109 protein-coding genes, 1 tRNA gene and 4 pseudogenes are annotated in these 109,864 nt (G+C 60.8%); 56 read left to right on the forward strand and 58 right to left on the reverse strand.

Annotated elements, in window-relative coordinates:
- Nucleotides 1-97 precede the first annotated feature (97 nt).
- The 3 genes from CWE01_RS28745 to CWE01_RS28755 all read left to right on the forward strand — a co-directional run bounded on the left by CWE01_RS28745 (nucleotide 98) and on the right by CWE01_RS28755 (nucleotide 2,212).
- A complete protein-coding gene (locus tag CWE01_RS28745; RefSeq protein WP_100943957.1) occupies nucleotides 98-997 on the forward strand; it encodes a DMT family transporter in 900 nt (299 codons plus the stop codon).
- Between the two features lie 128 nt (nucleotides 998-1,125).
- Nucleotides 1,126-1,827 carry a class I SAM-dependent methyltransferase gene (locus CWE01_RS28750; RefSeq protein ID WP_157815300.1) on the forward strand — a complete coding sequence of 234 codons (702 nt, stop codon included), beginning with the start codon at nucleotides 1,126-1,128 and terminating at the stop codon, nucleotides 1,825-1,827.
- A 13-nt stretch (nucleotides 1,828-1,840) separates the two neighbouring features.
- Nucleotides 1,841-2,212 carry a hypothetical protein gene (locus tag CWE01_RS28755; protein WP_100943959.1) on the forward strand — a complete coding sequence of 124 codons (372 nt, stop codon included), beginning with the start codon at nucleotides 1,841-1,843 and terminating at the stop codon, nucleotides 2,210-2,212.
- A gap of 17 nt (nucleotides 2,213-2,229) precedes the next feature.
- Here the strand turns inward: CWE01_RS28755 and CWE01_RS28760 are convergent, their stop codons facing one another.
- Complete coding sequence (locus CWE01_RS28760; protein ID WP_157815301.1) at nucleotides 2,230-3,651, reverse strand: PLP-dependent aminotransferase family protein; 1,422 nt, start codon at nucleotides 3,649-3,651, stop codon at nucleotides 2,230-2,232.
- Nucleotides 3,652-3,809: 158 nt separating this feature from the next.
- Between CWE01_RS28760 and CWE01_RS28765 the strand changes: the two genes are divergently transcribed.
- Both CWE01_RS28765 and CWE01_RS28770 read left to right on the forward strand, forming a co-directional pair.
- Complete coding sequence (locus CWE01_RS28765) at nucleotides 3,810-4,763, forward strand: alpha/beta fold hydrolase (RefSeq protein WP_100943961.1); 954 nt, start codon at nucleotides 3,810-3,812, stop codon at nucleotides 4,761-4,763.
- 36 nt (nucleotides 4,764-4,799) lie between these two features.
- Nucleotides 4,800-5,207 carry a hypothetical protein gene (locus tag CWE01_RS28770; RefSeq protein ID WP_100944060.1) on the forward strand — a complete coding sequence of 136 codons (408 nt, stop codon included), beginning with the start codon at nucleotides 4,800-4,802 and terminating at the stop codon, nucleotides 5,205-5,207.
- A 13-nt stretch (nucleotides 5,208-5,220) separates the two neighbouring features.
- On the opposite strand, the gene gabP is transcribed toward CWE01_RS28770, so the two are convergent.
- Nucleotides 5,221-6,612, reverse strand: a complete 1,392-nt coding sequence (gene gabP / locus CWE01_RS28775; RefSeq protein WP_100943962.1) for a GABA permease — start codon at nucleotides 6,610-6,612, stop codon at nucleotides 5,221-5,223.
- Nucleotides 6,613-7,139: 527 nt separating this feature from the next.
- On the opposite strand from gabP, the gene CWE01_RS28780 reads away from it, so the two are divergent.
- The 5 genes from CWE01_RS28780 to CWE01_RS28800 all read left to right on the forward strand — a co-directional run bounded on the left by CWE01_RS28780 (nucleotide 7,140) and on the right by CWE01_RS28800 (nucleotide 11,534).
- The gene (locus tag CWE01_RS28780) at nucleotides 7,140-7,913 is read left to right on the forward strand and encodes an ABC transporter ATP-binding protein (protein ID WP_100943963.1); all 774 of its coding nucleotides are present in this window, start codon (nucleotides 7,140-7,142) and stop codon (nucleotides 7,911-7,913) included.
- Between the two features lie 13 nt (nucleotides 7,914-7,926).
- Nucleotides 7,927-8,682, forward strand: coding sequence for an ABC transporter substrate-binding protein (locus CWE01_RS28785; RefSeq protein WP_100943964.1), 756 nt, complete (start codon nucleotides 7,927-7,929; stop codon nucleotides 8,680-8,682).
- 66 nt (nucleotides 8,683-8,748) lie between these two features.
- The gene (locus tag CWE01_RS28790) at nucleotides 8,749-9,441 is read left to right on the forward strand and encodes an ABC transporter permease (RefSeq protein WP_100943965.1); all 693 of its coding nucleotides are present in this window, start codon (nucleotides 8,749-8,751) and stop codon (nucleotides 9,439-9,441) included.
- On the forward strand, nucleotides 9,441-10,130 hold the full coding sequence (locus CWE01_RS28795) for an ABC transporter permease (RefSeq protein ID WP_100943966.1): 690 nt from the start codon (nucleotides 9,441-9,443) through the stop codon (nucleotides 10,128-10,130). Before CWE01_RS28790 ends, CWE01_RS28795 begins: the two co-directional genes overlap by 1 nt.
- Nucleotides 10,131-10,322: 192 nt before the next feature.
- Nucleotides 10,323-11,534: a methyltransferase gene (locus tag CWE01_RS28800; RefSeq protein WP_100943967.1), complete on the forward strand. Its 1,212-nt coding sequence runs from the start codon at nucleotides 10,323-10,325 to the stop codon at nucleotides 11,532-11,534.
- A gap of 312 nt (nucleotides 11,535-11,846) precedes the next feature.
- Here CWE01_RS28800 and CWE01_RS28805 read toward each other — a convergent pair whose 3' ends face one another.
- The 3 genes from CWE01_RS28805 to CWE01_RS28815 are packed head-to-tail and all read right to left on the reverse strand — an operon-like array spanning nucleotide 11,847 to nucleotide 13,409.
- Entirely contained in the window at nucleotides 11,847-12,494 is a 648-nt protein-coding gene (locus CWE01_RS28805) for an FMN-dependent NADH-azoreductase (protein ID WP_100943968.1), read from the reverse strand.
- Nucleotides 12,491-12,943, reverse strand: a complete 453-nt coding sequence (locus tag CWE01_RS28810) for a GNAT family N-acetyltransferase (protein WP_100943969.1) — start codon at nucleotides 12,941-12,943, stop codon at nucleotides 12,491-12,493. Before CWE01_RS28810 ends, CWE01_RS28805 begins: the two co-directional genes overlap by 4 nt.
- Nucleotides 12,933-13,409 (reverse strand): carboxymuconolactone decarboxylase family protein, encoded by a 477-nt coding sequence (locus CWE01_RS28815; RefSeq protein ID WP_100944061.1) that lies wholly within the window; start codon nucleotides 13,407-13,409, stop codon nucleotides 12,933-12,935. The genes CWE01_RS28810 and CWE01_RS28815 overlap by 11 nt, the downstream gene beginning before the upstream one ends.
- A 167-nt stretch (nucleotides 13,410-13,576) precedes the next feature.
- On the opposite strand from CWE01_RS28815, the gene CWE01_RS28820 reads away from it, so the two are divergent.
- From CWE01_RS28820 to CWE01_RS33640, 4 genes are all read left to right on the forward strand, one after another.
- Nucleotides 13,577-15,043: a PLP-dependent aminotransferase family protein gene (locus CWE01_RS28820; protein ID WP_100943970.1), complete on the forward strand. Its 1,467-nt coding sequence runs from the start codon at nucleotides 13,577-13,579 to the stop codon at nucleotides 15,041-15,043.
- Nucleotides 15,044-15,099: 56 nt separating this feature from the next.
- Nucleotides 15,100-15,175, forward strand: a tRNA-Thr gene (locus CWE01_RS28825).
- A gap of 1,022 nt (nucleotides 15,176-16,197) precedes the next feature.
- On the forward strand, nucleotides 16,198-16,929 hold the full coding sequence (locus tag CWE01_RS28830; RefSeq protein ID WP_100943971.1) for a hypothetical protein: 732 nt from the start codon (nucleotides 16,198-16,200) through the stop codon (nucleotides 16,927-16,929).
- 192 nt (nucleotides 16,930-17,121) lie between these two features.
- Nucleotides 17,122-17,982 (forward strand): hypothetical protein, encoded by an 861-nt coding sequence (locus tag CWE01_RS33640; RefSeq protein ID WP_177410523.1) that lies wholly within the window; start codon nucleotides 17,122-17,124, stop codon nucleotides 17,980-17,982.
- 183 nt (nucleotides 17,983-18,165) lie between these two features.
- Here the strand turns inward: CWE01_RS33640 and CWE01_RS28840 are convergent, their stop codons facing one another.
- From CWE01_RS28840 to CWE01_RS28910, 16 genes are all read right to left on the reverse strand, one after another.
- Complete coding sequence (locus CWE01_RS28840) at nucleotides 18,166-18,699, reverse strand: GNAT family N-acetyltransferase (protein ID WP_100943972.1); 534 nt, start codon at nucleotides 18,697-18,699, stop codon at nucleotides 18,166-18,168.
- A complete protein-coding gene (locus CWE01_RS28845; protein WP_100943973.1) occupies nucleotides 18,671-18,982 on the reverse strand; it encodes a DUF1778 domain-containing protein in 312 nt (103 codons plus the stop codon). The genes CWE01_RS28840 and CWE01_RS28845 overlap by 29 nt, the downstream gene beginning before the upstream one ends.
- A 301-nt stretch (nucleotides 18,983-19,283) precedes the next feature.
- Entirely contained in the window at nucleotides 19,284-20,135 is an 852-nt protein-coding gene (locus CWE01_RS28850) for a DNA cytosine methyltransferase (protein WP_100943974.1), read from the reverse strand.
- Complete coding sequence (locus CWE01_RS28855; protein WP_100943975.1) at nucleotides 20,096-20,299, reverse strand: Com family DNA-binding transcriptional regulator; 204 nt, start codon at nucleotides 20,297-20,299, stop codon at nucleotides 20,096-20,098. The genes CWE01_RS28850 and CWE01_RS28855 overlap by 40 nt, the downstream gene beginning before the upstream one ends.
- 876 nt (nucleotides 20,300-21,175) lie before the next feature.
- The gene (locus CWE01_RS28860; protein ID WP_100943976.1) at nucleotides 21,176-22,147 is read right to left on the reverse strand and encodes a hypothetical protein; all 972 of its coding nucleotides are present in this window, start codon (nucleotides 22,145-22,147) and stop codon (nucleotides 21,176-21,178) included.
- Nucleotides 22,132-22,824, reverse strand: coding sequence for a hypothetical protein (locus tag CWE01_RS28865; RefSeq protein ID WP_100943977.1), 693 nt, complete (start codon nucleotides 22,822-22,824; stop codon nucleotides 22,132-22,134). Before CWE01_RS28865 ends, CWE01_RS28860 begins: the two co-directional genes overlap by 16 nt.
- On the reverse strand, nucleotides 22,821-23,360 hold the full coding sequence (locus CWE01_RS28870) for a DNA-binding protein (protein ID WP_100943978.1): 540 nt from the start codon (nucleotides 23,358-23,360) through the stop codon (nucleotides 22,821-22,823). Before CWE01_RS28870 ends, CWE01_RS28865 begins: the two co-directional genes overlap by 4 nt.
- Nucleotides 23,357-24,274 (reverse strand): hypothetical protein, encoded by a 918-nt coding sequence (locus tag CWE01_RS28875; protein ID WP_100944063.1) that lies wholly within the window; start codon nucleotides 24,272-24,274, stop codon nucleotides 23,357-23,359. The genes CWE01_RS28870 and CWE01_RS28875 overlap by 4 nt, the downstream gene beginning before the upstream one ends.
- Nucleotides 24,271-24,981, reverse strand: coding sequence for a hypothetical protein (locus tag CWE01_RS28880; protein WP_100943979.1), 711 nt, complete (start codon nucleotides 24,979-24,981; stop codon nucleotides 24,271-24,273). Before CWE01_RS28880 ends, CWE01_RS28875 begins: the two co-directional genes overlap by 4 nt.
- Before the next feature lie 8 nt (nucleotides 24,982-24,989).
- On the reverse strand, nucleotides 24,990-26,642 hold the full coding sequence (locus tag CWE01_RS28885; protein ID WP_100943980.1) for a phage tail protein: 1,653 nt from the start codon (nucleotides 26,640-26,642) through the stop codon (nucleotides 24,990-24,992).
- Between the two features lie 9 nt (nucleotides 26,643-26,651).
- Nucleotides 26,652-27,176 carry a phage tail protein gene (locus CWE01_RS28890; RefSeq protein ID WP_100943981.1) on the reverse strand — a complete coding sequence of 175 codons (525 nt, stop codon included), beginning with the start codon at nucleotides 27,174-27,176 and terminating at the stop codon, nucleotides 26,652-26,654.
- The gene (locus CWE01_RS28895; RefSeq protein ID WP_100943982.1) at nucleotides 27,169-28,344 is read right to left on the reverse strand and encodes a baseplate J/gp47 family protein; all 1,176 of its coding nucleotides are present in this window, start codon (nucleotides 28,342-28,344) and stop codon (nucleotides 27,169-27,171) included. Before CWE01_RS28895 ends, CWE01_RS28890 begins: the two co-directional genes overlap by 8 nt.
- Nucleotides 28,341-28,658: a DUF2590 family protein gene (locus CWE01_RS28900; RefSeq protein WP_100943983.1), complete on the reverse strand. Its 318-nt coding sequence runs from the start codon at nucleotides 28,656-28,658 to the stop codon at nucleotides 28,341-28,343. The genes CWE01_RS28895 and CWE01_RS28900 overlap by 4 nt, the downstream gene beginning before the upstream one ends.
- Nucleotides 28,655-30,616, reverse strand: coding sequence for a phage tail tape measure protein (locus tag CWE01_RS28905; protein WP_100943984.1), 1,962 nt, complete (start codon nucleotides 30,614-30,616; stop codon nucleotides 28,655-28,657). Before CWE01_RS28905 ends, CWE01_RS28900 begins: the two co-directional genes overlap by 4 nt.
- Nucleotides 30,617-30,619: 3 nt before the next feature.
- Nucleotides 30,620-30,760: a hypothetical protein gene (locus CWE01_RS33645; RefSeq protein ID WP_177410524.1), complete on the reverse strand. Its 141-nt coding sequence runs from the start codon at nucleotides 30,758-30,760 to the stop codon at nucleotides 30,620-30,622.
- A 23-nt stretch (nucleotides 30,761-30,783) separates the two neighbouring features.
- Nucleotides 30,784-31,071, reverse strand: a complete 288-nt coding sequence (locus tag CWE01_RS28910; RefSeq protein ID WP_100943985.1) for a putative phage tail assembly chaperone — start codon at nucleotides 31,069-31,071, stop codon at nucleotides 30,784-30,786.
- Nucleotides 31,072-31,468: 397 nt separating this feature from the next.
- Here CWE01_RS28910 and CWE01_RS28915 point away from each other — a divergent pair, with 397 nt between their 5' ends.
- On the forward strand, nucleotides 31,469-31,831 hold the full coding sequence (locus CWE01_RS28915; protein WP_100943986.1) for a hypothetical protein: 363 nt from the start codon (nucleotides 31,469-31,471) through the stop codon (nucleotides 31,829-31,831).
- A 99-nt stretch (nucleotides 31,832-31,930) separates the two neighbouring features.
- Here the strand turns inward: CWE01_RS28915 and CWE01_RS28920 are convergent, their stop codons facing one another.
- The 8 genes from CWE01_RS28920 to CWE01_RS28955 form a co-directional block, all read right to left on the reverse strand.
- Entirely contained in the window at nucleotides 31,931-32,380 is a 450-nt protein-coding gene (locus CWE01_RS28920; protein ID WP_100943987.1) for a phage protein, read from the reverse strand.
- A gap of 3 nt (nucleotides 32,381-32,383) precedes the next feature.
- On the reverse strand, nucleotides 32,384-33,502 hold the full coding sequence (locus tag CWE01_RS28925; protein WP_100943988.1) for a DUF2586 domain-containing protein: 1,119 nt from the start codon (nucleotides 33,500-33,502) through the stop codon (nucleotides 32,384-32,386).
- A 12-nt stretch (nucleotides 33,503-33,514) separates the two neighbouring features.
- Nucleotides 33,515-34,171: a phage virion morphogenesis protein gene (locus tag CWE01_RS28930; protein WP_157815302.1), complete on the reverse strand. Its 657-nt coding sequence runs from the start codon at nucleotides 34,169-34,171 to the stop codon at nucleotides 33,515-33,517.
- Nucleotides 34,152-34,607: a phage tail protein gene (locus CWE01_RS28935; RefSeq protein WP_100943990.1), complete on the reverse strand. Its 456-nt coding sequence runs from the start codon at nucleotides 34,605-34,607 to the stop codon at nucleotides 34,152-34,154. The genes CWE01_RS28930 and CWE01_RS28935 overlap by 20 nt, the downstream gene beginning before the upstream one ends.
- Complete coding sequence (locus CWE01_RS28940) at nucleotides 34,607-35,068, reverse strand: head completion/stabilization protein (protein ID WP_100943991.1); 462 nt, start codon at nucleotides 35,066-35,068, stop codon at nucleotides 34,607-34,609. Before CWE01_RS28940 ends, CWE01_RS28935 begins: the two co-directional genes overlap by 1 nt.
- Before the next feature lie 100 nt (nucleotides 35,069-35,168).
- Nucleotides 35,169-35,855, reverse strand: coding sequence for a phage terminase small subunit (gpM, locus tag CWE01_RS28945; RefSeq protein WP_100943992.1), 687 nt, complete (start codon nucleotides 35,853-35,855; stop codon nucleotides 35,169-35,171).
- A complete protein-coding gene (locus tag CWE01_RS28950; protein ID WP_100943993.1) occupies nucleotides 35,852-36,913 on the reverse strand; it encodes a phage major capsid protein, P2 family in 1,062 nt (353 codons plus the stop codon). Before CWE01_RS28950 ends, gpM begins: the two co-directional genes overlap by 4 nt.
- Entirely contained in the window at nucleotides 36,913-37,749 is an 837-nt protein-coding gene (locus tag CWE01_RS28955; RefSeq protein WP_100943994.1) for a GPO family capsid scaffolding protein, read from the reverse strand. Before CWE01_RS28955 ends, CWE01_RS28950 begins: the two co-directional genes overlap by 1 nt.
- Before the next feature lie 162 nt (nucleotides 37,750-37,911).
- Between CWE01_RS28955 and CWE01_RS33995 the strand changes: the two are divergent.
- A pseudogene (locus CWE01_RS33995) lies at nucleotides 37,912-38,164 on the forward strand (terminase); the annotation flags it as partial.
- 303 nt (nucleotides 38,165-38,467) lie between these two features.
- Here the strand turns inward: CWE01_RS33995 and CWE01_RS34000 are convergent.
- Together CWE01_RS34000 and CWE01_RS28965 are read right to left on the reverse strand one after the other, a co-directional pair.
- Nucleotides 38,468-38,719, reverse strand: a complete 252-nt coding sequence (locus CWE01_RS34000; protein WP_256579431.1) for a hypothetical protein — start codon at nucleotides 38,717-38,719, stop codon at nucleotides 38,468-38,470.
- Entirely contained in the window at nucleotides 38,719-39,078 is a 360-nt protein-coding gene (locus tag CWE01_RS28965) for a hypothetical protein (RefSeq protein WP_177410525.1), read from the reverse strand. Before CWE01_RS28965 ends, CWE01_RS34000 begins: the two co-directional genes overlap by 1 nt.
- A 35-nt stretch (nucleotides 39,079-39,113) precedes the next feature.
- Here CWE01_RS28965 and CWE01_RS33445 point away from each other — a divergent pair, with 35 nt between their 5' ends.
- The gene (locus CWE01_RS33445) at nucleotides 39,114-39,332 is read left to right on the forward strand and encodes a hypothetical protein (RefSeq protein WP_157815303.1); all 219 of its coding nucleotides are present in this window, start codon (nucleotides 39,114-39,116) and stop codon (nucleotides 39,330-39,332) included.
- Nucleotides 39,333-39,697: 365 nt separating this feature from the next.
- Here the strand turns inward: CWE01_RS33445 and CWE01_RS28975 are convergent, their stop codons facing one another.
- Nucleotides 39,698-42,376 (reverse strand): toprim domain-containing protein, encoded by a 2,679-nt coding sequence (locus CWE01_RS28975; protein WP_100943997.1) that lies wholly within the window; start codon nucleotides 42,374-42,376, stop codon nucleotides 39,698-39,700.
- A gap of 9 nt (nucleotides 42,377-42,385) precedes the next feature.
- Nucleotides 42,386-42,607 (reverse strand): hypothetical protein, encoded by a 222-nt coding sequence (locus CWE01_RS28980; RefSeq protein ID WP_100943998.1) that lies wholly within the window; start codon nucleotides 42,605-42,607, stop codon nucleotides 42,386-42,388.
- A gap of 87 nt (nucleotides 42,608-42,694) precedes the next feature.
- Between CWE01_RS28980 and CWE01_RS28985 the strand changes: the two genes are divergently transcribed.
- From CWE01_RS28985 to CWE01_RS33450, 4 genes are all read left to right on the forward strand, one after another.
- Nucleotides 42,695-42,958, forward strand: coding sequence for a DNA-binding transcriptional regulator (locus CWE01_RS28985; RefSeq protein ID WP_100943999.1), 264 nt, complete (start codon nucleotides 42,695-42,697; stop codon nucleotides 42,956-42,958).
- A gap of 78 nt (nucleotides 42,959-43,036) precedes the next feature.
- The gene (locus CWE01_RS34005; RefSeq protein ID WP_100944000.1) at nucleotides 43,037-43,249 is read left to right on the forward strand and encodes a hypothetical protein; all 213 of its coding nucleotides are present in this window, start codon (nucleotides 43,037-43,039) and stop codon (nucleotides 43,247-43,249) included.
- Nucleotides 43,246-44,394, forward strand: coding sequence for a tyrosine recombinase XerC (xerC, locus tag CWE01_RS28995; RefSeq protein ID WP_100944001.1), 1,149 nt, complete (start codon nucleotides 43,246-43,248; stop codon nucleotides 44,392-44,394). The genes CWE01_RS34005 and xerC overlap by 4 nt, the downstream gene beginning before the upstream one ends.
- A gap of 71 nt (nucleotides 44,395-44,465) precedes the next feature.
- Entirely contained in the window at nucleotides 44,466-45,620 is a 1,155-nt protein-coding gene (locus tag CWE01_RS33450) for a PIN domain-containing protein (RefSeq protein ID WP_157815304.1), read from the forward strand.
- A 356-nt stretch (nucleotides 45,621-45,976) separates the two neighbouring features.
- On the opposite strand, the gene CWE01_RS29005 is transcribed toward CWE01_RS33450, so the two are convergent.
- Nucleotides 45,977-46,309, reverse strand: a complete 333-nt coding sequence (locus CWE01_RS29005; RefSeq protein WP_100944003.1) for a type II toxin-antitoxin system HicB family antitoxin — start codon at nucleotides 46,307-46,309, stop codon at nucleotides 45,977-45,979.
- On the reverse strand, nucleotides 46,306-46,560 hold the full coding sequence (locus CWE01_RS29010) for a type II toxin-antitoxin system HicA family toxin (RefSeq protein WP_100944004.1): 255 nt from the start codon (nucleotides 46,558-46,560) through the stop codon (nucleotides 46,306-46,308). The genes CWE01_RS29005 and CWE01_RS29010 overlap by 4 nt, the downstream gene beginning before the upstream one ends.
- A 656-nt stretch (nucleotides 46,561-47,216) precedes the next feature.
- On the opposite strand from CWE01_RS29010, the gene CWE01_RS29015 reads away from it, so the two are divergent.
- Nucleotides 47,217-47,579 (forward strand): hypothetical protein, encoded by a 363-nt coding sequence (locus tag CWE01_RS29015; protein ID WP_100944005.1) that lies wholly within the window; start codon nucleotides 47,217-47,219, stop codon nucleotides 47,577-47,579.
- A gap of 12 nt (nucleotides 47,580-47,591) precedes the next feature.
- Here CWE01_RS29015 and CWE01_RS29020 read toward each other — a convergent pair whose 3' ends face one another.
- Nucleotides 47,592-48,344: an SDR family oxidoreductase gene (locus CWE01_RS29020; protein ID WP_100944006.1), complete on the reverse strand. Its 753-nt coding sequence runs from the start codon at nucleotides 48,342-48,344 to the stop codon at nucleotides 47,592-47,594.
- A 98-nt stretch (nucleotides 48,345-48,442) separates the two neighbouring features.
- On the opposite strand from CWE01_RS29020, the gene CWE01_RS29025 reads away from it, so the two are divergent.
- Complete coding sequence (locus CWE01_RS29025; RefSeq protein WP_100944007.1) at nucleotides 48,443-49,384, forward strand: LysR family transcriptional regulator; 942 nt, start codon at nucleotides 48,443-48,445, stop codon at nucleotides 49,382-49,384.
- Between the two features lie 58 nt (nucleotides 49,385-49,442).
- Here CWE01_RS29025 and CWE01_RS29030 read toward each other — a convergent pair whose 3' ends face one another.
- The 3 genes from CWE01_RS29030 to CWE01_RS29040 form a co-directional block, all read right to left on the reverse strand.
- Nucleotides 49,443-51,038, reverse strand: a complete 1,596-nt coding sequence (locus CWE01_RS29030) for a bifunctional aspartate transaminase/aspartate 4-decarboxylase (protein WP_100944008.1) — start codon at nucleotides 51,036-51,038, stop codon at nucleotides 49,443-49,445.
- Between the two features lie 59 nt (nucleotides 51,039-51,097).
- A complete protein-coding gene (gene aspT, locus CWE01_RS29035) occupies nucleotides 51,098-52,786 on the reverse strand; it encodes an aspartate-alanine antiporter (protein ID WP_100944009.1) in 1,689 nt (562 codons plus the stop codon).
- A gap of 87 nt (nucleotides 52,787-52,873) precedes the next feature.
- Nucleotides 52,874-54,292: a glutamate decarboxylase gene (locus CWE01_RS29040; protein WP_100944010.1), complete on the reverse strand. Its 1,419-nt coding sequence runs from the start codon at nucleotides 54,290-54,292 to the stop codon at nucleotides 52,874-52,876.
- 238 nt (nucleotides 54,293-54,530) lie between these two features.
- On the opposite strand from CWE01_RS29040, the gene CWE01_RS29045 reads away from it, so the two are divergent.
- Together CWE01_RS29045 and CWE01_RS29050 are read left to right on the forward strand one after the other, a co-directional pair.
- Nucleotides 54,531-55,586 (forward strand): AraC family transcriptional regulator, encoded by a 1,056-nt coding sequence (locus CWE01_RS29045; protein ID WP_100944011.1) that lies wholly within the window; start codon nucleotides 54,531-54,533, stop codon nucleotides 55,584-55,586.
- A 412-nt stretch (nucleotides 55,587-55,998) separates the two neighbouring features.
- Nucleotides 55,999-56,769, forward strand: coding sequence for a nuclease-related domain-containing protein (locus CWE01_RS29050; protein ID WP_100944012.1), 771 nt, complete (start codon nucleotides 55,999-56,001; stop codon nucleotides 56,767-56,769).
- Between the two features lie 390 nt (nucleotides 56,770-57,159).
- Here CWE01_RS29050 and CWE01_RS29055 read toward each other — a convergent pair whose 3' ends face one another.
- Nucleotides 57,160-57,708 carry a hypothetical protein gene (locus CWE01_RS29055; RefSeq protein ID WP_100944013.1) on the reverse strand — a complete coding sequence of 183 codons (549 nt, stop codon included), beginning with the start codon at nucleotides 57,706-57,708 and terminating at the stop codon, nucleotides 57,160-57,162.
- 221 nt (nucleotides 57,709-57,929) lie between these two features.
- Complete coding sequence (locus CWE01_RS29060; protein WP_100944014.1) at nucleotides 57,930-58,220, reverse strand: hypothetical protein; 291 nt, start codon at nucleotides 58,218-58,220, stop codon at nucleotides 57,930-57,932.
- 513 nt (nucleotides 58,221-58,733) lie between these two features.
- On the opposite strand from CWE01_RS29060, the gene CWE01_RS29065 reads away from it, so the two are divergent.
- Nucleotides 58,734-59,819, forward strand: a complete 1,086-nt coding sequence (locus CWE01_RS29065; protein WP_100944015.1) for an acyltransferase — start codon at nucleotides 58,734-58,736, stop codon at nucleotides 59,817-59,819.
- A 52-nt stretch (nucleotides 59,820-59,871) separates the two neighbouring features.
- On the opposite strand, the gene CWE01_RS29070 is transcribed toward CWE01_RS29065, so the two are convergent.
- The 9 genes from CWE01_RS29070 to CWE01_RS29110 form a co-directional block, all read right to left on the reverse strand.
- Nucleotides 59,872-60,990 carry a hypothetical protein gene (locus tag CWE01_RS29070; RefSeq protein ID WP_100944016.1) on the reverse strand — a complete coding sequence of 373 codons (1,119 nt, stop codon included), beginning with the start codon at nucleotides 60,988-60,990 and terminating at the stop codon, nucleotides 59,872-59,874.
- 149 nt (nucleotides 60,991-61,139) lie between these two features.
- Nucleotides 61,140-63,194, reverse strand: coding sequence for a multicopper oxidase family protein (locus CWE01_RS29075; RefSeq protein ID WP_100944017.1), 2,055 nt, complete (start codon nucleotides 63,192-63,194; stop codon nucleotides 61,140-61,142).
- A 176-nt stretch (nucleotides 63,195-63,370) separates the two neighbouring features.
- Nucleotides 63,371-64,273: an alpha/beta hydrolase gene (locus CWE01_RS29080; protein ID WP_100944018.1), complete on the reverse strand. Its 903-nt coding sequence runs from the start codon at nucleotides 64,271-64,273 to the stop codon at nucleotides 63,371-63,373.
- A 145-nt stretch (nucleotides 64,274-64,418) separates the two neighbouring features.
- On the reverse strand, nucleotides 64,419-65,720 hold the full coding sequence (locus CWE01_RS29085) for an OprD family porin (protein WP_100944019.1): 1,302 nt from the start codon (nucleotides 65,718-65,720) through the stop codon (nucleotides 64,419-64,421).
- A gap of 306 nt (nucleotides 65,721-66,026) precedes the next feature.
- Nucleotides 66,027-66,719 (reverse strand): DsbA family protein, encoded by a 693-nt coding sequence (locus tag CWE01_RS29090; protein WP_100944020.1) that lies wholly within the window; start codon nucleotides 66,717-66,719, stop codon nucleotides 66,027-66,029.
- A gap of 195 nt (nucleotides 66,720-66,914) precedes the next feature.
- Nucleotides 66,915-67,115, reverse strand: a complete 201-nt coding sequence (locus tag CWE01_RS34010; RefSeq protein ID WP_100944021.1) for a hypothetical protein — start codon at nucleotides 67,113-67,115, stop codon at nucleotides 66,915-66,917.
- A gap of 247 nt (nucleotides 67,116-67,362) precedes the next feature.
- A complete protein-coding gene (gene aguA, locus CWE01_RS29100; RefSeq protein ID WP_100944022.1) occupies nucleotides 67,363-68,469 on the reverse strand; it encodes an agmatine deiminase in 1,107 nt (368 codons plus the stop codon).
- Between the two features lie 5 nt (nucleotides 68,470-68,474).
- The gene (gene aguB / locus CWE01_RS29105) at nucleotides 68,475-69,353 is read right to left on the reverse strand and encodes an N-carbamoylputrescine amidase (protein WP_100944023.1); all 879 of its coding nucleotides are present in this window, start codon (nucleotides 69,351-69,353) and stop codon (nucleotides 68,475-68,477) included.
- A 303-nt stretch (nucleotides 69,354-69,656) separates the two neighbouring features.
- Nucleotides 69,657-72,569, reverse strand: coding sequence for an aminotransferase (locus CWE01_RS29110; RefSeq protein ID WP_100944024.1), 2,913 nt, complete (start codon nucleotides 72,567-72,569; stop codon nucleotides 69,657-69,659).
- Between the two features lie 187 nt (nucleotides 72,570-72,756).
- Here CWE01_RS29110 and rfbB point away from each other — a divergent pair, with 187 nt between their 5' ends.
- From rfbB to CWE01_RS29145, 7 genes are all read left to right on the forward strand, one after another.
- A complete protein-coding gene (rfbB, locus tag CWE01_RS29115; RefSeq protein ID WP_100944025.1) occupies nucleotides 72,757-73,839 on the forward strand; it encodes a dTDP-glucose 4,6-dehydratase in 1,083 nt (360 codons plus the stop codon).
- Nucleotides 73,836-74,708 (forward strand): glucose-1-phosphate thymidylyltransferase RfbA, encoded by an 873-nt coding sequence (gene rfbA / locus CWE01_RS29120; protein WP_100944026.1) that lies wholly within the window; start codon nucleotides 73,836-73,838, stop codon nucleotides 74,706-74,708. Before rfbB ends, rfbA begins: the two co-directional genes overlap by 4 nt.
- Nucleotides 74,708-75,253: a dTDP-4-dehydrorhamnose 3,5-epimerase gene (rfbC, locus tag CWE01_RS29125; RefSeq protein WP_100944027.1), complete on the forward strand. Its 546-nt coding sequence runs from the start codon at nucleotides 74,708-74,710 to the stop codon at nucleotides 75,251-75,253. Before rfbA ends, rfbC begins: the two co-directional genes overlap by 1 nt.
- A complete protein-coding gene (gene rfbD, locus CWE01_RS29130; RefSeq protein ID WP_100944028.1) occupies nucleotides 75,250-76,134 on the forward strand; it encodes a dTDP-4-dehydrorhamnose reductase in 885 nt (294 codons plus the stop codon). The genes rfbC and rfbD overlap by 4 nt, the downstream gene beginning before the upstream one ends.
- Nucleotides 76,135-76,226: 92 nt before the next feature.
- Complete coding sequence (locus CWE01_RS29135) at nucleotides 76,227-78,041, forward strand: ATP-binding protein (protein ID WP_100944029.1); 1,815 nt, start codon at nucleotides 76,227-76,229, stop codon at nucleotides 78,039-78,041.
- Nucleotides 78,038-79,426: a sigma-54 dependent transcriptional regulator gene (locus tag CWE01_RS29140; protein WP_100944030.1), complete on the forward strand. Its 1,389-nt coding sequence runs from the start codon at nucleotides 78,038-78,040 to the stop codon at nucleotides 79,424-79,426. The genes CWE01_RS29135 and CWE01_RS29140 overlap by 4 nt, the downstream gene beginning before the upstream one ends.
- A 22-nt stretch (nucleotides 79,427-79,448) precedes the next feature.
- Entirely contained in the window at nucleotides 79,449-79,904 is a 456-nt protein-coding gene (locus CWE01_RS29145; protein WP_100944031.1) for a YiiD C-terminal domain-containing protein, read from the forward strand.
- A 77-nt stretch (nucleotides 79,905-79,981) separates the two neighbouring features.
- On the opposite strand, the gene cysQ is transcribed toward CWE01_RS29145, so the two are convergent.
- A complete protein-coding gene (cysQ, locus tag CWE01_RS29150) occupies nucleotides 79,982-80,824 on the reverse strand; it encodes a 3'(2'),5'-bisphosphate nucleotidase CysQ (protein ID WP_100944032.1) in 843 nt (280 codons plus the stop codon).
- The gene (gene nudE, locus CWE01_RS29155; protein ID WP_100944033.1) at nucleotides 80,821-81,387 is read right to left on the reverse strand and encodes an ADP compounds hydrolase NudE; all 567 of its coding nucleotides are present in this window, start codon (nucleotides 81,385-81,387) and stop codon (nucleotides 80,821-80,823) included. Before nudE ends, cysQ begins: the two co-directional genes overlap by 4 nt.
- 90 nt (nucleotides 81,388-81,477) lie before the next feature.
- Here nudE and yrfG point away from each other — a divergent pair, with 90 nt between their 5' ends.
- Nucleotides 81,478-82,143 carry a GMP/IMP nucleotidase gene (gene yrfG, locus CWE01_RS29160; RefSeq protein WP_100944034.1) on the forward strand — a complete coding sequence of 222 codons (666 nt, stop codon included), beginning with the start codon at nucleotides 81,478-81,480 and terminating at the stop codon, nucleotides 82,141-82,143.
- Between the two features lie 147 nt (nucleotides 82,144-82,290).
- On the opposite strand, the gene CWE01_RS33455 is transcribed toward yrfG, so the two are convergent.
- Nucleotides 82,291-82,575 carry a LysM peptidoglycan-binding domain-containing protein gene (locus CWE01_RS33455; protein WP_157815305.1) on the reverse strand — a complete coding sequence of 95 codons (285 nt, stop codon included), beginning with the start codon at nucleotides 82,573-82,575 and terminating at the stop codon, nucleotides 82,291-82,293.
- A 136-nt stretch (nucleotides 82,576-82,711) separates the two neighbouring features.
- Between CWE01_RS33455 and CWE01_RS29170 the strand changes: the two genes are divergently transcribed.
- From CWE01_RS29170 to CWE01_RS29250, 18 genes and pseudogenes are all read left to right on the forward strand, one after another.
- The gene (locus tag CWE01_RS29170) at nucleotides 82,712-83,584 is read left to right on the forward strand and encodes a LysR family transcriptional regulator (RefSeq protein ID WP_100944035.1); all 873 of its coding nucleotides are present in this window, start codon (nucleotides 82,712-82,714) and stop codon (nucleotides 83,582-83,584) included.
- A 128-nt stretch (nucleotides 83,585-83,712) separates the two neighbouring features.
- Nucleotides 83,713-84,552 carry a formate dehydrogenase accessory sulfurtransferase FdhD gene (fdhD, locus tag CWE01_RS29175; RefSeq protein ID WP_100944036.1) on the forward strand — a complete coding sequence of 280 codons (840 nt, stop codon included), beginning with the start codon at nucleotides 83,713-83,715 and terminating at the stop codon, nucleotides 84,550-84,552.
- Entirely contained in the window at nucleotides 84,549-86,897 is a 2,349-nt protein-coding gene (locus CWE01_RS29180) for an FdhF/YdeP family oxidoreductase (protein WP_100944037.1), read from the forward strand. Before fdhD ends, CWE01_RS29180 begins: the two co-directional genes overlap by 4 nt.
- 211 nt (nucleotides 86,898-87,108) lie before the next feature.
- Complete coding sequence (locus CWE01_RS29185; protein WP_100944038.1) at nucleotides 87,109-89,133, forward strand: LodA/GoxA family CTQ-dependent oxidase; 2,025 nt, start codon at nucleotides 87,109-87,111, stop codon at nucleotides 89,131-89,133.
- Nucleotides 89,134-90,288 (forward strand): tryptophan 7-halogenase, encoded by a 1,155-nt coding sequence (locus CWE01_RS29190; RefSeq protein ID WP_100944039.1) that lies wholly within the window; start codon nucleotides 89,134-89,136, stop codon nucleotides 90,286-90,288.
- Between the two features lie 134 nt (nucleotides 90,289-90,422).
- Nucleotides 90,423-90,887 (forward strand): glycine zipper domain-containing protein, encoded by a 465-nt coding sequence (locus CWE01_RS29195; RefSeq protein ID WP_100944040.1) that lies wholly within the window; start codon nucleotides 90,423-90,425, stop codon nucleotides 90,885-90,887.
- Nucleotides 90,888-91,072: 185 nt separating this feature from the next.
- Entirely contained in the window at nucleotides 91,073-91,975 is a 903-nt protein-coding gene (locus CWE01_RS29200) for a hypothetical protein (RefSeq protein ID WP_100944041.1), read from the forward strand.
- Between the two features lie 505 nt (nucleotides 91,976-92,480).
- Nucleotides 92,481-93,569, forward strand: a complete 1,089-nt coding sequence (locus CWE01_RS29205; RefSeq protein ID WP_100944042.1) for a methyl-accepting chemotaxis protein — start codon at nucleotides 92,481-92,483, stop codon at nucleotides 93,567-93,569.
- A gap of 26 nt (nucleotides 93,570-93,595) precedes the next feature.
- Nucleotides 93,596-93,961, forward strand: a complete 366-nt coding sequence (locus CWE01_RS29210; RefSeq protein ID WP_100944043.1) for a response regulator — start codon at nucleotides 93,596-93,598, stop codon at nucleotides 93,959-93,961.
- Nucleotides 93,962-93,968: 7 nt separating this feature from the next.
- Complete coding sequence (locus CWE01_RS29215; protein WP_100944044.1) at nucleotides 93,969-94,286, forward strand: STAS domain-containing protein; 318 nt, start codon at nucleotides 93,969-93,971, stop codon at nucleotides 94,284-94,286.
- A gap of 3 nt (nucleotides 94,287-94,289) precedes the next feature.
- Nucleotides 94,290-96,317, forward strand: a complete 2,028-nt coding sequence (locus tag CWE01_RS29220; RefSeq protein WP_100944045.1) for a chemotaxis protein CheA — start codon at nucleotides 94,290-94,292, stop codon at nucleotides 96,315-96,317.
- 20 nt (nucleotides 96,318-96,337) lie between these two features.
- Nucleotides 96,338-96,724 (forward strand): annotated as a pseudogene (locus CWE01_RS34420) (MCP four helix bundle domain-containing protein); the annotation flags it as partial.
- Nucleotides 96,725-96,817: 93 nt separating this feature from the next.
- Nucleotides 96,818-97,831 (forward strand): annotated as a pseudogene (locus tag CWE01_RS34425) (methyl-accepting chemotaxis protein); the annotation flags it as partial.
- A 133-nt stretch (nucleotides 97,832-97,964) separates the two neighbouring features.
- On the forward strand, nucleotides 97,965-98,492 hold the full coding sequence (locus tag CWE01_RS29230) for a chemotaxis protein CheW (protein ID WP_100944047.1): 528 nt from the start codon (nucleotides 97,965-97,967) through the stop codon (nucleotides 98,490-98,492).
- Nucleotides 98,492-99,304, forward strand: coding sequence for a protein-glutamate O-methyltransferase CheR (locus CWE01_RS29235; protein WP_100944048.1), 813 nt, complete (start codon nucleotides 98,492-98,494; stop codon nucleotides 99,302-99,304). Before CWE01_RS29230 ends, CWE01_RS29235 begins: the two co-directional genes overlap by 1 nt.
- Nucleotides 99,301-99,792: a chemotaxis protein CheD gene (locus tag CWE01_RS29240; RefSeq protein ID WP_100944049.1), complete on the forward strand. Its 492-nt coding sequence runs from the start codon at nucleotides 99,301-99,303 to the stop codon at nucleotides 99,790-99,792. Before CWE01_RS29235 ends, CWE01_RS29240 begins: the two co-directional genes overlap by 4 nt.
- Entirely contained in the window at nucleotides 99,789-100,838 is a 1,050-nt protein-coding gene (locus CWE01_RS29245) for a chemotaxis response regulator protein-glutamate methylesterase (protein ID WP_100944050.1), read from the forward strand. Before CWE01_RS29240 ends, CWE01_RS29245 begins: the two co-directional genes overlap by 4 nt.
- 94 nt (nucleotides 100,839-100,932) lie before the next feature.
- On the forward strand, nucleotides 100,933-101,589 hold the full coding sequence (locus CWE01_RS29250) for a response regulator transcription factor (protein ID WP_100944051.1): 657 nt from the start codon (nucleotides 100,933-100,935) through the stop codon (nucleotides 101,587-101,589).
- On the opposite strand, the gene CWE01_RS29255 is transcribed toward CWE01_RS29250, so the two are convergent.
- The gene (locus CWE01_RS29255) at nucleotides 101,574-102,002 is read right to left on the reverse strand and encodes a thioesterase family protein (protein ID WP_100944052.1); all 429 of its coding nucleotides are present in this window, start codon (nucleotides 102,000-102,002) and stop codon (nucleotides 101,574-101,576) included. The genes CWE01_RS29250 and CWE01_RS29255 overlap by 16 nt on opposite strands.
- Nucleotides 102,003-102,016: 14 nt before the next feature.
- Entirely contained in the window at nucleotides 102,017-102,961 is a 945-nt protein-coding gene (locus CWE01_RS29260; RefSeq protein ID WP_100944053.1) for an alpha/beta hydrolase, read from the reverse strand.
- Nucleotides 102,962-103,071: 110 nt separating this feature from the next.
- Here CWE01_RS29260 and CWE01_RS29265 point away from each other — a divergent pair, with 110 nt between their 5' ends.
- Nucleotides 103,072-103,647 carry a DUF6436 domain-containing protein gene (locus CWE01_RS29265; protein ID WP_177144678.1) on the forward strand — a complete coding sequence of 192 codons (576 nt, stop codon included), beginning with the start codon at nucleotides 103,072-103,074 and terminating at the stop codon, nucleotides 103,645-103,647.
- Nucleotides 103,648-103,753: 106 nt separating this feature from the next.
- Entirely contained in the window at nucleotides 103,754-106,120 is a 2,367-nt protein-coding gene (locus CWE01_RS29270) for a penicillin acylase family protein (protein ID WP_100944055.1), read from the forward strand.
- Nucleotides 106,121-106,124: 4 nt separating this feature from the next.
- Here the strand turns inward: CWE01_RS29270 and CWE01_RS29275 are convergent, their stop codons facing one another.
- Entirely contained in the window at nucleotides 106,125-107,033 is a 909-nt protein-coding gene (locus CWE01_RS29275; protein WP_100944056.1) for an AraC family transcriptional regulator, read from the reverse strand.
- Between the two features lie 114 nt (nucleotides 107,034-107,147).
- Here CWE01_RS29275 and CWE01_RS29280 point away from each other — a divergent pair, with 114 nt between their 5' ends.
- Nucleotides 107,148-107,489 (forward strand): carboxymuconolactone decarboxylase family protein, encoded by a 342-nt coding sequence (locus tag CWE01_RS29280; protein ID WP_100944057.1) that lies wholly within the window; start codon nucleotides 107,148-107,150, stop codon nucleotides 107,487-107,489.
- A gap of 42 nt (nucleotides 107,490-107,531) precedes the next feature.
- Here the strand turns inward: CWE01_RS29280 and CWE01_RS29285 are convergent, their stop codons facing one another.
- Nucleotides 107,532-108,497, reverse strand: coding sequence for a GlxA family transcriptional regulator (locus CWE01_RS29285; protein WP_100944058.1), 966 nt, complete (start codon nucleotides 108,495-108,497; stop codon nucleotides 107,532-107,534).
- A 204-nt stretch (nucleotides 108,498-108,701) separates the two neighbouring features.
- Here CWE01_RS29285 and CWE01_RS29290 point away from each other — a divergent pair, with 204 nt between their 5' ends.
- Nucleotides 108,702-109,343: an HD domain-containing protein gene (locus CWE01_RS29290; protein ID WP_100944059.1), complete on the forward strand. Its 642-nt coding sequence runs from the start codon at nucleotides 108,702-108,704 to the stop codon at nucleotides 109,341-109,343.
- A gap of 178 nt (nucleotides 109,344-109,521) precedes the next feature.
- On the opposite strand, the pseudogene CWE01_RS29295 reads toward CWE01_RS29290, so the two are convergent.
- Nucleotides 109,522-109,864: pseudogene (locus CWE01_RS29295) on the reverse strand (putrescine ABC transporter permease PotI); the annotation flags it as partial.

Raw genomic sequence — 109,864 nt, forward strand, 5'->3', positions numbered from 1 at the left:
AAGGCCAGTGCAAATGACCCCTCCACGCACTGAAGAACATGTTCACGGATACCCGGCCGCCCCGGATCCCTCCCCACCACCAAAAGGAGCCGTCAGCATGACGCAAGCCAACGTAGCCCGCTTTCCAGAAACCAAGAATCAAGACCTGCAAGCTTACTTCCTGGGCCTGATCTCAGTGGCGGCCTTTGCCATGACCTTACCCGCGGCCAAGATGCTCGCGGGCGATCTGAGCGCCGTCCAGGTCGGGATCTTTCGCTCGGTGATCGCGGCCTTCGCAGCAATTCCCTTTTTGCTCATTGGCCGCGCCAGCCTTCCGAACCGCTCGCAGATCAAGCGCATGCTGCTGACCTCCACCGGGATCGTCTACGGCTTCCCGATCCTCACCGCGCTGGGCATGCAGTATGTGCCCGTCAGCCACGGCGGCGTGGTCCTGGCCGCGTTGCCGCTGTCGACCGCGATCTTCGGCACCCTGATCACCGGCACCCGGCCATCCAAGGCGTTCTGGGCGGTCTCCACCCTGGGTTTCCTGGTGGTCATGTCGTACACGGTGATGAAGTCGAATGTTTCCGACATCTACATCGGTGACCTCGCCCTGCTCGGTGCCGTTGCGCTGGCCGGCTTCGGTTATGCCCAGGGCGGCGCGCTGTCCAAGGAACTGCCGGGCTGGCAGGTGATGTGCTGGACCCTGGTCATCAGCCTGCCGGTGCTGCTGCCGGCCAGCCTGTGGCTCTTCGAGAGCAACACCATCGCCCACCTGCCGGGCACCGGCGTCGCCGCCCTGCTGTTCCTGGCGCTGGTCAACTCGCTGCTGGGCTTCTTTTCCTGGAACCGTGCCCTCGCACTCGGTGGCATCCAGCGGATCAGCCAGCTGCAGTTGCTGCAACCGTTCTTCACCTTCGGCTTCTCGATCTGGTTGATGGGCGAAACCTGGAACTGGCTGACGCCATTAGTCTGCGCTATTGTCATCATCTTGGTCTGGTTGTCCAAACGTACCTGACTCCTCGCCCGGTGGCCGCGCCGCCCTCGCCCTAGAATGGAATCTCGAGCATGACTTCTTCGACATTTTTTTGTCCGAGCGGTGAATCGCAGCATAGGGGGGCAGTGCGGGATGAACGTGACATCCATTTGATAGACCATACTGCCAGGGCAGTCCTTGAACTGCTGGCTCCCAAGCCCGGCGAACTGCTCCTTGATATCGGCTGCGGCGACGGCTACCTGAGCGAACAACTCCAACGCGGAGGGAATCAGGTGGTGGGGTTCGACAACGACCCGGGACTGGTCTCGGCAGCCCGATCCAGAGGACTGGAAGTACGCCATGGCAATGCCGAACAGTTGTACTTCTATCAGGAGTTCGACGCGGTCTTGAGCTATGACGCACTGCACTGGATGCAGCGCTCGGACCAGGTGGCCATCGGGATCTATGAAGCCCTGAAACCAGGGGGACGTTTCGTCGGCGAATTCGCCGGGGCCGGACACCAGAAAATCCTGCGGCGCGCGCTACGCGACTCACTGGCGCGTAGATCCCTTGACTTCGAAATCGCCGATCAGCTTTATCTGCCTACAGCCGGGGCTTATCAGCGGGTGCTGGAAAACGCGGGGTTCCATGTCAATTCAATTCATTGGTTCGAACGCCCGGTGACCCTGGATTGTTCGATTGCCCAATGGCTGCAAAAGTTCGGTGCCCGCTACCTGGCCTTGCTGCCCGTCGAATCGCAAGATGCGTTTTTGAATGAAGTGACCGAAGAGTTGGCTGCCGACTTGCTGGACAGCAATGGCCAATGGACACTGGACTGCACATGCCTGCGGTTCAAAGCCGAGAAAAAGTGAACAGGAGCCATCCATGTCGACGAAAACCACTGGATCTGCACTGAAATCCTTTTATGCCGAACCCGCCGTGTGGCTGAGCCATGACGGCAGGCCACTGCACTGGATAGAGAACATCAGACTGACCATCAACAACTCGGAAGTGGATGACGAGCTGTGCATTCAGAATCTGCAGGACAGCGATGAGGTCATCATCCTTGAAGGCACCATCTTCTCCTACCAGAACCTGAGCGAAGTCATGAGCCTGGAGCGCTACTTCAAACTCTGGCAGCGCAGCCTCGGCTCGGTCTTTCTCGGGGCCTTCATCCCCGAAGGCCAGTATGAAAAGCTCAGCTCGATGATCGAAGCCGCTGGCGGACAGATCCTGCGCAGCACAACCAACGCCTGAGCTCGCGTGCGACGTTCTCAGGCACCGTGTTCGATGGACAGCACCGACGTGATATGCGCCTGGAGAAAACGCTTGAATCCAGGATGATTGCAGTGGCTGACATTGAAGCGGATGTACTGCTCATACTCACTGGTATTGCTGAACAAGGAGCCTGGCGCCAGCAATATTCCGGCGTGATGGGCCTGCTCGACCAGATTCGGGATATTCACATACTCCGGCAGGCGCCCCCAGAGAAACAAACCTTCAGCGCCGTGCTCGTCAAACACCACACCGACAGCCCCCAGCCACTCCCGTGCCCTTGAGCGCTCCTGCATGACCCGCTGGCCCAGCGCATCCAGATGATGCTGATAACGACCGGACTCCAGCGTGTAGGTCACGATGGTTTCGTCAATCGCCGAGCCGCTGAGCACGCTGTACATTTTCTGCTCGACCAGCCGCTCGACAAAGGCCAGTGGCGCCGCCACATAGCCCAGGCGCAACGCCGGGCTCAGTACCTTGCTGAAACCGCTGATATAGAAAGTCCTTTCGCAGCCATCCAGACTGGCGAGCCGAAGCGTCTGCCGGGACGACAGCGCACCGAAAATATCGTCCTCGATGATATGAAAATCATACTGGCGGGCCAGCGACAATAGCTTGAACCCCTTCTCCGGAGACGTACTGCCGCCCGTAGGGTTGTGCACCTGGGTCTGGGTCAGGAACAGTTTCGGTCGATACTTGATCAACATTGCTTCCATCGCCGCCAGGTCCGGACCATCATTCAGCCGGGGGACGGTGATGATCTTGAAGTCCCGCTCCTTGATCAGCTTGAGTTGCAGCAACAGGTAACTGGGATCCTCCACCAGCAGATAGTCCCCGGGCCCCAGCAGGATACTGCGCAGCAGTGAAAGCGCATGGGTGGCGCCCATGGTGACCACGACCTGGCTGCTGGAGGCGTTGATATGGACCTCGCGCAATTTGCGCGCAATTACTGCCCGCAGGTCCTGGCTGCCGGCCGCGGGCGCTGGAGTGGTGCAGGAAAGTGTGTTACGAATCAGCCGCCCGGTCACGGAAGCCGGGACCGCGTCGGCCAGCCAGGCCGGTGGCAGGTAGCCTGAGCTGACGGGAATATCGTATTGCGTCGGATCCAGTGCACGAAAGAGAAAACTCGAGTGCTCACTGGAAGGTGGCACCAGCGTGTCAACGTCCTTGAGCGGACCGACCGAATGGCAGGCCAGGATGAAATAACCCGCCCCCGGACGCGACTCGATGATGTGCTGCGCGACCAGGTCTTCATAGGCGCTGCTCACCGTGAAGATGCTGACGCCCAGCTGCTTGGCCAGCGCACGCACAGACGGGAGTCGCCCTCCCTGGACCCACTGGAAGGATTCAATACGGGCAATGATCGCGTTTCTGATCTGGTCCACCAACAGCGTCTTGCTGTTACGGTCTATCTGGAACATGGCATTCCCTTGTTGAAACAGCCGCAGCCAGCAGGCCAGCGCCTCGTGCACCGATAGAAGCCGCAGTATCTGCCATCAATTTGCCCAGCTGCAAGCACTGTATTGGGGCGCCAATACCGTTAAATGACCAGACACATTCCATGCCAGGAAGCCGTCCAATGAGTTCGATCAACCGCCAGCCCTGTCTCTCGCCCGACGCCTTGTGCGCCGAGCCCTTTGTTGAGCGGGCTGCCGACGGCTTCGCGCTGGGCGGTTTCGCCTGGCGTCACGGTGACAGCGCTAGCGTGCGTCCCGTGGTGATCATCAATGCCGCGACCTCGGTGCGCTGCCGGCATTACTCGCGCTTTGCCGACTACCTGTTTGCCAATGGCATGGATGTCCTCACCTACGACTATCGCGGCATCGGCGAATCGCGACCGGCGACCTTGCGCGGGCTCAAGGCCTCGTGGACCGACTGGGGCGCGCTGGATTTCGAAGCCATGCTGCAACGGGCGGCGCGGGAATATCCCGGCCAGCCTATCGATGTGGTCGCCCACAGCTTCGGCGGCTGCGCGGTCGGGCTGGCGGCCTCGGGCCCGTTGATTCGCCGGGTGGTCACTGTCGGCGCGCAATTCGCCTATTGGCGCGACTATGCGCCCGCTACCCGCTGGAAGATGTTCGGCAAATGGCACCTGGTCATGCCGCTGCTGACCGGCCTCTACGGCTATTTCCCCGGCAAGCGCCTCGGCTGGCTGGAAGACACACCGGCCGGGGTAGTACGCGACTGGAGCACGCCGACCGCTCGCTACGAAAAACGCCCCAGCGGACGCAAGCTGCTGGCGTTGCCGTTTGCCCGGGTCAAGGCGCAGATCCTCGCGGTCAGCCTGACCGACGACCCGTTCGGCACCGTGGCCGCCATCGAACGGCTGCTGGCGTATTTCAGCGCAAGCAGCCGGACTCACCTGCGCCTTGCACCGGAGGATATCGATGAGACAGAGGTGGGACATTTCGCCTTCTTCCGTAGCCAGTACCAGGAAAAGCTTTGGCCGATTGCGCTGAACTGGCTGGAGAAGGGCGAGTTGCTGGCGGGAACGCCGGGGAAGATTGGAATTGCGGCGGCTCACGGAGGATAATTGCCCGCTTACCACTTTGTGAAAGCACCCGAGCCCATGGCATCCCAGAACAAGCAAGACAAACGCGCGCAACGGGCGAAAGCCAAGGCCAAGCAGAACCGCACCCGCCGCGCCAGCGAGCCGGCCGAGACGCTGCCGGTGGATGACGACCGGATCGACTTCGCGTCGGTCGACCTGACGGATCTGTTCAAGAGAATGCGTGATGCCGAGCACGGCAGCCAGTTGGCCATGTGCAGCGTGTTCCTGGAGGACCCGTTGCTGGAACTGGTGCTGGAACAGGAAGGCGAGGAGGAAGCGACGGACTTTATCCTTTCGGCACTGATCGAATACCGCCAGTGGTCCACCGAGGCCACTGAGGAAGCGGCCCTGGCCTGGATCGAAAGCCCGGCCTTCCAGGCCGACTATGTGGCGGCGTCGCAGGCGCTACAGAAAGCCGCCGGCTAGCCGCCACAACGCCTCAGTTCAACACCACCCGCCCGGCTTTCTCAAGCCGGCGACGGCGTGCCACCAGCAGCCCGGCGGCCACTACCAGCACACTGAGCAAGCCCGTGGCGAGGATCTCGACGCGATGGGCTTCCTGGCACAACATCACCGCCAACACCGCGACGATGAACACAATCACCGCCCAGGTCAGCCCCGGGAACAGCCACATCTTGAAGTCGATCTTCTCGCCCTTGTCCATACGCTCACGACGCATGCGCAGCTGCGACACCGCGATCACCAGGTACACCAGCAACGCAATGGCACCGGAACTGGCCAACAGGAATTCGAACACCGCCGCTGGCGCGACATAGTTGGCGAACACCGCCAGGAAGGCCGCCGCCGTCGACAGCATCACCGCCCAGTAAGGCGTGCCGCTGCCATTGGTGCGCTTGGCCACAGCCGGTGCATCACCGCGCTTGCCGAGGGAGAACAGCATCCGCGAAGCGGTATACAGCGCCGAGTTCAGGCAACTGGTCACCGCCACCAGCACCACCAGGTCAACGATCAGCTTGGCATTCGGGATGCCCATGCGATCCAGCACCACCTGATAGGAACCGACTGCCGCCAGGCTCGGGTCATTCCACGGCACCAGCGCTACCACGATAAAGATCGACACCAGGTAGAACAGGCCGATACGCCAGATCACCGAGTTGGTGGCCTTGCTGATCTGCTTGCCCGGGTCTTTCGATTCAGCGGCGGCGATGGTGACGATTTCCGTACCCATGAACGAGAACATGGTGGTCAACATAGCCGCCAGCACCGCGCCCAGGCCGTTGGGCATAAAGCCCACGGTATCGACCAGATGCGACACGCCACTGACCTGGCTACCCGGCAACAGGCCGAAGATCGCCAGCAGGCCCAGCACCACGAAGCCGATGATCGCAATCACCTTGATCAGCGCGAACCAGAACTCGAACTCTCCGTAGTTCTTCACGCTGAACAGGTTGGTCGCGGTCAGCAACAAGGTAATGATCAGGGTAAAGGCCCAGATCGCCACATTGGGGAACCAGGCATGCAGGATGGTCGCAGCGGCGTTGGCCTCCAGCGGGATCACCAGCACCCAGAACCACCAGTACAACCAGCCGATGGTGAAACCGGCCCAGTGCCCGATGGCACGGTCGGCGTAGGTCGAAAAGGAACCGGTATCCGGCGAGGCCACGGCCATTTCGGCGAGCATGCGCATCACCAGCACCACCAGGGTCCCGGCGGCGGCGTAGGCCATCAGTACAGCGGGGCCGGCTTCGGCAATCGCGTGCCCGGAGCCGACAAACAGCCCCGCACCGATCACCCCGGCAATCGACAGCATGGTCACATGCCGCGGTTTCAGGCCTTGCTCCAGGTTGTTGGAAACTTGCGTCCTGCTCATTGAGACTACCTATGCAATGAAGAGCGCGCCCTACACACCGAAAACCTTGTAGAAGGAATCCAACGGGGGCGTATTTTATTTTTTACGCAATATTTGCGCCAAAATGTTACAGGAGTCCGGTTTCCGTGACCTGCACACCCGACCAAAGGAAATTCGTAACCTATTGAGATTAATGGCTATTTGCCAAGACGTTACCGAGGCACCCAGATTTAGACCTGCTGGTCGCACCAGAAACACTCAAAAAATAGCGTAACGCCCCATTTCGGGGCGAACCTATGCCCGCTCAGCGGGTTTACCCTTCCCACCCTTGGCCAAAGCTGGCACCATCGCGCCCTTTTTTAAGCGACTGCCGAGTCAGGAACACGGATCAAACGGCTGTTCGGTTGTTGCCGGGGCGACAGACTGCTGTGCCGATGCGACAACCTGTCACCCATCCGTCCTGCACCGGCTTTTCCCTATGCTAGCTTGGCGCTCGCCAGGAAGGCCGCCAATAGCAGGAGCACGACAGAACACAATGAGGACCGCACATGGCTGAGGCCACGCCCGCGCTTGAAATCCGCAACTTGCACAAACGCTACGGTGAGCTGGAGGTACTCAAAGGTATCTCGCTGACCGCCCGCGACGGTGATGTGATCTCGATCCTGGGTTCCTCCGGTTCCGGCAAGTCGACCTTCCTGCGTTGCATCAACCTGCTGGAGAACCCGCACCAGGGCCAGATCCTGGTCAATGGCGAGGAACTCAAGCTCAAGGCCGCGAAGAACGGTGAGCTGGTGGCCGCCGACGGCAAGCAGATCAACCGCCTGCGCAGCGAAATCGGCTTTGTGTTCCAGAACTTCAACCTCTGGCCGCACATGAGCATCCTCGACAACATCATCGAGGCGCCGCGCCGGGTGCTCGGCCAGAGCAAGGCCGAGGCCATCGAAGTGGCCGAAGCGCTGCTGGCCAAGGTCGGTATCGCCGACAAGCGCCACGCCTACCCCTCGCAACTGTCCGGCGGCCAGCAACAGCGCGCGGCCATCGCCCGCACCCTGGCCATGCAGCCCAAGGTCATCCTGTTCGACGAGCCGACCTCGGCCCTCGACCCGGAAATGGTCCAGGAGGTCCTCAACGTGATCCGTGCCCTGGCCGAAGAAGGCCGCACCATGCTGCTGGTCACCCACGAAATGGGCTTTGCCCGCCAGGTGTCCAGTGAAGTGGTGTTCCTGCACCAGGGCCTGGTGGAAGAACAAGGAACCCCGCAGCAGGTTTTCGACAACCCGCTGTCGGCGCGCTGCAAACAATTCATGTCCAGCAACCGCTAACGGAGCAACACGTATGCAGACCTGCAAAAAACTCCTCCTGGCCGCTGCCGTCTCCATGGCCTTCAGCGCCAGTGCCTTTGCCGAAACCCTGAAAATGGGGATCGAGGCCGCCTACCCGCCGTTCAACAACAAGGATGCCAGCGGCCAGGTCGTGGGCTTCGACAAGGACATCGGCGACGCCCTGTGCGCCAAGATGAAGGTCGAGTGCACGGTCGTGACCTCCGACTGGGACGGGATCATTCCGGCCCTGCAGACCAAGAAGTTCGACTTCCTGATCTCCTCGATGTCGATCACCGAAGAACGCAAGCAGGCGGTCGACTTCACCGACCCCTACTACTCCAACAAGCTGCAATTCATCGCGGCCAAGAAAGACGCCGATTTCAAGACCGACAAAGACTCGCTCAAGGGCAAGATCATCGGCGCCCAGCGCGCGACCCTGGCCGGCAGCTGGCTGGATGACCACCTGGGCGACGACGTCACCATCAAGCTCTACGACACCCAGGAAAACGCCTACCTCGACCTGCAGGCCGGGCGCCTGGACGCCATCCTGGCGGACAAGTACGTCAACTATGAATGGCTGAAGAGCGAAGCCGGCAAGCCTTACGAGTTCAAGGGCAACCCGGTGGAAGAAAGCGACAAGATCGGGATCGCCGTGCGCAAGAAAGACGACGCACTGCGTGAGAAGCTGAACGCCGCGCTGAAAGAAATCATCGCCGACGGTACTTACAAGAAGATCAACGACAAGTACTTCCCGTTCAGCATCCTCTGACCTGCCCCGATGGCCGGCACCTCAACGCAAGGTGTCGGCTGTCCCTGGTAAAGCCTGCCTCTGCCCATGAATATCGACCTCTATGGATTCGGCCCGGCGCTCGCCGCCGGCGCGCTGATGACCGTCAAGCTTGCGCTCTGTGCCCTGTGCCTGGGACTGGTGCTCGGGCTGCTCGGCGCCTTGGCCAAGACTTCACCGTACAAACCGCTGCAATGGCTGGGGGGTGCTTACTCGACCCTGGTGCGCGGCGTGCCGGAACTGCTCTGGGTGCTGCTGATGTACTACGGCACCGTCAACCTGATGAGCGCATTGGGCGAGGCATTCGGTAATCCCGAACTGGCCTTGAACCCGTTCGCCGCCGGGGTGATCGCCCTGGGCCTGTGCTTTGGCGCCTACGCCACGGAAGTGTTTCGCGGGGCGATCCTGGCGATTCCCAAAGGGCATCGGGAAGCGGGGGTCGCACTGGGCATGTCCAAGGTGCGGATCTTCACCCGGCTGATCATGCCGCAGATGTGGCGCATCGCCCTGCCGGGCCTGGGCAACCTGTTCATGATCCTGATGAAGGACACCGCGCTGGTGTCGGTGATCAGCCTCGAGGAAATCATGCGCCAGGCGCAGAACGCCGTGCTGTTCAGCAAGTTGCCGTTCACCTTCTACCTGGTGGCAGCCTTTATGTACCTGGGCCTGACCGTCCTGGCCATGACCGGCATGCATTTCCTGGAAAAACGTGCCGCTCGCGGTTTTGTGAGGACCACATAATGGAATGGGAAGTCATCTTCAAATGGCTGCCGAAGTTCTTCCAGGGCGCGGTGCTGACCCTGGAACTGGTGGGTATTGCCGTGGTGCTGGGGCTGATCCTGGCGGTGCCGCTGGGTATCGCCCGGGCGTCGAAGCTCTGGTATGTGCGGTCCCTGCCCTACGCCTATATCTTCTTTTTCCGCGGGACGCCGCTGCTGGTTCAGTTGTTCCTGGTGTATTACGGCCTGGCGCAGTTCGATGCGATTCGCGACAGCTTCATGTGGCCTTACCTGCGCAACCCGTTCTGGTGTGCGACGGCGACGATGACGCTGCATACCACCGCGTATATTGCCGAGATCCTGCGGGGGGCGATCCAGGCCATTCCGCCGGGCGAGATCGAAGCAGCGCGGGCGCTGGGGATGTCGCGGGCCAAGGCGATGGCCTACATCATCCTGCCGCGCGCGGCGCGGATTGGTCTGCCGGCTTATAGCAACGAAGTGATCCTGATGCTCAAGGCCAGCTCGCTGGCGAGCACCGTGACGCTGCTGGAACTGACCGGTATGACCCGGACCATCATTGCGCGCAACTACCTGACGGTGGATATGTTCTTCACGGCGGGGGTGTTCTATCTGGTGATCTCGTTCCTGCTGGTGCAGGCGTTCAAGCAGGTGGAGCGCTGGATGCGGGTGGATGCCTGTCAGGGGCGGTGAGGGTGTTCGCACAAGGGACTTAAAGTCCCCTGCCGACATACAGCCTGAACGCGATCCCCTGTAGGAGCCGGCTTGCTGGCGATTGCGGTGTAACATTCACCGTCGCCATCGCCAGCAAACCGGCTCCTACAGGTCCCACGATTGCTTTAAATTGGCGTTTACCCGCGAAGACGCCACCCCGGAACCCGCAGCATGCCCACCATCCTCCAAGGCCCCACCCTGCAAACCCGCTTCAGGGCCCTGGACACATTCCTCTCGGCACACCAGCACCTCTGGCGCCCGCGCCCCTTCACCCACCTGCACCTGCCGTGGGAAACCCAACACCCGGAACTCGCCACCTGGCTCCGCCAACGCAGCCTCGACGACGCCGAAGCCAGCCACAACCACCCGGAACACCTCGCCGCCCCCGCGCCGTTTGCCGCGCTGGCTACCGAATCCGCAACCCTGGCCGCCATCGGAGCCCTCCCCGACAACGCCCTGCCCCCCGCCAATCAGCGCCTGAACGTCGACGTCCCCGGGCGTAAATGGCAACAGATCGAAGCCTTCGCCAGCCGCCTGGACTTCGCCCAATCGCCGACCCACTGGCTCGATTGGTGTTCCGGCAAAGGCCACCTGGGCCGCCGCCTGCTGCAACCCGGCCAACACCTGACCTGCCTGGAATACGACCCGGCCCTGATCGCCAGCGGCCAGCAGCTCAGCCAGCACCACCGCCTGCCCGCCCAACACCTGCAACAAGACGTCCTCGCGCCTGATGCCGCCGCCCGCCTGAGCGCCGAGCACACCCCGGTCGCCCTCCACGCCTGCGGCGACCTCCACGTGCGCCTGATGCAACTCGCCAGCCACGCTGGCTGCCGCCAGCTGGCCATCGCCCCGTGCTGTTATAACCGCATCAGCGCCGCCGACTACCAACCTCTGTCCGCCGCCGCCCAAGCCTCAACCCTGCATCTATCACTGGACGACCTCGCCCTGCCCCTGAGCGAAACCGTTACCGCCGGCGCCCGGGTTCGTCGCCAGCGCGACACCTCCATGGCCCGGCGCCTGGCCTTCGACCTGCTGCAACGCCGTCTGCGGCAAACCGACGACTACCTGCCGACACCCTCGCTGCCCAGCGCCTGGCTCGACAAACCCTTCGCCGACTACTGCCGCGACCTGGCCGCGCTCAAGGAGTTATCCACAGTCGGCGAGCAAAACTGGGCGGAATTGGAAGCCGCGGGCTGGCAACGGCTGGCGCAAGTACGCAATCTGGAACTGCTGCGCGGTCTGTTCCGCCGCCCGCTGGAACTCTGGCTGGTGCTGGACCGCGCGCTGTTCCTCGAAGAGCAAGGCTATGCGGTACGCCTGGGCTTATTTTGCGAAAGCCCGTTGACGCCGCGCAATCTTCTGCTACTGGCAGAGCGCCATTAACGGTTAGATCCCGCGCGCAGCCTGTGGATAACTCTGTTGATGCTTTTCCCACAGACGCCCGGAAAACAATGCCTACAGAGGAAAAAGCTGTCTGGTCATTTTTTGTTCATAAAATAAAGCACCGGAAAAACAGATAGTTGCGACGTGATGAGAACGCGTCCACAAATTCGCATCCTCATCCGCCTTAACGACCTGTCACTTGTGCATAAGCATTCCAGTCAACCGATATAACGCGGACTTTTCCCGAGCCTGAAGCCCCTTCCAAAAACACCACAACCCTGTAGGAGCCGGCTTGCTGGCGATTTCGTCCGATCAGGCGATGCAAGGCTCACAGGCCTCATCGCCAGCAAGCCGGCTCCTGCAATTTGCCTGAAGCCCGGCCAACAAAGTCTCCCGAGCGGCCATCACGCCGTGCTCAACCGCCTCACCACCACGAACGGTGCCTTGCAGATAGATAAACGTCAGCTGATGAATGCCAATGGAATTGAGGATCGCCTTTAAATAAGGCGTGAGAAAGTCCGGCTGGCGAGCCTGTTCGCCCTGAATCAAGCCCCCGGAACTGACCAACACAAAGGTCGGCCGATCCTTGAGCAGACCAAACTTCTCCCCCGCGCCGTTCACCCCGAAGCTGCGCTGAATGCGCACCACATGATCGATCCACAGCTTCATGGCGGCGGGCAGCGTGAAATTGTGCAGCGGCGTGCACAGCACCAGCAGATCGCTGGTTTCGAGCTCGACGATCTGCCGCTCGGACGCATGGATCGCCACGTTCTCCATACCGGCTACCGAGGTTACGGCCGCCGCGTAGTCGCCGGTCAAGACGGGCAACGGCTCAGCGCCCAGTTGGCGATCCATGAGCGTGCTGAGGCCCGGCCAGTCGCGCAACACCTCGGCGGCCAGGCGATAAACCCGGGCGGCCTTGCCATGGGGGCTGAAATTCAACAACAGGGCGCGGCTCATAACGTCTGCCCCGCATTCAGGTCCTGGGAAAAGTGCATGCCTTTGGCCAACAACCCCTGACGGAAATAGAAGCGTTGCGCCAACGGCATATGCATCCCGGTATCGAGCACCAGATAGCGATAACCCAAGGCTCGCGTATGCCGGCGCACCTCCTCCAGCAGCCCGGCGCCCAGTTCGCGACGCTGCTGCGAAACCGTCACCACCAAGTCATCGACATAGACGAAACGCCCATACAGGGTGTTCTCCGTCACCCGAAACCCGACCAGGCCGATCACCTGACCCTGCTCACGCAGGGCCAGCAGGCGAAAGCCCTGCTCGCCCTGACGAAAGACCTGCTCGACAAAGGACTCCACGTCGGTCAGATGCGGTCGCAGTTCCTGCATCACGGCAAAACACTCGCGGCACTGGGCTTTGCTTTCGATCAGCGCGTATTCGAGATCATTGTTCATTGGACGTTTCCCCATGCTGACGCACGCTGGCCGGCACCAGCCGAAAACTGACGCCGACGCGGTTAAGCGCGTTCATCAGGGCGATTGCCAGGGTCAGATCGGCCACTTCTTTTTCGCCGAACACAGCGCAAACGGCCTGGAAGTCCTCGTCGGGCACCTCGGTTTCGTGCACCCGGGTCACGCTTTCGGCCCAGGCCAGGGCGGCGCATTCACGGCGGTCGAACAACGCACCGCCTTCGCGCCAGACCGGCACCAGCAGCACCTTGTCGAGGCTCACGCCCAGCTTGATCAGGTCCCGGGAATGCTGGCTGATGCAGAAGGCGCAGCCATTGATCTGCGAAACCCGCAGGTACACCAGATCGATCAAATGCGCGTCGAGCCCGCAGCTTTGCAGATAGCTTTTAACGCCAAACAGCGCTTTGTAGCCCAGGGGTGCGGCGTCGAAGTAGTTGAGACGTTGAGTCATGGTTGGCTCCCGTTTGAGGTGGGTGAAATCATGGGGTGCAGTCTGCGGCGCGTTGAAACCGGCCAACAGGGCCAAGATCGAGCAAGCCGTTTGGGACATGAGCGCTACTGAATAGGGCCAGCCATGGGGTTAAACTGCGTCCGTTCTGCATGACCACGGAAAACCCCATGCCCATAGTCAAAGCCGCCATTGAACCGGGGTTGCCCAAATACCTGGTGGTCTATCGACGCATTCGCAGCGCTATCGATGAAGGCCAATTGCGCCCCGGCGATCGCGTGCCTTCGGTACGTGCCCTGGCGACCGAACTCAACCTGGCGCGGGGCACCGTTGAGGCGGCTTATGAGCTGCTGATCAGCGAGGGCTACCTGACGGCGCGTGGGCAGGCCGGGACGGTCATTGCCCTCGATCTGCCGGTGAAGGCGGTCCCGAGTTCGTCAGCAGAAACGGTGGCGCCGACGGAACAGGATCAACCGCGGCCCCTGCAAATGGGACTTCCGGCGCTGGATGCGTTCCCGCGAAAACTCTGGAGCCGACTGATCACCCAGCGTGCCCGGCAAACCGATATGGCCGGTCTGGGCTTCAGCGACCCGAGAGGCTATGCGCCGCTGCGCTCGGCCATTGCCACGTACCTGGGGTTGTATCGAGGCGTGCAGTGCACGCCGGATCAGGTGTTTATCTGCACCGGTTACAACGCCGTGCTCGAACTGGTCTGCGAAAGCCTGGAGATGGCGGGCCAGGGTTGCTGGTTTGAGGACCCTGGTTATGTGCATGCGCGGCAGATGCTGCTCAATCGCGGCGTGCAGCTGGTGCCGGTGCCGGTGGATGCCGACGGTCTGCGGGTAGAACACGGTATCCGCCTGAATCCGAAGGCGCGGCTGGCAGTGGTCACCCCGGCTCATCAAAGCCCATTGGGCGTGGCGTTGAGCCCGGAGCGGCGCAAGGCCCTGCTCGATTGGGCGCAAGTGCAGTCGAGTTGGGTACTGGAAGATGACTATGACAGCGAGTTTCGCTATCGAGGGCGACCGCTGCCTGCGCTGAAGAGCCAGGATGTGCATGACCGCGTGCTGTACGCCGGGACCTTCAGCAAGATGCTGTTTCCGGGGTTGCGGCTGGCGTATCTGGTGGTTCCGAGGGAACAGGTCGAGCGTTTTGAGCAGGTCGCGCGGCTGTGGCGCAATCGCTGCCCGGAACTGTTGCAGGCGACGGTCAGCGACTTTCTGAGCCAGGGGCACTTCACTCGACATTTGAAGAAGATGCGCCAGTTGTACAGCGCGCGTCGGGCGTTGCTGGTCAAGGCGTTGGAAGAGGTGGGCAGCGGGATATTGAAGGTCGACCCGCAGGCGGGGGGGATCAATCTGTTGGTGCGGGTGTTGATTGATGTGCCGGATAGCCGCATAGCCAAGCAGGCGCGGGCGGCGGGATTGTCGATTGAGCCGTTGTCGCGCTGGCAGGTGGCGGCTGGGCAGGAAGGTGGGTTGTTGATGACCTTTACCAACGTGGCATCGGCCGAGCAGGCGGCTGAAATAGCGGACCGGTTGCTGATGGCGATCGAGGCGGCGCGGTCGGCGGATCAGGACAAAGCCCAGGGTTGCCGGCATGGGCGGATCACAAGAACGCCACCTTCGCAAAAATAGTCAGATATCAGGGGTTTACAGAACCTCGCCAATCGCTATAATCGTCGCCCTAACACGCCGGTATAGCTCAGTTGGTAGAGCAACTGACTTGTAATCAGTAGGTCCCGGGTTCGACTCCTGGTGCCGGCACCATATAAATCAAAGGCTTGCAGCGATGCAGGCCTTTGTTTTTTCCGCTACACGTAACAAAGCACGTAACAAGCCTTCCCCATGGCCTCCCCGGCCAGGCATCCCACTCGTCGGATGCCCCCGCTCGCAATGGCTACCACTCTCAGAAAGTAAGGCAGCCAGGCCGGATCGCAGAATGTGATCAGGCCTTAGGCGCATGCAAAATGCGACCGCTACTGAAGACGGAAACCGTCCGAAACCCGTGCTTTTCCGTGCGCTCCCCTTGAAAACCGTGGCCTCCGGCAATCAGCCTCCGATTTTTCTTGCTCTGGACGCTGTGCAAGATCGCTTCATTCCTTTGCCGACCTTTGCAGACCGTGCCATTGCCCTCCCTCCTCCAGCGTACGTAGCGGGCCTGGGTGGGGCATCGTTTGCACCACCCCGCGCCTTTTCATAAAAAAAGAACCCAAGGCCCGTCGGCGGGAGGGGGAAAAGTGCTTTCTCCTGAGGTTTTTATGGAGCGCACGACATTTCCGGGCAGGGTACGAATCCTGATCGGGTACGCTGGTACTTTATAGGGTGGAGTGAAAAGCCCCGTTGGTGGTGGGCTGGCTGACCACTCGTTTGCATTAGACCTAACCATCAATTGCAGTGGATCTAGCCAGTATTCTTTATAACCACGATCGGCAAAGCGCGGTCGTCACCCACCTCAGTGGGCATGACCTTTCCCGAGCTTAGCCCGCCGCCTACGGTCGCTGGTGCGGGTACGGCCTTATCGCGATCACCTCTTCCCCCTCAGATGCACGCATCCCCCTTTGGAAGCACCTGATTACCACTCGACATAGGGTGCGGCCCTGGTTCTGACGTATGCCGAGCAAGGGCCGTTGAACTGGGCGAAACTCGGGAGGCAGACGACGCATTGCAAGCGCGCGCCCTTGACACCTTCAACACCTGTCAAAAAAACGTACAGCCGCAATGGCGCATAGCCATTTTGCAAACTAAATTTAGTGCGATCAGATGCATCATCCAAAGGAAAGGTGAAAATAATGAGTCAATACAACGCGCCATTGATCTTAGATTTAAAGCGACGTATCGAGGAGGATTTCACCTCGAGCAATTGGGAGGAGGCAGGGCTTCTCACCGACAGTTCACACATTATTTCGGGACATCCCAGACTCCTCAGGAGTTTGAGCTTCGGCGACCAAGATTATGGCGGCAACATCATTAGCGTTTTGAGAGCAATGTCCGATCATAACCCCGATGCACTTAATACTCTCAAGGGATATTTGGATCAATGGTATCCAGATCAAAATATCACGTATATTTCCGCAAAACCCTCCGAGAAGAAAATCTCTTTCGCACCTAATGTTTTCTCCATACCTGACGGGGAAGTCGAGGGTGACTTAATTACGGTTATGATGCCGTTCGCAGGGTTTGATGGTGTATATCAGTCAATCAAGAGTGCCTGTACAAATGCAGGATATCGATGTTTAAGGGCAGATGATATTTGGGATAACTCCTCAATAATTCAAGATATTTTCAGTTTGATCTACCGAGCCAAAATAGTGATAGTTGACTTCTCTGGAAAAAACCCAAACGTAATGTACGAAACAGGAATAGCCCATACATTAGGGAAAATAGTCGTACCCTTAGCACAAATAATCCAAGATATTCCCTCTGACATGGTGCATCACAGAGCGCTTATCTACTTAAAGAACGGAGAAGGGCTTACAAAGCTTGAAACAGATCTTGAGAAAAAACTGCGAACAATTAGTTAGATCAATAACTGTAAAATTGTTATTAGCGTGGGAGCAGGCGCGACACATCAAGACCTGCTCCCAAGAAGCTCAAGCTAGTTGCCGAGTTAAATTTTCCTTCGTATGTGTCAACGAGCACTGATAGCGCGCACCACCCTGCATATCACAACTACTTATTGATAATTTAAATATCGCAAAAAAAGGAAGATATCAATGTTTAACCTTCTAGTTAAGTCATCTCCTTGGAACGAAGGGCGCGACACCTTTTGGCACAGCAGGGTTTTTGAATATACGGATACGGAAATCCGCACGCAATTCACGATTAATGGAATGCCAAACTACCAGGATCTAATTAAACACCCCGTGCTTTTCCTTGAAGAAACCGATAGGAATCGCCAACAATCTGGCAGAGTTGGTAGAATCACTCATGTAAGAGAATCAGGGGGCGATGTGATTGCCCTTGAATATTATTTTGATGCTGCCATTCCACCAATCCCGCAAGGGGACATAATCAGACTTGCAACACTACTTGGGATTCCGTCAACAAGGTGGGGGCCAGCTTCAATTTCCAGAACGCATTGGGCGGTAAAGAACATCGACCTTTTCCATCTACTGCTGACCCAGCGCAGCGTAAGCTCAAGGACCCCTAGCTTATTTAACTTGCCTGCGGCGCAAGAGGTTGATCGAGATCTCTTATCCGCCATGATGCCTTTTGCTGGATTTAATGAAACTTGGTTGGCGATCCAACGCGTCGCTGCTGAGAATGGAATGCGTGCAGGTAGGGCAGACAATATTTGGGAACATCATGAGATTATCCTAGACATTGTGTCCCTAATTGATCGTTCGGCAATAGTGATCTGTGATTGTTCAGGGAGAAACGCAAACGTCTTTTACGAAATAGGTATCGCACACGCCTTCGGCAAAGAGGTTATCTTAATTACTCAACATGCGGATGATATACCATTTGACTTGGCGCACCTCCGAAATATTCGCTATCTGAATAATGGAGAGGGGATAGAGCGCTTGATTGTAGATCTTAACGCCCGTATTTCCACGCTGCGTGCAACAATCTGATTTTTTGCTAAAAGCCAACCCTAGGATGGGTTGAGCCTCAACCAATTACTCTACGATTTTCGTATATTGATATTTATTCCAATCCGTTATCAATGGCACTTTTCTGCAAGGTGACATTGATAACGACATAGGTGTAAACCACATATTCTGTGGGAGAGGTTTGGTGCTATAACTAAATCCGGACTATGCCTTAAGTATCGCGTTGATCCCGAGTATCATTGGTGTGCTCTGGTTCTCGTCAGGTTCATCAATTTTCTTGAAGCCCAAGGACTCGTAGAATTTGACCGCGCTTGGTGCAGAGTCCAAATATACCCCTTTTATGGGGATCTGCTTATGAACTTTTACTGCTTGAATGAACGCATTCATCAAGAGTCGTTGACCTATGCCGATACCTTGATATTTTTTATCGACCCCCAGCATTACCAAGCGCACAACGGCAATACGTGATGGAAGATTGGAGCCTGGAATAACGCTACGTACCTTGGCCCTGTCAATGTCAGACAAGGTCAAGGTACAAAAACCGACAACATCGCCAGCAGAAGAGATAGCTCCGATAGCGTTAACATTTTCACTTTTCAGCGCGCGTTTGAGATTACTTTTATAGTAGACATCGATCACGTCTTCCCCACAACTGAACGCTTTAGGGAATTTGTAACTTTCGAAGTTATCCAGCATATTGCTGTCAATATCACATTTTAGCGTCTCGTCGGTCTTCATGTTTCCCCCTCATTAAGTTTGTTAGAGCCTGTGTAGGCTCCGTGCTTTCGTCTTCTCGGAGTATTTCTTGTAGCCGAGAAAAAGCCTGTTCAGAAACTTCTATTTTTCGATAATTCTCCATAACCGCTTGTGCCTTTTCAAATGCCGAAGTCATTATGAAGGCGGTCATATCCAACCCAGAGATCGAGGCGGCTCGCTTTATAAATTCTTTTGCGAAATCTGTTGTTTTTATTTCAAGTCGTGCACTCTTAGTTGTGCTAAGGCTCTCGTTTGTGATCGTCATGGTGTATACCTGTCATGTGCTGTGCTGTAAGTTATGAATTTCCTTTTTTTGCTTTTTTATTTCCGGTAACGCTTCCGGATTTGGTGCTCATCACCATTCTTCATTTACCACTCCTCTCGTTTCGCGCTGACGTTCTAATTAATGTAGATTTATTCATATTCTTCTTATCGTACGGATGATAGCCGTACGCTGCATCTTTGTCAATCCTAACCCGTACAATATCCGTACGGTTAGGTGTGCCAGAACGTCTTGGTCGTGCTGGCTTCCTGCTTTCGTGTCGATATATGACTTGGTCCTTTTTTCAGCCGGAAGCCATCAGTTTCTCTGCAATCCAACCCGCAACCTGCGCAACAACGGCATTTCCGGCACCGAAAGCCTCCGCAAGGTTGGCCGCATCCAGTCCGAGGCAAAGCCCATCATCTTCAGACGCTCGCTGCCGCTCAACCATCTGATTCCATCCGTTCGGCTGAGCGACGAAAGTGGTACAGCCCAGAGTGATCTGTGATCCGGCTTTATTCGCCAATAGAGTATTGGCAGCCCAGGCATCCGCGGGTAAAGGCCATCGGATCGAGCTAGACGCCGGAGATATTGCGTCCACTGGAGCGGCGTCAGCCAGCAGCTCCATGGGGGGCATTCTTCGATAACCGGCGACCAGGAATACGCGACGACGCTGCTGGGGGACTCCGAAATATTGAGCATTAAGCACTCGCCAGAATCCCACATACCCGCAGTCCGCAAGGGCCCTGATGACTGTCTCAAAGTCTTGGCTATTGTTGACAGCGAGCAGGTTAACGACGTTCTCAAGCACCACCCAGCGAGGTTGAATTTCCTTGAGTATTCGTATGACTTCCCAGAAAAGGCCGCTGCGTTCGCCGCGCAGCCCGCGTCGATCCTTGTTGCTTTCCCGGACACCGGCAAGACTGATGTCCTGACAGGGGAAGCCGCCGGTAAGGACATCGACGGGACAGAGGTTGTGAGCGCCGCACTGGCGCACGTCTTCAAACTGGCGTGCATGGGGAAATCGATCGGCAAGCACAGCCCGGTTGACGGGGTTGAGTTCAACTTGCCAGGCCGTGCGGTATCCAGCGTTTTCAAATCCGACATCAAAGCCTCCTATGCCTGCGAACAGGCTGCCAAGGGTAGGTTGTTGCATTCCGGCACTCGTGGTTGCGGAGGCTCTTGGCGTTCTGGCGGGAGGCTCTGGGCCTTCAGGTGATTGAGTGTCCGGCAGCGCGGACACTTGATTTGCAGTTCGAGGAAGCCGCTGGCGGCGGCGAGCTTGCGGCAGCAGTGGCCGCAGCGGATGTCTTGCATCATCCGGGTCCCTTCAGGTTTTCGACCATCTTCCTCCTCTAGTACGAGTGCCTTCGCTCGGATCAGCTGGGATGCCGCTTTTCCGAATCACCCGACAGGCCTCGCTGCCGATTCGTTGCAGAATCACTGAGGGACGGGAACGGGGGAGCAAGATGGGAGCAAAAAGCAGGGGCCGAAGCCCCTGCCGATGTTGCGTTAGAGCTGCTGAATGGCCCTGATCAAGCGTATAGACCAATAGGCGGTCTGTAGCGCTCGGATCAGTTCTTCAGGAAGGTACCTGCGAATGAATGTCTTCATCAGCGAATGCTCCAAAGGTTAGTAAAGTCTGCGTTCCTAGTAGGAACAGCGCAGAGTCTCCCACCTGGTTTTGCGGCCTCCCCTGTAAACTTTGTAAACTTAAAGTTTACAAAGTTTACGTTATGCTCCTGCAATTGCAAAAGTATAACTAACGTCGAATAAGCCATATATTGATAGCCTTTCTTGGTTGACGAGGGGGCCCCATAGCCATACGCTTCGAGGTGTCTAGCTTCAAAGATGTACAGTTTCAGGTGGTCATGCGGATGCTACCATAGCTCTTTCTGAAAGGAATCAGCCTCAAAGCAACCGTCGTAAAGCCCGCCACGTGCGGGCTTTACCGTTATTGAGCATATGAATTTTGGCCTTCTGTCATCAGCCCCCCCGACAGACTGGGGCTTTGCTCGAAATACTTTACCGATATCGGTAAACAGAAGTTAGGCAACTTTGCCTATATTTTACCTTATAGGGTAAAATGTTTTCCGACGAACGGTGTAGGTTGGCTTAACAAAGTTAACACATAGGTTAATTTGATTCGGAGCCAAGCTATAAAGCTGGTCATTGTCTCTGCGCATTCAATGACTGTCATTCGGTGATGGGCTTCAACTTCGCTGACAACGTGGTGGCTTGCGCGGCGGCCCTGGTGAACTCGGCCGCGTTGTCTGGAGGCGGTGTCGGCCCGTGTTTGTGAGCGGCGAGCGCCGTGCTCATTTGCTCCACCAGGTCGATCAGATCCCCCAGCACCTGCAGCACGTTGACCCCTTCCGAACCCAGCCAGGTCTTGGGTGCTTTTAGGCTCTGGCTCAAGTCGGCCAAACTCTGGCGCGCTCCCTTGATCTGCTCGACCATATCCCCACCCACGACGGCGTTGTGCTTTTGCCCCACCACCAGGTTCAGGTCGCGCCCGGTGGCTAAGTGCAGATCGTCGACCGCCGCTAAGCTACCGGAACCACCGGACAGCAGCTTGAGTGCCCCCAACGCCTCGATCGTCTTTACCCCACCCACGGACTCACGGCTGTGATCATCGACCTCGATGTTGCTGCTCTGGTACCGCTCGGCATTCTCCAAGGCCTCCACCTCGCGCTCGCTGGCCCGGTCGGTGATACGCGCATCGGTCTGGCGCAACCAGTTGCCCTCGGCATCGGCGCGTTGTTGCACGGCTTCGCTGTGTTGCCAGAGCTGATCGCCTTTCGGCAACCGTGGCAGGCTCAGGCCGTGGGGCAGGATTTGCTGGATGAATGGCTTGTTCGGCAGCCCGTAGGCGAAGCTGATCACGACCGTGGTTCCCTCCCCGGGAAACCCGAAGAATCCGGTTTCCTCGCCGGCACCCATCAGCGGCAGAACAACGCCCGGTAGGAGAGGCATTTCCGGGTCGGGCTCGCCGTCCGGGGTCAGCACTTCCAGGTCCACCGCATAGCGCGGCCGGAAATCGTCGCACAGCCCGCTACTGGCCGGTGGGTCAGCGACAGCCACCACGCGGGCAAAGCGGGGCAAGTGATAGGAGCCGGTCAGCTCCGGAAAGCGCCGCTCAACAATACGTGTTACTGCCTCTTCCATTGGATGGCCATCTCGGTACCGGCCAGCGTCATCGCGGTGATGCGCTGGCCCTGATTGATGGATGCCCCGGGGCGCAGGCCGGGAATGGCCGTCACCGTGGCGCTCTGGTTGCCCTGGTACTGGTCGAACAGTTCGACCGGCAGTTGCAGCGGCGGTCGGGCACCCCAGTAGCTGTCGGCCCAACTACCCACGTACACCTCGCCGTCCCCCTGTTGCTGCCAGATAAAGTCGGGAATGCCGAACATCTGCGCCAGGCTGTCCATGGCCTGAATGCCAGCCGCCAGGGAGTAGAAGTAAGGCGTCTTGACCCGCGCATAGTCGGCCTCGGGCACCCGGAAGCGCAGGCCGGTCTGCTGACTGATAGCGACCAGCACCTCGCTCAAGTTCACGTGACGCAGAGCCAGGGGCAGCGGGAAGGTCAGGACCGCCGCCGCCTCCCTGCAAAGCAACAGCTGTTCCCGACTGTTGGCCGCGGTGCAGCGTTCGATGTAACCCAGGAAGTGCCGTTGCAGCGGGCGTTCGTTGTAGCCGATATCAAGCGTCACCAGACCACGCAAAGGGGCGTCGGCCTTCAGGGTAAAGCTGGCCCGGCCGGGACTGCGCAGGTCCAGGCGCACGTCATCGCTGATCAGATCGAACGGCTGCCCGTTCACGCTCAGGACTTTGTGCAGTTTCATGACGGTGGCGCCAGGTAGTCATCGACCCGTTTCAGCATCTTTTCGAAGCGACTCAGTTCCGGGGCCCCGGCCTCGCTGTCCGTCGATGGATCGGCCACGCCGTTACCGGTGCCGCCTTGCTGCTGTACCGGGTTATCGGTCCGACGTGACTCCACCCGTTCCGGATTGGACAGTTTTTCACTCAGGGTGAATTGCACCCGCCAAGCCGACAGGGTGTCGTCCTCGCGCACGCTGACGTTATCGCTGAACTGCACCTGGCGCAGGCCGAAAGCCTGAGCCGTGTCATTGACCACGCGATAGGTCTTGAGCTGACCACCGTCGGCGGTGGCCTCGGCCAATTGCATCAGTTCGGTCAAATGGTCTTGATCCCGGAATGGGATCATCAGCGTGATCGTCAGCGCCTTGGGCTTGAAGCCCTTGTGCGAGCTGTCGGTGTTGCTGGTCTGCCCGGACATGTCCGCAGTGTCGATACGCAGGTTGGCGGTCACCCTGAACGACTTACCGTTGACCTTCTGACCGTCGAGCAGCAGCGTCATAGGCCCACCAGCTCCTGGACAAAGCCCAGCCCTTCCCGAGGGCCGACCAGGACCAAGCCGGCACACAGCACCCATTCATGCCCCGGCGCCGTGCCGGCAAGCAAGGCGCGCCGCAATTCGGCGGTATTGCCGGGGCCCACCTGGCGTACGACCATGCCGCTGTCCGGGCTGGGGTTGGCTAACTGGTCTTGCAGGTCTTTCAACTGCTGATCACGGGCCGCGCTCTGGGCCGCTTTGCGAGTCGCCAGCTTGCCCAGGTCGGACAGTGGCGAGCTGTCCGCGTAGCTCTCCAGCACCGCCAGTTGCCCCGACAGTGACTGTTTCGCCGCCTTGGTAATCGTGCAGCGCTCCAGAGGCAGGGTTCCCCAGCGCGGGAGCGTGCCGGCACTGGGCAATTCCCACTTTTCCGCATCGAGGCGCGACAGGTGTCGGGCCCGCCGCTCGCTGCGGACCAAGTCCGGTACCGGCATCAACACATTGAAGCGCGCCAGTGTCTCGGCCAGCTGTTCATAGCGGGTTGAAAGGAACATCAGCGCCAGGGCGTATTGATCGCCAGCCAGTCGCCGGGCGTCCTCGTCCAGCAGCTTGTCGGCGAGCTGTTGCAGCAAATTAGGCGCCGACAGAAACCGCTGGTTTCCGCGCCCCTGGCCGATCCCGCTTTGAAATGGCGTCACGGCCAGACACGCAGGTGCCTGGCCCAACTGCTCGGCCATCGCGAGCCGACCCGCCGCCACCGCCGCTTCGGCAGCCTCTCCCACCGGCCCCGGGTTGGTGGTGGCCAACCCGTCCAGATCGGCCAGGCGAAGCGCGGTGCTGACCAATTCGGTGCCGGCCAGATCCTTGGCCGGCCCCAGGCCCTCCATCCATTGCGTGGATTCGGCGGGCCAGCGCAGGGCCACGGGCGCCCAGGTCATGCTGGCGGGCTCCATTCAATGGCTTTCATGGCGGCCAGATCCTTGTCAGCCAGGGTCTGGGCCAAGGCCTGTTTGAGGCTTTCCACCTGCAGCAAAGCCCGCTGTTTGAACGTCAGCAGATCCTGGGCTACTTGATCCAACTGTTCGGCGCTATGGGTCAGAAACACCTTTTTCCCGTCGCTGCCATAGGCCGGATACAGCGCTTCCATGTACGCCCACACCAACCCGGTCAGATTCACCTGATCTTCCAGCGAACTGTCGTAGCGGTGGTGCTCGCCCAAGGCTTCGGAGGCAAACCCCGACTCGATGTAACGGCCACAACCTTCATTGATCGAGGCGAGTTTCTGTTCATAGAGCTTGGCCAGCATTGTTTCCAGATCATCGACCCAGCGACCGTTTTTCCAGATCTGCCCAGGCTCGGGCTTCCTGAGGGTGTAGCCGTTGGGAATCGGGCCAACACCTGTAAGCGTCATTGGCTCGCGGGTGGCCGTGTTGTAGACAATCAGCCCATCGAAGTACTCCACCAGTTGCCAGGCCTTGCCATTCCAGAGAGCGGCTTTGAACTCGGGGATATCCGTCGGCGGCGGGACCCGCACGCAGCCACCCGGAATTAAAAACACCCCCGGTTCCAGGGGCGACTCATCGGCCTCAACCGGCCCAACGTACAGCCCGAGATGATTGGTTTGGTAGACGGTTTGACTGTTCATAGACACCCTCAATACTTGATACAGACCAGCAGTGCTTCGTTGATCGGGCGCGCCTCATTTCCACCCGAGGCTTCAACTCGGATGGGGTGGCTGTGTTCTCCATCGTGGGTGATCAGGATCGTATGAGTGTGGACAGGGACCGGAATAATGTTCAGATCATGGGTATGGGCACCGGACACCTGGGTGTATTGCGTGCCATAAAAGCCTGTACCGCCGCCGAAGTTGCCTTGGTCGGAGTTGGTGTAGCCCATGTGAAGTCCGTGAGAGTGTTCACCGGCAGCAGACACGCTCCCACTGTGGGTATGGCCCCCATCAGGCGTGGCAGAGCTGATATGGGTGTGTCGGCCGGCGTCATCCGATGAGGCGAGATGGTCGTGTTCGGCGTTCTGGTATAGCTGAAGGCTGCCCAACACCCTGTCCGGGTCCAGCCCCCGTCCGTCATCGAGCCCGCGGCTGAATAGCCCTCGACTGTCCCCGATGTTGAACGTGGTGCTGCCGTCGCCAGCGCCGTAACGGGTACCAATCACCCTGAACAACTTGGCGTAGGCCGTGCGCGACACCTCTGAACCGTTACGCTTAAGCCAGCCCGGCGGCGCGGTCTCCATGTCGAACGCCGCGACCATCCCCACCAGGGCGTCACTGATCTGCTGATTGAGATTGTTCAGCGCAGCCGTGGTCGCCAGGATCTCGCTGCTGTTCGTCTCCGGGTCGTCGCTTTTGGCATTCGGCAACTGGTCCAGGCCCACGTCACCTTTGGTGGTGGCCCGGGCGCGCAGTGCCGGATAGTCGCCGATCCGGGCGGCGAAGTGCTGGAGCAGAGGCCCATCGATGGGCTCGACCGGTCGACGATCCACCACGCGGGTGGTGTCAGGCAGATCAGCAATCGGAATGCAGTAGTGCCGCACTCCGGCGCTGTCGATGTAGTCCTGCAGGTCGTCGCTGAATACCACGGCCCAGGTCGCGCCCCGGTCATTGAGGTCACGCTGCAGGGCGACATCCAGCCACGCAGTGGTCGGCAAATCATCTGGAGCAACGGGTAGGACATCGAGCTGTTCGAGGCGGATACCTTCGACATAGGCCAGCCCGGGGTTGAGCTGATAGGCGCCATCAACCAGTTCAAGCGCCAGGGCTTCGCCAAAGAAACAGGCACGGCCGAACAACTCGCGATTGCTTCGACGCTCGCGCTCATCGATGCCGGCCAGGCGTACGGTGAAATCGTGTTGCCAGGTACTGGCGTCGATATGAATGGCCGTCAGCTCCTGGGCGCCGTCGAAGGCCACCAGGATATTGCGGGTGACGTTGTTGCCGATCTGATGCGGTGGGATGTTCTTGCGCTTTTCCTGGACGGGCACATAGGCCACGGTCAGCAGCACGTCCTCTTCCGTTTCCAGGCCCAACCAGTTCCAGTCGAAGTCACCGATATCACTGCCCATCATCAGGCTGTACGCGACCTGGTTGGGGTTCACGAACCCTTTCTGCGTGTACGGCGCGGTGAATACGATTTGCTCGGGCGGCGGCTTGTCCGCCTCTCGGTCTACCGGCTGCTCCGGATCGAGATCGGGCACCAGGGCGAGGACGAAACGCCTCACGTCCAGCACTTCACCAGCGGCCTGTTTCTCGGCAATCAGGCGTTCGCCTGCCAGGGTAATCGCGGCGCCCATGGGGCTCTCCTACAGCGTGGCGATCAGCGTTTGCTGGTCGTCGTTGAAGTCGACCGCTGCCAACAGCAGGGTGACGGGGGTGATGGTCACGAAGTCATAGCGTCGGCAGGTGCGCCCGTACTGCTGCACGATCACGCGCAGCAACTCGGGGTTATCGGACAGCTGCGAATCACTGAGCTTGAGCAACACCACGTCCCAATCCCGATCAGGCAGCCGCTCCTCAATCTCGACGTAGCCGACGCCCAGGCGGTGCAGAACCCGCATCAGACCGGCGGTGGAACCAGCATCCACCGAGTTGATAAAGGCGAACTTCACGCGCAGGCGGTACAGCGATTCGGGCTCACCGCGAAAGCGGGTGATGTCCCGCTGCCAAGCCAGCAGATCCAGAATGTTCAGGTGGCACTGTTCGGCATCCATCTGCATTAGGGGCCACTGCAACCAGCCCTCGACCTTTGTCCACCAGGCTTGGGCGCCGGATTTGAGCTTAGCCAGCTCCCCCGCGTTGAGCCAAAAAGGCAGATCGAGCTTAAGCATCGAGCAGCACCTCCAGGCTTTCGATCCGGGGAATGTTCAGGTCGGAAATAATGTCGGTGTTCTCGAAGTGCAGGGACTCGATGCGAGGGAACTGTTCGTGCAGCTCCTCGCCCAGGCGACTGAATGAAAAGCGCGATTGCGGGTAGGTCAGGGTCGGCTGGTAGTCGCTGGCGGTGCTTTCGCGGAAGGCGGCGCGAATGAACTGTTCGACTTCGATCTGCAAGCGAGTCCGTTGTTCTGCGTCCAGATTTGGCCGGGGCCATAGCGTCAACGTGATGTTGTGCAAGGTTTCAGGCATCACCATCACGAGCATGTCGTCACCGTGGCCGTGGTTGCCACCGCCGCGAATGTACGCATTGATCCTTTCCAGGTATTCCGCCGCCGGCACGCCGGCCTCGAACAACACCAGTGCATTGGCGCTGCCCGGGCCCCGGGGGGCACCGTGCTCGAAGTACACACCGTCCAGACGAACACCCGGAAAGGACGCGATCATGGCACGGTAGACGGCATCGGTGTGGTACTGGTTGACGGCGGAGAACTGATTGCGCGTACGCAGGCGCAACTGGTCGTTGTGTTCGGCATCATCGCCAGGCTCGGCCAGCCAGTCTTCGGCGTTCACGACCTGGACGATGCCCGGCACCGGCACTGGGAGAATGGCGTAATACCCGGGCGCCAGATTGAAACCGCTACCGGCCTCGATCGCCTCCACCGGGATGGACAACTGAGCCTCGCCGTCCGCGAACACGCCGGGTAACGTGGTTTTCAGCTCGTACACGTGGCCGTTGATCGCCGCCGACTGAACCCGCGTGCCAAGGGGCACTTCCAGTGCGCCGGCTGCGCTGCCCCGGGTGAACAGCAATTCGCCTTTGGCCTTGGTGGCGGCTTTACGCTCGACGTTCACCGCCCAGGCCAGCATGTCCAGCCAGGCGTCCTCGGCGGTTTTGACAAAGAAGTTCGGCAGCACTGTGTCGATCACAAAGCGGATCAGCCACAGCACCGGCTTGGTCACCAGAGCGCTGACAATCCGCCAGAACGGTGAAAAGGCACTGGTGTTGCTGAGCTTGCTGCCCTGGTCCGCCATCTCCTTTTCCCAGGCAGCTTTCAGCGTCGCCTCGGTGATTGGGATACCGGCCTCTTTCAGCGCCTCTTCAAAATCCACATCGCTCACAGCGTCACCTTGAGATGACCGAATTTCACGGTGGTGGCGGTGACCAGGTACTGCCCCGGCGCTGTCGGGTGAATCCGTGCGGTGCCCGGCACCAGGCGTTCGTCAGCCTCCACCAGCAGTTCCATCTGCTGGATGCAATCGCGCTGGCGCAGACGATCACGCTCGGCAACCAGCGTCACCAGCAACCCGCTGTCACGGATCATGTGGGCGATGTCCTGCGCAATGCTGGCGCGGTCGTCGACCAGCACCGGCTGATTCGACGGGTCCAGCACCAGGTCGTTGTCGCTGATCAGCAGGTCGACGTATTCACTCATCCGGCCATCTCCAGCATTCCCTGTAGTTCGTGGCTGGTCATCGGTTTGCTGTTCTGGATGGTCAGGTGCTCGATATGGGTGCCCTTGTTCTGTGTGTTGCTGTTTTGGATGCTGGTCAGAAGCCCGCCGGGCGGTACCGCCGTGGCGCGGTTGGGGGAAAGCGAGGGAATGGCGGCATTGATGGTTTGTTGGGCGCGCTGCGCCGCCGCCAGACTGTCGAGATTCGGCCCAGCCGGCAGCTCGCCGAACTGGGTTTTGATGTCCACGCCGGGGATCTTGTTGAGCAGGGCGATCAGGCCGTTGATGGCACTGTGAAAGATCGCGACGATGCCGTCCCAGGCCGCCTTGGCCATGCCTGACCAGCCGCCCATGGAATCGAACCAGTCGGAGAGCGCTGTGAGCTGTTCGCTGACAAACTGGAAGGCGGCGCTGTTCATCAGGGCCGTGGTCCATTCGTCCCAGTAGTAGACGGCGGCCACGATCAACGCGCCGAGCGCGATGATGCCGGCGATGATCCAGGTAATCGGGTTGGCCCACAGCGCGGCGTTGACCAGCCAGATCGCGACTTGCCAGAGCAACATACCGGTGCGTGCGATGCCCATCCAGGTGTACAGCAACGAGAGGCCGGCCACGAACAGGGTAATCATCGCGATGTGCCCAAGTAGGCGCAGTGCACCGTGCAGGTTGAGCAGGTTCCACAGCTTGAGCAATACGATCACGGGCACCGTCGCCGTGCGCCAGACGCCGAACACAAAGGTCATCAGCGCGACCCCGGCCGTGAGGCCCATCACGGCCAAGGCGCTCAGGCCGATGATGCGGGTCAGGTTGGGGAAGAGCTTCGACCAGCGCAGCACCGTATTACCGCCCTCGGCCAGCCGTTCCATCAGCGGATTGAGCACGGGCAGCAGGGCCTGGCCGAAGATGATCCGCACGGCGTTGACGGCCTCGCCGAAACGCTCCCACGGGTCCGCAATCGCCTGGGCCATCTCGATGGCTTTTTCCATGCCCTTGACCTTGCCGAGCTGGTCGATGCTGTTATTCAGGCCAGCGGTTTGATCAATCATCCCGGTGATAAAGCCCAACGCTACCTTGCTGCCAAAGGCCTTTTCGATCTGTTTCATCTCGGCCAGATCCAGCGTATCGCCGAACTTGCCTTTGAGTTTGTCCAGGATGCTGAGCAGGGGCAGGATGCGGCCCTGGCTATCGGTGAAGGACAGCCCCAACTTCTGCTGGGCGCCGTACACGCCGGCCAGAAACGCCTGGTACTTGGTCCCGGACTCGCTGCCACTCATCGTCGTTTGCAGCGTACCGAGCACCGCCAGTTGTTCGGTCATGCTGATGCCCATGCTGGTGGCCGTTGCGCCGAGGGACGAAAAGGCGCTGCTCATGCCCTGGCCGGTGGTCTTGAACATCTGTACCGCCATGGCGGTCTGGCCGGTCAGTTGTTCGACCCACTGGGCTTTGCCCATGGCATCGGCCTGATGCTTGAAAATCCCGTACATGGTGCCGACGTAGCCGGTGATGGTCGCGGCATCGGCCTTGGTGGCCTTGGCCAGTACGTTCGAGGCTTCGGTGAAGGTCGCCAGTTGCGTGCCAGTCAGCCCGGCAATCGCGCTCTGGATGTCATAGGCCGAGCTGACAAAGGCGCTGGCGTTGTTGCCGTAGGCGATGCTGAACGCCAGAGATTTTTGATTAAGCAGGTCCAGGGCATCCGCCGCCACGCCCAGACTCTGGACTTCGCCCAGGGCGGCCTGTTGGGCCAGGGCGGGGCCCATGGCCTGCTTGAGCGCGTAACCGGCGCCGACCATGCCGGCCAGCCCCAGACCCATCTGCTTGATGCCCTGCTGACCGCGCTGGCCGAGTTGGCTGAAAGAAGCATCGACAAGCTTCAACGGCTTGCTGACCTGGTCGACCAGGCGCAGGACAAAGTCGAGTTTGCTGGTGGCTGTCGCGGCCATGGTTTATCCCTTCAACGCCCTGGCAATCCCGTTGGCCACGGCGATTTCCATGCGATTCCAATAGTTGTCTTCCAGCCATTTGGCGGTGCCCAGGTTGTCGGCGGTGGGCGCCGCGCCGGGTAGCCAGCGTTCAGTCAGGGCCATCAGTTGGCCCAGGCTGTCCTCATTCAGTCGGTCTGCGCGTGCGATGGCTTTTTTACGACCACCTCGATGTCCGGGGCGTATTCCTCCAAGAGCAAGCCAGCCAGTTGCAGGGTCGTCATGGGATTGCGTAGGAAGGGGCGTAGCGCCTCGCGCTGATCCGCCTTGACGGTGTTGGTCAGCAGGTTGTTCGACGGTGCCACTTTGTTATTCGGGGTGACGGCATTGAAGTACTTGGTCACGTCCTGAGGGGCCAGGGTGAAAATGAAATCCTGCTCGCCGATCGCCAGGGTGATGTCGCGGTGCTCGTTCATAGAGGCTTCTCTACTCCGGTTAATGTCATCGTTTTCGGACAGAGGGGTGAGTGGTTTCCCTTGCCCGCCTATGCCTCGAAATGAGGAGAAATAGCTTTCCAAAAAAACTCATATTTCCTACGCGTTTTGGACGTGGGAGAATGTTGTGTGCGCTTGCTGCTGGGTCTACATTCCTGTTGTCGCTGCAAATTCAGCGATGCGGGTTTCGCAGCCCGGTTGGTTGGCGCACAGCGCCGCGTATGCGGTTTTTTTATGTCCGCGTTATGGCGGGCTGTGCGTAGGAGGCTTATGCCTGCCGGTTGCCAACTTTCCGGTCTGCGAACCTGCGTACAGTTCGCCACCCTTGTATCGCAGCGAGTGTGGAGAGCCCTTCTTAGCTAAAAGTTGGAGTTCCACAATGGTTAAAAAAATCACCCCCGATCCGCCTGCCGTTTCCAACGGTTCTGTGAAATCAATGCGGCCGGATGCGGCTCGCTTGATCGATACCCTCGGTCTAACCCTCTCTAAAACCATCGATTACGATGACCCTTTCAAACCTACGATTTTTGCCATCCAACCAGGCGTCCAAGCCCAGGACGCGCTGACCTACGTGTCGAAATTGCTCGAAGTCGCCGAACTGAATGGAGACGAAATCAGCCTGCATACGAATCCGGTGGAGCGGTCGCTGTTCTGGGGCATGCTTCACTCGGTAGAAATAGCGCGGGCCGTGGTGGATGCCCTGCTTGAAGGTTCGTCTTCACCCCATCGCACGCCCCCTTAATTGAAGTGGCGCATACCGCGGTTGGGTGACCTACCACACGCATGAAATGCAATCTCCACCAGCAGCCACCGCTCCCGGTGGCTGTTTTTTTGCCGTCGTTCATCGCAGCCCCTCGGTTTCACTGGCATCCAGATAGGGCACTCCGTTGATACGGATAAAGTCCGGACTGGTGACATCGAACGGCACCTTGTGGAGCGTCTTCTGTCCGCCCTTGGGGTCGATGTCCAGCAAGCTGGAAATTTTCAGCCGACAGCCGAAGGCCTCGACGCGCAGTTCGTCGGTAGCGGTCTTGGCGAAGAACAACACGTCGAAGGGTTCCAGCTTGCGGAACGATCCGACGCGGCCGGCGGCCTCGATCAGCAACGAGAAGTTGGCGCTGTCGAGCTCGAACTCTCCGCTGGCTGCAACGTCGCCATCTACATGCCCATCGGGCACGCCTCGGGTCTGAGCTACGGCGCTGTTGTCGGTGATGTCGAGGGTGGTTTTTTCGATATGCACCTGCAGGTCGCCCAGGTTCACGTCGAAGTTCATGCCGCTGATTCGGGCCATGGGTTATTCCTCCTCGCCGGCAGACAGGTCCAGGGCAATATTGGCGGTCAGGTCCTTGGGGCAGTTGAAGGGCCGGACCTTGAAAAAGATCTCGATGGTGGTGCGGTTCTTCCACTGCAACACCACGTCGCCTTCCTTGGGGGGCTCGATATCTCCGGGAAACTGTTCGCCGGCAAAGGTCACGGCGCGGGCCATTTCGCGCAGCGGTCGCATCAGCTTGAGTTTGGTGCTGGCCATGCTGTTGGGCGTGCTGTTGACCTTGCGATCAGCCACCAGGCGAATCAGCAAAAGCCGGATGCGTCGGGCTGCCTTGTCGACGACACGCAGGTTTTCGATCACGGTAAAGTCGCTGCCCGGGGCATCCAGCAGGTTGGCGTCACCCCAAAACACCCCGGGATAGTCCGGATAAGTTTGCGGGACCGACAGGCGCGCTTTATCCAGCTCGGCCAGGACCGAGGACGGTAGCGGCTGTTTTTCCTTGTCCGCGGGCGTTGGGCCCAGGCCGATCAGGGCACCGGTCGCCACGCGCATGGGGCTGTCAGCAATGCTGACCTCTGCCGTCGCCAGACGCCCGGCCAGTACGCCCAGGTCATTGCCGTGCAGTTGCGGGACGAGCACCACGCGTGGGGCCGCAACACCGTTGGTCAAGGCGCGCTGCTCCGTCAGGTAGTCGGTCCATTCCTGGGTGGCCGCCGCAATACCGGCACTGGCCGCCATCACAAAGACGCGGCGACCGTAACGGTTATTGAGCTCCACGGCCGCCGCGTGCAGGGCGGTCAGTTCGGTGGCAGCAGTGATGGGTTTGCTGATCACCACAGCCTCGACCGAGATGTTTTCAGTCTGTGACTTTTCCAGCGCGTCGGCCCAATTGCCGTCGGCCGCCAGGGGAATGGCCGTGCACGCCCAGCGATTGCCGCCGTTGAGGCGAGCCGCCGTGACCTGAGTTTTCAGGTCGGAGTCGTCCACACCCAGTTGGGCGTCCAGGTCGCTGTCGGTGTTCAGGGCCAGCAGCCTGCCGACGTTCTTCGGCGCCGGGCCGATGAACAGGAAATAGCGCTCAATCTCCGTCACTGGGCCTTGTCCCAGGTTCAGATTGTTGACGCTGACTTTGCCTTGAGCCATGGAAAGGCCTCGCTATCGGGGGGCGTTGAGGGTTTGTGCCAGGACGATCTGCAGGATGTCGCGCACGTCCTGAGCGTTGGCGCCGAGAACGATTCGGGCAGGCAGATCGATCTTCCAGCTCTGTTTTTTCGGATCGCCCAGCAGCCGCGAGAGGATCAGGCCGGCTTGGCCGGTCTTGAGGTTTTCCATGACCCAGGCTTGGGTGGGACGCTTCCAGCGCTTGTCCTGGCGAACCCGGTAACCGGCCTTGAGCAAGGCGCGGGCCTGGGGGCGTGTGGCGTGGTCCTGATACTGAGGGGTTTTGTTCCAGCGGCGCAGACGCGCAGCGGCCATGGTTTGCGACCGACCTTGCTGATGTTCGTTGGCTACCCGCGATACACGACGGCTTTTCCAACCCAACACGGCCTGTTGGGCATTCAGGCCAACCACTTGCAGGCCTTTGCCCAGGCCGCGCAGCATCTTGCGGTTACCGCCACTTTTGCGGCGGGCGTAAGGCGTTCCGTCCAGGTTGCGCTGGTCGCGGATACGCTTGCGGTCTTGGGTGCGTAGGCGTTTGCTGGCGGTATTCAGCACGCGGCGGCGTTTGGTGGCGGGCAGGTCCAGCAGTTGGAGTTGCGCCCGGGCATCCAACAGGCCGCGGATATCGAAATCAAGCATGGGCGTTGGCATGGCTCACGCTCCCGTGCTCGGCGATCCACAGGTCATATGGGACGAACGCCCAGCGCTTGCCGAAGGCCTCGATCTCGCCGTCATCGGACTCGGCGAGGTGTTGGGGTTCGATAAAGTCCAGTTGCAGCTCGATGTCGGCCAGGTCCGGGTCGAGCTGGTCAATCTCAAAGGTGGGGGCGGCCAGGTCGTTGCTTTCCCGATCCGGGTCATTGACCTCCAACCACGACCCGACCAGGGCCATCAGTCGGGCAGGATTGTCGCCAAAGCGCTCCATGACGATGACGGCGCGATAGCGCATATCCCCCATGTGCAGCCCCTGCTCGGTGGGTTTCCAGAACAGCGGCAGGCTGACCTCTTCGGCCCAGCTGTCGAGCTGTTCGGGGGCTACCAGGCGACGGTCTATCAGGAACTCGGTCAGGGCGCGGAGCTTGTGCATCAGATCAGCTCCGAGGTGATACGACTGCGGCCCTGAATCAGGCGTACGGCCTGCTGACTGAACGCCAGGAACTGCTCGGCGGTATCGGGCGCTTCTTTAGCCAGGTTCTGCGCCGACTCTCGACGGTTCACCGTGGCGAACTGGCTCAATAGAAAGGACTTGGCCCGGCAGTACACGGCGCGCTTGTAGCTGGCCACGTAGAAATGACGCTCGGGCAGTACCATCGGATCGGCACGGGATACCTGATGGATATCGACGCGCTGCCATTCGGCCTTACGTTTGGCCAGGTCGCTGTTCACTTCGTGCATGGCAGCGGTGATGCCATCCACCAGCAGTTCCAGCAGGTACTCCGCCGGCAGCCGATAGCTGCGCTGAAACTCGGCCACGTCGAGGTTCGGCCAGAAGCCGTCGTTGGGGATCGGGTGGTCGATCAGGTGGGTGGGTTTGCCGGAAAAGCTCATGGCGGTGCGCTCGTTCGAAATAAAAAAACGGGGGTAACTGCTTGCGGTCGTTGGCGGATGCCAGGGCCTCGGCAGGCCCCCGCTGCGGGGGGTAAGTCGCTTATTGGCTTGCTTGCCGGAGCAGGGCCTTGGTGGCGTCATCCAGCCGGGTCTTTACCTGGATGCCGGGATACAAGGTCACGGCGCGCTCAAAGTGGGCGATAGCCTCGCTCCACTGCTCCCGGTCCATGGCGATACAACCGAGCAACTTGTGGTAGCGCGCCGGGATCTTTTCGAACAACTGCCATTCGCCATCGACGCGGGGGAGCAGCCGTGACAGGTAGGGTTCGGGGCTGCGATGAGCCTTGTATTCAGCGTCGGCCCACTCGATCACCGTGTCGGCGACGAAGGTCGGGATATCGCGCCGAAAGCGTTCGGGCATTGGCTGTTTCTGTTGCATGGCGAAGTCGGCCAGCTCCAGGCCCTCCTCGAACTGCTCGGTGTCGAACAGCCAGATCAGGACTTGCATCAGGATCGGGTTTGGGTGGTTCAGGCCCGAATCCCGATAACGCTGCACGTACTCCCGGTATTTGGGCAGCAGCTCGTCGCGCTTGAGACGCTGGCGGGCGTCCAGGGCGTTGAGGTCCGACAAGCGCGCCAGATCCTCGGCCATGGCGCTGTTCATCAGGGCCAGGTGCTTTCGCGCATTGGCCGGGCCGGCCAGGGCTTGGGTCGGGGTGTAGGGCTGGTCGTTGGCGACGGGCCCTTGGTCGAGGATCCGTTGTTTATGTTTGAGGGCCAGACTCATGCCGCATCTCCCCCTTCCGGGGGGGCTTCGGGCAACGTGTCGGGAACAAACTCGACGTTGTCCGCTTCGATGCCGGCGAATTTCCCCAATTGCTCGACGACGTAACCTTCGTTGCGGCTGTTGTAGTCCTCAGTCCGCGAGCGCCTTGGGTTTTCCAGCAGGTGGCGGCGCCAGGAGGTGTCCTGAAAGTAGATCGACAGGTTGTTGAAACTGGTGACGACCACGCCCTTGGGCGGGAAGAACGGGCAGCTGTAGCAAGGCAGACCGCCGTAGGTGGCGATGACCTGGGCCATTTCGAGACGTTCTTTTTCCGTGGGGGTGCGGCCTTGGGCGGCGTAGAGCTTGCCCTTCTCATGGGACAGCAGATCTCGACCGATCAGGGCGACCAGATCACCGCTGCCGCGAAACACCTCATCGATCATGAGCGACACGTCGTGCACCAGGGCGTCCAAGTTCGGGTAATCCCCCGTGCCGCCGATCTGGATTTTGCCAGGCGTGGCGCCCTCGGTCAGGATCTGCTCCGGCGCCTGTTCGCGCACCAGTTGAAGCCAGCCTTTGTTCACGTCCTGAAGCATGGGGTGGGCCACCGGATTGGTGTCGGCGGCCGCGTGGGTGCCGTGCCAGCCGATCATGATTCGGTCCAGGCCCATGCCGGTATGCACCGCTTTGCTGTAGCGCTGGGCAAAGTCAGGGAACTTGGCCCAGGCGTCGATGGTGGCGAACGGCAGGGCGACATCGCTTTGGGTGTCGAACAGTTCGTATTCCTGGCCGTTCAGGTCGAGCAGGTTCTTCGGCACCCGATCGGCTCGGGTCACGTCGGTGCGCCCGGTCGAGGGGCCGCTCAAGCCGAGGATGACTTTCTGTCCGCGAAGCTCCCTGACCGGGACGATGTTGATGCGCTGGAGAAAGGCCGAACTCAAGGTGATCTTGTCGTTCAGGGTCTGCGCCATGGTCGGTTCAATATTGAACTCTTCCTGGGCGCAGCGAACACCGTAGGTCCGGGCAACGGCGGCTTGCAGGGCGTAATAACGCTGCCGGGCTTTAGCGCTCAGGCTCATCAGTAGACCTCCTCTTGCGGGTCATCGACAGCGCCGGTGGTGGGCGGGATCTCTTGGCCCGCGCCCTGGTTCAGTGCCTTGTTGAAGGTCTCGGTCAGCGCGTCCAGCGTGCTCTTGAGGCTTTTGTATTCCTCGGACTGGAGCGCGGCGGATGGTTCGGTGGGAGCGGGTTTGTCCGGTTGCGCGGCAAAGGTCGCGGCGCTTTTTTCGAGGCTTGCTGCCGCGTTGCCGAGTTTTTCCACTGCGGCGGTAAAGGCCTCGACCGATTTCGGTTCCATGGAGGGGGTCTCGTCGTGAGGGGGTTCAGGCGCGTCTTTACGGTTCAACTGGCTAAACAGCCGGGAGAAGAAGGCCATGACGCGGGTGTCGTCGGGATCGCTCGCCGACAGGTCGTCCAGCGGTTCGGGGGCGCCGAAATGGTTGCCGTCACCGGCCCTGCGCGAGAAATGCAGGGCGTCGGTGCCGAGGCTGGCGGGCTGGTCGGTGATCGCGAGGCCCGCCAGGTAGGGTTTGCCGCTGTCGGCAAAGTTGGGGCGGATCTCGATGCTGGTGAAGAGCTTCTGCGCTTCCTTGTTGAGCTGGAGCAAGCGGTCGTTGGGCTTGAGTTGGGCAAACAGGCCGACGCGGCCGTCAGCCAGGTCTCGGCACTTGAGGGCGGCGACAGTACCGAAATTCCCCAGGTAGCGAATGTGTTCGTACCAGATGACGGCGGTGTAATGGTTCGGGTTGTAGTGGGTCGCCATGTCGCGCAGGTCCTGGGCATCGAGGGTGCGGCCATCGGCGGTCTTGCCGCTGGTGGCAACGCGTTTCCAATCGGTGACAAGGGCGCGGGTCATAAGGGTGTTTGCTCGGTTGGGTATGCAGTTGCCGTCACGATAGGCACCTGAAAGACCGTGAACAAACGGTTCTACTGCGCGTTTCTCCTATAAGTGATAAGTAGGATTTTTTCGGGGTTTTTGAGCGGGTTTCGCGGGTTTTCGCTGCATAAACTGCGCTCCATGCCCTACTCAATCGAAATCAAAGAGACTGCCAAACGCCTCTATTTACGGCGCTGCAAGCCGCGAGAAATCCAGGCCCAGCTCAAGCTGTCCAACGTCCGTATCGTCTACTACTGGATCGAGAAAGGCGGATGGGATGACCTGCTGTCCGATGAGGAACCGCTGACGGCGGTAAGCCGCCGCATCACCTTGTTGTTGGAAAAATCGGGGGCGCTGGCCAAGGGGGAACTGGACGAGTTGGACCGGCTGAGGCGTTTGGCTCAGGGCAACCAGTGCCTGTTGCAACCGCTCATAAGCGAGGCCCAGCAGGGCGTTGTCGCGTGGCACCTGCCTGACGATCCGGACGGATACAAAGACCTCGCGCGGCATTTGTCCGGGGGAGTACGGGTCCGTAGAATCGGGTCGGGGCCTGCGCATCAGGCGGTAATGCATCAGGACCGTGGACGTGTGTGGCTCAAAAGGGTCGTGCTGTTCAGGGTTCATCGGTGTGTTGCTCCGTGGTTGATACGGATGCCGAGGGGGTTGCCGGCAAGCTCTCCCCCTCAGCCCCATCCTTTCAGGCTTCCCGCTTGGGGCTCGCCGTGTAGATCGGGCGCAGGTTGCGCACGACTTCAAACATTCCCATGTCGATGCCGTCGACCCGTTTCAGGTGAACGGTGCAGACCCTTCTCGGCGGGTCCAGAGGACGCTGGCGCCAGTAGAAGCTGGTGACCAGTTCCGCCAGGTTCGTCGGGGTGCAGACGTCGTAGTAATGGTCGGGCAGCGTGATGCGCTCGGCGTCGCCGTTGATGCTGTAGAAGATGTCCATCAGTGCGTTACCACCGGCGCCCAGCGCTTCACCAGTTGGGTCCAGATCGATTGGCCGTTCTCCACGCGCTGATGGACTTCAACTTCCGGCTGGTAGTCCATGGACAGGACGCTCATGCAGTCCTGGAACAACGCCAGGTCCAATAGACGCAGTTCGGTCAGGTCGAACGGGTAGCTGTCGCCGTCGTAAAGACCGAGCAGGAAGCGACCGACGATGCGGCTCTGCCCGAAGTCCTGCTGCGCGACGTGCACCAGGCGGTTCAGGGCGTATTCACCTGCCACGACGATGAAAGGCCGTAGTTCGCGGTAAATGATTATTTCGACGAGGGACTTGGGCAGGCCGTTGAGGTTGTTGGTCATGGGTGTTGCTCCTTGTTTCGTGATTGAGAAAGTTGATGTCGCTGGGTGTTGAGCCGCGTCCGCATGTCTTCACGCAAAGCGGTTTTTTGCTTCGGGTCGTTGAGCCAGTCGACGATTTCCTGTCGGCTCCACCGGGTCAGCAGGTGGCGGGCAAGGCAATCGCGGCGAAAGGCTTCCTGTTCCGAAAGTTCGGTCATCGTCGTGCTGGCGCGGAGGTCATTCGCGGGCGGGCTCTTGGCGTCTGGAATTTTTGAACCATGGCCGGATGGGAGGGCCGTTTGGCCTTGTTCTGTGCCGTTTCGCGTGCGACTATCGGTCGTTCAGCGGGGGTGGAATGTGCTGAACTATTGAGGTGTGGATAAAGTCCTGGAGCCCCTGTGTTTAAAGGCCCGTAGCGGCATTCAATCAGGCGGGAAGTAATGGAATGTGGCTGGAATGAAAAGTGGTTCAGTGTCGGACGCTGAACTTCCAGTAGTGAGATTTCATAAGTAGCTGTATTCATTTGATATTTACCTCTTAGTTCAAAAATTACAGATGGAAAAGGGCACCACACACAGGCTCTGGGTCAAATCGCAGGCAGCCGATCCCCTTGGATGAAAAACGCTTTCCAGTCAGTTAGTTATCGATGTTTCTTGAACAGCCAGCAGTTGATGGTGCGGCGTTCGATCCGGGAGTAGGTCTTCCGGCTTTCCATGAAGGTGTAGGTCGTGCTCTTTGGCAGGGCGCGCTGGAGTTGCACCCGCGTCAGTACCTCCTGGCCAGCTTTGCGACAGGCCTCCTGAAAGTGTTCGATGTTGATGGCGATGACGCCGCGGTCGCTGCTGTGATTGAGGGTTTCGTGAATTTCCTCGCGGGTGCCGTGGGCGTCGGTGATGCTGACCCGGCGCTCGTTGAGGTACTGGTAGATCTGCCAGAACGCAGCGGCGTCCGGGTGTTCCAAGCGGCAGCGTTGTTGTCGGTCGATGGCCCGCACTTCCAAGTGTTTGGCGAGTTGTTCGGTGTCGGCATCGGTCCAGGCCGGGAACAGCGCTTGTGTGGCGTAGGCGGCGGCCAGGACCTGGGCATGGGTCATGGTGATCCGGGCGTCGGTAATGGCCCCGACCGATTGCATGCGTTGTTCGAAGCGGGGGAAAACGTCGAAGTAGCGGTCGAGCCAGCCTTGTTCGAATGACAGGCAACGGCGCAGGTAGCCGCCCAGGTATCGGGCGTCCAAGGCTTTGAGTCGATCGGCCAAAGGCTTGAGGGCCAGGGAGTGGTGCTCCTTGCTGGCATGCAGGTGAACGATCCGCGACAGGAAGGCTATGGAGGCGTCGACACTGGCGTTTTGTGAGATGGCCAGGGCCCCGCGCCATAGAGTGGTGCGCGTTTCGTTGCCGGTGGTTTTGGCGCCTGTTACGCGCAGTTTTGCGTGGTAGTCGAACAGGTTTTTGTAGTCGTCGAAGTTGAACTGCACAATGACTTTTCGGCCCTGGGCGTCGGTGTATTCGCGGTCCGATTCGATCAGCACCACAGGCAGGTTGCTCACTTCGGCGAAGGCGCGGGAGAGGCCCACGGCACTCGCGCCCGTGCCGCTGGGGCGGGTGCCTTCTTCGTTGGCGCGCCCGGCCAGCCGCCAGAGGAAACGCAGCAAAGTGGTTTTCCCCGCGCCGGGATCGCCGGTGAATTCGAGCACGGCGAATGAGCCCTGGCGGACACCGATCTGCTGGACAAAGAAAGAGGCGGTCCACCAGGACAGGACGGCCAGCCCGTTCAGGCCGTTGACGGCGAGGAAGTCCGGGAACCATTCCGGGTCGAAGTCCCGGCCCTTGTCCATCACAAAGGTGCTGAGGGTGGTTTTAACCCCGTCGCTGCCGACCTCTATGAAGCCGTGTTTGTTGACCGGCAGTTCGCGGCCTTGGTAGTAGCCGTAGCCGGGAAAGCAGTAGATGCCGCTGGTGTCGTCATAGCCCACGAACGGCAGGCTGCGGACGGTGCGCACGGCGCGGGATTCGTCGTTGAGCCATTTGGCTTTGAGCATGGCCAGGACGCTTTCGCCGCCTTCGAAGTTGCCGCCTGGGGTGTGTTCAAGCAGTGAGCGGGCGAAGCCGCGTGGGTCGGTGATCGAGCTGGGGGCCAGGGGCGCTTTGCAACTGCGGCTTTTGTCCGGGAAGCGGAAGTCGAAGAAGTAGCGCTGTTCGCCCGTCACGATGTCCTTTTCCAGATACTCTAGGTCAGGGATGCAGTTCGCGACCTGTTTGATTTTCAGGTGCCGCGTGAAGAGCTCGCGGTTGCCCTCGACCTTGTCGTCTCCCAGGTCTTTGCCCAGTTCGGCCTGGTTAACACGGGCGGAGTAGAGGCGATTGCGGAACTCCATCAGGTAGAAAGCCACCGGCCGGCGCAGGTAGAGCAGGTACGCCAGTTTGGCAGTGCTCTCGGCGGTGAACAGGCGCCCTCGATAGCAGGCCTCTTGCATGAAGTCAGCGGTCAGTTGGCGGTCGCGGTAGACATCGTCCCAGTCGCGTTCGCCGGCCAGGGCGACCCAGCCGATTTCGTGCATCTCGCGCAGTTGGCTCAGGTATTTGGGGATGTATTTGTGTCCGGCCGCGTCGTCGTCCAGGGCGATGACCCAGGTGATCAGCTTGCCCTTGTGGGCCTCGATGATGTCCCACGGGAAGTTGACGCAACTGATCGCGGCTATGGCCTTGAACCCGGCCAGGTGCAGGGCGATGGCGTGGAAGATGCCTTCGACGATGTAGACCCGGTCGTTGTTGTCGAAGGTCGTGCCCTTGGGCATCCAACCGTTGGCCTTGTAGGACATGCCGTGTTTGATACCGGCCTTGATGCCGTCATTGGCTTTGACCGCGGCGGTGTCGATAAGGCGTTCCCAGTAGCCGTTGCACAGGGGGAAGCGCACGGTGTCCGCCCAGGTGCCATCGGCGAGCTTGCGCCGGCCTTGTTCGTACCAGCCTTTCAGGCGCTGGATGTCGAATCCGCGGTTGCGCTGCAGGTAGGCGTCGGCCGTGGCGTTGGGTTCTTCGTTGGTGGCGGGGAAACGCTCACTGAGGTTTTCGAACAGGTAGTGGTAACGCTCGTGGGTCTTCTCTTCGAACTGGCATTCGGACTCGCGATTGCATTTCAGCACGTAGGGTTTTTCCCGGCTGATGAATAGCCGGCGCTGGCCGCAATTCGGGCATTTGCCTTTTTGCAGGTACTTCTTGCCGATGTCTTCGAAGTCGAGCTGGGGGTCTTGCTCCAGGGCGTTCAGGACGTCCGTGCGGTAGAGCTCGTCGAAGTGTTTCTGATCGTGTTTGGGTTTCATGCCGGCCCCTTAACGCAAACCGTCAGTGGTGTTGACGCGCTCGGCCTGGGCGGCGGCTTCGGCCAGCAGGGCGATCATGTTGACCAGAACGGCCTGTTTGGACCCGTCGCCTTTTTCCCTGATCAGGATGCGCCCGAGCTGGATGTCGTGGCGGATGGCACGCTCAGACTGACCAGAGCGACGCGCGAGCTCCCGCACGGTGGTATAGGGCGTGTCGATACAGATCTGCATTTGGTAAGCTCCGTGTATGTATGTGCAGCTAATGTGTACATTCATACACAATCTATGTATTGCAATACACGTTGTCAAGAGGTGAATATGGACCTGGGCAGCAAGCTCAAGGAGATACGTCACACCGAACGGTTGACCCAGACAGAGTTCGGCGAGCTGACGGGCATCAAGTTGGAGACGTTGAAAAGCTACGAGTACGGGCGCAGCAAGTCGGTCAGTTCGGTCGAGTTGCTGAAGGTCACGACCCATCCGCGTTTTGAGAAATACGCGCTGTGGCTGGTGACCGGGAAGACCTGCTCGGAGTGCGGACAAATCACCCCTCTGATCGAGGGGGCAATGACAACCTGCTAGTGAGCAGAGGGGGTACATGGGTATGCGAAAACTTTGGGATGCTGGGTATGAGGCGGGGTGTCATTCAGAGGGCAAACAATGAGCTCTCGATCAGACAATGTGCTGGTGTTCACCGACTTGCAGCGCATCACCGGCTATCAGCGCCGGTCTGATGTCGAACGGTCACTGACCGATCAAGGAGTTCGGATATTCCGGGGACGAACCGGTCCATGGACGACCATCGACTTGATCAACCAGGCTGGCGGTGTCACTCCCGTTAGCGCTGATCAGTACGGGGTGGACATACTATGAGGCGGGCAAGGAAGCGTAAGCACAATCCCCATATCCCAGCCCATATCGACCAGGCCGCCCTCCCCGCTACCATGTACTTCGACCATCGCGGCAGTGGGGTCTGGTACACCCTTCATTACGATGAAACGGGCAAACAACGTCGCAAGAATGTGGCCCCGGCGGATGTCTCGCTCGCGGAGCTTCACCGGATCGTGGACGAGATGTCCAATGTCGACCGTGGGACGCTCCGCTACGTGTGTGAGCAGTTCCACGAGAGTGATCGTTACAAGAAGCTCAAGCCCAAAACCCACGACGATTACCGCTACTCCCGCGATGTGCTACTGGCCATTCCCACCAAGCTGGGCAAGCCACTGGGTGACCTGGCAGTGCGCAAGTTCACTTCCGCCCTGGTGCAGCGAGTCATTGATCGGCTTGCGGACGAAGGGACACCGTCCAAGGCTGCACACGCGCTGCGCTACCTGCGCCGTGTGCTGCAGTGGGGACGTAATCGTGGTTTTCTTGAGGTGAATCCTGCCCTTGGTATCGAGGCGCCGATTGAGAGAAAGCAGCGCCGCCTGCCGAATCACAAAGTCATGGATGCGCTGATAGACCGGGCCATTGCGCGTGGTCTACTCACGCGCAATGAGAAAGGCGGCTGCCCTGAATACCTCGGCTACGTCATGGAGCTGGCCTACCTGTGTCGGCTGCGCGGTATAGAGGTCATTACCCTGACCGATGAGAATGAGCTGGAAGAAGGCATTCTGACCAATCGCCGAAAAGGCAGTCGGGACAATATTGTTCGATGGACACCCAGGCTGCGTAAAGCCTGGGACAACGCGAAAGCCTATCGGGCCAAGGTGTGGGCCAAACGCAAAACGGCTATACCGACTGCTCCGTCACGGCGAAACATCATCGTGGCCAGCCATGGCGGCCCACTTCGCAAGTCCAGCCTCGACACGGCCTGGCAGCGGTTCATCACCCTGGCGCTTGCTGACGATTTCATTACCCCGGAGCAGCGGTTCGCCCTGCATGATCTGAAACGGCGGGGTATCACTGACACCGCTGGTACCCGGGCGGATAAGCAGGAAGCGAGTGGGCATAGGGATCCGAAGATGATGGATATCTATGATCACAGCGTGCCTATTGTTCAACCGTCAGTAGACTAAATCTCTACGAAATGTAGGAAAAAAGGACTATGTTAGCCACCTAAAACCTCAGCACTCGAAAGGGAACACCGATGCCAACAGGGATGCCAACACCAGAGCAATTGTGGAACGGCGATGTTTCTTTTTTCTCAATCGACACGGATGTGATCCAATCCCAAGGTTATAATTTCGAAGCAGGCGCGTTAAATCAGCTTCATCGCCAACTCCCGTCAACTATGAACCTACAGCTTACTGATGTGGTGGCTAACGAAATAATAAAGCATCGCATGGAGTCTGTTCTAAAAAATATACAACAGCTTGAAGCAGCCTCTACCAACCTAAAGAGACTTGCAGAACTACCAATGGATGGCCTAATTAGCAACTTTGAAGGTTTGAGTGCAGAAGTGACTGCACGTGCTTTTTTCCGAAATCAAATAGAAAACTATGCAGCAACGTGTCGAGGTGGTGTATTACCTACCCAGGGCGAAGGTATAATAGATGAGTTATTTCGTCGTTATTTCAACACTAGTGCGCCGTTTGGCTTAAAAACTGATAAGAAATCAGAATTCCCGGACGCTACGTCTCTACTTTTACTTGAGGCATTTGCGGCAGCTACTGACTCTATGGGCATCGTAGTTTCTATGGATGGCGGCTGGGAGGCCTTTGCAGCGCAGTCTGATCTGCTCTATTGCGCAAAATCGCTCGACGAACTTACTGCATTATTTATAGCAACGGGGGAAGTAGCCACTCAAATTCAATCGTTGATGAACGAAGCGATTGAAGATTACGACTCATCATTGCACACTCAGTTGAGCGACGCACTAAGAGAGCACGTTATCGGAGCCGCATGGGACGTAGGTGATATTTATTCCGATACCGGCTCTCGGGTAGAGGGTGAGGTTTGTGAATATATCCTAATCAGCTATGAACTCGACCCTGATAGTACGTCCGTGTGGAACAATCAAGGAGACCCAAATACCTGGCTCGTTGAGGTTATGGCACGAGTTATGGTGAACGTCGAAACCTCAGTAACAACATATCTGTGGGACTCGATCGATCGTGACGAACTGGCAATAGACTCAGATAGCGTAAATACCGACGTAGAGATCGAGGTGACAGCTTTCCTCACATGCACAGAGGTTCAAGCAGGCTCGCCCCCAAGCGATTGGGATGTTGAGGTGGAAATCGCACCGGGCACGTACGTGGTCGATGTGGGAGAAGTTGCTACCTTCCCGGAAGAGCTGTGATCTACCCAAGGACATCACGTAACAAGAGATCTGGAGCATACCAACTATGCGGCCAGCCAAGCATCAGCACGTAATAAAGAACAATCTAACCAACTGATTTATATGTTTAAAGCAACTTCCTTGTAATCAGTAGGTCCCGGGTTCGACTCCTGGTGCCGGCACCATACATCAAAGCCCCGCAATGCGGGGCTTTGGCGTTTCTGGACCTTTAGTTTTCGTGCTTTCAAAAAGCTGAAAACGTCCACAAAGTGTCCACACGTAAAAAATCCAAGGCTTCTTTCTGATCGATTTCGAGCGAGTCGGGACCGAATACCTAGAAAGAGATTGAGACGGCTGCGCACCTGGCGCGAGAAGGTTCAGGCGTGGACTTCGCGATCCAGGACATCAGAAACCCACTGATTGATGCTCTTGTGAGCCAATTGCGCCTTGACAGCCACTGTGGCGTGAAGCGCCGGAGCCAGTCGCAGGCTCAGATTTCCAGAGTAGGGCTTCTGTGGAGCACGACCGAGCTTGGCGCAAGTGTCGAGGTAATCGACGACAGCCTCTTCAAACGCTGCTCGAAGCTCCTGAACCGACTCACCATGGAATCCAACGATATCTTTAATGCCTGCGATGTGACCGACAAAAAGGCCGTCCTCTTCGCTGTACTCGATTCGGGCGGCATAGCCCTGGTAATTCATCACGTTCATGGGGTAACTCCTGCTTGTTCAAGGAAAGCCCGAGCATCACGAACCTGGTAAGGCTTTGCTTCTTTATCGGGGTGTGGTCGGTGGAAGGTTCCGACCGCATCGTTCAGTTCAAATCGTACTCGCGACCCATTGCCTTCAATGGTTTTGGCGCCGACGGCACCAAACAGCGATTCGATACGAGCCCATTCCAGCGTGGCCGGAGTGGGCTTCGAGAAGACGGCCTTCAGGGTGCTGAGCTGCTTGTTATTCATGGTATTACACTATGATACCGTACGCGATAGGGCAGCCATTCAATACTGATTGAGTAGAGCCAAGCGTGGCTTTGGCCTATCTGGAGGGGTTAAGCCTGGATCTGGCCACGATAGCGTCCACAAAACGTCCACACCTGAGAAAAATATTTTCTACTCATTTCTAAAACGGCCCCGAAAATATTGATCCTCGTGGGTCTCACCCGATAGATGGCTCGCTGCTTGGACCTGTATGTGGGTTCCATGACCATCCAGCCCCCCATTCCAGAACACACGGACTCAATCAATCGAACGACTACCTATGTATATGCGTACTCGGAGGGACGCCTCCCAAGGCGGCATGACGAGAAATGGCCTTCCAAAAAAACTAATATTTCCTACGTGTTTTGGTCGTGGGAGAATGTTGTGTGCGCTCGCTGCTGGGTCTAAATTCCTGTAGTCGCTGCAAATTCAGCGATACGGGTTTCGCAGCCCGATAGTGAGCTAGCGCACAGCGCCGTGTAAGCGGTTTTTTTATGCCCGCGTTATGGCGGGCTGTGCGCAGGAGGCTTATGCCTGCCGGTTGTCCTAGCTCACCGGTCTGCGAACCTGCGTACAGTTCGCCACCCTTGTTTCGCAGCGAGTGTGGTGATCTCCTAAACTGAGCCAGGAGATTTACCATGGTTAAAAAAATCACTCCCGATCCGCCTGCCGTTTCCAACGGTTCTGTGAAATCAACCCGGCCGGATGCGGCCCGCTTGCTCGATACCCTCGGTCTGACCCTCTCTAAAACCATCGATTACGATGACCCGTTCAGACCTACGATTTTTGCCATCCAGCCAGGTGTCCAAGCTCAGGACGCGCTGACCTACGTGTCAAAATTGCTCGCAGTAGCCGAACTGAATGGAGACGAAATCAGCCTGCATACGAATCCGGTGGAGCGGTCTCTGTTCTGGGGCATGCTTCATTCGGTAGAGATGGCGAGGGCTGTGGTGGATGCGCTGCTTGAGGGATCCACCTCAGACCATCACGTCTCACCGTAGACAACCGCCCGCTCAGACCAGCCTGGCGCCACCATCGATATTCAAGGTGGCGCCATTCATAAACCCGTTGGTCATCAGGAAAACAACCGCAGCGCCCGCCTCTGCTGCGGTGCCCAGACGATGCAACGGCAGCGACTGTTCCAGCGCCGCCACGAACGCATCACGCCCGTCGCCCAGTGCTTTAGTGAAAATGGGGGTATTGATCGGACCGGGTGACAGCGTGTTCACCCGAATCGGCGCCAACTCCAGGACGAGGCCCCGAGCCAGTGCATCCATCGCAGCTGACGCAGCAGCCAACACGGCGGTGCCATGGGCATTGGGGCGATCCGACAACATCCCGGAGATAAAAGTGATGGAGCCGTCTTTCGCCAGGCGTTCGCCCAGGGCTCGAATGGCATGCACCGAAGCCCACAGACGCTCCTCAAATGCCTGGCGCATGTGATCAATCCCGGCATCCAGCACCTTGCCCACCACATACGTACCGGCCAGGAGCACCAGGTGATCTACTTTCGGGATATCCGCCAAGGCGGCGTAGATGGCTTGGCTATCGGTGACATCGGCTGCGCGCCAGGCGTCCAGACCGTTGTCGCGGGCAGCCTGCTCGGCACGGGTGGCATCGGAACCGATGACGGTCACATGTGCGCCGTCGGCCTTGGCCTGAATGGCGGCAGCCAAACCGATGCCGGACGTCCCCCCGAAAATCACCACGGTCCGGCCATGCAGATTGGCGGGCAAAGCTTGATTGAGCGCAGGTGTGGTCGTCATGGTCCATCTCCTTGAACGCCTGGATGGCGTCGATGGGAGAAAGGCTAAAGCCTTGGGTCGAGATTGATAATTAGGGCATAAGTCGCTTTACTCATGCCATGAAGGAACAAATAGGGTTGGACCGCCTTACCGGTCTCATTGCCTTTGCCCGCGCCGCCTCCCTGGGCAGCTATACCGCTGCAGCCCGCGATTTGTCTGTCTCACCGTCAGCCATCAGCAAAAGCGTGCAACGCCTTGAACAGCACTTCGCACTGAAGCTGTTCAGCCGGACCACCCGCTCGCTCACCCTGACCCCGGAAGGACGGGATTTGTACGAGCGGGCCTTGCGCATTTTGCGCGAGGTGGAAGAGATCGATCAGGCCGCCGTTGCCTCTCGGGCCGAACCTTCCGGCACGTTGAAGGTTACCGCGCCGCCACCTATCGGCCTGAACATCCTGGCGCCAGCCATTCCCAGGTTTCGCGAGCGTTACCCAAAGCTCGCCATCGACCTGCGCCTGGGCGACCCGTATTCGGACATCATTGAGCAAGGCATCGACGTCGCGGTACGCGTGGGCAACCTGGCGGACTCGCGACTGATCTCGAAAGCACTGGGGCCTCATCGGATAGCCGCTTTTGCTTCACCGGCCTACCTGGCCAGACGCGGCACTCCGTTAGAGCTCAGTGACCTGGCGCACCACGACTGCGTGAACTTTCGTTATCAAAGCTCCGGCCAGGCATTGCGCTGGCCGTTCAATGTGGACGGAAAAGTGGTCGAGTGGGCACCGGATTCGGCCATCGTCATCGATGCGAGCGATGCCGTTGCAGCCGTGGTGGCAGCGGGTGGCGGAATCGGTATGTCACCGACTTATGTAGCGGCTCCCTACGTGGCTCGCGGGGAATTGAAGCCGCTCTTTCCCGAGTTTACGGTGGACCGGGCTTCTATCACGGCGTTGTGGCCGGAAAGTCGACGAGGCAGCCCCAACGTCAAAGCGTTTGTGGGGCTGCTCGAGGAGCTTTTCTCAACCCCCACCGTCTGGGACGAGATAGTTCGAAACGCTTGAATGTTTGCTTCTGGCCGATAGCTGGCTTTGTTGCGCCGAGGTCGCCTTCAGACGGCTCTCACTTTTCCAACGACGCCCTGTAGTGCTCGTAAGCGCCATCCGCCAGCTTGCGCAAAGCCTTGCCGATATTGGCGTAGTCATATTCATTGAGATTGGCCAGAGACAAACGCCCACCCGGCTTCTTGGTGCCAAAGCCAGTAGCCGGAAGCATAACGATCCCCGTCTCATCAGCGATGCGGAACAACAGCGTATTGGGGTCGACATTGTCATGAACCCAACGCGCAAATGCCTCACCGTACAGGTCTTCGGTAATCTGCTCGAAGTCCAGCAGCGTGTAGTACTCCACTTCGAACTCGTCCACCGGGATAGCCACCCCGAGCTCGCGATAAAGGGCGTGGTGACGCTGGCGAATCAGTTTCTTCAACACCTGCTTGTAGCTGTCGGTACTGTCGATCAGGGCAAACAACGAGAACAGCACCATCTGCACTTGCTGAGGCGTCGACAGGCCAGCGGTGTGGTTCAGCGCCACTGAGCGACTATCGGCCACCAGCCGATCGATGAACTTCAATTTCGCGGTATCGGGCACCAGCGTCTGGTAACGCAGGTTGAGCGAGGCGTGCTTATCTTCGTCATACGCGGCGATTTGCTGGTCGAGGATATTGTCCTTGTGCAGGGCAATCACGCCCAACCGCCAACCGGTACAACCGAAGTACTTGGAGAACGAGTACACCAGGGCGGTGTTGCGTGGGCAGGTCGCAAAGAGCGAGGTGAAGTTGTCGGCAAAGGTGCCGTATACGTCATCGGTGATGATGAACAGATCCGGACGCTGCTTTTCCACCAACTCGGCGATATAAGCCAGGCTGCGGTCATCGATGCGCACCGACGGCGGGTTGCTCGGGTTGACCACGAAGAACACCTTGATCGCCGGGTCCAGCAGCTTGTCCAGTTCGGACTGCGGATACTGCCAGCCCAGTTCCGGCGAAGCATCGATATGCACGACCTCCAGGCCGTAATCTTCCAGCACCGGGATTTCGAAATAAGGCGTGAACGTCGGCATGCCGATCGCCACCTTATCGCCCGCACGGATGATCTTGTTTTCCTTGAGGCTGTTGAAAATGTAGGTCATGGCCGCGGTGCCGCCTTCGACGGCAAAAATATCGAAGTCGTCCCGCGAGACGCTGCCGCCGATCATTTCCTTGACCAGGTATTCACGCACCACTTTCTCGCTGATGCTCAGCATGCGCGGCGGTACCGGGTAGTTGCAGCCCAGGATGCCTTCGACCATTTCATGGAGAAACGCCGGCCCGTCCAGGCCCAACTGGTCGCGCACATAACTGGTGATCTTCATCAGCAGATCGACGCCCGGCTGGCTGGCGTTGTCGGCCAGAAAGCGATCCATGCGCGCTTCGATGCCCTCGACTTTCGGCAGTCCGCCGATGCCGTTGCCCAGGAATGAAAACGACAGCTCGGCCTCGTGGTTGGCAAACAACCCCAGTTGGCAGAACGCCTGGCGCGGCAACGTGGCGAGAAAGTTCGGGTTGCCGCGCCCGGCGTTGAGCATCAGGCGATTCTCTCGGCTGCTCGCGACCTTGATCAGTTCATCCTTGAGCTCAAAGGGGCTCAGCGCTGCGTATTGACTGTAATCATGGGTCATGAACGGGGCCTTGTCTGACGTGCGACCCAGTGGCCGCACGGGAATACGGAAGGGCAATCTCAGGAAAGAATGACGATCAGCACCATTCCCCAGATGGTCAGCAATGTGTTGCCGACGGCATAGGTCACGGTGTAACCCAGGGCCGGGACGTTGCTTTTAGCGGTCTCGCAGATCATGCCCAGGGCAGCGGTGGTGGTGCGCGCACCCGCGCAGCAACCCAGCACCAGGGCGGGATGGAAGCGAAAGACGTAGCGTGCGATGAACATCCCGAGGATCAGCGGCACCGAGGTGGCGAAGATGCCCCAGAGGAAGAGGCTCACACCCAGGGTCTGCAGGCCATGGACAAAGCCCGGCGCGGCATTGATGCCGACCACGGCAATGAACACGTTCAGGCCCACCGAATTCATGAACCAGACGGTGGGCTCGGGGATTCTGCCGAAGGTCGGGTGAATCGAACGCAACCAACCGAAGACCAGGCCGGCGATCAGCGCGCCACCGGCGGTGGAGAGCGTGATCGGCACGCCATGGATGGTGAACACCGCCGCGCCGATCAGCGCGCCGATAAAGATCGCCAGGCCGATGAACGCCACATCCGCCATGTCGCTCTTGCGGTCGGGTTGGCCCAGCTCCTTGGCGGCCGCGGAGGTGTCCGCGGTCAGGCCGGCCAGGGTGATGATGTCGCCACGGTGAATGACCGTCTTGGGCAATACCGGCAACTCGGCGGCGATGGCGCCACGCTTGATCCGGCGAATAAACACACCGTGGGCCGCCGGCAACTGGGAGAGTTGCTCCAGCGTCTGGCCATCGTATTTTTTGTTGGTGACAAAGATATCGACCCCGTCGGCCGGTACGACCAGCAATTCGGGATCGTCCACCTCGGCTTCGGAATGGCCGAGCAACTCCAGGATGTCGGCATTGCGCCCGCCCACCGCCAGGATGTCACCGGCCATGAGGAGGGTTTCAGAGGTCAGGGTCTCGATCTTGCCCTGGCGCCGAAGTCGCTCGATAAACACGCGCTTGCCATGGGAGTGGGCTTCGGCCTGGTGGACGCTGAGGCCGACGAATGCACTGTGCTCCGGCACCTTGTAGGCGCGCAGCACGTAGCGGTGCCAGGCCGTGCCTTCGCTGGCGATGTCCTGGTGCCCGCCCATGCTCAGTTCGTAATCCTTGCAGGCTTCGACCAGGTTGATACGCAAGAGCTTGGGCCCCAGCAACGCCAGAATCAGCGCCGAACCGACGGTGCCGAAAATGTAGGTGACCGCGTAGGCCACCGGCATGGAATCGAGTTGCTGTCGCGCCTGCTCGGCGTCCAGGCCTAGCCGGTTGATGGCATCGGTGGCCAGGCCCATGGACGCGGAGATCGTCTGCGAACCGGCGAACAACCCGGCCGTCGAACCGAGGCCGTAACCGGCGATCCAGGTCGCCAGCATCGGTGCCGCCAGGCACAGGACGCACATGACCACGGCAAACAACGCCTGTGGCAAGCCATCCTTGGCGATGCCACGGACAAACTGCGGCCCCACGCCATAACCGACGGCGAACAGGAACATCAGGAAGAAGGTGCTCTTGACGTTAGGCGAGATGACAATCCCCGCCTGGCCGATGATCAGTGAGGCAATCAGGGTGGAGGTCACCGCCCCGAGGCTGAACCCCCTGAATGACTTGCCGCCAAACCAGAATCCCAAACCCAGGGACAGGAAAATCGCCATCTCCGGGTAGGCACGCAGGGTGCTTTGGAGCCAATTCACATTGCTTTCCTTAAGCTATTTGCAATAAAGGGCACGACCACCGGGGCGCGATGGAAGTCGCGCCCCGGTGGTCGGAGTCAGGCGGGGTTAAAGGTTGGCCGTGGTATCGACGGCCGACAGGGCACCATGGCTGAACGTAGGCCCGGCCTCGGAATGCGGGATCGGATTTTTCTGCAGGAAGGCGATGGCCTTGTGCAGATCATCCAACAGCATCGCGATCAAATCCCGGCTGACGCCATGGCGTACCAGGACTCGCTGAACCACGATGTCCTGGCGATCGGACGGGAGTGGGTACGAGGCAATCTGCCAACCGCGCATGCGTACGCGTTCGGAAAGGTCATAGAGCGTGAAGCCGTGCTCGATACCGTCCTTGAGCTTGTAGCACACCGCCGGCAGGCCGCCGTTGCCGTCGTAGACCAATTCCAGCGGCTCGATCTTGGCGATCTCCGACGCCAGCCATTGGGCGGTGTCCGAACAGGCTTGCTGGATACGGGTATAACCTTCGCGGCCCAAACGCAGGAAGTTGTAGTACTGGGCGATGATCTCGCCGCCGGGGCGACTGAAGTTCAAGGCGAAGGTGGCCATGTTGCCGCCCAGGTAATCCACGTAGAAGATCAGGTCTTCCGGCAAGTCGGCCTTGGCTCGCCAGATAATCCAGCCGACGCCCAAGGGTGCCAAGCCATACTTGTGGCCCGAAGCGTTGATCGACTTGACGCGCTCAATGCTGAAATCCCAGCTGAGCTCTTGCTGAATGAAGGGCGCGATAAAGCCGCCGCTTGCCGCATCGACATGGATGGGAATATCCAGGCCCAGTTCACGCTGGAGGCTATCGAGTTCATGGGCCAGTGCCGCCACGGGTTCGTAAATACCGGTAAAGGTGACCCCCAGCGTCGCTACCACACCAATGGTGTTTTCGTCACAGAACTCGCGCAAGTCTTCGGGCCGCAGACCTAGCGCGCCGTCTCGCAGGGGCACTTCGCGAATTTCCACGTCGAAGTAACGCGCGAATTTCTTCCAGCAGATCTGCACCGGGCCGCACACGAAGTTCGGTTTATCGGTCGACAGCCCCGCGGCTTCGCGACGTTTCTTCCAGCTCCACTTCAGGGCCAGGCCGCCCAACATGGCGGCCTCACTGGAGCCCGTGGTCGAGCAGCCCACGGTTTGCCACGACTTCGGCGCATGCCAGAGATCGGCAATGATATGCACGCAACGGTTTTCAATTTCGGCCGTCTGCGGGTATTCATCCTTGTCGATCATGTTCTTGTCGATGGAGTCGGCCATCAACTGCTGGACTTCCGGCTCGACCCAGGTGGTGCAAAAGGTCGCCAGGTTCTGCCGGGAGTTGCCATCCAGCAGCAACTCATCGCGTACCAGGTTATAGGCCGTCGAGGGTGCGGTGGAGTGGTCGGGTAAGCGGTATTTGGGCAAACGGCGCTCTGAGGCACCGCTTGAGTAGACGTCTTCAATGGAGGGATCGCGCGTTTCTACGGTCTGGTGCAAAGCCATGAAGTAACTCCATAATCGGCAACGGAGCCAGGCAAGCAGCAGGGTGTGCTTGGGCTCAGCCCGGGGCTCAATCTGACCCTCGCCGCAGTGCCCGGCAATCGCATTCGGCGCCATGACCTTGGCATCTGGCGCCATCTGCTTCGTTTGATATGGACAACGCTTTAACGTGAACGTCGGCAGAATCCGATAGTCTACCGCCAGCCACGCTGTGCTTCACAGCAACCATCAAGGAACGTCCATGCCTGAGGTCATCCCCTCATTAGCGCATTTCATGATCGACGCCTTGCGGTCGACGGGGCTGGACATCGACAGTTTTTGCCAGACCGTGGACCTGGACGTGCAGGCCTTGAGCTTCGACGAGTCATGGATTCCGCGGGTCAAGCTCTACCGCCTCTATACCCTGGCCGCCGAACTCTCCCACGACCCCGACATCGGCCTGCGCGCCACCTCGCAAACCGGCCCCGGCATCTTCGATGTGGTGGGTTATGTGATGATGTCCAGCGCCACGTTGTACGCGGCGCTGGAACGACTGGTCCACTTCGTGACCTTGCTCGACACCTCCATCGCCATGTCATTGCATAAGGAGGGCGGACAGCATCGTTTCTCGTGCCACTTTCTGGACGCGAACCAGGTCCCGCGCCAATACGGCGATGCCGGCATTGCCACGATGTTCGGCCTGTGTCGAATGCTGGTAGGCCCGGCGCTTCAGTTGCGCGGAATCAGTGTGATGCATTCGGTTCCGGCGGATGTTTCGGTGTACGAGCAAACATTCCATTGCCCGGTGAAGTACGGCGCAAGCTGCTATTCGATTGTGTTGGCCAACAGCGATCTGGAAAAACCGCTTTCTTCGGCGAACAAGGAATTGGCAACCTTGCATGAACTGGTTGCCGAGATGCATTTGTCGACCCGCCGTTATTTCTCTGTGCCGGGGGAAGTGCGCAAGATGATTCTGGAGTCGTTGAGCGAGGGCGTCCCGCACATTGAGGACATGGCCAAGAAGCTGTGCATGAGCAAGCGGACCTTGCAGAGGCTGCTGCAGAAGGCCGGTCAGCCGTATAAGGAGTTGGCCAATGAAACGCGTCGGGGTCAGGCGGAGTTTCATCTGGGTAATCTGTGCTGCAGCTTGCAGGAAGCAGCGTATCGCGTGGGGTTTCGGGAGTTGAGTAGCTTTTATCGGGCCTGTCATCAGTGGTTTGGTATGACACCGGGGCAGTATCGGATGCTGTTGACGTCGAAGACTCGGGATGCGAGGGAGGGTTTGTTGGGGGATGCGGTGGCTAGCGGGCCCTCATGATTTTCGAGGAGCGCTACACGCTTTTGTGACGGGCAAAGAAAAGGGCGGCCCCAACCGTTCGATGGCCGGCGACAGTGATGAAGCCCCATCGAAACCACCCCCCGCCAACCGCGTACTTGAAACGCCATGCGATCACGGTCCAAGCAGGCAGCGCTTGATAGGGGGGCGCCCCTCAAGCAGGGCATCCACCACCGCACGCGTCACTTCAACCGAATGCAACATGCCTCGCCCTCGACGGCATCTGGTTAATTCCGATTGTCTAAACACCGATAATATCAATATGATAGCTCAAAGTTTTTTGGTCGTTGGATTCGCCACCTGTAGCACCTGCGCACCCAACGCCAAAACAGCTGCAAGCGGTGCTACAACCGCTCCGCGCTGAAGGAATCTTTGAATTGCTGAAGGTTAAGAAATGGACTTCACTCCTATCATCGCGCAGTTCTGGAGCACGTTTGGCTGGTTGATTCCGCTGATAGTGCTGATCGGCCTGCTCAAGTTGCCTTGGGCCAAGGGTCACATCGGCGAACTCCTGGTGCGTCTGTTCGCCCATTGGCAACTGGATAAGCAAACCTACCGCTGCCTGCACAACGTCACCCTGAGCACACCTGACGGCACCACGCAGATCGACCACGTCTTCCTCTCGCCTTACGGCATCTTCGTGCTGGAAACGAAGAACATGCGCGGCTGGATCTTTGGCAGCGAGAAGCAGCCACAGTGGACGCAAAAGCTCTACAAACGCACGTTCAAGTTCCAGAACCCGCTACGGCAGAACTACAAACACCTCAAAGCCCTGGAAGCCACCCTTGGTGTTAACTCCGAGCATCTGTACTCGGTCATCACCTTCATCGGCGGCAGTACCTTCAAGACTCAGATGCCGGCCAACGTCACCCAGGGCATTGGCTTTATCCGCTACATCAAATCATTCCAGCAGAGGGTATTCAGTGAGGCCGAGGTCGACGTCCTCATGCACGCCCTGCAAACCAGCAGGCGCACGCCATCCCTCGCGACCCACCGCGAACATGTGCAAAACCTGAAACGCCGTAGCGACCCAAACGCCGAGCGGCAATGCCCGAAATGCGGCAGTGATCTGATGATCCGCACCGTGAACTCTGGCACGAAGGCAGGACAGCAATTCTGGGGGTGTCCGATGTTTCCCAAGTGCAGAGTGAGGCAAGGTCTGTAGCCAGCTGCTGGATATAAGCTGACAGATATGGACGGGGTAAGCTGCCGGTGAAATCGAAGAGTTCGACTCCTCATCAAATGTCCACTGCACATTCATGGCTTGCCCTCTCTGGCATGGAGTGTTTCCTAGCCATCACCGTAGCATCACGACGAAGGTCAACGCAGAACAGGTGTCGATGATCCTCGATGAAAGCGAGGTATCCAGGATGATAAAAAATGATGAACGGCCCTTTTACTATTCAACAAATGGTTGAATAATGACCGTACTGAATAGGTAGCGCTGACCGGTGTAAGCGCCCATCCACCTCGCGAGAGGTCCGCACCATAGAGTGGGATAACCAAGAGATTCCGGATTAAAGAAAGCCCCCGCATTGCGGGGGTTTTTCTTTTCTCAGCGAGGCATCTTGATCTCTTTACCTTGATACCGGTTCAGCAGGATAAAGTTGAAGCTGATTGGCTTCTTGTACTGCAACGGATCATGGCGCTCGTGGGCACTATTCACAAAGAGGTTCAGGTGAGCGCCCTCGGCTTTCCTGGCTTTGGTTACGGTGAAAAACACTGCGTAGTCGAAGACCCGTCCCCGATGCATAACCTCTATGATCACGAACTCCTCCCGACCGGTGTGCATACACCGCCGTTCTCCCAAGGTGGCGATGATGCCTGGCAGTTGCTTCGATAGCTCCCAGCGAAGGCTGCAAAACACCCGACTTTCCCGTGAGTCGGCGTACCAGCTCTCCTGATGGACCTGCTCTTCGAGATGAGGGGAGCGAGAGAAGCAATGCAGCCCATAGGTCACATTCACCTTAAGCGACAAGCCAGGCTTGGCATCCTTGGGAGGAATGGTTACTTCCCACAGATGAGGGGCCAGATGGCTCAGGTCATAGACCACCCCACCTATGGTTGCTGCCTTCCAGGCAATACCGCTTATTGGTTTTCCCATTTTGCCGTTCGTTCAGGATCCGATCATCGCCATTATGAAATGCACAGACTGAGTCATCTGTGATTCACCAATGACGGGAGCAACGTCAAAGACCAGACTGCCAAAGCCTCATGGGTCATCCGAAAGTACTCTTCCTCGCACTTCCAAGTGGGCAAAGGCTGAGTTGTAACAGATCGGCTCTTCTCGGCAGATACCATCAAGGCGACTCCGTGTTGTGAAATTCAGCAGCCACCAACGGCGGTGACTGCTGATATGGATTGCACTTCATGCTTGCGGCGAGCCTTCCAGCCTCCCGGTTGAATGGCAAACAACGCGGGATTGAACGGATCCTCGGGAATAACCGGTTTGGAGTACGTGAACGCGAGAGGATCAAGCAAGCGGGGCGTGATTGCCGGCTCCAGCTCAGTTGGGTTTAAGAGATCAGAAGAGACTTTACGCCGGTAGATCTTTTTGTCGGTAGTGCTAGGGGCTTTGCGAGTGGGCTGCAGATCAGGGTTAATTTGATTTGTCATGGTGACGCTCCTTATAACCGCTCTCGCGGTGCGGTGCGCCTGTTTTGCACCGGGTGTCCAGCCCGTATCACTGAACTGACAGTGGCTTCTGAACACTAGCCCTGGCGTCTGACGCTCGCAATACTCTTCAACACCTGAAACTCGTGGGAAATACGAGTTTTTTCGGAAGGCCATTTCTCGTCCTAACGGAGCTGCGCGAAAGGTACAAAACCTGAGCCAGATCACCCAGAACGACCCGGTCCTCAGCGGCTGCAAGGCACACATCGACGCGACACATCAGGATGTCCAATCACCGCTGCCGAATGAGCCTGGAGAGCTGACAGCGTTGCAAGCCCAGCCCGTCATAGGGGCGCCCATTGACGCGTTTTCACTCCTTTTCCCCTGTTTCAGCAAACGCTGAAACAGGCACAAACGGTGAAATTCTTTAATCGCGCCACCGTCCAAGGAAGGCACTAAACCCTCCGCTCAGGTACAATCAATTTTCCTGTACAAAATATATAACCGGGTGAATTGATGTCCGAAAACACACGTGACCGCATTGTCTTCCTCGACTACATGAGGGTATTTGCTTTCATCAGTGTGCTGATCGGTCATAAATTCGAGCCCGAAATGGCTGCGATGCTTTCGGCCTCTGCCGATCATGCCTTACTCAACACAATCGCCACTTTCCTCTACAACATCTGTTATGGCGGTGCGGCGGGCGTCATTGTCTTCTTTATCACCTCAGGCTACATAATCACCCACGTCCTACAGACCGAGTCCTCACCTGACTTTCTAATCAAACGTCTCTTTAGAATATACCCTTTATACATCGCTGCAGTTATCATAGAAGCCCTCACTTACTACCCGTTTACCGGCACCATCGAGACATCGCTAAAAGTATTGATCCCCAGAATGCTACTGATCGGTGATTTTTTCGAAACCCCTTACGCACTGGGCGGCGTCGAGTGGACGCTGAGAATCGAACTGGTGTTTTATTTATTCATGGCCCTTTTAAAGGCGACGGGCATCCTTGGGAGAACGACATGGCTGCCACTGGCCTTGCTCGCGGTCACCGCGACCCTGTACGCACTGCCTGAATTTCCAGCGGCGGACCAATGGCTTCATGGCTACTTCACTTTATATTCACCGTTCTTGTTTATTGGCATATGCCTATATTTGCTACAAACAAAAAAATCCCCCACCTACCTCTGCCTGCCGGTCATCATAACAATTACTGCACTTTTCATTAAGAACCTGGCTATCCTTCATCCCGCATGGTCAGTGTTCAATTTCGCAATACCCGCAGTCCTGATATTCATCAGTGCATGGCTTGGCCGAAAGCACTTGCCCGACAGTAGAGTGCTAAGGCTCTTGTCGAACATGACCTACTCCATCTACTTATTTCACAATTGGCTGTGGAAGATCATCACGAAGAATCTCAAAATACATGAGATAGACTATCTACCCGTAAAAATCCAAGCGTTGATCGTTCTATTTTTTGTGTGTTATATAGCCCATAAGACAATAGAACTTAAGGCCATCAAAGCCGGTAGATACTTGACCGTTTATTTCAAAAAGAAAAAGGCCTACCCAGTAGAAACGTCACAAACAACCTGACCGGATGATACGGTTCCCCTCACCGAGCCGTGAGGAGAACCGGTATCCACTATCACTCCTCTTCCCCTCCGCGATAAAACCCACGTAAAAAACTCTCCAGCGCCTGCTCTTCAACCGTCCATTGCCCATGCCCCAGATTGGCAATCAGATCCCGCTTGCGCATCCGCTCCAATCCGGCCTGTACCTGCTGCGTAGTCGGCACCAGCCCACTCGGCAGCTCATCGGCCAAGGAACGTCGATACTCATCGGCATACAGCGATGCCCCGGTAACAATCCCCCTGAGCAGCAATTGATCCAGCGGTGGCAGGTCTTGCAGCAATGTCGTGAATTGCCCCTCATCCACCATCCCCGCCCAGACAATCTTGTCGGCTTCCTTGACCGGAATCCCTTGGGTCAGGCTCGTGGTAAACAACGTACGCAGATAATGCGGCGTCATGCCCCGGGCGACGTACAAGCGATAGGCCTGCTCCACCTCCCAGGCGTTGCCCGTGGTTTCCCGGTAAAGCCGGCCAAAATGCTCCGAGAACTCTCTTCCCAGATCAGGGAAATTCAGCTGCGAGCCAAACTGATAGAACGGCGCTTTGCTACGCCGGAACATGTTCGTCAGGCCGTCCTGGGAAGAACCGGTGAATACCGCGAAAACGCTCCCTTGGCTGGTCGTCAGCAAGGAGCGGAGTGTGGCGGTGAAGTTCTCAAAGGCCGGGCGGGTGGCCAGATGCTGCACCTCGTCAACGATCAGCAGCGCCTTGCCCTTGCCTGCGACGTTGAAGCGTTCGAATAACTCATGGATGGAAGGAATCCCCGCCTCTGCCAGTTCGGCTTCGGCAGACGCAGAGTCCATTCCCAACCCCACCTTCAAGCCCTTGAGCGAACGCTTTGGCCTGGCCCACCAGGTTTCAATCCGGGTCAGCAGACTGGTTTCATGCAGCGCCTTGGCGAGCGCCGCACAGATCACTCGTTCAGGATCGTCCTTGTTGGACCAAAGGTCCGCATAGGCCACTACAAAACCTTGCGCCTCCGCCATAGGTACCAGATCACGCAGCAGGAACTGCGTTTTACCTTTACGGCGCGGGGCGAACAGCGTCGTGGCCTGTTGGAGTTGGTTCTCGAAGCCCATCAATACCTGCTGGGCAAGGACCGCGCGGGGGAAGTAGAGACGGTCAGGTGTCATGGTTATGCCAAATTATGTGAAAAAACATAATTATGATTATTGGCATAATTCCACATATTGCAAGCCCGGAAATGACACAGCCCTCCTCACGCAACCATGAGAAGGGCCGATATCAAAACCTCAGCCATCACAAAAAACTGACCACCCCCTCAGTGATGCGCCCCCATCGTAGTCCCCCCCACCCCATCCGGCAGCTCGATACTCACGTTCTGCATCATCCCCTGATCCTCATGATCAAGAATGTGGCAGTGCAGCACGAACTCCCCGATATAACGCTGGTACCGGGTCCGCACATACAAGGTGTACATCCCGCTGCCATCGGTCTTGCCTTTGACGAACAGCGTGTCTTTCCACACCCCTTTCATACCGGCATATTGCGCGTCGTTCTTGTCCGTCTTGTCCACCGCACCCGGTTCACTGAGGTCCACGCCATCCGGGCCGATGATCTTGTCGATCTGGAACGGGTTCACATGAATATGGAACGGATGACTGGCATACGCCGATTGCAGGATCCAGGTTTGCGCATCCCCCAGCTTCAGATGACGATCGATCACCCCCGGCTGATAAGGCACGGCATTTTCAGCGGTAGTGCCCACGGCGAACTTGGTGTGGTCCGGGTCTTTGGTATCGATCAGGAACACCAGTTTCTGCTCACCCTTGATCTCACTGGCGACGATAGTCGGGTGCGGGATGAACTTGTCAAAGCGCAGGTCCTTTTTCAGATCCGCCACCACGGTGGCCTTGATGTCCGCCGGCATGTTGCGTTCCGCCGCCGCCAGCAGTTCCTCAGTCAGGCGCGCCTTGGTGTTCGCCACTTTCGGCCCAGGGCCCACATCGACAAAACCGAGCAATTGGCGACCGTTGGCCTGCTGGCTGACCCCGCCTGAAGCCGTGGAAGGTTCATCCGTCACGCAGTAACGCCCCGGCTCGGGGAAAACGATCAGCAAATCGTTGCGATACCCCGGCTGCAGGGTGATGACCTGGCGGCTCTGGGCCTGTTCCATGGTCAGGCCGTCGGAAGCGATCACCTGGTACTCGACCGGCTGGCCGGTGCATTGCTCCTCGATGAAGTTGGCCGACGCCAGGGCCGCGATGCCCTTGTCGCTGGCCGGCTTGGCGCTGTCCTTGAGTTTGCGGAACAGCGGCCGGATGGTGTCGCGAATCCCCGCGTGAACCAGGCGCCAGCGCTCAACCTGACCGGGCCGTGCATCGTCGAAGATCGGCTGCACCAGGCCGTTGACGCTGGTGTAGCGCCCCGAGTCGGACCAGCTGGAAGGCTGCAGTTGGTCGAACGACTCGACAACCCCCACCTCGCCCGGTTTGCAGGTCCAGTCCAGGGTCATCTTGTCCTTGCCGTCCTTATCCTTCACCGTCTTGTAGCGGAACTTGTCGGCAGTGTCCCGGCACGCATAGGGAATTTGCTGGAACACCAGCAAGCGTTCCTTGAAAGACTTGCCATCAGCGCCCTTGAGCAGGGTGTCGATATCGCCATTGGTGTCGGCGGTCGGCTTGCGATCGCCGTGGATGATCAGCGCGCCGGCCATGCCGCTGGCGACCTGGATCGCGGTGGAACCATGGCGATGCGGGTGGTACCAGAAGGTGCCCGCCGGGTGGTCGGCCGGGATGTTGTATTCGTACTGGAAACTGACCCCGGGGTTGATCGACAGCAGCACGTTGTCGCTGTTGCCCGTGGGGCTGACCCATAACCCATGGGAATGCAGGTTGGTGCCGTTGAAGCAGTGCGGCACGTCCGGCCTGCTGTCGTGGGCGGTGCAGCTGGGGTCGGGTGGTAACTGGTTGTTGAGGCTGATGCGGACGGTGTCACCCGGCGTCACGTCGATGGTGGGTGCGATAAAGGGCGCCTTGGGGTCGACACCGGTGCCGACGTAGCTACGCAACATCACCGGCACTTGCGCTCCGGTGGCCGGATCGAATATCTCGTTCCTGGTGTACTTGATGATCAGGTCCAACTGCCGCTCACGCCCGACATGGGGCTGGGGTGCCAGGGGCGTGGGGGTGGACTTGAGCAACAGCGTACCTTCCGCCGCCTTGGCCGTCGGTGCCTGCTGTTCCAAAGGCGGCGGGTTGTTGAACAGCCGGGAGGCTTCCACTGCCTGTGACGTAGTGGCGGCCCCCATCACCGCCAGGGCCAGCAGCCCCAGAGAGTACGGATAACGGAGCCTGTCCTTGCGCATTCCTGTCATGGTGTTTCTCCTGTGGAGCAACCGTGGACATCGTGGTTTGGGCACAGGAAAGAGAGGGGAGGCAGGCGCAATGGCATGGGTATCCAACAGCTGCAATCCGTGCAGGCATAAAGCTAGTACGTTATCCACGGAACGCAATGTCTATTGGGGTTTGCGCGCTTTTTTTGCCCAAAAAGTCATCGCGCCACGGGCGACGCAAAACCTTCGAACGCCTGCCGCAAGGCCTTGGCATATTCGCGGCTGCCGAGGGTCATGCTGTTGATATGGTTACCGCCTTTTATCAGCAGCAATTGCTTGGGCTGCGCGGCCGCTTCATACAGGGCCTTGCTGAAACGCGAAGGGACATAGGGGTCGTCGGTGCCATGGACGATCAGCACCGGGATGTCGATCTGGTTGATCTTGTCGATGGAGTCGAATTTCTCCGAGAGAATCCAGCTGACCGGCAGCGAGGTCGGGATCGCCGCTCGCGCCGCATCGCCCAAGTCGGTAAAGGTCGACTCGATGATCAACCCCGTGGCTTTAGGCGCCGCCTTGTCGCCGGCCAGGCGCTCGGCAAGGTCCACCGCCACCGCACCACCCAGGGAATGGCCGTAGATATAGCGTTTGTGGACGTCGGGTTGCAGTTGCACCAGGCGCTTCCAGGCATTGTCCGCGTCCTGGTAGACGCTGCGCTCGGAAGGCAGGCTGCCGGGGCTGTCGCCGAAACCGCGATAGTCGATGGCCAGCACCGAGAAGCCCAGGTCGCGCAGTTGGGTGATCCGTCCGACCTGCGCCGTCAGGTTCCAACGGGTGCCGTGCAGGTAGAGGATCGCCGGCGCATTTGCCCCGCTCGACGGCCACCACCAGGCATGCAGGTAGTCGGAACCGGCCAGCCCGTCGCGGATGGGAATCCGCAGTTCCCTGACCCCCGCCGGTACGCCGCTGAACCAGCTCGCTGTGCCTGGCTGGATATTGAACAGCAGTTCGCGCTCTTTATAAGCCAGCCGCGAACAGCCATAGGGCAGGCCGACGGCGAGAAACACCGCCAGTAATCCCAGGGACAACCAGCGACGACGGGCGATAAAGGTTCTGACGGTCATGGCGCCCGGGTCTCGCTTGCAAGGGATGCAGTGGCTCACAAAGCCCACAGATTACTCGCAAGCGCGCGCACCAACAAAAACGCCCCGAACCAGTCGGGGCGTTTTTTTCAACCTGGGATCAGGCTGCTACAGCCACGTCGCTCGATCAGAACACGTTGATCGGGTAGTCGACGAACACACGGACTTCGTTACCGCCAACGTTGTAGTCGCGCGATTGTTCCGACACACGCAGGATCGAGCTACGCAGCTTCACGCTCAGGTCTTTGGCCGGGCCGCTCTGGACCACGTACTTGATCTGGTTGAAGAACTCACGCTCGTTGCCGCCAGTGAAGACAGTACCGGCGCTGTTGACGCTGGTGATGTTGTCGCCACGGACGTAAGCCACGTTGTAGGTCAGGCCAGGAACGCCAAGGGTGGCGAAGTCCAGACCGTAGCCCACCTGCCAGGAACGCTCGTCGGCAGCGTTGAAGTCAGACCAGTAGGAGTTCGCCAGGTTGATGGTGTTGCCGCCATCGCCAACGCGACCCTGATCCTTCTGGTAACCACCGTACGGGTAGCCCAGCAGGCTGGAGCCGGTGCTGCTCTGGTGTGCGATGGTGAAAGAGTGAGCACCCAGGGCGTAGGTGGCCGCCAGGCTCCAGATCTTGTTGTCACGACCTTGAGCACCTTGGTCCGCTGCATAGCCACGGTCCAGCTGGGTACGGTAGCCGTTGAAGTCCAGGGTCAGGGACTGGTCCGACGCGATCGGGAACACGTAGTTCAGGTTCACGTACTGCTTCTTCAGCACTTCATCGACGTCAGAGGCATACAGCGACGCCTTGAACTGGTCGGTGAACTGGTAAGTACCGCCCAGGATGTCGATGCCTTTCAGGCCACCGCTGTCACGACCTTCGGCGCTCTTGCGCGATTCAGCGGTGAAGTGACCGGCGTTCAGTTCCAGACCCTTGATCTCCTTGGAGGTGATCAGGGTACCGGTGTAGCTTTCCGACAACAGACGGGAGTTGTCGTAGTTCAGCAGCGGCAGGGCCGGCATCTGGTCACCGTAGGTCAGTACGGTGTTGGACAGACGGAATTTAACCGCGGCGCCGCCCTGAGCCAGGTCTTTGGCCGGGTTGCCGTTATTGTCTTGCTTGAAGAAGTCGATACCTTGCGCGCCGGTTTCGCCGCGGCCACCGTCCAGACGCACAGCGTACTGGCCGAAAGCATCGACACCCACACCTACGGTGCCTTGGGTGAAACCGGACTTGAAGGTAGCGATAGCCGCTTGGCCCCATTCGATCTTGTCATCGGCGCCGCTCTTGTAATCGCGGTTGATGTAGGCGTTACGCAGCAGGACATTCAGGTGGCTGTCGTCAACAAAACCCTTGGAGTCCGATTGATCACTGGCCATGGCCTGGGTAGCGCCGAGGATGCCCAATGCGAGCAGACCGATCCGTTTGTTCAACATGTTTTATTCCTTAATCTCTGGATGAAACGCCCTGCGGCTTCGAGCTGAAATGTTGTGTTGATGCTTCACGCAAAAACAAAAAGGCCCGCCTGCAATGGATGCAGCGGGCCTTTTATTATTTTAAGTGTATGGCGTATGGCCACAGGCGTAGGGCGAATCCTATCCGCGACACGAGTATTGTGTCAATTTCGTTAAACTCCATAAAATAGAAGGGATTAGCGAGTCAACCTCGAAAAAAGGCATATCCGCCACCGACTGTCATTTATCTCCAGGCGACATCGCCGTCCCCTCATAAACCCTCCCGTTTCAGGACGAACAGCCATCCAGACCACAGGACGGTCCGCTGGCGGCCGGGGTGGCGGGTGCCAGCGATTGGCTGAGCCAGGCAACGAACGCGTCGGGTTTGCCCAGGTAAGGGCCGATATCGATCAGGCTGAAGTGGCCATCCGTCTCCAGCGCCAGGGTCGGAAAACCCTGGCCGCCGACCCGGGACAACAAGGCGCGACTCTGCTTGAAATGCTCCGCCGCCACCGCTCCGCTGTTCCGTTCAAAAGCGGCCTTGAAGGCCTCCGCATCGAAGCCCAGTTCAACGGCCAGCGCCAGCAGCACGTCCACATCGGCCAGGCGCTGTCCCTCGACATAATGCGCGGTCTGCTGGCGGCCCAGCATCTCCAGTCCGCGCCCTTGCAGTTGTTCGGCCGCCAGGACCGCACGGGTCGGCGGCGTGGAATCGAAGATCGCCGTCGAATCCCGCAGCAACCCCTCGAAATAGGCCTGGCCAAACGGCTGGCCGGTGTACTCGGCAATCCGCCGGTCGTGGGGCATGACGTAATCACGCAGGTTCGAGGAGACGAACTGGCGGTTGTTACCGGCCATCATGCCGCCGCCATGCAGGACCACGGGCAACACCTGACTGGCGGCCTGGATCAGCGGTTTGGCGCCATAGCACCAGCCGCACAACGGATCGTAGATGTAGTGAAGGACGCTCGAGGCAGCCATGGAGATCTCCCGAAGGTATCAATGAGTTCGATACCTTCAGACTAGTCGCTGGCGACCCATCGAAAAACGCCGGAATGACTCCTGGTTTATTGCGTAAACCGGTCGAATCAGAAAACCCGGCGCCCCAGTAACACGCATAAAAAAACGCCGCTGCCCGAATCGCTCCGGCCAGCGGCGTTTTTGTGCAAAGTCCTTTTAACCCTGTAAAACCCCGAGCAAGGCCTCCAATTCAGCATCGCTGAACAAGCCTGCGGGGTAACGGTCGGTAATCATCCGACGAGGATCCTGAGCACGGGTGGTACGCGTTCCATTGCTTTTCAACCACTGAGCCAGGACTTGAAGCGACTCGCTCGTCACCGACAGAGGGTGCGAAACCCGCTCACTGGCTACGTTCATCTCAGCGCTCTCCTGGTTCATGAGCGGCTAACTTACTTAAGGTTTATGACAGAACGTCGCACTGTAGAAGACGCTTCGTCATATAAAGGAAGCCGATACAAGAGCTATGCCAAAGTGCCAGTTCAGCAGTCGGAAAACCAAAAAAAACCCGCAGTCCGTAAGGGCTGCGGGTTTGATAGGGGGGTCGCTTAGCAGTAATGTATAAATGCCATCATTTGTAGCATTGCATCTTTTGTTACAACTTCACTCAACCTTTGTGTGGCGCAGGTTGTTGTTGTGTAAGGCAATGGATATTTCCGCCCCCCAGTAACAACTCACGCCCTGGCACCATGACGACTTCGTGTTGGGGGAACAGGTTCTGCAGGATTTCCCTGGCCACGCTGTCCTGCGGGTCATCGAAGCTCGGCGCGATGATGCCGCCGTTGACGATCAGGAAGTTCACGTAGGAACCGGCCAGGCGCACCGAGGGATTGCGTTCCTGGCTGCCCGCCACCGCGTCCACCCCGGCACACTCTTCTTCCGTGGCATACAGCGGCCCCGGAATCGGCATTTTGTGCACTATAAAAGGGCGACCTTTGGCGTCACGGCTGCTTTCCAGCACGTTCATGGCCGCCTGGCAGCGTGGGTAGTTGGGGTTTTGCGGGTCGTCGGTCCAGGCCAGCAGCACCTCGCCCGGACGCACGTAGCAGCAGAAGTTATCCACATGGCCGTCGGTTTCGTCGTTGAACAGGCCGTCCGGCAGCCAGATCACCTTGTCCACCGCCAGGTGTTCGGCGAGCACCTGCTCGATGGCTTCGCGGGTCAGGTGCGGGTTGCGGTTGCGATTGAGCAGGCATTCCTCGGTGGTGATCACCGTGCCTTCGCCGTCGACATGGATCGAACCGCCTTCGAGCACGAAGCCTTCGGTCTGGTAACGCGGGCAGCGCTCGATTTCGAGGATCTTGCCGGCTACCTGTTCGTCGCGGTTCCACGGCGCATAGAGGCCGCCGTCGAAGCCGCCCCAGGCATTGAAGCCCCAGTTGACGCCGCGTACTTCACCCTGGTTGTTGATGACAAAGGTCGGACCGCTGTCACGGACCCAGGCGTCGTCGCTGGACATTTCCACCAGGCGGATATTCGGCACGTCGAGGCGCGCCCGGGCGTTTTCATACTGAGCGGCGGACACCGCCACCGTTACCGGTTCGAAACGCGCAATGGCCCGGGCCACGGCGGCGTGGGCCGCCTGCGCCGGCTTGCCGCCCAGGCGCCAGTTGTCCGGACGCTCGGGCCAGATCATCCAGGCTTGGGTTTGTGGCGCCCATTCGGCGGGCATATGAAAGCCGTCGGCGCGTGGTGTGCTGTTCAAAGTGGTCATGGCGATCAGGACTCCAGGGATCCGTCGAGGGTTTTCAGTGCGCCGTACAGGTTCGGTCGGCGGTCGCGGAACGAGCCCCAGGCACTGCGTGTGTGTTCCAGTTCATCAAGGTCGAAGCTGTGGACCAGGATGCCTTCTTCGGTTTCGTTGAGTTCCTCGACCTTTTCGCCAAATGGGTTGGCAATGAATGAGGAGCCGTAGAAGGTGATGTCGTAGCCGTCCTGTTCTTCGTTGCCGATGCGGTTGCTGGCGATCAGCGGCATCAGGTTGGCACCGGCGTGGCCTTGTTGCACGCGCTGCCAGTGGTCACGGGAAGAGATGCTCTTGTCGTGCGGTTCGCTGCCGATGGCGGTCGGGTAGAAGAGAATTTCCGCGCCTTGCAGGGCCATGCTGCGGGCGCACTCGGGGAACCACTGGTCCCAGCAGATGCCCACGCCGATCTTCGCGTAGCGGGTGTTCCACACCTTGAAACCGGTGTCGCCCGGGTTGAAGTAGTACTTCTCGTGATAGCCCGGGCCGTCCGGGATATGGCTTTTCCGATAAATCCCGAGGTTGCTGCCGTCGGCGTCGATGATTGCGATGCTGTTGAAACGCGCACGGCCGGCCAGTTCGAAGAAACTGATGGGCAGCACCACTTGCAGTTCCCTGGCGACTTTCTGGAAGTGCTTGATGGCGACGTTGTCTTCCACCGGGGTCGCCAGTTGCAGGTAGTCCGCGTTTGGCTTCTGGCAGAAGTACGGGGTTTCGAACAGTTCCTGGATCAGGATGATCTGCGCGCCCTTGGCGGCGGCTTCGCGCACCAGTTTTTCGGCGGTTTCGATATTGGCTTCGAGATCCCAGGAACAGGCCATCTGGGTGGCGGCAACGGTAACGATACGGCTCATGGATCATCTCCTGGGCGAATGCGGTGGGCGATTCTAGGCATCGACCGATGACAGGTTGAGAATAGCCGGGCGTGGTGGGCCCGGCCGGGACGATGGCGACTTTATAGCCGATAAAAATCGGCTTTTAAAGAGAAAAAATGAAAAATATATGCATAGGATGTTAATTTTGTCGATAAGAATCGAGATTTGTAGCGCCTGGGCGGACACCATCGCCAGCAAGCCGGCTCCTACAGTCCGGGGTTGAACGCTGGAGCTGCGTACACCCGAAAACTGTAGGAGCCAGCTTGCTGTCGACGATGCTGTTTACAATCCCTCGTCCAGCACCTTCGACAGCATGTCGACAAAGAAATCCACGCTGCGCCGGCTGGTGCACATCGGCGGTTTGATCTTGAGGATGTTGAGGTAGTCGCCGGTCGGTTGCATGAAGATCCCCAGTTCACGCAGGCGATCGCACAGCAGCGCGGTCTCTTCGGTGGCCGGCTCCAGGGTTTCGCGGTTGCGGATCAGTTCCGCGCCGAGGTAGAAACCGGAGCCGTGCACCGCGCCCACCAGCGGATAGCGGTCGATCAGCGCCTCCAGGCGCTCCTTGAAATAGCCGCCCAACACCTGGGCGTTTTCCCAGAGTTTTTCCTCGGCCATCACGTCGAGCACGGCAATCCCGATACGGCAACTGACCGGGCTGCCGCCGGAGGACGAGAAGAAATAGCCCTCGGCCTCCAGCGCCTCGGCAATCTCCCGGCGAGTGATCACCGCGCCCAGCGGCTGGCCGTTGCCCATGCCCTTGGCCATGGTGATGATGTCCGGCACCACGCCCTGCTCCTCGAAACCCCAGAAGAACTTGCCCATGCGCCCGTAGCCGACCTGCACCTCATCGGCGATGCACACGCCGCCCTGGGCCCGGACCAACGCATAGACCTGCTGCAAGTAACCCGGCGGCAACGAGATACCGCCGGCATTGCCATACACCGGCTCGCAGATAAACCCCGCCAGTTGGCGATTTTCTTCCGCCAGCCTGGCCAGGTTGTCTTCCACGCTGCGCACATAGTCCGACGCACTGGCGCTGCCGCGGAACGCCCCGCGATAGGTGTTGGGCGCGGTCACCGGATGCACCCAGTCCGGACGGCTGCTCAGGGCCTTGGGGTTGTCGGCGATGGAAGTGGACACCGCATCGGCCGCCACCGACCAGCCGTGATAGGCCTCCAGCACGCTGAGCATGTCGCGGCCGCCGCTGTAGGCCCAGGCCAGGCGGATCGCCAGGTCGTTGGCCTCGGTGCCGCTGTTGACCAGGAACACCCGGTCCATGGAGTCCGGTGCCAGGGCCAGCAGCCGCTCGGAGAACTCGGCCACGGCGGCGTAGTGAAAACGCGAGTTGGTATTGAGCAGCGACCACTGCCGCGCGGCCTCGGCGGCCATGCGTGGATGACCGTGCCCCAGTACCGCGACGTTATTGAGCATGTCGAGATAGGAGCGACCCTGCATATCGATCAGGTGGTTGCGCCAGCCGCGCTCGATACGCGGCGGGTCGACATAGTAGTGCTTTTGTGTGCGGGCGAAGCTGGCGGCACGACGGGCCAGCAGGTCTGCCGAGTCCAGTTCCGGCTCGGCATCGCAGGCCAGTCCCAGCAAGGTCGCCGGCGATGGGCACAGCGCCTGCCAGGCGGCGGCCCGCGATGGGGTGCAGAACAGCGGCGGCGTGAGATCGGCGTGGCGGCACAGTTGCACCCGCAAGGCGCCGTCGGCCTCGCCCAACACCTGCCCTTTGACCACGGCGGCACCTGGCCTGAGGGATGCTTTCACACCCCAGAGCCGGACACTCAGTTGCGCGCTGGCCAATAGCAGGGCGCCATCGGCCATAAGCCGCAGGGTCCCGGCGAACGGCGACTCCACGGTGGTCCCAGCCGGTACCTGCAAATCCACGTGCAAAGGAAAAGTGTCCGGCTCGCCGGCGCTGTCAGGCCGGGTGCGCGACAGGCGATATTGTCCGTAGCGGCTGGTCGCCAAGCCATGGGCCGCAGCCGCCTCGGCCAGCAAGCGTTCGTCGATGCCACTTTGTTCCCAGTTGCCCGCCTCGAAGTGCGGGCTGAGCACGCCCAGGTCAATCAAGGCAAACTCGCGGCCCACCAGCCCGGGCAGCAAGGGCGCGAAACCTTCGTCGGCAATCGGCGCCAGACGCTCTTCGACGGCCGTCAGTATCGCGGCCTCCATCAGTTCGAACGGCACCGAGGTCGCCACCTGGAAAATTTCCCACTCGTGGGCCAGGTTGTCGCGGCTGTAGGTATTGCCCGGGTCGATGCCGACCTGCTGTTCACCGCTGAGCACCAGCACCGCCGCCCGCGCCACGATCAACGGCCAGAGTGCGAGCAGTTCTTCGCGCTGCAACGGGTTGACCGCGTGATAGGCCTGGATCGCCGGCAGAATCACAAAAGGGTCGCCTTCGGCATGGTGCAGCAGCGCCGCGCAGGTCACCGACAGGTCGGCGATACGCCAGGTCCGGACCAGGTCGCCGAAGTCGATCACTCCCTGCAACTGCCAATGGCGCTGGGCATCGCGTCGCCAGACCACGTTGTCGTCGGTAATGTCGAGATGAATGGCCTGGACCGGCAGGGCCTCGACCAGCGGGTGAAGATGGCGCCGGGCCTGTGCGGCAGCGTCACGAACCCGTGTTTGCCGATCCGCATCCTCCAGCACCGGCAACAGGTGCTCGATCAGCGCAGTAGCATGCTGGGGGTCCCATTGCAGGGCCCGCGCCAGTCCCGGGTGCTGGAAGTCGGCCAGGGCCAGGTCCATTTCCCCGCAGAGTTGCCCCAGGCCCACCACCAGGTCACGGCCCAGGTGCTTGAGATGGGTCAGCGACTGGCCTTCGATGTACTCCAGCAACCGCACGTGCAAGGGCGTGCCGTCCAGCACCAGGGACAGCAGGTCCTGGCCGTTGAGCGCGGCAATCACCCGTGGCACCCGCAAGCCGGCGCGCCCGTCCAGGTGAGCCAGGCCGGCATGCTGGGCCTGCAATTCCAGCGCGGCGTAGTCGCCGTGGCAGATTTTCAGGACAAAACGACCTTTATCGCTGTCGACGCGGTAGTTGAGGTCCTGCTGGCTACCCAATGCCTGCAGCGTTCCAGAGAGGCCGTAGTGCTCCTCAAGCAGGTTCAGCGCCTGCTGCGCCGAGACATTCGGGCTGGGCAAACTGGCGCGGTGAATCAACGTGGTGAGCAACATGTAACAACTCCCTGAAGTTTTTATTGGCTGCCTATATCGCCATTGGTGCCGCCAAGACGCAAGTACGACACTCAAGTCAGCCGTGTGAAAACGGATACATCGCCCATGGCACTTGCACCGCCGAACGCCTGCCCACAAGCTATGCTCCATTCAGCTTGAGTCTGCTTAAGGAAGAAGGCACACCGATATGCGTATTCTAGTCACTGGCGGCGCCGGTTTTATTGGCTCGGCCCTGATCCGGCACCTGATCCGCCACACCGGGCACGAAGTCCTTAACCTGGATAAACTCACCTACGCCGGCAACCTGGAATCACTGAGCAGCATCGCCACGGACAGCCGCTATGAGTTCGTCCAGGCCGATATCGTCGACCAGGCCACCGTCAGCGCCGTGCTGGCACGCTTCGAGCCCCATGCAATCATGCATCTGGCGGCGGAATCCCATGTGGACCGCTCCATTGACGGCCCCTCGGATTTTATCCAGACCAATATCGTCGGCACCTACAGCCTGCTGGAAGCCGCACGCGGCTACTGGTCGAAACTGCCAGAGCCTGAAAAAAGCGCGTTCCGTTTCCACCATATTTCCACCGACGAAGTGTATGGCGACCTGCACGGCGTCGATGACCTGTTCACCGAAACCACCCCGTACGCCCCCAGTTCGCCGTACTCCGCGAGCAAGGCCGCGTCCGACCACCTGGTCCGCGCCTGGCACCGCACCTACGGTCTGCCGGTGCTGTTGACCAACTGCTCGAACAACTACGGCCCGTTCCACTTCCCGGAAAAGCTGATCCCACTGGTGATCCTAAATGCCCTGGCCGGCAAGCCGCTGCCGGTGTACGGCGACGGTCTGCAAGTGCGCGACTGGCTGTATGTCGAAGACCACGCCCGCGCCCTGTTCAAGGTGGTGACCGACGGCGTGGTGGGCGAGACCTACAACATCGGCGGCCATAACGAGCAGAAGAATATCGATGTGGTGCGCGGCATCTGCGGCCTGCTGGAAGAGCTGGCGCCAGCGCGTCCGGCCGGTGTGGAAAAATTCACCGACCTGATCACCTTCGTCAAGGATCGCCCGGGCCACGACCTGCGCTACGCCATCGACGCCGGCAAGATCGAACGCGAGCTGGGCTGGACCCCGGAGGAAACCTTCGAAAGCGGTCTGCGCAAGACCGTGCAATGGTATCTGGAGAACCTGGAATGGTGCCGTCGCGTCCAGGATGGTAGCTATCAAGGAGAGCGCCTGGGCGCGCTCGACCATAAGGAACTCTTGGCATGATGAAAGGCATAGTCCTCGCGGGTGGCTCGGGCACCCGGCTGCACCCGATTACCCTCGGCGTTTCCAAGCAACTGCTGCCGATCTACGACAAACCGATGATCTACTACCCGATCTCGGTGCTGATGCTGGCCGGCATCCGCGAAATCCTGGTGATCTCCACGCCCCAGGACCTGCCGCAATACCGCAACCTGCTGGGTGACGGCAGCCAGTTCGGCGTCCACTTCAGCTACGCCGAGCAGCCGTCCCCGGATGGCCTGGCCCAGGCGTTCCTGATTGGCGAGGAGTTTATCGGCGAGGATCCGGTGTGCCTGATCCTGGGCGACAACATCTTCCACGGCCAGCATTTCGGCGAACAGTTGAAACACGCCGCGCAACGGCCGAGCGGTGCGACGGTCTTCGGCTACTGGGTCAAGGACCCGGAACGCTTCGGTGTGATCGATTTCGACAGCGAAGGTCGTGCGCTCTCCATCGAGGAAAAGCCGGCCAAGCCAAAATCCAGCTACGCGGTGACCGGCCTGTATTTCTACGACAACTCGGTCATCAAGGTGGCCAAGGCGGTCAAGCCTTCGCCTCGCGGCGAGCTGGAAATCACCGACGTCAACAACGCCTACCTCAAGCGCGGCGACCTGCATGTCGAACGCTTCGGGCGCGGTTTTGCCTGGCTCGATACCGGCACCCACGACAGCCTGCTGGAAGCCTCGCAGTACGTGCAGACCATCGAACACCGCCAGGGCCTGAAAGTCGCCTGCCTGGAAGAGATCGCCTACCAGAACGGCTGGATCGACCGCGAGCACCTGCTGGAACGGGCCAAATACTTCGGCAAGACCGGTTATGGGCAATACCTGTATACCGTCGCGGGAGAGCGTTGATGAAAGCAACGCCGACCCGCCTTCCGGGGGTGCTGATCCTCGAACCCAAGGTATTTGGCGACGAGCGCGGTTTTTTCTATGAAAGCTTCAATGCCAGGGCCTTCCAGGCAGCGACCGGGCTCGACGTGGCATTCGTCCAGGACAACCACTCGCGCTCGCAGCAAGGGGTCTTGCGCGGCCTGCATTACCAGCTGGAAAACACCCAGGGCAAGCTGGTCCGGGTGATTGCCGGTGAAGTGCTGGATGTGGCCGTGGACATTCGCCGCAGCTCCCCCCACTTTGGTCAATGGGAAGCCGTGCACCTGTCCGCCGAAAACAACCGCCAACTGTGGATACCCGAGGGTTTCGCCCACGGCTTCGTGGTGCTCAGCGAGTCCGCCGAGTTCCTCTACAAGACCACCGACTACTACACTCCCAGCGCCGAACGCTGCATTCGCTGGGACGATCCGACCCTGGCCATCGACTGGGAGTTCGACGGTGTTCCCCAGCTGTCGGCCAAGGACCTGAACGGTAAAACCCTGCACGAGGCCGACCTGTTCGAATGAGTACTCCAGCCCTGAAAATCCTTATCAGCGGCCAGCACGGCCAAGTCTCCCGTGCGCTGCAACAGCGGCTCGCCGACCTGGGCGAGTTGATTGTCCTGGGGCGCGACCAGCTCGACCTGGCGCACCCGGAACAGATTCGTCAACAGGTCCGCGCCCGGCGCCCCGACCTGATCATCAACGCGGCGGCCTACACCGCCGTCGACCAGGCCGAAAGCGAACCCGACCTGGCGTTCGCCATCAACGCCACGGCGCCGGGTATCTTCGCCCAGGAAGCCGCCGACCTGGGCGTGCCGCTGATCCACTACTCCACCGACTATGTGTTCGACGGCAGCAAGGAAGAACCCTACAGCGAAGACGACCCGACCCACCCGTTGAGCGTCTACGGCGACAGCAAGCTGACCGGCGAGCGGGCCATTGCCGCGGCCCATGGCCAGCACCTGATCCTGCGCACCAGTTGGGTCTACTCCAATCACGGGCGCAATTTCCTGCTGACCATGCAACGGCTGCTGCAGGAAAAACCGGAGCTGCGCATCGTCGCCGACCAGGTCGGTGCGCCGACCTGGGCCGGCACCATCGCCAACAGCACCCGTGCCCTGATCGAACGCTGGCAGGCTGGCCATGCCGGGGCCTGGGGCACCTATCACCTGACCGCCAGTGGCGAAACCTCCTGGTTCGGGTTTGCCCTGGCCATCGGTGAGCAACTGCTGGCGCTGAACAAGCCCTGCGCCTTGCTCGAAGCCATTCCCTCCAGCGCCTACCCGACGCCGGCCCGCCGGCCGTTGAACTCGCGCCTGGATTGCAGCCGCCTGTTGCGCGAATGGCACGTTGCCCAGCCCGACTGGCATACCGCATTACGCGAGTGTCTTGCGGAACAGGGCTAGGGCACGCCATAAATAAATGACGGTCGCGCCGTCATTTATTGATTGCGTGCCCTACCTCATAATGCGTCGGACTTCATCGGCGCATTCTCTTCATGATCACGAGCCCCACCCTTCCCCGCAGACCCCGTTGGCGCAGCCTCGCCCTGCTGTTCCTGTGCCTGGCGCCGCTGTTGTGGCCGCTGGAGCACCTGGCCGAGCGTTACTACCGCAACGAACTGGTCAGCCAGAATCGCCAGACCCTCGACCTCTATGTCGCCAACCTGCTGGGCACCCTGCACCGTTATGAGGTCCTGCCACAGATCCTCGGCGACCTGCCGGCCCTGCGTGACGCCCTGGCAGAGCCGGAGCAAAGCCTGCGCCTGACCAATGCCAACAGCCTGTTGGAGAGTATCTGCGCCCAGACCGGCGCTGAAGTGATGTACCTGATGGACACCAATGGCAAGACCCTGGCGGCCTCCAACTGGGACAAGCACGACAGCTTCGTCAATCGCAACTTCGCCTTCCGTCCCTACTTCACCGAAGCCATGGCCGGGCGCCTGGGGCGTTTCTTCGGCCTCGGCACCACTTCGGGCAAGCGCGGCTACTTCTTTGCGGCGGCCGTGCATGAAGGGCAGAAGATCATCGGCGTGCTGGTGGTCAAGGTCGACCTGGACCGCACCGAAAGCCTCTGGGGCAGGACCCCGGAACAGTTGATGATGACCGACCACAACGGCGTGGTCATTCTCACCTCGCACTCCGAATGGCGCTTCCGCTCGACCCGCGTGCTCAGCGAACAGGAGCGCGACGCGATCACCGCCGTGCAACCTTACCCGACCCGCAATCCCCAGCCCTTGAACATCAACCCCGATGCCTGGCTGACCCAGACCCGGCAGATCGAGGAAACCGGCTGGAACGTGAGCATCCTGGCGCCACGGACATTGGTCGACCGCCCGGTGCGCACCGTCGTCGCGGTCGGCGGCGCGGCCCTGCTGGTGCTGATGCTGCTGCTCGGCCTGATGATGCAGCGGCGCCGCCATTACCTGGAGCGGATCGCCTTCGAGGCCAAGGCCCGGCGCGAGCTGGAAATGCGCGTGGCCGAACGGACCAGCGACCTGGAGGGCCTCAACCGGCGCCTCAAACAGGAAGTGCTGGAACGCGAACACGCCCAGCAGGAACTGGTGCGCGCCCAGGATGACCTGGTCCAGGCCGGCAAGCTTTCGGCCCTGGGCACCATGTCGGCGAGCATCAGCCACGAGCTCAACCAGCCGCTGGCGGCGATCCGCAGCTACGCGGAAAACGCCGAAGTGCTGCTCGACCATCAACGCACCGACGACGCCCGCGGCAACCTCAAGCTGATCAGCGAACTGACCGGGCGCATGGCCTCGATCATCGCCCACCTGCGCGCCTTCGCCCGCCGCGACCGGCATGCCCCGGAAAGCGTGGCCCTGCAGCCGGCGCTGGACGACGCCCTGGCCTTGCTGGCCAAGCGCCGACGGGCCATGGAAGTCGAACTGATCCGCGACCTGCCGGCGGCGGCCCTGTGGGTCCAGGCCGGCGAAACCCGTCTGCGCCAGGTGCTCGGCAATCTGCTGGCGAACGCCCTCGACGCCCTCACCGAGAAAGGCCCGCCGCGCAAGCTCTGGTTGAGTGCACAATCTTCCGAACAGGGCGTCAGCCTGACGATTCGCGACAACGGCCCGGGCTTCTGCCTGGAGGCCCTGGACCGCGCTGGCGAGCCCTTCTACACCACCAAGACGCGGACCCAAGGCCTGGGCCTGGGCCTGGCCATCTGCGATTCGCTGATGCGCGCTTTCGGTGGCGAATTGCTGTTTGCCAACCACCGCGACGGCGGCGCCCTGATCACCCTGCGGATGCGCGCTGGCGCACCCGGGGTCAGCTTGCAACCACCCGAGGACTCGAGTGTATGAAAATCGACCACCAGATCCAGGTGGTACTGATCGACGACGATCCCCACTTGCGCCAGGCCCTGAGCCAGACCCTGGACCTGGCCGGCCTGAAGATCCTGCCGCTGGCCGAAGCCCAGGGCCTCGCCGCGCAGATCGAACGCGACTGGCCGGGCGTGATCGTCAGCGACATCCGCATGCCGGGCATGGATGGACTGGAGCTGCTCAAGGAACTGCATGACCAGGACCCGGAGCTGCCGGTGCTACTGATCACCGGTCACGGCGATGTGCCCCTGGCCGTAGAGGCCATGCGTGCCGGGGCCTACGACTTCCTCGAGAAGCCCTTCGCCAGCGACGCCCTGCTCGACAGTGTGCGCCGGGCCCTGGCCTGGCGCCGCCTGGTGCTGGACAACCGCAGCCTGCGCCTGGCCTTGAGCGACCGCCAGGAACTCAGTGCGCGACTGGTCGGGCATTCACCGCTGATGCTGCGCCTGCGCGAACAGATCGGCGCCCTGGCCGCGACCCGCGCCGATGTGTTGATCCTCGGTGAGACCGGCGCCGGCAAGGAAGTCGTGGCCCGGGCGCTGCACGACCTGTCGAACCGCCGTAACGGTCCCTTTGTCGCGATCAACGCCGGGGCCCTGGCCGAATCGGTGGTGGAAAGCGAACTGTTCGGCCATGAACCGGGGGCCTTTACCGGGGCGCAGAAACGCCGCATCGGCAAGTTCGAGTTCGCCAATGGCGGCACCCTGTTCCTCGATGAAATCGAAAGCATGAGCCTGGACGTACAGGTCAAGCTGCTGCGGCTGTTGCAGGAGCGGGTGGTCGAACGCCTCGGCGGCAACCAGCAGATCCCCCTGGATATCCGCGTGATCGCCGCGACCAAGGAAGACCTGCGCCAGGCAGCCGACCAGGGGCGTTTCCGCGCCGACTTGTATTACCGCCTGAACGTCGCGCCGCTGCGGATTCCGCCCTTGCGCGAGCGCGGTGAAGACGCCCTGATGCTGTTCCAGCACTTCGCCGACGAAGCCAGCACGCGCCACGGCCTGCCGCCCCATCCCCTGCAACCGGCGCAGCGCGGCCTGTTGTTGCGACATACCTGGCCAGGCAATGTCCGCGAACTGCAAAATGCCGCGGAGCGCTTCGCCCTCGGCCTGGAACTGGCCCTGGACAATACGCCGGAGAGTCTCGATGCGAACATTGCCGGGCACCCGGGCAGCAACTTGAGCGAGCAGGTGGAGCACTTCGAGAAATCCCTGATCGCCGCTGAACTGGCGCGCTCCCACGGCTCGCTGCGCAGCCTGGCGGAAGCCCTGGGTATTCCGCGCAAGACCCTGCACGACAAGCTGCGCAAACACGGTTTGAGCTTCGACAGCGTCGGCAGCGCCGCCAGCGACGAACTCGAATGAATCACCGCCAAGAGGTCAGTGCATGAACCGCGACAGTCGTTACCTGGAATCCGTCCTTCACCACGACATTCCGCTTACCCGCGACATGAAACTGAAGGTCGTGGACTGGCAGGCCGGGCAGTTGCGCCTGCACCTGCCGCTGGAACCCAACGTCAACCACAAGAGCACCATGTTCGGCGGCAGCCTCTATTGCGGCGCGGTACTGGCCGGCTGGGGCTGGTTGCACCTGAGCCTGCGCGAGGCCGGCATCGAGGATGGGCATATCGTGATTCAGGAGGGGCAGATCGGTTATCCGTTGCCGGTGACTGGGGATGCCCAGGCGATCTGCGACGCGCCGCAGGAGAAAGTCTGGAAGAAATTCCTGGCGACTTACCAGCGTTATGGCCGGGCGCGGGTGACGCTTGAGACGCGGGTGGTGAATGAGGGCAGTGAAGAGGCTGCGGTGCGCTTCAGCGGGCAGTACGTGTTGCACCGCTGACAGGAAGAACGGGCAGCCACCGTTAACTTGATGGCATCTGTCCTGGCCTCTTCGCGGCCCCCTTTGCCAGGATGTCTTCAGTCGCGCAGCAAGTCCGGCAATTGCGTGCGCCATTTCGCATTGGCCGGCAACGCCAGGAAAAACGGATTGAGCAATGATTCGCGCGGCGGATAGCTGAAGCGTTCGCCGCTCAACTCCAGCACCTCGCCCCCCGCACCTTCCAGTACGCCCTGGGCCGCCGCCGTATCCCACTGCGAGGTCGGCGCCAGACGTGGATAAAAGTCCGCCGCGCCTTCAGCCAACAGGCAGAACTTCAACGAGCTGCCCACATTCGCCAGCGCCAGTTCCCCCAAGCTACTGCTCAGCCCCGCCAGCAGCTTCTCCTGCTCCGGGCTCGAATGCCGGCGACTGGCGACAACGGTAAACGCCTCTCCCGCCGCCGGCACGTCACGTACCCGGATCGGCAGTGGCGCCGCGTCGGCGTCCGCGCGCCAGGCACCCAAGCCGGTACCGCCGAAGTAGCAGCGGCCATTGGTCGGCATCGACACCACGCCAAACACCACCTGCCCCTGCTCGATCAAGGCAATGTTCACCGTGAACTCTTCGCTACCGGCGATAAATTCCTTGGTGCCATCCAGCGGGTCCACCAGCCACCAGCGTTGCCAGCCGGCACGCACCGCCAGGGCGATATCGGCGTCCTCTTCGGACAACACCGGGATGCTCGGGTCCAGCGCCGTCAAGCCATCGAGAATCAGATGATGGGCGGCGATATCGGCAGCGGTCACCGGCGAGGCATCGGCCTTGTCCATGACCTGCACATTGGCCCGCCAGAACGGCAGGATCACCTCGCCGGCCCGACGCGCCAGGTCGATCACCGGAGCCAGGTACGGATGCGGCAGATTCGAAAAAAACTCACTCACGATTGAAAGACTCCACGCTGGGTCAACAGGTCTCGCACCAGATACAACGCCGCCAGGGCACGTCCCTCGCTGAACTGCGGGTTCTGCACCAGGGCGGATAATTCACGCAGGTTGACGCGCTCGACCCGCATCGGCTCCGGCTCATCACCTTCCAGGCGTTCCTCATACAGCTCGGTGGCCAGGACCACCTGGATCTTCTGGCTCATATAGCCGGGCGACAAGGACAGCTCGGTCAGATGCTCCAGTTGCCGCGCGCCATAACCGGCCTCTTCCTTGAGTTCACGCTCGGCCGCCGCCAGCACGTCTTCACCCGGCTCGATCAAGCCCTTGGGCAGGGACAATTCGTACTCGTCGGTGCCGCCGCAGTACTCCTCCACCAGCAGGGCATGCTCGGCATCGATCATCGCCACGATCATCACCGCCCCGTAACCCGCGCCCCGACCGACCAGACGCTCGTAGGTCCGCTCAACGCCATTGGAAAAGCGCAGTTGCACTTCTTCGACACGGAACAAACGGCTACTGGCGACGATTTCGCGGGCGAGGACGGTGGGTTTCTGGCGCATGGGGCGGCTCCTGGGCGTGAACGGGTTACTATACCGTGGCTTTTCCGATTGTCTGTGTCGGATATCTTTTTACCGTTCGAGAAGTTTCCCATGCCCTCATTGCCCTGGCGCGACATCGACACCGTTCTGCTGGATATGGACGGCACCCTGCTGGACCTGCACTACGACAACCATTTCTGGATGGAGCACCTGCCCCAGCGGTATGCCGAGCTGCATGGCGTCAGCCGGGAACTGGCCGAGCAGGAACTGACCCCGTTGTTCAAGGACCATGCCGGCCAGTTGAAGTGGTACTGCCTGGACTTCTGGAGCGCCGAGTTGAAGCTGCCGGTGCGTGAGTTGAAGCTGGAGACGGCGCATCTGATCGCCCTGCGCCCGGATGCCGATACCTTCCTCGCGGCGATCCGCCAGGCCGGCAAGCGGGTCATCCTGATCACCAACGCCCACCGGGACTCCTTGTCATTGAAGCTGGAGCGGATCGAGCTAGCGCCGTATTTCGAGCGCCTGATCAGTTCCCATGACTACGGTTTCGCCAAGGAAGACCCGCAGTTCTGGGACGCCTTGCAGGCCGATATCGACTTCGACCCGGCCCGCAGCCTGTTTATCGACGACACCTTGCCGATCCTGCGCAGCGCCCGGCGGTTCGGCGTGGCACACCTGTTGGCGGTCAGCGAGCCGGACAGCCGCAAGGGGCCGAAGGACACCGAGGAATTCAAAGCCGTAGACGATTACCGGACCTTGATCAAAGGTCTGGAATAGAACTGTTTCGAAAACATCGAAAATCCTATGGCTGCCGTTACAACCTGCAGGAGCCGGCTTGCTGGCGATGGTGTTCGCAAGCCCGCCAAAAGCTTCGCGGGCAAGCCGGCTTGTACAATGACGGTGTTTCAACCCAGCCCCTGTGGGCTAACGAGGAATCTTCAACTGCTGCCCAGGCTCAATCCTGTCCGGGTCCGGCACTGTCGCCCGATTGGCCTCGGCGATTTCCGGCCACCTGCCTTCATCATTCAATTGCCGCCTGGCAATCTCGCCGAGCGTATCTCCCGGCTGCACCGTATAGGTATCGAACAGCGGTGCCGTCGGGGCCAGCGGATCCTCCACCGGTGGTACTTGCCAACGGCTGTCGGGCGGCGGCTTATCGGCAGCGGGATGCGAATGAAATAGACTCTTCAGCGTATCTAAAAGGTTCATGGCTCTTTCTCCTTGGATGTAAACGCCAAGACGCGAAAGACCTGATCGGTGACGTCCGGCAAGGTTCCGATCCACCAACCAACAAGCATAGTCCAGGCGCGATAGAATCCACGGCTGTACAGCCCGCGGAGCGACGATGGACATCAAACAGCTGAAATTCCTGATTGCCCTGGACGAGACCCGGCACTTCAGCCAGGCGGCGGCGCGCTGCCATATCACCCAGCCGACGCTGTCCATGCGCCTGCGCAGCCTGGAAGAGGAACTCGACCTGCAACTGGTCAACCGCGGCCAGCGTTTCGAAGGTTTCACGGCGCCCGGCGAACGGGTCCTGGCCTGGGCCCGTACCGTGCTGGCGGCCTACGATGGCCTGCAGGCCGAAGCCGCCGCCTGTCGCGGCAATCTGGTCGGCACCCTGCGCCTGGGCGTGGTGCCGCTGTCCAGCTTCGACCCGGTACAACTGATGCAGCGCCTGCACCGCGAACACCCGAACCTGCGCTTCGAACTCTCGGCCTGGAGTTCCGAGCAGATCCTCGAACAACTGGCGAGCAACCGCCTGGACCTTGGCGTGTCCTACCTCGAGCGCCTGGACACCGAGCGCTTCGAAGCCCTGACCCTCGACGAAACGCCCATGGGCCTGCTCTACGACCAGCGCTTCTTCGATTTCAGCGAGCAACCCCTGAGCTGGGAGGCGCTGATCGAGCTGCCCCTGGGCATGCTTACCAGCGGCATGCACTTTCGCCAGTCCATCGATCACAACTTCCACAGCCGTGGCCTGAACCCGCAACCGCTGCTGCAAACCGATGCCGTTCATCAGTTGCTGCAAGCCGTCCATGGCGGCCTGTGCTGCGCCATCATGCCGTTGCACGGTGGTCTTGAACTGCTCACCAACCATCTGCGCCTGCACCCCATCGCCGAGGCCCGGACCCTGGCCCGTCTGGGCCTGATCATGCGCCGTGGCGCGCCACGCTCGGCGCTGGCGGAAGCCTGTTTCGCCCTGCACCAGAAATAGTCGGGCAAAACCTGATCGGCAGCGCGTCTTGATCGACGCGCTCTATCGGTAGATCAGTACTAGCGATTAGACGCGACCCTTTGCCGCGCCTAGTCTTGACACTGGATATTCCGCCGGTAATGCCCCCTATGAACGCCAAGGATCCCACCTGCGCGCTCCCGGCCGCCTCGACAGCCGTGCCCGCCGCCAGCCAGAGCTACCAATACAGCGACCTCGATCGCAGCGAAACCGCTGAGACGGCCCTTGCCGAAGAAGTGGCCCTGGCGATTGCCTACAACGGCATCAGCCAGGCGGTCATGCTGGTCACCCCCACGGACCTCGAAGACTTTATCGTCGGCTTCAGCATCGGCAGCGGCATCATTGCCGACGCCTCTGAAATCTACGACCTGAAACTCAGCGGCAGAGGCTCGGCCCAGTACGCCCAGGTGGAAATCGCCAGTCGCGCGTTCTGGAACCTCAAGCAGCAACGCCGCCAACTGGCCGGCACCAGCGGCTGCGGCCTGTGTGGCGTCGAAGCGCTGGAACAGGCACTGCCCGAACTCCAGGTGCTGCCCGGCGCGCCCTTGCCGCCAGCCGCCTGGCTCGACGGCCTGCGCCAGCGCATCAGCGCCTTCCAGCCCCTGGGGCAATATTCCGGGGCCGTGCACGCCGCCCTGTTCATGAACGACCAGGGTGAGTTGCTGCTGGGCCGTGAAGACATCGGCCGGCACAACGCCCTGGACAAGCTGATCGGCGCGCTGATCCGGCAAAACATCCCGACCGCTGGCGGCCTGGCAATTGTCACCAGCCGTTGCAGTCTCGAATTGATCCAGAAAGTCCTGCGCGCCGGCATCCAGACCCTGGTCAGCCTGTCGTCGCCCACCGGCCTGGCCCTGCAGTGGGCGCGCCGGCACAACCTCAATCTCATCCACCTGCCGCAAAAAAATGCGCCGCGGGTCTACAGCCCTGCGATGGAGAAACCCGCGTGAGCAATCATCAACAAGCCGATCAGACCCCCACTCCGCGCTACAAGCCCTACAAGGGCGCGGCCGGTGGTTGGGGCGCGCTGATCAGCGTGGCCCAGGCCTGGCTGACCAGCGACAACGCGCTGAAGAACCTGCGCATGATGCTCAAGACCAACCAGAACGGTGGCTTCGACTGCCCGGGCTGCGCCTGGGGCGATTCGCCGGAAAGCGGCATGGTCAAGTTCTGCGAGAACGGCGCCAAGGCGGTCAACTGGGAAGCCACCAAACGGCAAGTGGATGCGGCGTTCTTTGCCAAGCACAGCGTCAGTTCGCTGCTCGACCAGAGCGACTACTGGCTGGAGTACCAGGGGCGCCTGACCGAGCCAATGAGCTACGACCCGCTCACCGACCGCTACAAGCCCATCAGTTGGGAAGCCGCCTATGCCATGGTGGCCAAGCACCTGCTCAACCTGACCAGCCCCGACCAGGCCGAGTTCTATACCTCGGGCCGCGCCAGCAACGAAGCGGCGTACCTGTATCAATTGTTCGTGCGGGCCTTCGGCACCAACAACTTCCCCGACTGCTCGAACATGTGCCACGAGGCCAGCGGCGTGGCCCTGGCCCAGAGTGTCGGGGTCGGCAAGGGCACCGTGACCTTTGACGACTTCGAACACGCCGACGCGATTTTCGTCTGGGGCCAGAACCCCGGCACCAACCACCCGCGGATGCTCGAACCGCTACGAGAAGCGGTGAAACGCGGTGGCCAGGTGGTCTGCATCAACCCGCTCAAGGAGCGCGGCCTGGAACGCTTCCAGCACCCGCAGCACCCGCTGGAAATGCTCACCAACGGCGACAAGCCGACCAACACCGCCTATTTCCGCCCGGCCCTGGGCGGCGACATGGCCGTGCTGCGCGGCATGGCCAAGTTCCTGCTGCAATGGGAGCGCGAGGCCCAGGCGGCGAACGAGCCGTCAGTCTTCGACCATGACTTCCTCAACGAACACACCGCCAATGTCCTCGACTACCTGGCCGCCATCGATGACACCCCGTGGGAACAGATCGTCTCGCAATCGGGCCTGACCCTGGTGGAGATCGAGCAAGCAGCGCGGATGTACGTCAAAGGCAAGAACGTCATCATGTGCTGGGCCATGGGTATCACCCAGCACCGGCACTCGGTGCCGACCATCCAGGAAATCGCCAACCTGATGTTGCTGCGCGGCAATATCGGCCGCCCGGGAGCGGGCCTGTGCCCGGTGCGCGGCCACAGTAACGTGCAGGGCGACCGCACCATGGGCATCAACGAACAGCCACCGGTGGCCTTCCTCGATTCCCTGGAACGACGCTTCCAGTTCAAGGTACCGCGCAGCAACGGCCATAACGTGGTCGAAGCCATCCACGCCATGCTCGACGGCCGGGCCAAGGTGTTTATCGGCCTGGGCGGCAACTTTGCCCAGGCGACCCCGGACAGCCCACGGACCTTCGAAGCGCTGCGCAACTGCGACCTGACCGTGCAGATCAGCACCAAGCTCAACCGCAGCCACCTGACCCACGGCAAGGAAGCGCTGATCCTGCCGTGCCTGGGCCGCACCGACATCGACATCCAGACCGAAGGTCCACAGGCCGTCACCGTCGAAGACTCGTTCAGCATGGTCCACGCCTCCAACGGCCAGTTGCAGCCACTGTCGAAACAGATGCGCTCGGAGCCGGCGATCATCGCCGGCATCGCCGCCGCGACCCTGGGCGCCAAACCGGTGGACTGGCACTGGCTGGTAGCCGACTACGGGCGCATCCGCGACCTGATCGCCGACACCATTCCCGGCTTCAAGGACTTCAACCAGCGTCTCGTCCACCCGGGCGGTTTCTACCTGGGCAACGCCGCCGGCACGCGCCGCTGGCACACCCCGTCGGGCCGGGCGAACTTCCGCTCGAACATCCTGCCGGCCGACCTGATCCACGAGCGCACCCACGCCACGGGCAAGGTGCCGCATCTGATCATGCAATCCATGCGTTCCCACGATCAGTACAACACCACCATCTACGGCCTCGATGACCGCTACCGTGGGGTCAAGGGTCAGCGCGACGTGCTGTTCGTCAATGAAGCGGACATCATCCGCCTGGGCTTCAAGCCGGGCCAGAAGGCCGACATCGTCTCGCTCTGGGAAGATGGCCGCGAGCGTCGGGTCAAGGGTTTCACCTTGCTGGCGTTCGACATCCCGGCCGGACAGGCTGCCGCCTACTACCCGGAAGTGAACCCACTGGTGCCGCTGGAAAGCGTCGGCGACGGCAGCCACACCCCGACCTCCAAGTTCGTCGCCATTGTCCTGGAGCAGGCCAGCGAAACCGGTCTGATCATGGCCAAGGCAAGCTGATCAATGCCCCCACGAAGCGCTCTATAACCAGGGCTTCGGATAGCCGCCCGGGCAATAGCAAAAGGCCATTCGACAAACCGGTGGCCCTTTACTAGAGTCTGCGAGCGGTGCTCTTCATCCACTCATGCGAATGCGATGTCCGGCACCCGCCCAGGGATCCTGCCCGCGGGTCGGGCAACATCCTCTTTAGCACGGATTGCGGAGAGCATTTATGTCTATCACGCCCGGTCATACCACGCACTACCACGGCGACACCCCTTCCTCCCCCAGCAAAGACAATCGCATCGTCAGCGCCGCGATCCACCCCGCCATCGGCGTGGCGCGGGTCGGCAACAGCGAAGCGGAATACTTTGTCGGCCCCCAGGTGACCTCACCGCGCCCCGAGCCCCTGGGCTTCTACCGCGATGCCCAGGGCGCACTGAAGCGCCAGGCCGCCGAATTCCGGTTATATGGCTACAACCTGGCCGGAGAAGTGGTCGCTGAGCTGACCGTGGAAAACGCCGATATCATCTGGTCGGCCCATGTCGCCAACAGCAAGGCGCAGTGGTACCAGTGGCAACTGGCAATGGACATTCCCGAAGCCGCCACCAAGGTTCTGCCCCTGCGCAACGCGAAAATCACCGACCCCAAGGCCCGCGCGGCCCTGGCCATCGACGGTGGCCTGCAAAGCATCAGCGGGCCGAACCAGAGCGGCGTCGAATTCAATGGACAATACGAAGACACCCCGGTCAACCTCGGTGAACTGCGCACCGATGCCCAGGGCCGGCTGCTGTTCCTCGGCGGTCGCGGCGTCTCGGCCTCGCCCAAAGGCACGCCGATCTTCAACCCGGCCGACGGCAACAGCTTCATCAACGCCGACGGCTGGTTCGACGACACCTCCGATGGCCCGATCAGTGCCCAGGTCAGCATCGGCGGACGCTCGATCCCGGTGGAACCGGCCTGGGTCGTCACCGCGCCACCGAACTACGCGCCGCAGGTCAAGGCCGTGCGCACCCTGTATGACCTGACCTACGACCTGTTTATCCAGGCCGGCTGGCTGACGCCGAACACCTCGGTGTCGTTCCGCCATGACGTCTATCCGATCCTGCAACGCCTGTCGGGCCTGCAATGGGTCAACCAGGGCTTCGCCACCCAGTTCGGCCACAACGGCCGCTACAACTTCGAAGACCCGGCCTTTATCGCCCAGTTGGCGAGCAAACCGGCGCCGGGCAACTATGACCTGTTCGCCGAAACCCGCCGGCAGATTTTCAACAGTTTCCGCCTGCCCGATCCGACCGATGGCAACGTGTTGCCCTGGCCCTGGATCTATGGCGACTTCATGAGTTCGATACCCAACCAGAGCCCACGGCAGAATTCGGCGATTACCCAGACCCAGTACCTGGTCCTCAGCAGTTGGGCCGCCGGGACCTTCGAAGCCGACTGGACCAGCGAGCCGCCGCCCGATCACCTCGACTCGGTGCCCCTGGCCGAACAGCCGGCGATGCTCGACCGCGCGGCCCTCGACTTCTGCCTGGCCGATGCCTTCCACCCCGGCTGCGAACTGACCTGGCCGATGCGCCACCTGCCGCTGTACGCCAAGCCCTGGCGCATTCGCCAACGCTCGGCGGGCAGCCCGCAGCCCGACTACGGAGCGACCCTGGACCAGACCCAGGCGCTGGCTGTCGGAGGTCCGCTGTACGGACAAGCCCCCGGCGATCTGAACCGCTGGATGGGCCTGCCCTGGCAGGCCGACACCGCTTATTGCCGTGGTGGCTACGACCAGGCCTACAACCCGTTCACCTCGACCTTCTGGCCGGCCCGCGTGCCCAACCAGGTCCTCAGCGATGCCGATTACGCCCTGGTCATCGACCCCTCGATTTCCCCGGAGCAACGTCGCGACGCCTTTGCCGAGCGCAGCAACTGGAACGCACCGCTGGACATCAACTATCCGAAGAAGACCCCGACCGCCGTCCAGATGCAGGCCATGGTCGATATCTTCGGCTCCATGGGCTTGCTGGAAGTACGCCAGGGTATCCCCGGCAACCCGGTGTATCCCGACACCATGATGGTCGCCAGTTATGGACCGGCCATCACCCAGGCGCAGACCTTTGCCAGTCCGCAGTTGGCCGCCGATTTCGCCGTGGCGGGCGGTGCGCCGAGCACGGGGCCACGCCCACCCAAAGGCGCCAACTTCAGCAGCCCGGAAGAAGCGTTGCAGGCTCCGCGTGCGGTCAATCCCGGCAATCGTCCGGTCTAGATGAAACACTACGATGTCGCCATCATCGGTGGCGGCCCGGCCGGCTCGGCGACCGCGATTACCCTCGGTCGCCTGGGCTGGCGAGTGCTACTGGCCGACTCGGCGCCCGCCGGGCGTTTTCGGGTGGGCGAAGGTTTTCCACCTTCGGCGCGCTCGCTGCTCAATGACCTGGGGGTGCTCGAGGGTTTTCTCGATGCCAGGCATCGCACCAGCTACGGCAATGTCTCCGTGTGGGGCTCGGACGAGCCGCACGCGGATGACTTCATCTTTCACACCCATGGCCAGGGCTATCAACTGGACCGTGCGGCTTTCGACCAGCAACTGCGTACGGCGGCGCGACAGGCCGGGGTGTCGGTGCACGCCTCCACGCGACTGAGCCAGACCGCCGCCGAAGACGGTTTCCATCTGCAACTGAGCCGCGACGGCCACGAGCAACCGGCCCACAGCCGCTGGCTGATCGACGCCGGCGGGCGCCCGGCCGTGTTCGCCCGCCAGCAGGGTGCGCAACGCCTGACGGATGATCGGCTGGTGGCCTTCTATCTGTTGTTGCACAGTCCGCAAGGCACCGACCAGGACGGTCGGACCCTGGTCGAAGCGGTCGAGCACGGTTGGTGGTACAGCGTGCTGCTGCCGTCGGGGGAGCGGTTGGTGACCTACCTCAGCGATCTCGACCTGTTGGATCGCCAGCAACTGCTGAGCAGCGAAGGCCTGTGGCAGCAGTTGGCACAGACGCGCCTGTTGTGGGAGTTGTGCCAGGCCCACGGCTACCGCCCCGGCACCTCGGTGCACGGCATGGACGCCGGCAGCGGGCGGCTTTCGCTGTTCCACGGTGAACGCTGGGCGGCTGTCGGGGACGCAGCCCTGTCCTTCGATCCGCTGTCCTCGCAAGGTATCGCCACCGCCCTTTACTGCGGCCAACACTGCGCCCAGGCCGTACATGCCGCATTGCAAGGCGACCCCGAGGTATTACCCGGTTATGCCGATCTGCTGACACGGATCTACGCCGCCTACCTGAGTAACCGGCAGCAGTTCTATGGGATGGAAAAACGCTGGAGTGAATCCACTTTCTGGAAGCGGCGCCAGGTCCCGAAAGCCCTTTTCAATAGCGCAGGACGCGCAAAACGGGCGGGCTCAAGCGATCTAGGACTGACTTAAATCGACTAAGTTCACCAACAAAAACAGCAAGTTACGATTTTGTATACAACCCGTGTTACTCGTCGGATTGGCATTGTAACTATTCCTACACAAGCCTCAGGATCGCGCCGTCATCCCTTGGAGGCTCCTCTCACATGAAGTTCTCGTCGATTCTCTTGTTGTCCCTGAGTCTGGCCAGTGGCCTCGCTTGTGCCGGCGGTACCACCGAAGCCGGTATCGGCGGCGCCCTGGGCGGAGTACTCGGTTCGGCCGTCGGTCAGTCCCTGGGCGGCAACACCGGTTCGACCATCGGCGCGGCCCTGGGCGGCGCCGGTGGCAGCGCGGTCGGCGCCAACAAACACAGCCGTGGCGAAGCCGCCATCGGTGGCGCCCTGGGCGCGGCCGGCGGCAACGTGGTAGGTCGCAGCCTGGGCGGCAGCAACGGCGCCCTGCTCGGCGCAGCGGCCGGCGGTGGCGCAGGCGGTGCGCTGGGCAACTACATGGGCAACTCCAGCGAGCGCGAAAGTCGTCATTACCGTGGCGACCGCCGCGACTATCACGGCGGACATCGCGGCCACGGTTATGGGCATCGCAAGCATCGCCGGCATTGGGATCACTGACCGTCCGGCCAATGCAGAAAGCCCGTCAGCCTGCGTCCGATCATGCAGATTGCAAGGGCTTCAGACCCTCCCGAAAAACCAACCCGTTGATAACGCTGATAATTCAGCCAGAAAACGGGTTGGCATGCGCTCTGCTCTGTTCTGCATGAAGGCTGCACGTCTTTCATTCATGGAGCAGAACAAAAATGATCGAGCACACTCAATATCCATCTGCCATACGCCACGATGCGTCGACCCACTCAGGGGTGTCCTGGGCGGCGATCTTCGCCGGCGCCGCCGCCGCTGCGGCACTCTCCCTGCTGCTACTCATGCTCGGTGCCGGGCTCGGCTTCTCGACGATGTCACCCTGGGCCGGCGAAGGGCTCGGCGCCAAGGGCCTCGGCGTGTCGGCGATTATCTGGCTGGCCGTGACACAGATCCTCGCCTCCGGCATGGGCGGCTACCTCGCCGGTCGACTGCGGGTGAAATGGGTCAACCTGCATGACGACGAGGTCTATTTCCGTGATACCGCCCATGGCCTGCTCGCCTGGGCCGTTGCCACCCTGGTGACGGTCACCCTGGTCGCCGGCTCCGTCAGCGGCCTGATGGGCGATGGGCTCAAGGCCGGGACGGCAACGGCCGGCGGCAGCGCCCTGCTGAGCAAGACGACAGACAGCGGCGACTACTACATCGACAAGCTGTTTCGTGATGGTCGCCCCGTGGCCGTCAGTGAAGATGCCGCCCATGGCGTGGCCACGCGCATCCTTGCCCGCAACCTGAGTGTTGGCCCCCTGAGCATCGAAGACCATGCCTACCTGGCGCAACTGGTGACCCAACGCACCGATCTCTCTCAAACCCAGGCGGAACAACGGGTCGACCAGGTCTACGGCGAAGCACGCCAGAACGTCGACGCCGCCATCAACAAGGCCAAGCAGGCAGCCGACAGCGCCGCGAAAGCGGCCGCCTGGTCAACCCTGTGGCTCTTTATCGCCCTGTTGATCGGCGCCTTCTTTGCCAGCCTGGCCGCCACCTTCGGCGGACGCCAGCGCGATGGCGTGCACTTTGTCGAAAGCACCGACTACCCGGCCCAGACAACGACGCTGAGTTAATCCAAGGAGAACAAAAATGCGCTCACTACTGCTGTTTTTTCTAGGCGTGCCAATCCCGGTCATCATCCTGATTGCGCTGTTCGTGCACTGACGACCCGGTTATAAGGCGGCCACCTAAGCCGTCTGAAAACACACAATCCTGTAGGAGCCTGGCTTGCCAGCGATGAGGCCCGCAACTTGCGGACGCCTTCGCTGGCAAGCCTGGCTCCTACAGGGTCGGTGGTGTGTTTGAAGGGGTTACATTCCATTACATCTTTTCTGTTACCAAACCTTAAGCCTAATTCCTAGAAGCTGCCGATTAGAGCCTTTGCACCATTCCCCTCAGCAGCCAGCGTCGTTGCTGAATGATGGTTCAAATACTTAACCCGGCAGACCGTTTCAAACCCCGGCCGCGTCCCCGAAAACCGGGCCTTTCGTCCCTCAGGATTAAGGGTTATCCCGATATTGATATCAATATGCTACCGATATGATCCGCCGTCCTTGAGCTATGCAATGGAAGCAGGAGATGCGGATCTATTTTGGAGTTTGGCTAGGCATCGGGCTCAGTACTATCGGCTTGTTCTTCAATCAGTCCCTGCTGATCGGCACCGGCCTGGTCATTATCGCGGTGGCCTCCCTCGCCCTGCGCGCCACACAGCTTTCGACGACTGCCGCCGCCCCTGCCCTTACGCCAGTACCCGATACCGACGAGACCGATCTCGACCTGCATAAACTCCTGCCACTAGTCGCCCCGAGCTGGAGCGCCGGCATCGGCCAGAGCCGCGACCTGCTGCAAGCCAATATCAGCGAACTGTTCCAGCGCTTTGCCAGCATTGCCACCCGCCTGGAAGGCGGCCTGCATAATTCCGAAGGCATCCTCGGCAGCGGTGGCGTCGGTGAAAGCCTGCGCGACGCCAACCAGCGCCTGCATGAAGTGACGCAATCCTTCGAAGCCAGCAGCCAGCGCCAGCACGATCTGCTGGACACCATCAGCCACCTGGGCGACTACGCCAGCCAGTTGCAGCACATGGCCAAGCGGGTCCAGGAGATCGCCAGCCAGACCAACCTGCTGGCCCTCAACGCGGCCATCGAGGCGGCCCGTGCCGGCGAATACGGACGGGGCTTCTCGGTGGTCGCCGACGAAGTGCGCAAACTCTCCACCCTGTCCGCCGAAACCGGCCAGGGCATGGACGCCAAGGTCGGCGAAATCAACCTGGCGATCCAGACCACCATCGCCGAGGCCACGGAGCTGGGCACCAGCGAGCAGGCCAACCTGGACTTCCTCAACCGCTCGGTGACCCAGGTCATGGCCCGCCTGGGGGACAACCTCAACGAACTGACCGACGCCTCCCGCGCCCTGCAACAGGATGCCCGCGCGACCCAGGCCGACATCCAGGCAATCATGGTCAACCTGCAGTTCCAGGACCGTACCGACCAGATGCTCGATCACGTCCAGCTCGACCTCGCGAACCTGCTCGACGCCATTGCCCGCCAGGACACCAGCCTCAAGGATCCGGCGGCCTGGCTCGAGCGCCAGCGCCAGCGCTTCACCACCGATGAAGAGCGCCACGGCCAGACGCACATGAGCGCCGCCAGCGAAGTGACCTTTTTCTAGTTTTCCCCTTTGCAAGAGTGATGAACATGGCCAAGACCATCCTGATCGTCGACGACTCCCTGTCCATGCGCCAACTGGTGAAGATGAGCCTGACCGCCGCCGGTCACCAGGTCATCGAGGCCTGCGATGGCCGCGACGCACTGACCAAACTCAACGGCCAGAAGATCAACCTGATCATCAGCGACGTGAACATGCCCAACCTCGATGGCATCGGCCTGGTGAAAGAGGTCAAGGCGCGCAACGAATACCGCTTCACGCCGATCATCATGCTTACCACCGAAAGCGAGCAATCGAAGAAAGCCGAAGGCCAGGCCGCCGGGGCCAGGGCCTGGATCGTCAAACCGTTCCAGCCCCAGCAATTGCTGGCGGCCGTGGAAAAACTGCTGGGATGACCACGCCATGTTTTCACTGACCCCTGCCAGGGATGACACCCCCGCGCAATTGCACTTGAAGGGCGACCTGACCCTGTACGAGGTCAGCATGGCCCGCGACCAACTGCTCGGCCTGCTGCCGCTGCCGGCGGGCCCCTGGCAACTGGACCTGGGTGGCCTGAGCGAACTGGACAGCGCCGGCGCGCAATTGCTCCTGGCGATCCAGCGGGCGCTGTCGTCCATCGACCAGCCGACCACCGTCTCGCGGGTCTCGCCCCCGGTGCATGAACTGCTGACCCTGCTGAACCTGGAATCGCTGTACCCCGCCGCCCCGAACGAGGATTGACCGATGCTCAGTGGCGAACAATGGAACCAGCTCCTGCTGGGCTTTCTCAGTGAAGGCCGCGACCTGCTCAAGGAGGCCGAGGACAGCCTGCTGCGCCTGGAGGCCAGCCCCGCCGACCAGGACGCGGTCAACCAGTTGTTCCGCGCCGTGCATACCATCAAGGGCTCCGCCGGGATCTTCTCGCTGACGCCACTGGTCAACCTCACCCACCATCTGGAAAGCCTGCTGATGTCGGTGCGCGACGGTCAGCGCGAGCTGACCCCGGCACTGACCTCGTTGATGCTCAACTGCATGGACGAACTGAGCGCGATGATCGAGCGGGTCGACCCCGACAGCGGCCTGCTGGACGCCGACGAAGCACGCCAGGCACCCTTGCTCGCCGCGCTGTTCGAAGCCCAGGGCCATGACGCCGAACCGGCGCCAGAACCTGAGACGGATACCCCGTCAGCCACCGAGGCAGCGCTCGTCAATTGGCAGGTCTCGATTCGTTTTTCCGAAGAGCTGTTTCGCAACGGCTTCGACCCGGCGGCCTTCCTGCGCTACCTCAAGCGCCTGGGCGAAATCAGCCAACTGGAGACCGTCAGCAAAGCCCTGCCGGCACTGGAACAGCTCAACCCGGAAACCTGCCACCTGGGCTTTGAATTCAGCCTGCGCAGCGCCGCCAGCCAGGGCGAAATCGAGGACGTGTTCGAGTTTATCCAGGACTTCTGCACCTTGCGCCTGGTGCCGGAAGATCGTCTGCCGGTGCCAGCGGCAGAAGCGCTGCTGGGGGCGCAGGCAACGCTCGAGCCGGCGCCGGAAAGAACCCCGGTCAGCCGCGACCGCCGCCCGCTGGATACCAGCCTGGTCAAGGTCGCCGCGCACAAGCTCGACGAGTTGATCAACCTGGTCGGCGAGCTGGTGATCAGCACCGCCGGCGCCCAGATGCACGCCCGGCGCAACGGCGACAGCGGCTGCCTGGAAAGCATCCAGGCGGTGCACCAGCACGTCGAACAGATCCGCGAAACCGCCTTGAAGCTGCGCATGGTGGAAGTCGGCGAAACCTTCAACCGCTTCCACCGGGTGGTCCGCGACGTCAGCCAGGAGCTGGGCAAGCAGATCCAGCTGAGCCTGCGCGGCGGCGAAACCGAACTCGACAAATCGGTGATCGACAAGATCGCCGACCCGCTGACCCACCTGGTGCGCAACGCCATCGACCATGGCATCGAATCCGCCGCCGAGCGCCTGGCCGTGGGCAAGCCCGCCGAGGGCAACCTGAGCCTCAACGCCTACCACGACTCCGGCATGATCGTGCTGGAAGTGCAGGACGACGGCCGTGGCCTGAACACCGCGCGCATTCTCGAAAAAGCCATCGACAAGGGCCTGGTGGACCCGGATGCGCAACTGGCCGACGCGGACATCCACGGGCTGATCTTCGAGGCCGGGTTTTCCACCGCCGAGCAAGTCTCCAACCTCTCCGGACGCGGCGTCGGCATGGACGTGGTGCGCAGCGCCATCGACCAGTTGCGCGGGGTCATCGAGATCGATTCCCTGGCCGGCCAGGGCTGCACCTTCCGTATCCGCCTGCCACTGACCCTGGCGATCATCGACGGTTTCCAGGTCAGTGTCGGCCAGGACAGTTTTGTCATCCCCCTGGACATGGTCACCGAATGCATGGAGGCCAGCCCCGGGCAACTCGGCCAGGGCTACCTCAATCTGCGTGGCAAGCCGCTGCCGTGCATTGCCCTGGATAGCCATTTCGGCCTGACCCCGAGCAGTGCGCGCCGGCGCAACATCGTCGTGGTCAGCCAGGGCCGCCAGCAAGCCGGCCTGATCGTCGATCAGTTGCTCGGTGAACTGCAGACCGTGATCAAGCCCCTCGGCCAGATGTTCCAGCACCTGCGCGGCATCAGCGGCTCGACCATCCTCGGCTCCGGCCAGGTCGCGCTGATCCTCGATATCGCCAGCCTGTTCCGCCATTTGCAGAGCGCCGCCGAGCCCATGTCGCCGGCCGCGCTCCATACCCCTTTGCCCAGCCTTTCAGGAGATTGATCATGCAATTCATCAGGAACATGAAGATAGGCATCCGCCTGACCGCGGGGTTCCTGCTGGTGGTGGTGCTGACCGCGAGCATCGGTGTGATCGGCATTCGCAACCTGTCCCAGGTCAACAGCCTCTCGGACCGCATGTACGACCTCGACGTCACCGGCATGAGCCTGATGCAGGAAGCCAATATCCAGCTGATCGTCGTCGGCCGCGCCATGCGCCACACCCTGCTCGCCACCAGCCAGGCCGGGCGCGAACAGTCCGCCAGCCAGGCACGCGCGGCGATGGAGCAGACCCGCAAGCTGATCGCCGAGGCGCGCAAGTCCTTTATCACCAAGGACGGCCTGGCCCAGCTCGATCAACTCGACGCGCCGCTCAAGGACTACGAGAACCTGGTCCAGCAGGTGCTCGCCACCCACCAGCAATCCGGGTTATTGCAGGAAACCAGCGACGTCACCGAGCTGCTGCCCAAGGCCGTGGTCAGCGGCGACGTAGTGGACAAACTGATGGGCCAGGTCACCCGCGGCAAACAGGATCGCGCCGCCGAGGCCAACCAGCAGATCAACGATATCGCCACCCGCTCCCAGACCCAGATGATCGCCCTGGTCATCGCCGCCACCCTGCTCGGGATCCTGATCGGCGTGCTGGTGACCCGCAGCATCACCCGTCCGCTCAACGGTGCCGTGGCCGCCGCCAACCGCATGGCCGCCGGTGACCTGGGCCAGGACTTGCCCACCACCGGCAAGGACGAGACCGGCCAGTTGCTGACCGCCATGCAGAACATGACCTTGCGCCTGCGCAGCATCCTCGGTGACGTGCGCAGCGCCGCCGACTCGCTGTCGTCGGCGTCCGAGCAGGTCAGCTCGACCTCGCAATCGCTGAGCCAGGCGGCCAACGAACAGGCCGCCAGCGTCGAACAGACCAGCGCCTCGGTGGAGCAGATGTCCGCCTCGATCGCCCAGAACACCGAAAGCGCGAAGATCACCGACGGTATCGCCGGCAAGGCCGCCAATGACGCCGTGCAAGGTGGCGGCGCGGTGAGCGACACGGTGCTGGCGATGAAGCAGATCGCCGACAAGATCAGCATCATCGACGACATCGCCTACCAGACCAACCTGCTGGCCCTCAACGCCGCCATCGAGGCCGCCCGTGCCGGCGACCACGGCAAGGGCTTCGCGGTGGTCGCCGCCGAAGTGCGCAAGCTGGCCGAGCGCAGCCAGGTCGCCGCCCAGGAAATCGGCCAGGTGGCCTCCAGCAGTGTGCGTCTGGCCGAACAGGCCGGGCAGTTGCTCAATGAGATCGTGCCGAATATCCAGAAGACCTCGGACCTGGTCCAGGAAATCACCGCCGCGTCCCTGGAACAGAGTGGTGCCGCCGGGCAGATCAATATCGCCATGGGCCAGATGAACCAGATCACCCAGCAGAACGCCTCGGCCTCCGAGGAACTGGCGGCCACTGCCGAGGAAATGAATGCCCAGGCCGGGCAGTTGCAGGAGCTGATCGGCTTCTTCCGTTTCGACGGCGAAGCGGCGCCCGCGTACAAACCACAACCGCGCAGCTTCGACAGCTACACCACCGGGACGCGCGACGGCTTCAAGGGCCGCGCGCCGGTGGATGAAGGCCAGTTCGTCAGTTTCACTTGAGGACCGGATCATGACTGCCAACCTGCGCCACGGGCTCCAGGCCCTGCACGAAGTGCTGCCGGCACCGAGCATCCAGCACCTATCGTTCCGGGTACGCCAGGCCGCCTATGCGGTGCCGATCGACGGCGTGCGCGAGATCATCGAGTACGGCGACGTCACCGCCGTGCCGATGATGCCGGCGTTTATCCACGGGGTGATCAACCTGCGCGGCAACGTGGTGCCGGTGCTCGACCTGGCAGCGCGCTTCGGCTTCGAGCTGACCGCCGCCGGCAAGCGCACCTGCATCGTGATCATCGAACCGGAACTCGACGGTATCGCCCAGCGCATCGGCCTGGTGGTGGATGCGGTGGACGCGGTGCTGGATATCGACCCGCACCAGGTGGTCCAGGCGCCGCCCTTCGGTTCCGGTATCCGCACCGACTTCATCGCCGGCATGGCCCGCCACGAGCAGGGCTTCACCATCATCCTGAACATTCCCCAGGTCCTGTCCCTGGACGATATCCGCCAGCTCAGCCTGGCCGTGGCCCAGGGCAACTGATGTCCAACCAGTCCACGCTGCCCACCCTCGGCGACAGCGAATTCCGCAGCCTGCAAAAGCTCATGGCCGAGGCCTCGGGGATCATCCTCGCCTCGAACAAACGTCCACTGGTGGCCGGACGCCTGATGAAGCGCCTGCGCCATTACCGGCTCGACAGCTACAGCGACTACCTGCGCCTGCTCGACCAGCCGCCTCACCTCAAGGAACGGCGGCTGGTGGTGGATCTGCTGACCACCAACGAAACCTATTTCTTCCGTGAGCCGGCGCATTTCGACTACCTCGGCCAGTGGCTCGGTCGCCAGCGCGGCCCGCTGAAACTCTGGAGCGCGGCCTGTTCGTCCGGCGAAGAACCCTACAGCCTGGCCATGGTGGTCCAGGAACATCTGCGCGGCGGCGACTGGTCGATCCTCGCCAGCGACCTCAGCCAGAGCATGCTCGAGAAGGCCGGCGACGGCATCTACGACATGGCCCAGGCGAAGAACTTTCCCCAGGGCTGGCTACACCGTCATTGCCTCAGTGGCATCGGCGAGATGAGCGGACGCTTCCGGGTCCAGGCCGCGCTACGTGAGCGGGTCAGCCTGCGCGAGATCAATATCGTCCAACCGTTGCCCGATGGCCTGGGGCGGTTCGACGTGATTTTCCTGCGCAATGTCCTGATCTATTTCAACAACGACGAAAAACAGCGCATCGTGCAACGCCTGGTCAGCCAGTTGCGTCCGGGCGGGCTGCTGTTCATCGGTCATGCGGAAAGCATCCACGGCTTCGACGTGCCGGTGCGACTGCTCAATCCCTCGGTCTACGAACGCTTATGAATCCGCCGCTGTTCCTGCGCCCTGGCGACTATTTCTTCGGTCGCCATCAAGGCAGTGTCACCACCCTGCTCGGCAGTTGCGTGTCGATCGTGCTCTGGCACCCGCGCTGGCAACTGCTGGCGGTGTCGCACTATCTGCTGCCCAACGATCCGAGCGCACGCAACGCCCTCGACACCCGCTATGGCGAAGGGGTGTTCCAGCGCATGCTGGCCGACATGCGCCGCCACGGCACCCACCCCCACGAATACCGCAAAAGCATTTTCGGCGGTGGCAGCCTGGTCCGCGCCGACGGCCCGCCGGCGCAGCGGGTCGGGCACAGCAACAGCGCCTTCGCCCGGGAACAGTTCAGCCTGCGCAACTGGCCCGTGGACCACTGCGACCTCAACGGCCAGCACTACCGGCGCCTGCGCATCGACGGCGCCAGCGGCCTGATCGAGTGCCAACGCAACAGCGTGCAACCGCTGCGGCTGGGGATGCGTCCACGATGATCCGGGTTTTTATCGTCGACGACTCGGCCCTGGTGCGCCAGGTCCTGACCCAGTGCCTGGACAGTCACCCGAATATCCAGGTGATCGGCCAGGCCGCCGATCCGCTCTATGCCATCGACAAGATGCGCCGCGACTGGCCGGACGTGCTGATCCTCGACATCGAGATGCCGCGCATGGACGGCCTGACCTTCCTGCGCCAGATCATGGCCGAGCGACCGACGCCGACCCTGATCTGCTCGACCCTCACCGAGCAAGGTTCGGCGGTCGGCGTCGAGGCCCTGGCCGCCGGCGCGGTCGGGGTCTTCACCAAGGCTCGGCTGGGGCTCAAGCAAAGCCTGGAGCAACTGTCCGGCGAACTGATCCGCAAGGTCGAGGAAAGCGCCCGGACCCGACCGGTGGCCCTTCGCCACAGCGTGCCTGCCGCAGAATCCGTCGTCACAGCCACGATCAGCCCGCTCAGGACCACCGACCGGGTGGTCGCCCTGGGCTGCTCCACGGGGGGCACCCAGGCCTTGGAATTCATCCTGCGGCAATTGCCACGTGACTGCCCGGGGATTGTCATCGTTCAACACATGCCGGAGAAGTTCACAGCCGATTTTGCCAGGCGCCTGGACAAGCTCTGTCAGATAGAAGTGCGCGAGGCCAGGCACCTGGACCGCGTCCACAGCGGCCTGGCATTGCTGGCGCCGGGTGGCCTGCACATGCAGCTCAAGCGCAGTGGCGCGCACTATCAGGTCGAGGTACTCGACGGCCCGCCGGTCAACCGGCACAAGCCGTCGGTGGATGTACTGTTTCGTTCAGTGGCCAGACAGGCCGGCGCCAACACCTTGGGCATTATCATGACCGGCATGGGCGACGACGGCGCGCGCGGGCTCTTGGCCATGCGCGAAAACGGCGCCAATACCGTGGCCCAGGACGAAGCCAGCTGCGTGGTCTTCGGCATGCCGAAAGAGGCCATCCGCCTGGGGGCGGCGCAGTGGGTCGAACCCTTGGCGAAGCTGCCGAAAATGATCCAGCAGTTCGGTGACAGCGCCCGCCACGGCTGAACAGCACAAGGCATCCGGCCCTTGAACCCGACATAAACACCGCAGCTCGCCAAGGCGGCTGCGCCCTTCCCTTTGCGTCATTGGGCTTGAGCTTATGCTTTGTCGAATACTGCTTGCCGACGATTACCCGCTGTTTCGCGCGGGTATGAAGGCACTGCTGGAAAAACAACAAGAGTACGAAATCGTCGGCGAAGCGGGCGATGGCCAGGCGGCAATCGAGCTGGCCTCACGGCTCAAGCCGGACATCGTGTTGTTGGACATGTCCATGGAGCGCATGAACAGCGTGGCGGCGCTCAAGGAGCTGTCGCTGCGCGCGCCGCGCAGCAAGGTACTGATGCTGTCGATGCACACCGACAGCCACTTCGTGATGAAATGCCTGCAACTCGGGGCCCACGGCTACCTGCTGAAAAACGCTACGGTGCTGGAGCTGGAGCTGGCGCTCAAGGCCTTGCGCCACGGCGGCCAGTACCTGTCCTCGGCGGTGGTGCCGCTGGTGGTCGACCAGGCGGTGCGCCAGACCCACAGCCAGCCGATCCGTGCCAGCCAGGTCGCGCTGACGGCACGGCAACTGGAAATCCTCAGGCTGATCGCCCGGGGCGAGACCACCCGCTCCATCGCGCTCGGGCTCGGCCTGAGCGTCAAGACCGTGGAGGCGCACCGCTCGCAGATCATGCACCGGCTGCGGATTCACGACATTGCCGGGCTGGTGCTGTTCGCGGTACGTGAAGGGATCATTCAGCTCAACGACTGAAGGGCCTCGCGCAAGGTGGCGGGGATCGTCACCGGCTGGTTCGAGGCGCGATCGACGAACACGTGGACAAAACGTCCGGCGGCGCAGGCGTCCTCCTCGCCGGCCTTGAACACCGCCAGTTCGTATTGCACCGAGCTGTTGCCCAGCTTGCCGACCCGCAGGCCGATCTCGATGCGCTCGGGGAAAGCGATCGAGGCGAAATAGTCGCAGGCCGAACTGACCACGAAACCGACAACCTCGCCGTCATGGATATCCAGGCCACCCTGTTCGATCAGGTAGGTGTTCACCGCCGTGTCGAAAAAGCTGTAGTAAGTGACGTTGTTCACGTGGCCGTAGACATCGTTGTCGTGCCAGCGCGTGATGATCGGCTGGAAGTGACGGTAGTCGGCGCGTTGCGGCAGGCGGTCGGTCATGGCGGACTCTTGGGTCATGGCTGCAGGTGCTCGCTGAGAAAACGGAAATAGCGTTCGCGATAGGCCGGGATTTCATTGGCCAGGTGGTGCCGGGCGCCGAGCAGCATCAGCACTTCGGGATGGTCGAACTTGGCCCGCAGCACGTCGAGGTTATGCGTCCAGTCGACGGTCATGTCGGCCTCGCCTTGCACGATCAGCGGTCGCCGTGGGCTTTTCGCGGCGGACTCGATACCGGGAATCCAGCGGGCCAGGGCACCGACCCAGGCGGTCGGCAGGCGCTGCGGTTGCAAAGGGTCGGCCTGGAGGAACGGCATGAACGCCGGGTCGTTGGTGTTCTCGCTGAAACGCCGGGCGATGCCTTTGACGAAGGGCTTGAGCAGGTAATAACTGAACTTCGACCAGCCCCACGCCCGTGGCCGTATCAGCGGCGAGAGCAGGATCACCTGGCCCTGGGCCGGGCTGCCGCTGCCGTGCATGAGCAGGTGGTCGATGATAATCGCACCGCCGGTGCTCTGGCCGAACAGGTGCCAGGGTTGCGGCAGATCGAGGGATTTGGCCTCGCTGAACAGGCCTTGCAAGGCCTGCTGATACCGGCCGAAGTCGTCGATGCTGGCCCGTTCGCCGCTGGACAGGCCGTGACCCGGCAAGTCGCAGGCAAGCACCGCGAAACCCTGGTCCAGCGCCCAGTCCACGACATGGCGGAACAGGCCCATGTGATCGTAGAAACCGTGGAGCAGGAACAGCGTCGCCACCGGTTCGGCCGGCAGCCAGAGCTGGCTCACCAGTTCGAAGGCACCACTGCTGAAGCAGCCCAGGCGACTGACGACAGGCGGACTGCGCTGGGGCAGGTCGAGGCCATAGAAGTGCTGGTAGGCTCGTGCCTCTTCCGACAACGGCTGCGCCGCGGCCAGGGGTCGCAGGCTGGAACGCAGGGAATCGGCGGCAAAGGTGGCGGGCATAGGCTTTCCAGGTAAAGGCACGGCAACGCCAACGGCGTTTTACAGACCTGCGATATTCATCTGTCAGGGCAGGCATGGCAAGCTACGCGACCTTCGAGGACACAATCGTCATGCCCCAGATGCGTCACAAGAGATTACTCGCCGGGTTGCTCGCCGTGGTTTGTGCGACGGCGCTGTGGTTCGCCTATGACTGGTTCCAGGGCCGCTATATCCGCGCCTTCAGCGAGCAGACCGCGCTGTTCGCCGGCGACAGCCTGAGCCTGCCGGCGGAACTGGCCGGGCCGGGGCCGATCCGCCTGGTGCACTTCTGGGACCCGGCCTGCCCGTGCAATGTCGGCAACCAGCAGCACCTGGGGGAATTGATCGAACGGTTCGCGCCGCTGGGAGTGCAATTCTACTCGGTGCAGAAGCCCGGGACCCACGGCCAGTTGCCGGCCACCTTGAGTGCGATCAAGGCGCTGCCCGGCTTGCCGGGGGCCGAGCATCTGACGGTCAGCCCGGCGGTGGCGATCTGGGACCGCGACGGCAAGCTGGCTTACTTCGGCCCCTACAGCCAGGGTGCTACCTGCAATTCGAGCAACAGCTTTATCGAGCCGATCCTGCAGGCACTGAGCGAAGGCCGCGCGGTGAATGCCACCCACAACATGGCGGTGGGCTGTTATTGCCCGTGGTTGCCGTCCCCGTAGGGCGAACCGGACTTTTTACAGTAATCGCCCGCTCGGCCGATGCATCCCCATACTCTCCTGTGCTAAACCTTCCCGGTCCAGTCCCGGTAGCCACAAGGATTCATGCATGAAACGCAGCCTGACCGTTCTCGCCGTCCTGATCGCCGCCATTGCCGGAGGCGGCCTGTGGTACGTCCAGAGCAAACAGCCGATGCGTCAGGGCCAGGTCACGCTGCAGAACCTGCAAGGGCCGGTCACGGTGCGCTACGACGACCGAGGCGTGCCGCATATCCGCGCTGAAAACGACGCCGATCTCTACCGCGCCCTGGGTTATGTACAGGCCCAGGACCGACTGTTCCAGATGGAAATCATGCGCCGCCTGGCCCGTGGCGAACTGGCCGAGGTGCTCGGCCCCAAACTGGTGGACACCGACAAGCTGTTCCGTGGCCTGCGCATCCGCGAACGGGCCGACCAGTACGTCGCCCAGCTCGACAAACAGTCCCCCAGCTGGAAGGCCCTGCAAGTCTACCTGGACGGCATCAACCAGTACCAGGCGAACCACGCCAAACCCGTGGAGTTCGACCTGCTGGGCATCGACAAGCGGCCGTTCACCGCCGAAGACACCATCAGCATCGCCGGTTACCTGGCCTACAGCTTCGCCGCCGCCTTTCGCACCGAGCCGCTGCTGACCTATGTGCGCGACAAACTCGGCGCCGACTACCTGAAGGTCTTCGACCTGCAATGGTATCCCCAGGGCGCATTCGGTACCCCGGCACCCCTGGCCGATGCCGACTGGAAGAACCTCGGCGCCCTGGCCCAGTTGAGCGACCAGGCCCTGGAGCACGCCGGCCTGCCACAGTTCGAAGGCAGCAATGCCTGGGTGGTGTCCGGCAGCCGGACCAAGAGCGGCAAGCCGCTGCTGGCGGGCGATCCGCATATCCACTTTTCGACGCCCTCGGTCTGGTACGAGGCGCACCTCTCGGCGCCGAACTTCGAGCTGTACGGCTATCACCAGGCGCTGGTGCCCTTCGCGTTCCTGGGCAACAACCAGGCGTTCGGCTGGAGCCTGACCATGTTCCAGAACGACGACCTCGATCTGATCGCCGAGAAGGTCAACCCGGACAACCCCAACCAGGTCTGGTACCACGGCCAATGGGTCGAAATGACCAGCACCCAGCAGCAGATCGCCGTCAAGGGCGAAGCGCCGGTCACTGTCACCCTGCGTCGCTCGCCCCACGGTCCGATCGTCAATGACGCCGTGGGCGCCAACGGTGGGACCAGGCCGATCGCCATGTGGTGGGCCTTTCTCGAGACCCCGGACCCGATCCTCGATGCCTTCTACGAGCTGAACCGCGCCGACACCCTGGAGAAAGCCCGCACGGCTTCGTCGAAGATCCAGGCCCCGGGCCTCAACGTGGTCTGGGCCAATGCCAAGGGCGATATCGGCTGGTGGGCCTCGGCGCTGCTGCCCAAGCGCCAGGCTGGAGTCAACCCGGCCTTTATCCTCGACGGCAGCACCGCCGATGCCGACAAGGACGGCTACTACCCGTTCAGCGCCAACCCCCAGGAAGAGAACCCGGCGCGCGGTTATATCGTCTCGGCCAACGCCCAGCCGGTGTCGCCCACCGGCATGGAGATTCCCGGTTACTACAACCTGCCGGATCGCGGTCAGCAGTTGAACCGTCAACTGAGCGACAGCAGCGTGCGCTGGAACCTGGAAAACAGCCAGAAGCTGCAACTGGGCACCACCACCGACTACGGCCCGCGCCTGCTCAAGCCGCTGTTGCCGGTGCTGCGCGAGGTGGTGAAAGACCCGGCGGAACTGAAGCTGGTGGAGCAGTTGGCGCAGTGGAAGGGGGACTACCCGATGAGCTCCACCACGGCCACGCTGTTCAACCAGTTCCTCTATGACCTGACCTATGCCGCCATGCACGACAAGCTGGGCGACGACTATTTCAAGGCGCTGCTGAGCACCCGCGTGGTCGACGCCGCCCTGCCACGCCTGGCCGCCGATGAGCACTCGCCGTGGTGGGGCAAGGGCCGCGCCGAGACGGTGAAAACCGCCTGGCAGGCGAGCATCGCCCACCTCAAGGGGCTGTATGGCGACGACCCGGGCAGTTGGGTGTGGGGCAAGGCCCATACCCTGACCCACGAGCATCCGCTGGGCCAGCAGAAGCCGTTGGACCGGTTGTTCAATGTCGGGCCGTTCGATGCCCCGGGCAGCCACGAAGTGCCGAACAACCTCTCGGCGAAGATCGGCCCGGCGCCCTGGGCGGTGAGCAACGGGCCTTCGACCCGCCGTCTTATCGACTTCGCCGATCCGGCCCACAGCCTGACCGTCAACCCGGTGGGACAAAGCGGGGTGTTGTTCGACAAGTATTACGACGACCAGGCCGAAACCTATATCGAAGGCGGGTATGAGCAGGTGCGTTTGGATGAGGTGGAGGTGTCGGCCAATACTCGCAGCGTGCTGAAGCTGCTGCCGGGGAAGTGACCGATTAGCTTGCCGCCCGGCGAAGGCGCCCGGGCGCCTCGCCATAGATCTCCTTGAACTTCTTGCTGAACGCCGCCTGGGATTGGTACCCGACCTGGACGGCGATGTCGCTCAGGCCCAGGTGCGAATGGCTCAGCAAACCGTACGCCAGCTCCATCCGCACCTGCGTCAGCAGCACCCAGGGCGACGCCCCGGCCACGGCGGCGAATACGCGCATAAAGGTCGCCCGCGACATGTTCGCCATTGCCGCCAGGGCCTCGATGGTCCACTCATGGGCCGGTTCCTCGAGCATCGCCTGCCAGGCCCGGCTCAGGCGCTTGTCGGCCAGTAGCGCCAGGGTTCCGCTGGCAGGCTTCTGCTGTTGCAGATAGGCCCGCAGGATCAGCGTGAACAACGCCGACGACAGGGCATCCACCAGAAACCGCGCCCCGGCCTGCTCCCCATCGGCCTCCACCCGCAGCAGGCTCACCAGCGCCGCCAACTGACCGTTGGCCTGCAGCTCGCGGCCGGAAATCAGCAAATACTCCGGCAACGCGGCAAACAGCATCGACTCGCGCTGGTAGTGGAAGCGGCCACAGAGAAGGTCCAGGTCCGCCTGTTCAGCGCCGAGACGATGCACCGGCAACAGACCACCACGACTGATCCGCGTCGCCATCGGCGCCACCCGTTGTCCCTGGCTGCGCAACAAATGACTGCCGCCACCGGGCAGCACCAGGATATCGCCGGCGTGCAGGCGTAACGAGCGGCCGTCCGGCAACTCGGCCAGGCAGTCGCCGGACAGCACCAGGTGATAAGGCGCGACCCCGACGCTTTCCTGCCCGTGATCCATGGCCCAGTCGCCCTGCAGTTGGCAACGCAGGTCGAGGCAGCCGCGGACGCCGGCAAGGGTGATGAGTTTATCGATCGAATTCATTTGCGCGTTTCGGACAAAACCTTGAGTGAATCGAACAAGAGTGACGACACCGGACACGGGAGACTGAGCTCGTTGCCAAGCCACTCTACGCTTACCCTTTCAGGAGTTATCATTATGTTTCTCAATTGGTCCGAACTGCTGCCAACTATCAAGAATGCCTTTGGAGCCCTGGGCAAATCCAATCCGAAGATGGTCCAGGCCTATATGAAATTGGGCGAGGCCGCTGCGGAAAACAATGTGCTGGATGCCAAGACCCGCGAGCTTATTTCCATTGCCGTGGCGATTTCGACTCGTTGTGACGGTTGCATCGGCGCCCATACCGATGCGGCGATCAAGGCCGGGGCGACTCGCGAAGAAGTGGCCGCCGCCCTGGCCACGGCGATTTCGCTGAATGCCGGTGCAGCGTACATCTACTCGCTGCATGCGCTGGAGGCTTACGACAGCCTGAAGTCCTGAGGCTGTCAATGCTTGAAGCCGAGCGAGGACTTGTGGCCTGACTCACAGCAGCCCCGCAAAATGCCGCCGAAACTGCTGCGGCGTCACACCCAACCGCCGCTGAAACACGCTGCGCATATGGTGCGCATCACGAAAACCGCACTCATAGGCCACGGTCTTCAACGGCGCCCCACCGCTTTCCAGCATCACCCGCGCCGCATCCACCCTGGCCCGCTCGACAAACTCCGCCGGCGTCACCTGGGTCTCGCGGGCAAACACCCGGGAAAAATTCCGCGCACTCATGTTCGCCGCCCGCGCCAATTCGGCAATGCTCAAATCCCCGGTCAAATGCGCCAGCACATACTGCTGCACCTGGGCCACCGGCGACGAAGCCTCGGCATGGGGCGCCAGGTACGGACTGAACTGTGACTGCCCACCCGAACGCTGGGTGAATACCACCAGTCGCTTGGCGACCTTCAGCGCCACCTGCGCACCGTGATCCTGTGACAGCAGGTACAGCGACAAATCGATCCCCGCCGTGACCCCCGCCGAAGTGAAGAGCCGATCGTCCTGCACATACAAACGATCGGCCTCGACCCGCGCGGCCGGGCACAACGCCGCCAACGCCAGCGCATCACTCCAGTGGGTGGTTACCGTGCGCCCGTCGAGCAATCCGGCCCGGGCCAGCATGAAGGCGCCGTTGCAGATCGAACCGAACCGCCCGGCACGGGCGCTGGCCCCGCGCAGCCAGGCATGAAAGTCGTCACCAAAATCCAGCCCGGGCAAGCTCGGGCCGCCGGCACACAGCAACAGGTCGTAACGCTCCACGGCCTCGCTGAAATGCCGATGCGCCTGGATCGCCAGGCCGTTGGAGCAGGCCAGCCAACCGCGCTCGACGCCGATCACTTCCAGCCGGTACTGGGCGTCAGGGGGCAGGAAGCTGTTGGCTTCGGCAAAGACGTCCATGGGCCCGGTGACGTCCAGGGACTGGACGCCGGGGAACACCACAACGGCAAGGGTTCGACTCATGGGCGGGCCTCAATGCAAGTCGGTCTTACGGTAACGCAAGCCTCCAGCCGATGCGACAGCCGCTTCTATTACGCGCACGCGCTGGCACGGAACCCGCCCCGAATGGCTGGATTCGCCACCTTGTGTCGATTGTTGCCATCCGTCCCTGACGCCACACTGAACCCATCAGCGCCAGCCAGGCGCTCCCCCAAAGGAAGTCTCGACATGAGCAACACTATTGCCGGCATCAAGATCCCCGACAGCGCCCTGGCCAAGGCCACCACCGAATACATCCGCGATGTGGAAAGCGATCTGCTCTACCACCACTCGCGCCGGGTCTTCCTGTTCGGCGCCCTGAGCGGCGAACGCAAGCAACTGGCCTACGATCCGGAGTTGCTGTACGTCGGCGCGATGTTCCACGACCTCGGCCTGGTGGAAGGCCATCGCAGCGATGACGAACGTTTCGAAGTGGATGGCGCCAACGCGGCCAAGGTGTTCATGAAGCCTTACGGGCTGTCGGATGACGATATCGAACAGGTCTGGCTGTCGATTGCCCTGCACACCACACCGGGGGTGCCACAGCATCTTCGCCCGACGGTGGCGCTGGTCACGGCCGGGGTGGAAATGGATGTGCTGGGGATGGACTACGCGGCCTTTCCAAGCGCCCAGCGCGAAGCGGTGGTGCATGCGCATCCACGGGGGGAAGGGTTCAAGGAATGCATCATCTGTGCGTTCGCCGAGGGGCTGCGCCATCGGCCGCTGACCACCTTTGGCAACGTGAAGACCGATGTGTTGAAGGACAAGGATGCGACGTTCAAGCCGATGAATTTTGTCGAGGTGATTCGGCATTCGCCGTGGGCTGAATAAAGCATGGGGGCAAGGCGGAACCAATAGGATCGTGGCCAGCACATGGAACTGTCGGCGATCTTGAGGGCCTCTTCGCGGGCAAGCTCCGCTCCCACAAGGGGGGTTGAGTCGTACCTGATTTTTGTGTACGACCATGACCCCCTGTGGGAGCGGAGCTTGCCCGCGAAGCTTTTAGGACCTACACGGTCTCCGCCACCTTCGCCCGACGTACGTCCGGCTGTTTCCAGGAATCCGCCGCGCTTTCATCGATGGCCAGTTGGATGGCTTTCTTGCGACGCTCTTCGGCCTGACGACTGAAGTACCAGACCAGGAAGGTCACCAACGACACCGCCAACAGAATCAGGCTGGCCACCGCGTTGATCTCCGGCTTCACGCCCAGGCGCACCGCCGAGAACACTTCCATCGGCAACGTCGTCGAACCCGGCCCCGACACGAAGCTGGCCAGTACCAGGTCATCCAGGGACAACGCGAAGGACATCATGCCCCCCGCCGCCAGCGATGGCGCGATCATCGGGATGGTG

Source organism: Pseudomonas sp. QS1027 (genome assembly GCF_002814235.1).
In the GTDB taxonomy this organism is placed as follows: Bacteria; Pseudomonadota; Gammaproteobacteria; order Pseudomonadales; family Pseudomonadaceae; genus Aquipseudomonas.

What these genes read in the sequence shown, in the direction of transcription:
- CWE01_RS28745 (WP_100943957.1), top strand. Translation starts at nt 98, where the DNA reads ATGACGCAAGCCAACGTAGCCCGCTTTCCAGAAACCAAGAATCAAGAC.
- CWE01_RS28755 (WP_100943959.1), top strand. Translation starts at nt 1,841, where the DNA reads ATGTCGACGAAAACCACTGGATCTGCACTGAAATCCTTTTATGCCGAA.
- CWE01_RS28760 (WP_157815301.1), bottom strand. Translation starts at nt 3,651, where the DNA reads ATGTTCCAGATAGACCGTAACAGCAAGACGCTGTTGGTGGACCAGATC.
- CWE01_RS28765 (WP_100943961.1), top strand. Translation starts at nt 3,810, where the DNA reads ATGAGTTCGATCAACCGCCAGCCCTGTCTCTCGCCCGACGCCTTGTGC.
- CWE01_RS28770 (WP_100944060.1), top strand. Translation starts at nt 4,800, where the DNA reads ATGGCATCCCAGAACAAGCAAGACAAACGCGCGCAACGGGCGAAAGCC.
- gabP (WP_100943962.1), bottom strand. Translation starts at nt 6,612, where the DNA reads ATGAGCAGGACGCAAGTTTCCAACAACCTGGAGCAAGGCCTGAAACCG.
- CWE01_RS28780 (WP_100943963.1), top strand. Translation starts at nt 7,140, where the DNA reads ATGGCTGAGGCCACGCCCGCGCTTGAAATCCGCAACTTGCACAAACGC.
- CWE01_RS28785 (WP_100943964.1), top strand. Translation starts at nt 7,927, where the DNA reads ATGCAGACCTGCAAAAAACTCCTCCTGGCCGCTGCCGTCTCCATGGCC.
- CWE01_RS28790 (WP_100943965.1), top strand. Translation starts at nt 8,749, where the DNA reads ATGAATATCGACCTCTATGGATTCGGCCCGGCGCTCGCCGCCGGCGCG.
- CWE01_RS28795 (WP_100943966.1), top strand. Translation starts at nt 9,441, where the DNA reads ATGGAATGGGAAGTCATCTTCAAATGGCTGCCGAAGTTCTTCCAGGGC.
- CWE01_RS28800 (WP_100943967.1), top strand. Translation starts at nt 10,323, where the DNA reads ATGCCCACCATCCTCCAAGGCCCCACCCTGCAAACCCGCTTCAGGGCC.
- CWE01_RS28805 (WP_100943968.1), bottom strand. Translation starts at nt 12,494, where the DNA reads ATGAGCCGCGCCCTGTTGTTGAATTTCAGCCCCCATGGCAAGGCCGCC.
- CWE01_RS28810 (WP_100943969.1), bottom strand. Translation starts at nt 12,943, where the DNA reads ATGAACAATGATCTCGAATACGCGCTGATCGAAAGCAAAGCCCAGTGC.
- CWE01_RS28815 (WP_100944061.1), bottom strand. Translation starts at nt 13,409, where the DNA reads ATGACTCAACGTCTCAACTACTTCGACGCCGCACCCCTGGGCTACAAA.
- CWE01_RS28820 (WP_100943970.1), top strand. Translation starts at nt 13,577, where the DNA reads ATGCCCATAGTCAAAGCCGCCATTGAACCGGGGTTGCCCAAATACCTG.
- CWE01_RS28830 (WP_100943971.1), top strand. Translation starts at nt 16,198, where the DNA reads ATGAGTCAATACAACGCGCCATTGATCTTAGATTTAAAGCGACGTATC.
- CWE01_RS33640 (WP_177410523.1), top strand. Translation starts at nt 17,122, where the DNA reads ATGTTTAACCTTCTAGTTAAGTCATCTCCTTGGAACGAAGGGCGCGAC.
- CWE01_RS28840 (WP_100943972.1), bottom strand. Translation starts at nt 18,699, where the DNA reads ATGAAGACCGACGAGACGCTAAAATGTGATATTGACAGCAATATGCTG.
- CWE01_RS28845 (WP_100943973.1), bottom strand. Translation starts at nt 18,982, where the DNA reads ATGACGATCACAAACGAGAGCCTTAGCACAACTAAGAGTGCACGACTT.
- CWE01_RS28850 (WP_100943974.1), bottom strand. Translation starts at nt 20,135, where the DNA reads ATGCAACAACCTACCCTTGGCAGCCTGTTCGCAGGCATAGGAGGCTTT.
- CWE01_RS28855 (WP_100943975.1), bottom strand. Translation starts at nt 20,299, where the DNA reads ATGATGCAAGACATCCGCTGCGGCCACTGCTGCCGCAAGCTCGCCGCC.
- CWE01_RS28860 (WP_100943976.1), bottom strand. Translation starts at nt 22,147, where the DNA reads ATGGAAGAGGCAGTAACACGTATTGTTGAGCGGCGCTTTCCGGAGCTG.
- CWE01_RS28865 (WP_100943977.1), bottom strand. Translation starts at nt 22,824, where the DNA reads ATGAAACTGCACAAAGTCCTGAGCGTGAACGGGCAGCCGTTCGATCTG.
- CWE01_RS28870 (WP_100943978.1), bottom strand. Translation starts at nt 23,360, where the DNA reads ATGACGCTGCTGCTCGACGGTCAGAAGGTCAACGGTAAGTCGTTCAGG.
- CWE01_RS28875 (WP_100944063.1), bottom strand. Translation starts at nt 24,274, where the DNA reads ATGACCTGGGCGCCCGTGGCCCTGCGCTGGCCCGCCGAATCCACGCAA.
- CWE01_RS28880 (WP_100943979.1), bottom strand. Translation starts at nt 24,981, where the DNA reads ATGAACAGTCAAACCGTCTACCAAACCAATCATCTCGGGCTGTACGTT.
- CWE01_RS28885 (WP_100943980.1), bottom strand. Translation starts at nt 26,642, where the DNA reads ATGGGCGCCGCGATTACCCTGGCAGGCGAACGCCTGATTGCCGAGAAA.
- CWE01_RS28890 (WP_100943981.1), bottom strand. Translation starts at nt 27,176, where the DNA reads ATGCTTAAGCTCGATCTGCCTTTTTGGCTCAACGCGGGGGAGCTGGCT.
- CWE01_RS28900 (WP_100943983.1), bottom strand. Translation starts at nt 28,658, where the DNA reads ATGAGTGAATACGTCGACCTGCTGATCAGCGACAACGACCTGGTGCTG.
- CWE01_RS28905 (WP_100943984.1), bottom strand. Translation starts at nt 30,616, where the DNA reads ATGGCCGCGACAGCCACCAGCAAACTCGACTTTGTCCTGCGCCTGGTC.
- CWE01_RS33645 (WP_177410524.1), bottom strand. Translation starts at nt 30,760, where the DNA reads ATGGCCCTGACTGAACGCTGGCTACCCGGCGCGGCGCCCACCGCCGAC.
- CWE01_RS28910 (WP_100943985.1), bottom strand. Translation starts at nt 31,071, where the DNA reads ATGAACGAGCACCGCGACATCACCCTGGCGATCGGCGAGCAGGATTTC.
- CWE01_RS28915 (WP_100943986.1), top strand. Translation starts at nt 31,469, where the DNA reads ATGGTTAAAAAAATCACCCCCGATCCGCCTGCCGTTTCCAACGGTTCT.
- CWE01_RS28920 (WP_100943987.1), bottom strand. Translation starts at nt 32,380, where the DNA reads ATGGCCCGAATCAGCGGCATGAACTTCGACGTGAACCTGGGCGACCTG.
- CWE01_RS28925 (WP_100943988.1), bottom strand. Translation starts at nt 33,502, where the DNA reads ATGGCTCAAGGCAAAGTCAGCGTCAACAATCTGAACCTGGGACAAGGC.
- CWE01_RS28930 (WP_157815302.1), bottom strand. Translation starts at nt 34,171, where the DNA reads ATGCCAACGCCCATGCTTGATTTCGATATCCGCGGCCTGTTGGATGCC.
- CWE01_RS28935 (WP_100943990.1), bottom strand. Translation starts at nt 34,607, where the DNA reads ATGCACAAGCTCCGCGCCCTGACCGAGTTCCTGATAGACCGTCGCCTG.
- CWE01_RS28940 (WP_100943991.1), bottom strand. Translation starts at nt 35,068, where the DNA reads ATGAGCTTTTCCGGCAAACCCACCCACCTGATCGACCACCCGATCCCC.
- gpM (WP_100943992.1), bottom strand. Translation starts at nt 35,855, where the DNA reads ATGAGTCTGGCCCTCAAACATAAACAACGGATCCTCGACCAAGGGCCC.
- CWE01_RS28950 (WP_100943993.1), bottom strand. Translation starts at nt 36,913, where the DNA reads ATGAGCCTGAGCGCTAAAGCCCGGCAGCGTTATTACGCCCTGCAAGCC.
- CWE01_RS28955 (WP_100943994.1), bottom strand. Translation starts at nt 37,749, where the DNA reads ATGACCCGCGCCCTTGTCACCGATTGGAAACGCGTTGCCACCAGCGGC.
- CWE01_RS34000 (WP_256579431.1), bottom strand. Translation starts at nt 38,719, where the DNA reads ATGGACATCTTCTACAGCATCAACGGCGACGCCGAGCGCATCACGCTG.
- CWE01_RS28965 (WP_177410525.1), bottom strand. Translation starts at nt 39,078, where the DNA reads ATGACCAACAACCTCAACGGCCTGCCCAAGTCCCTCGTCGAAATAATC.
- CWE01_RS33445 (WP_157815303.1), top strand. Translation starts at nt 39,114, where the DNA reads ATGTCGCTGGGTGTTGAGCCGCGTCCGCATGTCTTCACGCAAAGCGGT.
- CWE01_RS28975 (WP_100943997.1), bottom strand. Translation starts at nt 42,376, where the DNA reads ATGAAACCCAAACACGATCAGAAACACTTCGACGAGCTCTACCGCACG.
- CWE01_RS28980 (WP_100943998.1), bottom strand. Translation starts at nt 42,607, where the DNA reads ATGCAGATCTGTATCGACACGCCCTATACCACCGTGCGGGAGCTCGCG.
- CWE01_RS28985 (WP_100943999.1), top strand. Translation starts at nt 42,695, where the DNA reads ATGGACCTGGGCAGCAAGCTCAAGGAGATACGTCACACCGAACGGTTG.
- CWE01_RS34005 (WP_100944000.1), top strand. Translation starts at nt 43,037, where the DNA reads ATGAGCTCTCGATCAGACAATGTGCTGGTGTTCACCGACTTGCAGCGC.
- xerC (WP_100944001.1), top strand. Translation starts at nt 43,246, where the DNA reads ATGAGGCGGGCAAGGAAGCGTAAGCACAATCCCCATATCCCAGCCCAT.
- CWE01_RS33450 (WP_157815304.1), top strand. Translation starts at nt 44,466, where the DNA reads ATGCCAACAGGGATGCCAACACCAGAGCAATTGTGGAACGGCGATGTT.
- CWE01_RS29005 (WP_100944003.1), bottom strand. Translation starts at nt 46,309, where the DNA reads ATGAACGTGATGAATTACCAGGGCTATGCCGCCCGAATCGAGTACAGC.
- CWE01_RS29010 (WP_100944004.1), bottom strand. Translation starts at nt 46,560, where the DNA reads ATGAATAACAAGCAGCTCAGCACCCTGAAGGCCGTCTTCTCGAAGCCC.
- CWE01_RS29015 (WP_100944005.1), top strand. Translation starts at nt 47,217, where the DNA reads ATGGTTAAAAAAATCACTCCCGATCCGCCTGCCGTTTCCAACGGTTCT.
- CWE01_RS29020 (WP_100944006.1), bottom strand. Translation starts at nt 48,344, where the DNA reads ATGACGACCACACCTGCGCTCAATCAAGCTTTGCCCGCCAATCTGCAT.
- CWE01_RS29025 (WP_100944007.1), top strand. Translation starts at nt 48,443, where the DNA reads ATGAAGGAACAAATAGGGTTGGACCGCCTTACCGGTCTCATTGCCTTT.
- CWE01_RS29030 (WP_100944008.1), bottom strand. Translation starts at nt 51,038, where the DNA reads ATGACCCATGATTACAGTCAATACGCAGCGCTGAGCCCCTTTGAGCTC.
- CWE01_RS29040 (WP_100944010.1), bottom strand. Translation starts at nt 54,292, where the DNA reads ATGGCTTTGCACCAGACCGTAGAAACGCGCGATCCCTCCATTGAAGAC.
- CWE01_RS29045 (WP_100944011.1), top strand. Translation starts at nt 54,531, where the DNA reads ATGCCTGAGGTCATCCCCTCATTAGCGCATTTCATGATCGACGCCTTG.
- CWE01_RS29050 (WP_100944012.1), top strand. Translation starts at nt 55,999, where the DNA reads ATGGACTTCACTCCTATCATCGCGCAGTTCTGGAGCACGTTTGGCTGG.
- CWE01_RS29055 (WP_100944013.1), bottom strand. Translation starts at nt 57,708, where the DNA reads ATGGGAAAACCAATAAGCGGTATTGCCTGGAAGGCAGCAACCATAGGT.
- CWE01_RS29060 (WP_100944014.1), bottom strand. Translation starts at nt 58,220, where the DNA reads ATGACAAATCAAATTAACCCTGATCTGCAGCCCACTCGCAAAGCCCCT.
- CWE01_RS29065 (WP_100944015.1), top strand. Translation starts at nt 58,734, where the DNA reads ATGTCCGAAAACACACGTGACCGCATTGTCTTCCTCGACTACATGAGG.
- CWE01_RS29070 (WP_100944016.1), bottom strand. Translation starts at nt 60,990, where the DNA reads ATGACACCTGACCGTCTCTACTTCCCCCGCGCGGTCCTTGCCCAGCAG.
- CWE01_RS29075 (WP_100944017.1), bottom strand. Translation starts at nt 63,194, where the DNA reads ATGACAGGAATGCGCAAGGACAGGCTCCGTTATCCGTACTCTCTGGGG.
- CWE01_RS29080 (WP_100944018.1), bottom strand. Translation starts at nt 64,273, where the DNA reads ATGACCGTCAGAACCTTTATCGCCCGTCGTCGCTGGTTGTCCCTGGGA.
- CWE01_RS29085 (WP_100944019.1), bottom strand. Translation starts at nt 65,720, where the DNA reads ATGTTGAACAAACGGATCGGTCTGCTCGCATTGGGCATCCTCGGCGCT.
- CWE01_RS29090 (WP_100944020.1), bottom strand. Translation starts at nt 66,719, where the DNA reads ATGGCTGCCTCGAGCGTCCTTCACTACATCTACGATCCGTTGTGCGGC.
- CWE01_RS34010 (WP_100944021.1), bottom strand. Translation starts at nt 67,115, where the DNA reads ATGAACGTAGCCAGTGAGCGGGTTTCGCACCCTCTGTCGGTGACGAGC.
- aguA (WP_100944022.1), bottom strand. Translation starts at nt 68,469, where the DNA reads ATGACCACTTTGAACAGCACACCACGCGCCGACGGCTTTCATATGCCC.
- aguB (WP_100944023.1), bottom strand. Translation starts at nt 69,353, where the DNA reads ATGAGCCGTATCGTTACCGTTGCCGCCACCCAGATGGCCTGTTCCTGG.
- CWE01_RS29110 (WP_100944024.1), bottom strand. Translation starts at nt 72,569, where the DNA reads ATGTTGCTCACCACGTTGATTCACCGCGCCAGTTTGCCCAGCCCGAAT.
- rfbB (WP_100944025.1), top strand. Translation starts at nt 72,757, where the DNA reads ATGCGTATTCTAGTCACTGGCGGCGCCGGTTTTATTGGCTCGGCCCTG.
- rfbA (WP_100944026.1), top strand. Translation starts at nt 73,836, where the DNA reads ATGATGAAAGGCATAGTCCTCGCGGGTGGCTCGGGCACCCGGCTGCAC.
- rfbC (WP_100944027.1), top strand. Translation starts at nt 74,708, where the DNA reads ATGAAAGCAACGCCGACCCGCCTTCCGGGGGTGCTGATCCTCGAACCC.
- rfbD (WP_100944028.1), top strand. Translation starts at nt 75,250, where the DNA reads ATGAGTACTCCAGCCCTGAAAATCCTTATCAGCGGCCAGCACGGCCAA.
- CWE01_RS29135 (WP_100944029.1), top strand. Translation starts at nt 76,227, where the DNA reads ATGATCACGAGCCCCACCCTTCCCCGCAGACCCCGTTGGCGCAGCCTC.
- CWE01_RS29140 (WP_100944030.1), top strand. Translation starts at nt 78,038, where the DNA reads ATGAAAATCGACCACCAGATCCAGGTGGTACTGATCGACGACGATCCC.
- CWE01_RS29145 (WP_100944031.1), top strand. Translation starts at nt 79,449, where the DNA reads ATGAACCGCGACAGTCGTTACCTGGAATCCGTCCTTCACCACGACATT.
- nudE (WP_100944033.1), bottom strand. Translation starts at nt 81,387, where the DNA reads ATGCGCCAGAAACCCACCGTCCTCGCCCGCGAAATCGTCGCCAGTAGC.
- yrfG (WP_100944034.1), top strand. Translation starts at nt 81,478, where the DNA reads ATGCCCTCATTGCCCTGGCGCGACATCGACACCGTTCTGCTGGATATG.
- CWE01_RS33455 (WP_157815305.1), bottom strand. Translation starts at nt 82,575, where the DNA reads ATGAACCTTTTAGATACGCTGAAGAGTCTATTTCATTCGCATCCCGCT.
- CWE01_RS29170 (WP_100944035.1), top strand. Translation starts at nt 82,712, where the DNA reads ATGGACATCAAACAGCTGAAATTCCTGATTGCCCTGGACGAGACCCGG.
- fdhD (WP_100944036.1), top strand. Translation starts at nt 83,713, where the DNA reads ATGAACGCCAAGGATCCCACCTGCGCGCTCCCGGCCGCCTCGACAGCC.
- CWE01_RS29185 (WP_100944038.1), top strand. Translation starts at nt 87,109, where the DNA reads ATGTCTATCACGCCCGGTCATACCACGCACTACCACGGCGACACCCCT.
- CWE01_RS29190 (WP_100944039.1), top strand. Translation starts at nt 89,134, where the DNA reads ATGAAACACTACGATGTCGCCATCATCGGTGGCGGCCCGGCCGGCTCG.
- CWE01_RS29195 (WP_100944040.1), top strand. Translation starts at nt 90,423, where the DNA reads ATGAAGTTCTCGTCGATTCTCTTGTTGTCCCTGAGTCTGGCCAGTGGC.
- CWE01_RS29200 (WP_100944041.1), top strand. Translation starts at nt 91,073, where the DNA reads ATGATCGAGCACACTCAATATCCATCTGCCATACGCCACGATGCGTCG.
- CWE01_RS29205 (WP_100944042.1), top strand. Translation starts at nt 92,481, where the DNA reads ATGCGGATCTATTTTGGAGTTTGGCTAGGCATCGGGCTCAGTACTATC.
- CWE01_RS29210 (WP_100944043.1), top strand. Translation starts at nt 93,596, where the DNA reads ATGGCCAAGACCATCCTGATCGTCGACGACTCCCTGTCCATGCGCCAA.
- CWE01_RS29215 (WP_100944044.1), top strand. Translation starts at nt 93,969, where the DNA reads ATGTTTTCACTGACCCCTGCCAGGGATGACACCCCCGCGCAATTGCAC.
- CWE01_RS29220 (WP_100944045.1), top strand. Translation starts at nt 94,290, where the DNA reads ATGCTCAGTGGCGAACAATGGAACCAGCTCCTGCTGGGCTTTCTCAGT.
- CWE01_RS29230 (WP_100944047.1), top strand. Translation starts at nt 97,965, where the DNA reads ATGACTGCCAACCTGCGCCACGGGCTCCAGGCCCTGCACGAAGTGCTG.
- CWE01_RS29235 (WP_100944048.1), top strand. Translation starts at nt 98,492, where the DNA reads ATGTCCAACCAGTCCACGCTGCCCACCCTCGGCGACAGCGAATTCCGC.
- CWE01_RS29240 (WP_100944049.1), top strand. Translation starts at nt 99,301, where the DNA reads ATGAATCCGCCGCTGTTCCTGCGCCCTGGCGACTATTTCTTCGGTCGC.
- CWE01_RS29245 (WP_100944050.1), top strand. Translation starts at nt 99,789, where the DNA reads ATGATCCGGGTTTTTATCGTCGACGACTCGGCCCTGGTGCGCCAGGTC.
- CWE01_RS29250 (WP_100944051.1), top strand. Translation starts at nt 100,933, where the DNA reads ATGCTTTGTCGAATACTGCTTGCCGACGATTACCCGCTGTTTCGCGCG.
- CWE01_RS29255 (WP_100944052.1), bottom strand. Translation starts at nt 102,002, where the DNA reads ATGACCGACCGCCTGCCGCAACGCGCCGACTACCGTCACTTCCAGCCG.
- CWE01_RS29260 (WP_100944053.1), bottom strand. Translation starts at nt 102,961, where the DNA reads ATGCCCGCCACCTTTGCCGCCGATTCCCTGCGTTCCAGCCTGCGACCC.
- CWE01_RS29265 (WP_177144678.1), top strand. Translation starts at nt 103,072, where the DNA reads ATGCCCCAGATGCGTCACAAGAGATTACTCGCCGGGTTGCTCGCCGTG.
- CWE01_RS29270 (WP_100944055.1), top strand. Translation starts at nt 103,754, where the DNA reads ATGAAACGCAGCCTGACCGTTCTCGCCGTCCTGATCGCCGCCATTGCC.
- CWE01_RS29275 (WP_100944056.1), bottom strand. Translation starts at nt 107,033, where the DNA reads ATGAATTCGATCGATAAACTCATCACCCTTGCCGGCGTCCGCGGCTGC.
- CWE01_RS29280 (WP_100944057.1), top strand. Translation starts at nt 107,148, where the DNA reads ATGTTTCTCAATTGGTCCGAACTGCTGCCAACTATCAAGAATGCCTTT.
- CWE01_RS29285 (WP_100944058.1), bottom strand. Translation starts at nt 108,497, where the DNA reads ATGAGTCGAACCCTTGCCGTTGTGGTGTTCCCCGGCGTCCAGTCCCTG.
- CWE01_RS29290 (WP_100944059.1), top strand. Translation starts at nt 108,702, where the DNA reads ATGAGCAACACTATTGCCGGCATCAAGATCCCCGACAGCGCCCTGGCC.